Source organism: Shewanella sp. SR43-8, assembly GCF_014163775.1.
GTDB classification, from domain to species: domain Bacteria; phylum Pseudomonadota; class Gammaproteobacteria; order Enterobacterales; family Shewanellaceae; genus Shewanella; species Shewanella vesiculosa.
The window spans coordinates 1-115,343 of the sequence record NZ_JACJDX010000013.1 but is presented as its reverse complement, the minus strand read 5'-3'; the positions used below and the strand labels follow the sequence as shown (position 1 = coordinate 115,343).

The window sequence follows — 115,343 nt, the reverse complement described above, 5'->3', positions numbered from 1 at the left end:
TTTGGTTTGTGTCGCGGTGTGAGGCGCAGGAATTGCCACCGTTTGCATGCTGGCAGCACGGGCAGCAATTAAGCCATTAAATGAATCTTCAATCGCAATACATTGGCTTGGTGCTATGTCCAAGCCTTTAGCACAATTCAAATATACCTCGGGATGAGGCTTACCATAGTCTAAATTTTCAGCAGATTCTATAGCATCAAAATAATGACTTATGGCGAGTTTATGCAGCACTGCTTTGATAATTAATGACGATGAAGAGGTGGCTAAACCTATTTTAAGCCCTAAACGTTTGCACGCCTCTAGCGACTCAATCACACCTAACATGGGTTGACCATGTGCGTTTATTTGGCTTACTACTTCATTAACTATGGTATTCGCCGTCGCTGTATTGTCGTAATTTGGCCATGGAAAACGTTGGTGCCAATAGCTAACAACATGATCAATACGCAAGCCTGTGGTTTGCTCCACGTCTTCAAGGCTGAGGTTAAGCCCAAAACTATTCAGCACAGTTTGCTCAGCTAACTGCCAAGCGGGTTCGGAATCAATTAAAATTCCATCCATATCAAAAATAACGGCTTTTATTTGGGTAGACACAATTCAGACTCCATAAACAGCATAACCTTAAGCGCTAATTATTGCTTTGATGCTGTTATGGCGCAATCAAAATAGACTTTTTAAAAAATATTTCATTCAAAAAACAAGATATCTTTTTGTATATAGTTTAATCAGCGGGTACCGCATAAGCTAATGTATTTAAATATTTTTTTAGCTGTTTCAAACTATTGTCTAATTTTAATTTATTGAACTTGGGTTTAAATTGATTTTTAGGTTGATAAATCGCATTGATTTCATACCTCTGGTAGTGTGAGCTGATTCATACTTTTATAAAGCTGTAGTATACTGGTGGTCGGATTTCAAGCCCGAACCAGTGGAATTATCAGCGTAATCATAATGACGCTGAGTTTCGCCGTTAGGCGTCAAACAAAGAGGAATGTTGCCGTGCTAGAAGCATATCGTAAACACGTCGCAGAACGTGCTGCAGAGGGTGTAGTCCCTAAGCCATTAGATGCACAACAAGTGGCTGAACTGGTTAAGTTAATTGAAACACCTCCAGCAGGTGAAGAGGCATTCGTCCTCGACTTGCTCGAAAATCGTATTCCACCAGGAGTAGATGAAGCCGCTTATGTTAAAGCCGCTTTCCTTGATGCAGTCGCTAAAGGCACTGTGTCATCTCCTATTTTAAGCGCAGAACACGCTGTTAAACTGCTTGGCACCATGCAAGGCGGTTACAACATTGAGCCGTTAATTGACCAACTAGATAATGCAGCATTAGCACCTCTATCGGTTACCGCACTTTCAAATACATTGTTGATGTTTGATTCATACCACGATGTTGTTGAAAAAATGCAAGCGGGTAATGATTTTGCTAAGCAGGTTGTTGAGGCTTGGGCTAATGCAGATTGGTTCTTAAACCGTCCAAAAATGGCTGACAAAGTTACCTTAACAGTGTTTAAAGTGTCTGGTGAAACCAACACTGATGATTTGTCTCCTGCGCCAGATGCATGGTCTCGTCCAGATATTCCACTACACGCATTAGCAATGCTAAAAAATGCCCGTGACGGTATTGTGCCTGATCAATCAGGTGTAGTGGGTCCAATCAAAGAAATCGAAGCGTTAAAAGGTAAAGGTCATCCTTTAGTTTACGTTGGTGATGTGGTTGGTACGGGTTCTTCACGTAAATCTGCCACTAACTCAGTGTTATGGTTTATGGGTGATGATATTCCTTATGTGCCTAACAAGCGTGCTGGTGGCTTCTGTTTAGGTAACAAAATTGCGCCAATTTTCTTCAACACAATGGAAGATGCGGGTGCATTACCGATCGAACTAAACGTTGATCAAATGGATACTGGTGATGTGATCGATATCTACCCTTATGAAGGTGTAGTTAAGCGTCACGGCACTGATGAAGTTATCTCTACATTTGAGCTTAAAACCGAAGTATTGTTAGATGAAGTTCGTGCTGGTGGTCGTATTCCGTTGATCATTGGTCGTGGCCTTACTGACCGTGCGCGTGAAACCTTAGGACTTGAAGCATCAAAAGTGTTTGTTCGTCCACAAGACATCGCCGCTTCTAACAATGGCTATACTTTAGCTCAGAAAATGGTTGGTAAAGCATGTGGCGTATCAGGCGTTCGTCCTGGCCAATACTGCGAACCTAAGATGACCTCAGTCGGTTCACAAGACACTACCGGCCCTATGACACGTGATGAGTTAAAAGACTTAGCATGTTTAGGCTTTAGTGCTGATTTAACCATGCAGTCATTCTGTCACACTGCAGCCTATCCAAAGCCAGTTGATGTTACTACTCACCATACACTACCAGATTTCATTATGAACCGTGGTGGTGTTGCTTTACGTCCAGGTGACGGGGTTATTCACTCTTGGTTAAACCGTATGTTGTTACCCGATACCGTAGGTACTGGTGGTGATTCACATACTCGTTTCCCGATTGGTATTTCGTTCCCAGCAGGTTCTGGTCTAGTAGCATTTGCTGCAGCAACAGGTGTTATGCCTCTTGATATGCCTGAATCAGTGCTAGTGCGCTTTAAAGGCGAAATGCAACCTGGTATTACCTTACGTGATTTAGTTCATGCTATCCCACTAAAAGCAATTGAAATGGGTCTGCTAACGGTTGAGAAGAAAGGCAAAATTAATGCTTTCTCTGGCCGCGTATTAGAAATTGAAGGTCTTGAAAAACTTAAAGTTGAACAAGCATTCGAATTATCTGATGCATCTGCTGAGCGTTCAGCTGCAGGTTGTAGCATTAAGCTAGACAAAGAGCCAATCATTGAATATCTGACCTCTAACATCGTGATGTTAAAGTGGATGATTGCAGAAGGTTATGGCGATCGTCGTACGATTGAGCGTCGTATTACTGCGATGCAAGAATGGATTGCTAACCCACAGTTGATGGAAGCAGATAAAGATGCAGAATATGCTGAAATTATCGAAATCAACCTAAACGACATCAAAGAGCCAATCCTTTGTGCACCAAACGATCCTGATGATGCAGTATTATTATCAAGCGTTGCACAAACTAAGATTGACGAAGTGTTTGTGGGTTCTTGTATGACTAACATCGGTCACTTCCGTGCTACCGGTAAGATGTTAGAAAAGTTTGCTACCACGCTACCAACTCGTTTATGGATTGCACCACCGACTAAGATGGACCGCGATCAATTAACGGAAGAAGGTTACTACTCAATCTTCGGTCGTGTTGGTGCTCGCATCGAGATCCCTGGTTGTTCTCTATGTATGGGTAACCAAGCACGTGTTGCAGAAGGTGCGACTGTAGTATCAACGTCTACACGTAACTTCCCTAACCGTTTAGGTACTGGCGCAAACGTTTACTTAGCATCAGCTGAATTAGCCGCAGTAGCAGCGCTACTGGGTCGTTTACCTTCAGTTGAAGAGTATCAAGAATACGCCAAAGAATTAGATGCAACAGCAGCTGATACTTACCGTTACTTGAACTTCGACCAAATCGATTCTTACACTAAGAAAGCCGACAGCGTGATTTTCCAAGCCGCAGTTTAAGCTTATACTAGTTAACAATTGATCAAAAATGCCAGCAGAAATGCTGGCATTTTTTATTTATGAAATTACTCATCAGAGTTATTCTTTAAAGAATTCATATAATCGCTATAGCTATACATATTTAACAAACTAGTTAACACGCTGTGCGCACCAATCCAAATATGAAATTTAAAATCGGCTTCAGCTCTAGAATAAAGCTTCTCTAACGTTACGAGCTTCTGTTCAGGTTCTGTATACCCTACTTTACTTTTGGGATCATACGGAAAAGCTCTAATGAAAGTCTCATAGGGACTGAAAGTTTTTGCCAGCTGTTTTCGTTGATTCTTATCCAGGCTTGAATACATTCCAGATAGGCTAAATGTTGTATTTCTAACATCATGTACTAGTGAGTTTCTAATTTCTGATAGTTTTAGGATAAACTTTTTGTGGTCCTTATTGATAAGCTCAAGTGAGGTTAGAAATGCTAGTTTTCCAGTAGACTTCCCACTCATTTCAAGTTGTGACAAAGTATTCTCTAGTCTAGAGTCTTGAAAATGGTAACTCAGTAAATGGCTAGAAACTCCCTCGAAAAGTGCATGTAGTTTTATGATAAAAGACCAATCATCTTCCTCTTTTAATTTTAAAAAGAAGTCATCAGGTAAACCAAAATTTAGAGACAGCTCGTCGAACGTAAAAGTATCCAATATTACTCCTTGTTACTTGAATTGTTTATTTGTATCAATTCAGTTTGCTATCCTAAGGTTTTGCTTTTCATCAAAACCAGCTTATTAATAACTGTGACATTCATTACGAGGTGACACCAGTTTAAAATGGTCTAACGTTTTATTTTAGTGGTTTTATAACCCAATATCAGTCCAACAACTTCAATCTAACTAATTGCCTGCCGCAGGCTATAGTGCAGATAATCCAGCGAGACGCCGCAAGCACTTCCATGTGGGCTTAACCAAAACATCCATGTTTTGGATACTCGCTGACTCATCTGCACCTGTAATTTTTATCTCTTCGATTTACCTCTATTTGTGACGATGGCTAAAAAGCAAAAGCAAAAGCAAAAGCAAAAGGCTGGATCCCCGATAAAAGATCTCGGGGATGACGGTTTGAAGGTTTAATTATTAACTCGGACGAGATGATTTTTATCCCCTATGAGGTTAAATCGAAGAGATGGAATATCGGGTGTAAGCGCGGCTGTGACCGTCCATGACATGGACGTCATGGCCGAGTTTACAGGGATGTACTTGTAACGTGTCACAGAAGTCCTTGCACTAAGGCCTGCGGCAGGCAATTGATAACAGTCATGGTATGAACTACAGCAAGTTTTCCAATACCAAAGATAAATGGATATTAGTCGCTGACTTATCTGCACCTGTAGTTTTTATTTCTTCGGTTTGGAATTGTGGGAAACGACATTTAAGGGCCAAAACTAAAGCTGGATCTCCGATGACATATCTCGGTGGTGACGATTTGAGTGTGGTGATTCAATTCACCTAAATAAAGCGGATTTTATTACCTATGAGGTTAAATCGAAGAGATGGAATATCGGGTGTAAGCGCGGCTGTGACCGTCCATGACATGGACGTCATGGCCGAGTGTACAGGGATTTTTTTGTATATAAAAAGTGCGACGTGTCACAGAAGTGCTTGCACTAAGGCCTGCGGCAGGCAATTGATAACAGTCATGGTATGAATTAAAACAAGCTTTCCAATACCAAAAAGGTAAGGGTTCGTTTGTTTTCGGGTAAACATTATCAAGGATGTACATTGCAAGGTGTTGCAGAAGTGTTTGCGCTAAACGTCACTCGCACACATCGATAACTTGGGATGTGTTATCACCCAATTTGAAACCTTGTGATGTTGCTCCGGTATGGGCGAAGCGCCACGACGTTAGTGGCCGCAGGTCATATCTTAAAAAGTGCAGGGTGGAACCTTGCGATGTTAATTCAAACGAAGTTTGAAAAAGCTGGTGTGGCCGTAGGCCATTGTAAAACAAAGTCTATGAATACTTAATATTCATAGAAATCAGTGGTTCTCGTGAGCCATTCTCTGCCCGCAATCTGGCAAGATATTGCTGCCATAGCTCAGTTTGATTACTGCATAAGTTATGCAGTACCTGCCAAGAATATAAGCCGGTATCGTGGCCATCATCAAAGATGATTTTAACCGCATAATGACCAACCGGTTCGAGCGCTTTGATATTAACGGCTTTCTTATGGGTAACCAATATTGGATTACCATGACGCTGCACTTCTGCAGACGGCGAGAATACCCGTAACATTTCACAGCTGATATTGTAGGTTTGGCCGTTATCGAACGTCACTTCGAGTAACTTAGATTGGCGCTTAAGTTTAATGCCAGTGACAGTCGGCGTTGATTGAGTCATGGGAATACCTATAAAAAAGGATTAACACTAAATCGCAGATTATCATCATACGCGACTTTGCTGTTAATCCTATTGTTGAAACGTGCATTCGTGATGTTTATTCATATAGAAAAGGTCACGAGCCTCCCATCTGTCATAATCAAATGGGAGGACGCTTGATTCAAATAATGATTATAAAATGAAGCGACTTAAGTCTTCATCTTGTACCAAGGTATCAAGGTGGTCATTGACATAGTCAGCGTCAATCACAAAGGTGGAACCTGATTTTTCAGAAGCATCATAGGAGATATCTTCCATCAGCTTTTCCATCACAGTATGTAAACGGCGAGCACCAATATTTTCAGTACGCTCGTTCACTTGCCATGCGGCTTCAGCAATACGTTCAATACCTGACTCAGTAAACTCTATGGTGACACCTTCAGTGTTCATGAGGGCAATACTTTGCTCAGTAAGTGACGCAAATGGCTCGGTTAAAATACGTTTAAAATCGGCGGCAGTTAGGGCATCTAACTCAACTCGAATCGGTAAACGGCCCTGAAGCTCTGGAATGAGATCAGAGGGTTTAGACATCTGGAATGCACCAGAGGCGATAAACAAAATATGGTCGGTTTTGACCATGCCGTGCTTAGTCGACACAGTACAACCTTCAACTAATGGCAGTAAGTCACGTTGCACACCTTCGCGAGACACGTCGGGGCCTGAGCTTTCGCCGCGTTTACAAATTTTGTCGATTTCGTCTAAAAACACAATGCCATTTTGCTCAACGAGTTCTATCGCTTGCTCTTTCAAGTCTTCTTGATTGACCAGCTTAGCGGCTTCATCTTCAACGAGCTGCTTGTAAGCATCTTTAATTTTAAGCTTTTTGCGCTTAGAGGTGCTTTGACCAAGATTTTGAAATAACCCTTGTAACTGGTTGGTCATTTCTTCCATGCCTGGAGGCGCCATAATCTCAACACCTACTTGAGGTGCCGCTATGTCGATTTCAATTTCTTTGTCGTCTAATAAGCCTTCACGCAGCTTTTTACGGAAAACCTGACGGGTGCTCGAGTCATCTTTTTTGTCGGTATCCCAGTCATCTTTCGGCTTAGGCAATAACGCATCTAAAATGCGTTCTTCGGCAAGCTCTTCGGCACGATAACGGCATTTTTTCATTTGCTGTTCGCGAGTCATTTTAACGGCAGAATCGGTCAAATCACGGATGATTTGTTCCACTTCTTTACCGACATAACCGACTTCAGTAAATTTTGTTGCTTCAACTTTGATGAACGGCGCGTTAGCCAATTTGGCTAAACGACGGGCAATTTCTGTTTTACCCACACCGGTTGGGCCGATCATTAAAATATTCTTTGGCGTGACTTCATGGCGCAATGCAGGCTCAAGCTGCATGCGGCGCCAGCGATTTCGCAGTGCAACGGCTACCGAGCGTTTGGCATTTTGTTGGCCAATAATGTGTGCATCTAGTTCGTGAACAATTTCACGTGGAGTCATTTCAGACATAACTGTTCCTTTATTAACGCTCGAATTAGTAGTCTAACTTTTCGATAGTTTTGAATTGGTTGGTGAATACACAAATGTCACCTGCAATTGTCAGTGATTTCTCTGCAATATCTTCTGCACTTAACTCGGTATTTTGCAGTAGTGCTAAGGCCGATGCATGGGCATAGTTGCCACCAGAACCGATAGCAATAAGATCGTACTCAGGTTGTACCACATCACCGTTACCGGTAATAATGAGTGATTCTTGAGCATCGGCTACCACTAGCATAGCTTCGAGTTTACGTAGCATTTTGTCGGTGCGCCAATCTTTGGCTAATTCGACAGCAGACTTTAATAAATGGCCTTGATGCATTTCGAGCTTAGCTTCAAAGCGCTCAAAAAGAGTAAATGCATCGGCAGTACCGCCAGCAAAACCTGCTAGTACTTTATTGTGGTATAGGCGGCGCACTTTACGGGCATTGCCTTTCATCACGGTATTGCCTAGAGACACTTGGCCATCACCAGCGATGACGACTTGATTATTGCGGCGAACGGATACGATAGTAGTCACGGTAAATCCTCTTCCTAATACATCAACGGCTCATTAGGGTGAATGCAATTGTTGATTGTTAAAATGGATATGGGGCCAAAATGCTAAATATCAAGCGATGGTTAACAAAAAGCCCTGTTCGAATGAACAGGGCTAATATGAGATAAATGTTATCAGCAGACTTGTGGTGTTATTCCCATAACCAAATAATGCAGCCATTTAAACCTGCGCTTTGCATCTTATGCCGGTTATGTTCCGCCTCGCGTTTGTTTGGATAAGGCCCTAACACTACCCGATACCATATTCCGTTGGTGCCTTCACTACGACGAACCTGCGCTTCAGCACCTTGGAAGGCGATTCTGGCTTTCATTTCATTTGCTTGTGATTCTTGTCTAAACGATCCGCATTGCATTTGATAGATACCGCTTGAAACCACTCCAGACTGAGGCAAGTCAATTTCAACTTGCTTGTTTTCAAGCTCCTCCAGATAAGTCCATTCTTCTTGTGGCTTAGGTGGTAATGCATTTGGATCTTTCTTAACCACTTTTTTTGGCGCTTCTACGGTCGCGGTAGATACCGTTTTCTTTTTCGGTTGCTGAACCGGCTCACTTGTTACTGGTGAGTCAGAGCTACCATTAATCGACCATAAAAAGTAACCAAAGCCGCTCAATAATGTGAGTATCACAAACACAGCAAAATAAGGAAAAGAGCGTTTAGGTGCTTTTTTTCGTTGTGGCGCGCGGGCTTTTGCGCCCGCCCGAGGTTTGCGATTTGCGTAGTCACGACTCATGATTACATCCGCTCTAGGGTTTCAATGCCAAGTAGTGACAAGCCCGTTTTTAAGGTCTTTGCGGTTAATTGCGACAACAATAAACGGCTTTGTTTTTCGGCTTCTGTTTCGGCCGCCAGTACTGGACAAGCTTCATAAAAACTCGAAAATTCGCTAGCAAGCTCATAAAGATATCCACATAGTACATGTGGTAAGCCTTTGTCTGTCATGCGAGTTAATACTTCACCAAACTGGGCTAATTTAGTGCCTAAGTCTTTTTCTTTTTCATGTTCGAGCACAATCTTAGCTTGGCTAAGGTCAATATCTGCGGCACGCTTGAAAATACCGGCAACACGTGTGTAGGCATATAATAGATAAGGTGCGGTATTGCCTTCAAAACTGAGCATTTGCTCAAAGCTGAAAATATAATCGCTGGTTCTGTTTTTAGATAAGTCTGCATACTTAACCGAGCTGATCCCAACCACGCGAGCAATTTCAGTAAGGGTCGCTTCATCCATATCAGGGTTTTTGCTACGAACAAGTTCAAGTGCTCGCACATCGGCTTCATCAAGTAAATCAACTAATTTAACTACACCACCAGAACGAGTTTTAAAAGGGCGTCCATCAGCACCGTTCATGGTGCCAAAGCCTGTGTGCTCTAGTGACATTTCTGGGCGAACAAATTTAGCTAATTTGGCGAGACTAAACACTTGCTGAAAATGCAGTGCTTGGCGTAAGTCAACAAAGTACAACGCGCGATCTGCTTTTAGTACGTTTGAGCGATAACGCATGGCAGCAAGGTCTGAAGTGGCATATAAATAGCCACCATCAGCTTTTTGGATGATAACAGGAAGAGGTTCGCCCTCTTTGGTACGAAATGCTTCTTGGAACACCACTTTAGCGCCATTACTTTCGTCCAACAAACCTTGGGCATCAAGATCGCTAACTACTTGAGCAAGGTCGGCATTATAGGCGCTTTCGCCGTGCACATCGGCGCGGGTTAAGCTAACCCCTAAACGTTTATAAACATCATGGCAGTGGCTTAATGAAATATCGTTAAACTCGCGCCATAATTTATTACAGTATTCGTCACCAGATTGTAAAGCGACCACGAGTTGACGAGCACGAGTGGCAAATTCAGTCGACTCATCAAAACGGACTTTAGCTGCGCGATAAAAACTTTCTAAGTCAGACAATTCCATTTTGGCTTGTTCGCCATTGGCTGCGCGTAACTCTTCCATTAGTGCCAGTAGCATACCAAACTGAGTTCCCCAGTCGCCTACGTGGTTTTGACGGATCACTTTATGGCCTAAAAACTCAAGCGCGCGCACTACGCTGTCACCAATAATGGTTGAGCGTAAGTGACCAACGTGCATTTCTTTGGCTAAGTTTGGCGAAGAATAATCAACCACGATCGTTTGCTTAGGCGGTAATATCACGCCTAGGTGGTCACTGTTTAGCGCTTGTTGTAGCTGATTAGCTAATGCATTGTCATCAATAAAGAAATTAATAAACCCTGGACCAGCAATTTCTACTTTGGCCACATAAGATGATGCAGGCAAAGTATCAATGATCAGCTGCGCTAACTCACGAGGGTTCTTTTTAGCTACTTTGGTTAGCATCATTGCCAGGTTAGTCGCTAAGTCACCATGACTTTTATCTTTAGTGCGATCGACCTGAATGCGGGCTTGAAAATCAGCCGGCACAATCCCTTGCTGTTTGAAGGATTCGATGGTTTGTTCTAGTAAAGATTCAATATGTGATTTCATGGGCTTTTGCTTGCACTAATTCGTTAAATGAATGACATGACGGAACCGCATATTTTAGCCGTTTATAGGGGGTGATTGCTATCTGCTTTAACGGAAATATTGGTTTTTTTATGTTGATTATGAACCTAAGTGAAGTTTATCACCGGTATAAGGTCGGTTTACTTCCCGTACAGCAGGCGATTACATCAAATCCTGTGGGTCACGATCGATACTCCAGCGACAACGTTTACTTTCTGGTATTTGTTCAATAAGCGCTAAAACCCGTTCAAATTCGGTTTGTAAACGCTGCCGACTTTTGGCTTGCAGTATTAATTGGCGGCGGTATTTGCCTGCTTTACGATCAAGCGGTGCCGGAATCGGACCAATAATTTCAAAGTCTTTATCTTGGGGGAGTAGTTCGCTAGTGCGTGTTAAAAAAGCATCAGCATCTTCAGCTAAATGTGCTTCAGCGCGAATTAATACCATGTGCCATGCCGGTGGTAATAATGCTTGTTGACGTTCTTTTAGCTGACTACGAGCAAACTCACCATAACCGCGCTTCAACAGGTCGCGCAAAATTGGGTTATCACTTTGATGGGTTTGCAGGAGTACTTTACCGGGTTTATCAGCGCGGCCAGCACGGCCCGATACTTGGGTGTATAGCTGGCCAAATCGTTCTGGTGCGCGAAAGTCTGCACTAAACAGGGCGCCATCAACATCAAGTAAACCCACTAAGGTGACATCAGGAAAGTGATGACCTTTTGCCAGCATTTGTGTGCCAACGAGGATTTTATATTTACCCATGTGTATGCCTTGCAACTGCTGCTCAAGTGAACCTTTACGCCGCGTGGTGTCGCGGTCTATTCGCACTACAGGATATTTGGGAAACAGTTTTACGATTTCTTGTTCCAGTTGCTCGGTACCTAAACCATGGCCCATTAGCATAGTGCTGCCGCATTGGTGGCATTGGCGCGGAATAGCGTATTGATTACCGCAATGATGACAACATATTTCGTTTAAGCCCTGATGGACGGTAAAAAAGGCATCACAGCGATCACATTCATGTAAATGACCACATTCATGACACAGTAACGCGGGCGCAAAACCACGGCGGTTTAAAAATAGCAGCACCTGATTACCCGCATCAAGGTGCATGCGCATTTCGTTAATTAATGATGCTGACATCCCCGCTTTTAGGGGTTGCGAAGTAATATCAATAATACCTTGTTTCACTTTTTGCGCTGCGCCAGCGCGCTCACTTAATTCAAGGTGATGATAGCGTCCGGATAAGGCATTTTGTAAGGTTTCTAATGATGGCGTTGCTGAACCTAAAACCACCTGAATATCTTCAAGGTGTCCCCGCATTACGGCTAAATCTCGGGCGTGGTAGCGCACACCTTCTTGTTGTTTAAAGCTACTGTCATGCTCTTCATCAAGAATAATTAACCCAGGAAAAGCCATGGGAGTAAAGAGTGCTGAGCGAGTGCCAATAATAATTGCCGCTTCACCGACACGAGCCTGACGCCAAGCTTCTAGGCGTTGATTATCGGTTAGGCCCGAATGGATCACGGCGACATTGACTTCGAAACGGCGTTTGAAGCGATTAATGGTTTGCGGGGTTAAGCCTATTTCAGGCACAAGAATGAGCGCTTGTTTACCTTGTTGTAAAATAGTCTCAAGCAAGGCTAAGTAAACTTCAGTTTTACCTGAGCCAGTAATCCCTTCTAATAAAGTGCAATGAAAACCTTGCTGCTGAGTGAGTACCGATACTGCGACAGCTTGCTGTTTATTAAGCTTGTGGGGTGATTCATTCATGATCAGTTGTTGACGCCAACTTAAATCGTGGCAGAGCACTTTTTCTTGCCGTTCAATCCAGTGTTTTTGTTCTAATGCTTTTAATGCCGCTTTGCTTAATTGTTGAGTGATGAACTCATCATGGCTGATGGGATTTGCCAGCAATAACTCGTGCAGTTTTTTCTGTGCCGGAGCGCGCGTTAATACGCTAGGATCAGCATTGCGTCCTTGCGGGCTTAAATGATATTCAACCACGGCTTGTGGCGTTGCTTCTAAGCCTTTTCTCAATGCCACTGGCAGCGCTTGGCTGAGCATTTGTCCTTGAGTGGTAAAGTAATATCGGGCGGCCCACAGGGTTAATTTATATAGCGAATCAGGTAGCAATGGGGCATCATCTAACACAGCTGTAACAGATTTTATTTGATGGGGTGCCAAGTCACAGCTGTCTGTAATTGCAGTTATTAAGCCAATGAGTTGTTGAGAGCCAAACGGTACTTTGACCCTAAGTCCTATTTGTAATCCCGCTTGCTGCTGGTCTTTTACGCGGTAACTAAAGTTTCTGCGTAATGGGACGGGTAAGGCAACTTCAACAAACACGGGCATAAGGTTTCATCATTTTCAATTCTGTAGTGGATTGCGGATCAGTTTACCTCTAAGTGTCATCAAAGAGATAGGGCAACATATATGCGTAAAGGACTTATTGAGGCTATTATCCTAGGGTTTGGATTATTGAGCTATATTGCTACAGCAATGGCTCAAGTTAATCATGTCAGTATTAATAGTCGTCAATTTGAAGTAAATCATTTACCGCAATTAAAAGTTAATGTGGTGGCACAAAATGATGATGTGTCGCGATTAGGATTTTATATCCGCCAGTTAGAGAATAACAAGGTTGAGCAGCAAAAGTTAACGGTGCAAGCCATTAATCGCTTTTTACTCCAACTTAATGGTAGCGAGATCATCAGTGACTCAAATGCGCAGTTAATTATTACTGAAGCCACTTCGACAGGAGCAGTCACCTTGGCTGTTGTGGCTATTTTTGATGCGCCATATTCGCTCAATGGTGCAAAGATAGCGGTCAACAGTGAACATCGGCCAATACCTGACGCTAATCTGCCAGTAATGAGTACTTCCAAACATCAGCAAGTTGATCATCGCGTGGCTCAAGTGCCATCGGTGCCATCATCAACTATCGGATCTACTCAACAGGCTAACTGTTGGCTTGAACGTAATAATAGTGACACCTTATGGCGAATCGCTAATCGTTATAAACAACAGTGGAATACGAGCGTTTACGGTGCGATGTTAGCTATATTTGAGGCGAATTTATTGGCATTCTCTAAGCAAAAAATCCACTTGTTACTTAAAGATGTACCATTGAATTGCCCATCAACAATGATTTTGGCGCAATATGATAATAAAGCGGTCGACAAAAAAGTATTTGAAGCGATTGAGGCAAAACATGCCACGCAATAAGTTTGATGCTGATCATCCGTGATAAAAACGCTTATGTAGTCGAGTATTTGCTTTTTCTGTCAGTAATTAGTTGCAGCAAATTATGTTAGTTTATATAGTTGCACATGTTAATATTTGTGATGTTGGGCATTTTAAAAATTAAAAAAGTAAACAATAATAATAAATTACAGCGTGATAAACGTAGCATTCACACTTTAACAATCAGTGTATAAATGCACAAAGTATCATGGTTTTTACAGCGTAACTGTATGCTGTATGGAAGCGGTTTATAATCGAAAGGATTGTATTGATGAAACGGGTTAAGATGCTAACTATATTAGCATTACTTGCATTTAACAGTATTTCAACTGTGATCGCTGAAGTCAGTCATATCAGTATTGATACCATTCCATTTGAAAGTGGCCAAACACCTAAATTAACCGTGAATGTTATAACCGATCACCATGATTTATCGCGGCTGACGTTTTACTTACGCCAAATTTATAAAGACAATATCGTGCTAGAAAAGCTCGATGTTGAGCGACGTGATAATGATGTTTTTTTATTAACAGGCACTGAAAAAGTTCGCGATCAAGATGCGGCATTAATTGTATCGGAATTTCGTAATGCTAAATGGCTGCAATATTCCCCTGTAGCTTTATTTTCTCAAACTGTTGCCCAGAGTAAACATCAGCCGGTAGCCATTAAAACGATGAAGTCGTCTGCGACATTATCGACATTAAAACCTACGCCAATAAGTCACCAGACCAGCGTTACACCTCAAGTCGCGACAACGCAAAAAAATCTGAGTGATTGCCAGATTAATCAGTTAGCGAGTGATACCTTATGGAAAATAGCGGTGCGCTATCGTAAGCAATGGAATTCAAATATCTACGGCGCAATGCTTGCCCTTTATGAAACCAATCCATCTGCATTCTACCAAGATAAAATTAGCCAATTAAAAGTCGGGAGCGCATTACGTTGCCCATCAGTAGAGATGCTATCGCGCTATCAAAATGTTGCTGCAGATAAAGTAACATTTGATAATGTAGTGGCCAGCCAAGGCGATAAGTCTCAACAAGTATCACCTTCAGATTTGCCTGTTACTGCATCTATGGAGATGCCGCAAGCAACACAGATCGATGATTCGCTTAATGCCGACAGTAAAGAATTAGAGAGTAAGCAACTGCTGGCTGCCATTCATGAAACTCAAACGCTGCCTCAGCCAATTCTGGTTAATGTTGAAACCAAGATGACACTAGCCGAAACCGATCGGCAAAGTCCTGCACTGAACAAGTCCTGCTTACTTGATAAATTGCCTCAAGATACCTTATGGCGGGTTGCTGATCGTTATTACCGACAATGGCAAATCAGCCTATTTGGTGCGATGCTGGCGATTTATGATGCCAACCCCAATGCGTTTGCTAATCAGAAAATATACTTACTGATGTCTGATAGCCGTTTAAAGTGCCCATCTGAGGAGATTGTGCAGCAATATCAAAATTCATCTAATGCCCAAGCTACTTATGATGAGCTAGTGTTGTCGCACAAGTCTTCCTAGTACTGTGTAGAAATTCTACTTGTTTGTGTACCTGAGACCCTGTATTATTCCGCGCCTAAAACATATTGTTATTAACTGCATGTGGTGCTCAACTTCGGGTTGGGAGAGCGACATGGCCTTCAATTTAAGGTACTCCAAATGAAAACAGGTATACACCCAAATTACGCTGAAATTACTGCAACTTGTACTTGTGGTAACATCATCAAAGTGAACTCAACTGCAGGTAAAAACCTACACTTGGACGTATGTGGTGCATGTCACCCATTCTACACTGGTACTCAGAAAGTTGTTGATACTGGTGGTCGTATTGACAAGTTCAACAAGCGTTTTGGTATGCTTGGTAAAAAGTAATTGCATTGCAATTGACTTGAATAAGGCGCCTTCGGCGCCTTTTTTATTTTCTACAACTAGTATAATTCCATTTCTTAACCTGAGTTATCCTAAAATAGTGTTGTGCTGAGGCGGAAACTAATTTTTTAGTAGTAAACAATGTAAAAAAGCATAAACAGCGCTTTATTGTTATTTAGACAAAATAAACTGCAAATATCGTCGTCTTTATCCGTTTATTATCGTAAATCTTGTTATTTTCCTACACTTTTAACTTATTGATTTATATATATTCATATTCAATTAGTTAGATTAATAAAACCTAGCCTCTATTCTTACTCACAACACCTCCTATCATTGAGTTTTTGATTTATATCGTTTGAGTATTAGCGTATTGTTATTAAAATTTTAGAGGGTTAGCAAGGTGCTAATTGATGGGCTCCTTACATCATCCTCTCCTTCATATATAGCGTATTTCAGGATGTATACAATGTCAGATATTCGTCAACAAGCTCTGGATTATCATGAATTTCCAGTACCAGGGAAAACGGCTATTTGCCTAACTAAACCTGCTCAATCAAGTCACGATCTTGCTTTAGCATACAGTCCCGGTGTTGCAGAGCCTGTTAGAGAGATCGCTTCTAATCCTGAAAATGCTTATCGATATACCAATAAAGGTAATACCGTTGCGGTTATTACCAACGGCACTGCTATTTTAGGGCTAGGGAATTTAGGTCCATTGGCGTCAAAACCTGTGATGGAAGGCAAATCATTACTATTTAAACGTTTTGCGAATATTGATTCGGTTGATATTGAAGTGAAACATCGCACCACTGAAGACTTTATCAATACTGTTGAGTCGATTGCCGATACGTTTGGTGGCATTAATTTAGAAGACATCAAGGCGCCTGAATGTTTTGAAATTGAACAAGAGCTGATTAAGCGCTGTAATATTCCGGTGTTTCATGATGATCAACATGGCACCGCTATTGTTACGGCTGCAGGTATGTTGAATGCCCTCGAAATTCAGGGCAAAAAAATTGACGATGCTATCTTTGTTTGTTTAGGTGCCGGTGCTGCTGCCATTGCGTGTATGACAATGATCGTTAAATGTGGTGCATTGCGTGAAAATGTTTATATGCTCGACAGGCAAGGCGTTATCCATACCCGCCGTGAAGATTTAAATGAATATAAAGCCTTATTTGCCAATAATACCGATAAACGCACCCTGCAGGATGTAATAAAAGATGCCGATGTATTTTTAGGGCTATCGGGGGCGGATTTATTAACCGCGGATGATATTGCGTTGATGGCACCTAATCCGGTGATTTTTGCCTGTTCAAATCCTGATCCTGAAATTCAACCTGAATTAGCTCATAACATTCGTAAAGACCTCATTATGGGCACGGGTCGAAGTGACTATCCAAATCAAGTCAATAACGTATTGTGCTTCCCGTTTATCTTTAGAGGTGCACTTGATGTGCGCGCAGCGGTCATTAACGATGAGATGAAGTTAGCGGCTGTTTATGCTATCGCAAACCTCGCGAAAGAGCCGGTTCCAGTAGAGGTATTGGCTGCTTATCCCAATGTGTCATCGTTGAGCTTTGGTGCTCAATATGTGCTGCCAAAACCAATGGACCCAAGATTATTGCCGCTGGTTGCTCGAGCAGTATCGCAAGCTGCGATTGATTCTGGTGTGGCTAAAATCACCACATTACCGACAGAATATAAGGTATAAGCTGCTCGGGACTGGGTATCTGCTGCTGCTCTGAGTCTGAATGAATTCATCGCATGATTAACGTAAGGGGCTTGGCCCCTTTTTTTTAGCTATCATACCCGTATAAGTAAAAACGATTAGTGAACTTGTTGGCACAATGGTTATACTGGATGAAAATTAACTTGTTAATAAAATAAGTAAATCCAGCAGGATAGCGGATAAATGAAGCTTACCAAGATCCTTACCAAAAAACTGACTAGCTTTTGGCTGCTTTCATTGGCTGCGGTGGCCTTTGTGTTTTTACTGTGCGCGGTAATGGGTTTTACTCAGTTAACCTATACTTTTCAGCAGCAGAAGGTGGCTGAATTAGAGACCATGTTAGTTGCTGACTATCAACAACATGGCAATAAACAATTTTCTACTTGGTTACCCCCTTTACTGACTGCTTATAAGGCGGTTGATTTTTCCTTGTCGCATAACAGTCAATTAATTTATCAATTTCATCATGAGCAACCCTCTGCATCTAAAAGCAGTTTAACTCTTTATAAAAGCTCGCTAAGTAAAGGGCAGTTACTCATGACGATGACTTTACCGCCACCATTTTCGTTACGTAATTTTGGCTGGCATGAGCTCGTTATTCTGCTTATTGGTTTTACTAGCATCGGTTTTTTTGTCCGCTTTGGTTACGGTTGGTATTCCAGAGAGCTAGATGGGATAGAGCAACTCGCCCAGCGCAGTAAGCTCATTCTCGATGGTCATTTAAAACAAGCTGCCGATGTACCTACTAACGGTAAGCCTCGAATGATTAATCGTGCCATCAGTAAATTACTTGCAGAACTCGATGATGCTCATAAAGAACGCGGCCGTTTAGATCAATTTATCCGTAAAGATACTTTTTTAGACAAACAAACCCAAATTGGTAATCCTATATTTTTTCAAAACCGTCTTGATGGATTAAGTCACCACCAGAAAATGGTTGCCCATGGTGTATTGATGCTCATTGAGTTTGATGATGTTGATTTAGTGGAAGACCAATTCGGTGAAGGTGGCGTTAAGGCCATGCTTTCATTGACTACAGAAGCCATTACAGCGGTATTAATGCAATATGAAGACAGTATTTTTGCGCGGCGTAGCTACTCACAATTAGCCATTGTTGTACCACAGTTATCTTTGCTTGAAGCCGATCAGTTAGCACAGCGAATACTCAAAACCTGCATCGCATTGCCTTTTTATGGCATTGGTAATCCTGATAATTTCTTTCATTTAGGGTGTGCTTTTTTTAAAGCTGGCGATCTACAGTTACAGCTTGTTGAAGAAGCTGAGATGGCCCTCCGAGCGGCACAACTTCAACGAGTTAATAACTGGTTCATGTACGATAAAGGTGCACTCGATGAGCAAATCGCCAAAGGCTCTGTTCGATGGCGCAGTTTTATTGAAAATGCATTGGTATCAAAACGATTTTTCACCTTACAACAAGCCATTGTAGATAGTGATAATCAAATTATGCACTATGAGATTTTTAGTCGTGCCCGAGATTTACAGGGTAATGATGTGCGCGCCACTCTGTTTATTCCAATGGCTAATAAATGTGGATTGATGCCGCAGATTGAGCGACAAGTATTGGAACAAGTACTTTTTAGGCTAATGTCTGACAATACATCAAGCTACAGTATCAACTTGAGTCTTGATAGTTTGACCAGTAGAGCATTTGTTCGCTGGTTACAATCGACTTTATTAGAGCATCGACCCTTAGCCGCGCGACTGATTTTTGAGGTGTCTGAAGACATTATTGTTAAAAATCAGGAAAATATCTCACTAGTTAAGACTCTGGATATGCTGAGGAAAATGGGCGCTAAATTGGCTGTAGATAATGTTGGACAATCTGTTGTCGGGACTCACTATATTCAGGAGTACCATTTTGATTTAGTGAAATTACATCGCTCTATTGTACGCCGAGTCCATCAACGTTCCGAGAATCAATTATTCATCCGTAGCCTGATTGGCGGCCTTTATCGAGCCGAAGTGAAAGTGATTGCTGAAGGCGTTGAATGTTTCGAAGAATGGCAAACGTTAAAAATTCTCGGTGTAAGTGCTGCACAAGGCGAGTTTTTAGAGCAAAGATCTGAAGTTTAGGTGTTAAAATGCTATGTTTGCTGTAATTGATTGGCCTTATACCTTGTTTATCAAAAGATTACTCTCTATCTTAAACGTATATACACTTTGTTAATATATGGCTTAGTTGTTATTTATTTGTTGTTTTTGCGTTATTATAGCTTGATTTTTTATCGATGTGACTGGTGACACTGGCAATCAAGGTTAAGCAGATTGCCTTAACGTTAGATGCTTAAATAGTAGAGTTATCGTGTCGTTTTTTGATGACATGTCTCTAATACCAATTCTATGAATGAGTGATGTTACACACTTAATATGTTAGCGAATATGGGCAACGCAATGAACAATGGTTTTTTGAGTAAACTCGCCTTTTGGCAAACATCAGAGTTGATGGGTAGTGTCGGCGTATTTATCGCTGATAATTCATTGTGGGCTTGTAAACTCCAACAAGGCCAATTAGCACCTGTTATTAGCCAGTTTTCAGTACCAAAAAATAATTGGTCTCAAGCCTTTGAAGCACTAAAAAGCCAGTTTGGTCGAGTTCGAGTGCAATTAGTGCTGTCACATCAGTATTATCAATTGTTACAAGCTGAAAAACCGAATGTTGAGCCAGATGAAGTGACTCAAGCGTTGATCTGGTCTGTGAAAGATATGGTGTCAGAACCTGTGGCCAATATCCATTTAGATTATTTTGAGTCTAGTTTTATTGTCAGTTCAAAAGTGAATGTCGTGGTCAGCAGTCGACAGTTTCTAGCTCAATTAGCCAGTGCTTGTGATGCCAATGGATTAGACGTTGCTGGTATCAGCATTGAAGAGTTGGCATTAAGCCATGTTTTAGTTAACGACAATATGGCCCACATGCTGGTGGCTCATTTGCCTGAGCAAGAATTGTTGTTATTAATTGTTAAAGCTGGCGAAGTATTGATGCAACGTCGCGTCAGAGGCTTTAATCATCTGAATAAAGCAACTTTAGAAGAGTTGAAACATGGCTTAGCCGATAATCTCAGTTTGGAGATCCAACGGTCTATGGATTATTTTGAAAGCCAATTACGTCAGGCACCTGTGGGATCCATTAGCATATTGGCAGATGGTGACAATTCATCATTAGCTAATCTCGTTGGTGCTAACTTTAATCAAAAAGTGCTTGCCGTTGCCCACGACGGCGTATCGAACTTACTCGCTCAGTTAGCGTTACAGGAATTAACGCGAGGTGAAGTGTGATAAAAACCGCGGTTAATTTATATAGCACTGATCTACTGCCTAAAAAACAAAAGCTAACCTTTGCAAGAATGATGTTGGCTTTGGGCTTATTCTCAGGATGCTGTGCACTACTTTATGCAATTGGTCTGTGGCATAGCCATGATTTGCAAACCTTAAGTGAGCAGGTAAGCAGAGAGAGAAATCGTTTAAATGATCAAAAGACTCAGCTAGAACTACAAATCGCTGCTCGTCAGCCTGATGCGAACTTAGTTGCAAAGGTCGAGCTTGAACAACAGCGCTTAGATCTTAAAAAACTGTTAAAAGATGAGCTAAGTCAGCGCAATACTCTGATTAGTCAAGGTTACTCCCCAATGTTAACCGACTTGGCAGCAGTGGCGGATGCCAATGTATGGTTGAGCCATATTACCATTGAACAACAAGATACTGATGTTCAGCGCATTGAGTTTGAAGGTTATGGGCGTAATCCACAGAGCATTCCACTGTGGATAGATAAACTAAAAACCACTTCAACGCTTAAGGGGTATGCGTTTTCAGCGATGACAATGGATCGCGGCGAAGCACAACCACTGGCGTTTAAATTAATCAGCCAGCCCATTGCTAAGGAGCTCGCACAATGAAGCAGCAATGGCTTGTATGGTCGTCAAAATTTAATGAGTTAAGTCAACGTGAGCGTACATTGATTATGTTCGCTTTATTTGTTGTGGTCGGCATGCTGTTGTTTATGCCATTAGAGTCGGTTTGGAAGCAGCAGCAAAGCTTGCAAACTCAGCTTAAAGGATTAGCACAAGAAAATTCAATTTCCTTACAACAAGTGGCTCTCTATGAAGAGCGTTTACAACTTGACCCTAATCAAGATTATCATCAACGGCTAAAGTTGATTACTGAACAAATGCAATTAGTTGATGCTGATCTTACTGAACAAATGGTTGATATGGTTCCTGCGGACTACATGCCAACAGTATTAGCTAACCTGCTGGGTAATGTTAAAGGTGTATCGCTGATTTCATTTGCTTCCATAGCGCCTAAAGCCTTATTACAAGTGGGCGATGGCAGTAAAGTTAACCTTTACAGCCACGGTATTAAGCTGACGTTACAAGGCGACTACTTCGCGATTTTAGCGTTTATTAAAGCCGTTGAAAGTATGCCTGATAAATTGTACTGGAAACGTTTAGATTATCGTGTTGAATCTCATCCAGATGCGTTAGTTGAATTAGAACTTTACACACTGAGTGTGAATAAGGACTTTATCAGTGTTGCAAAACAAGATTAATGCCATGGCGTATGCATCCTGCCTAATGATGCTATTAATGTCAGCGGCGAATGCACAAACATTACGTGATCCGACCCTACCGGGTCAGGGGTTTGTGGCTGCGATAACCAAAACCGATAATCAATCTTTAGTGTTAAACAGTATTGTCAGCGGCCAGAATACCTATGCGGTGATTAATAACATCATTCTGTCGGTGGGTGACACAGTTAGTGGCAGTGGCTTACGAGTATCAAAGATTAATAAAGACTACGTCACCTTGTCAGATGGACGAAAACTTCAACTATTTAAGTCGATAACAGAGCGATAGGATAAGAATAAAAATGAATGTGATTAAATACGTTACTCCTCTGATGTCGCTGTGCTTAGTTGCTTGTCAAACGACGGATAGACCTGATCCACAAACCGCAAAAGCAGCCTTGAATGAGTCAAGACAACAAGCTGAAGCGGGTCAAACTATTATGCCACCCCCAGCGGCAATGCCTGAAGATGTTCAGCGTGAGCTTAATGGCGATAATACACTGGGCCAAGCGGCAAGAGCCCTTCCCGCTGAGCGTCGTTTTGACGTATCAGCAAACGAAGTTGATGCCAGAGTATTTTTTCCCAGCTTAGTCAAAGACACCCCATTAAGTGTGGCGGTTCATCCGGATGTGCAAGGCAACATTTCATTATCATTAAAAGCAGTCACCTTGGCAGAGGTTATTCAAGTCGTTGAAGATATTTACGGTTATGAAGTTAAGCGTGAAGGGCGTATTTTACGTGTTTATCCCGCGGGAATGAGAACTGAAACTTTTCCCTTAAATTATATCTATATGCAGCGTGAAGGTTTGTCATTAACCTCCGTTAGCTCAGGGCGCATTTCAGACCAAAATAATAATTCAAGCAATGGCAGTAATGGCAGTAACAATAGTAATAGCAGCAGTAACAGTAGTAATAGTTCAAATAGTAATAGTGGCAATGGTAATGCTAATAGCAGTGATAATACCAATGGTACTTTTATTCGCTCAACCACTAAGACGGATTTCTGGGGTGAATTACAAGCCACATTAATGTCTATCATGGGTGAAACCGGTGGCGGGCGACAAGTTGTAGTCACTCCTCAAGCCGGTCTGGTTACCGTTCGAGCTTTTCCTGATGAGTTACGACAAATTCGAAGTTTCTTACAAATAGCAGAAAGCCATCTACAGCGCCAAGTCATTTTAGAAGCAAAAATTATTGAAGTAACTTTATCGGATGGTTATCAGCAAGGGATCCAGTGGGAGAATGTCTTAGGTCACGCTGGTAATACCAACATTAACTTTAGTACTTCAGCAGGACAGGGGCTAAGTAATGCGATTACGTCTGCCATTGGCGGAGTAACATCGATTAATTTCACTGGAAGTGATTTTAGTTCCATCATTAATTTGCTCGATACTCAAGGTGATGTAGATGTGCTGTCAAGTCCTCGAGTCACCGCATCGAATAACCAAAAAGCAGTGATTAAAGTCGGTAATGATGAATACTTTGTCACGGACGTTTCATCCACCACAGTGGCAGGTACTACTCCGGTAACCACGCCACAGGTTGAACTCACGCCATTTTTCTCTGGTATTGCTTTGGATGTGACCCCGCAGATTGATGAAGATGGCAATGTCATACTGCATGTTCATCCTTCGGTGATTGATGTGACCTCACAAACCAAAGAGATTAAAATCAGTGATTCAACCTTGGAGTTGCCATTAGCGCAAAGTGAGATCCGCGAATCGGATACCGTTATCCGCGCAGCATCTGGTGATGTGGTCGTGATTGGCGGGTTAATGAAGAGTGAGAATATTGAAACTGTGTCTAAAGTACCATTTTTAGGTGATATTCCTTTTCTGGGTGAAGCATTCACCAGCCGCAGTAAATCTAAAAAGAAAACTGAATTGATTATTATGTTAAAACCAACCGTGGTCGGTGGTGACACATGGAAGGACGAGTTAAAGCGCTCACAAGATTTGATTGAGCGTTGGTATCCTTCAAAGTAGTGATCGTTCACGTTTGGCTTAACATTAACAAGGGATAGCCGGTAATTATGTATTTGCAGCATTTTGGCTTAAGTCAGTTGCCCTTTACGCTGACCCCTAATACCGGTTTCTTTTTTGGGTTGGCGCCGCATGTGGAAGCGTTGCAAGTGCTGCAAACAGCATTAGAAACAGGTGAGGGTTTTATCAAGGTCACTGGAGAAGTGGGTACAGGTAAAACCTTAGTGTGTCGTAAATTGTTGAACGATTTACCCGCTCAATACCATTGTGCATATTTACCCAATCCTTATTTAAATCCTAAGGAGTTACGTTGGGCTGTGGCAGCTGAACTTGGTTTGTCTTTGCCAAATAAAGTCGATCAACAGCAACTGACAAGACTTATCCATGAGCGTTTGTTAGCGTTAAATCATCAAGGATTTCATGTGGTATTGGTGTTGGATGAGGCGCAATCGTTACCGGATGAAAGTATTGAAGCATTACGGTTATTTACTAATTTAGAAACCGAAAATCGTAAGTTATTGCAAGTGGTGCTGTTTGGTCAGCCTGAATTAGATCAACGTTTAGCGCAACCTAAGTTTAGGCAGTTACGACAACGTATTACCTTTAGCTATGGTTTACGTCCGTTAACATGGGACGAAATACACGCTTATATTCGATACCGGCTAGCGATTGCGGGTTACCAAGGGCCAGAGTTATTTACTGCCGCGGATATTAAGCGTATTGCAAAAGCTGCTCGTGGCATTCCGCGTTTGGTGAATATTTTGGCACATAAAAGTTTATTGCTATGCTACGGCCAAGGTGAAAAAAAGGTCCGAACTCGGCATTGTTTGGCTGCGATAACCGATACGGAAGATATTAATTTACAACTTAAAGTGAGTGTATCTCGGCTCAACATCTTGCTTGTTGTGCTCCTTGCTGCAGTGGTGTTGGTTATTGGGTTAAATAGTGACAGTTGTTGTGGTGAATGGGTGACACAAATAAGTGAGATTAAATGAGCGTTATTATCAATATGCTGAAAGATTTAGAACAGCGTCAGCAGCCTGAAACCGATAATCCTTCGACACAAGCTGTGGGTGAATTTGTGCGTCCTCAAATTCAATATCAAACTGTTGCTAAATCACGTTCACCGCTTATTAGTCTCATTGTTGTTGCAGTACTATTGATACCTACTTTGTGGTTTGGTGTGTCAATGTATCGCCAAGCCAATATGCAAATCGCAAATCAACCTAAAGCAATCAGTGACGCTGCTAGCATAGACACTGAATCGTTAACGCTAAGCCAAGCACTTAATCATAACGACCTTGTGACTGAACCCTCTGAGTTAGCCTTAAATGCCAGCTCGACAATGACGCCTAAATCTATTGAAGCGTCAAGGCTGCCCGTCAGCGCCGATACGACTCAAGACAATATGCCTGTTACAAATGAAACATCCTTAACCGATTTGACTCAAGTGGACATAGCATCAAAGGGTGACGCTGAGCAGATTGATACGTCTTCCCCCTCGGCACAACAAGCTAGCGAGCGAGAGCCTGAAACGGTCAATAGTCACACCGTAGTCGCCGCCACAGTTGCTAGCAAAACCGCAGCCGATAAGGTCAGTGTATCCAGCGCGAATGAGCCGATACCTGATCAAATTGCATCCAACCAGATGGCACAGAACAATCCTGCATCAAATAATGCTGACACCGCTAAAGCCATCACTGCAAAGCAATCATCTGGCTCGTCTGAAGCAGCCGCTGTTGAGAAAAAACCTGTGCAGATGTCGGTAAAAGAGGTCGTTATTAGTAAGGCACAAATGGCACAGTTGCAATACCGTAAAGGAATGGATGCCGAGCAGGCACGGCGACTTGATGATGCCGCCGGTTACTATTTAGAAGCGATCATTTTACAACCGAACTTACACAAAGCGCGTATCCAATTGGTTGAAATTTATTATGCGCAAAATAATATGACTACTGCGATGGGATTACTCGAAAGTGGCATCAGTATGTTTCCGCAACAATGGGAGTTTTATGTGATTTTGTCGCGGATTCAAACCGAAATTAAAGCTTATGATGCTGCATTAGCGACATTAGCGATGATCCCCGATAATTCAACGTGGGCTCGAGATAAGTGGATAGCGCAAACCGATTTGGCCCAAACTTCGAAGAACTTTACCCTAGCTGAAGCGGCTTATCGTAACCTATTGGTATCCGAATCGACTCAATCTCGCTGGTGGATGGGGTTAGCTTATGCGCTCGACTCACAAACAAAATACTCGCAAGCCGCTCAGGCTTATCGTTCAGCATTAAGCTATGAAGGGTTATCGACTTCAGCCATGACCTTTATTGAAAAGCGTTTAGATCAGCTAGGAGAAAACCGATGAAGCCTAAGTTAAAGATGCGGTTGGGAGATCTTCTTGTTCAAGAGCTGATTATTACTGATGTACAGCTACAACAAGCATTAGCGGAGCAGCGCAATTCAGGTAAAAAGCTTGGCCGTACACTGATTGATTTAAACAGTATTACTGAAGATCAGTTACTTAAGTTTTTATCTCAACAACTTAATTTACCGTATTTGGATATTAGTCGTCGCCCAATTACTGCCGACGTGGTCAATATTCTTCCTGAAGTACAAGCTAGGCGTTATCGTGCCTTAGTGGTAGAAAGTCATGCTGATCATGTGTTAGTGGCCATGAGCGATCCAGCCGACTTACAGGCTATCGATAATATTGAAGTGTTGGTTGCGCCTAAACAGTTAATGATTGCCGTAGCACCAGAACAACAATTACTCGATGCATTTGATAACCTCTACCGCCGCACCGGACAAATAGCCGAAATAGCCGGTAAGCTCGATGAAGAATATGCCGCTGATGACATGTTCGATTTGGCTAATTTAACCCAAAGTGATAGTGATAACGAAACCACAGTGGTCAAGTTATTACAGTCTATTTTCGAAGATGCGGTGCAAATGCGTGCGTCAGATATTCACATTGAACCCGGCGATAAAGTCTTGCGCATCCGCCAACGTATTGATGGTCAATTGCATGAAAATACCCTAAGCGAAGTTAATATTGCATCGGCCCTGGTATTACGGTTGAAACTGATGGCTGGGTTAGATATTTCAGAGAAACGTATGCCACAAGATGGTCGTTTTCATATGGAAATCAAAGGTCATAAAATCGACGTGCGGATGTCGACCATGCCAATTTATCACGGCGAATCTGTGGTGATGCGTTTATTAGATCAGACGACTGGACTGCGCACCTTAGATGAAACTGGCATGCCACCGCATATTGTGGCGCGAATTCGTAAACAGATTAAACGCCCTCACGGTATGTTGTTAGTGACCGGGCCAACGGGTAGCGGTAAAACCACCACTTTATACGGTATTTTAAGTGAGCTTAATACTGCTGACAGAAAGATTATCACCGTAGAAGATCCGGTGGAATATCAATTACCACGCATTAACCAAGTTCAAGTTAACCATAAGATTGGTTTAAATTTTTCCAATGTGCTGCGTACCACTCTTCGCCAAGATCCCGACATTATCATGGTGGGCGAAATGCGTGACCAAGAAACCGTTGAAATTGGTCTTCGAGGCGCATTAACCGGTCACTTTGTATTGTCGACCTTGCATACCAATGACGCGGTGACCAGTGCGTTACGATTACTCGATATGGGCGCGGCCAGCTATTTGGTGGCGAGTGCACTGCGCGTTATTATTGCTCAGCGCCTTGTTAGGCGTGTTTGTCATAATTGCGCCATTGATTATCAGCCTTCAGCCGCTGAGCGCAGTTGGCTTAGTAGTGTGACTAAAAAAGATATTAGCAGCGCGACATTTAAAGTAGGTCGTGGTTGTCAAACCTGTAATGGTTCGGGATATCGTGGCCGAATCGGTATTTTTGAAATACTTGAGCTTGATGAAAACATGATTGACGCCATGCGTACTGGTAATCCTCAAGATTTTGCTCGTGCAGCGCTGCGCAGTCCTAATTTTATCCCACTGGCACATTCTGCGATGGAGTATTTATTCCTTGGTACGACAACACTCGAAGAAGTATCAAAACTGGTTGAAGATGTTAGTGAGTCGACAGTGCCGTTGTCGGAAGATTTGGTTAGTCAACAAGATATTGGTGCATAACAATGCCAATATATCAATATCGAGGTCGTAACTCACAAGGGCTGGCTGTTAGTGCACAGCTTGAATCTGCTAATGAAAGTGCCGCTGCCGACGCTTTACTTTCTCGTGGAGTTATTCCACTGGAATTACGTGAAGTAAAAAATAAGCAATCATTTTCAATGAGCTTATTTCGCAGTAAAGTGTCATTAGAAGAGTTACAAATTTTTAGTCGACAAATGTACTCATTAACTCGTTCGGGTATTCCCATTTTAAGAGCTATTGCTGGTTTATCTGAAACCACTCATTCCGATCGAATGAAAACAGCCTTAGATGATATTTCAGTTCAGCTCACTTCAGGTCGACCACTGTCTTCGGCAATGAATCTTCATCCAGATATATTTGATTCATTGTTTGTGTCGATGATCCATGTTGGTGAAAATACCGGTAAGTTAGAAGATGCCTTTATCCAGCTATCTGGCTATATCGAGCGTGAGCAAGAAACACGTCGACGGATTAAAGCGGCAATGCGTTATCCCATGTTTGTGTTGATCGCCATTACCATCGCAATGATTATTCTCAATATTATGGTTATCCCTAAATTTGCCGATATGTTCTCTCGTTTCGGCGCAGAGTTGCCATGGGCGACAAAAATATTAATTGGTACGTCTAATCTGTTTGTTAATTTCTGGCCTCATATGATAGTGCTATTAATTGCTGTGGTAGTGGCGATTCGGTATTGGCATCATTCAGAAAAGGGTGAGAAGCAATGGGATTTATGGAAACTGCATATTCCTGTGGTGGGTTCCATTATTGAGCGCTCAACGTTATCGCGTTATTGTCGCTGTTTTTCGATGATGCTCAGTGCTGGTGTGCCTATGACTCAAGCATTAAGTTTGGTCGCTGATGCGGTCGATAATGCTTATATGCATGATAAAATTGTCTCGATGCGCCATGGTATTGAATCAGGCGAGTCAATGCTAAGGGTATCTAATAGCAGTCAATTATTCACTCCGTTAGTATTGCAAATGGTGGCTGTGGGCGAAGAGACGGGGCAAATCGATCAACTATTAAATGACGCTGCTGATTTTTATGAAGGTGAGGTCGATTACGATTTAAAAAATCTGACGGCTAAATTAGAGCCTATTCTTATTGCGTTTGTCGCTGGCATTGTCTTGATACTGGCACTGGGTATTTATCTGCCTATGTGGGATATGCTTAATGTGGTCAAAGGCGGTTAGCATATAATGCAAGTTATTCATTGGGTACTGGCATGTTGAGCCAACAAAAAGCAGATGATGACCTGATTAAAGTGTATGGGCGAGTCATTGCTATTGTGGTGGTGTTAGTACTGTTGAGTATTGTTGGCATACGTTCTTTTAATTCCACCTCCAATATAGGTGGCCGTGGTTTAGAGTTTGAACATAATCGTTTTTTAAATGTCTTAGCTATGGTGCGCAGTCAATGGTTAGCTTCTGGTAGGCCACACCGGATGCAATTATCTTGGCATAACAAGGTGCCTAATGTGACACCAAGTAAGGTCGCAGATGACAATCTTGATTCAGACTCTCAAGCTGACACTATTAGAAATGATAAGATTAACGACGATTTTGATGCCGATTTAGTCGGTACCGATAATTGGGTGTCTTTATCTAACCAAGGTTGGCCAATTATTGATACCAATGATGTACAAGGTTGTGCACAGTTGTGGGCGCAGTTATTGGCCAATAATGTTCAAGAGCTCAATATTGCGGTAGATTATCAGTCTGATGATCATGTGTGTCGCTACTATTCAAATAACAAAGCCAGTTTGAGTTATCAGCTCCAGACGGGTAGAGTCATTTTTTTGATGAGTGACAGATAAAATTTGTATCATCCATGTTAAAATTTAAATAAGCTGCTAATATCAGTGAAGTTATCGCTGAACCAGTATGTTTCCCTGTTGTAGGCACTATAGAGAAGAGTAAGATATTATGAAATTGAAACAACAAGGTTTTTCATTGATCGAGTTGGTCATTGTTATTGTTATTCTCGGTTTATTGGCTGCAACGGCAATTCCGCGTTTTTTGAATGTCACCGATGATGCTGAAGACGCCAGTGTCGATGGTGTTGCTGGCGGTTTAGCCACAGCGGTGAGTTTTGTGCGTGCACAATGGGAAGTTGATGGTCGCCGGAATAGTAATGTTATTTTAGACGGGACGAATGTGTCGTTAGATGCACGGTTTGGTTTTCCTACCGGGACCACCAACACAGATGCTACAGCCATGACAAATGAAGCATGTCAGGAAGTATTTAATGCAGTGTTGCAAAACGTACCTAGAAATGTGCTTTTTAACCAAGATGCTCGTCAACAACGTTACACTGTAAGAATGCAAAATGGTGTCGGTGGCTCATCTACGAGTATTGATGGCCAAGTCGTTGCAGGGCTTGATTTATGCGTTTATCATCAAGTTGCGACGTTAGCGCTTAATCAAACATCGGGAGTCGCAACACCCACTCCAGATTTAGATACCGTCGGTGCAAACGGAATTATATACAATGCCGGTACGGGTCAGGTCGTATCATTTACTAACAACTAATTTGATTTACTTATTTATTTTCTATAGAGGTTATTTAATATGCAAAAACAACAAGGTTTTACATTAATCGAATTAGTGGTTGTGATCATTATTCTCGGTATTTTAGCGGTAACAGCAGCGCCTAAGTTTATCAATCTTCAAGGTGATGCTCGTGTGTCTGCGTTACAAGGTTTAAAAGCGGCAATTCAAGGTGCAAACACCTTAGTTTATTCAAAAGCAGCATTAGCTGGTAAAGAACAAGCGACTGGGGCCACAGTGACTTTAACTGGCTCCTCAACGGCTACTCCAGCGACTAATATTGATGTAACAACTGATTATGGTTATTTGACCACAGCATTAGTTAATTTTCAAAATGCAATTGATTTAAGCGTTTCTGCTGGAACAGATCCAAGCCTTTCAACTATAACTACTGATTGGATTTATGACGCTGCTACAGGGAGCTTTTGGCAAGCAGGCGCACCATCAACTTGCTTTTTCAAATACTCAGCTGCTACAGCAGCAAAGATACCTGAATTTACAGCGATACCTGATGCATCTAAGTGCTAATAAAATTTAAGAAAAAAAACCTGCTTAGGCAGGTTTTTTTTTGAGTGTTTTAAATACATGAATAGGTTAGAAACTAATTAATCAGGTTAGTCATAAAGTGATGTAAGCCTAACAAATAAGCATACAACATAGCCTGTTGTTAATATACGGAATAAGCTAATATAAGTCTCTGACACTATTACGGTTTAACTCTTATCGCATGTCATTAATGTTCGTCTAATAAAATGAGGGCATCATCATAGTGAATCGACATCATCATGTTCCGCTAGGGTTTACCTTGGTTGAATTGGTTACCACCATGATTGTGATTGGTATTATTGCCGTGACAGTGTTGCCACGTCTGTTGTCTGACTCTTCTTATAGCGCCTACAGTTTACGTAATGAATTTATCAGTGAATTACGTCAAGTTCAGCTTAAAGCAATGCAAAATACCGATCAGTGTTATCAAATTGATGTGACAGCAAGCGAGTATACTTTGCGCCATTTTAGCGGAAGAACCGCTAGCCTATGCACAAACCAAGTTCGTATAGAGCAATCACAAATCTTCAGCGGTGGTGCCCATATTACGTTAGCCAGTAATGCGAGTCAGGCTTTTTCAATCACCTTTGACGAGCAGGGCCGTATGGTATCTCCAGCGTGTTCAGGTAATTGCTTTAATGCTGTTGCAGATGAAACCTTAGCTATTGCGGTTGAGTCTGAGGGGTATATTTATGCTCAGTAAGTCGCAATCGTGTCAACATGATCATCATCAACAACGCTTGCAACTATCTCGACGTCAGCGTGGCTTTACCCTGATTGAACTCGTTATCGGTATGATAGTGATTGGCATCGCGATTGTAATGATCACTAGCATGTTGTTCCCTCAAGCAGATAGAGCGGCGACGACATTACAAAGAGTGCGCTCTGCTGAGTTGGCACATTCGGTTATGAATGAGATTTGGGGCAAGCGTTATGATCAAAAGACCAATCCCAATGGTGGTGTTCCGGCGTGCAATGCTCCTACTGGGGAATTTTGTACCGCGGCCAGTTCCCTAGGCCCTGATGGTGAAGACCGCGACGATTTCAACGATGTTGATGATTATGATGAGTTAGATCAAACACAAAACATGCTCAATTCAAGCCAAACCTATGCCCAAGCTTATCCCAATTATCGCTTGAACGTGTCAGTAGCCTATCTTGACTCGTCAACGCAGGCGCAAAAATTAATTACTGTAGACGTTACAACCCCTGCTGGTGAAGTGATCACTTACCAAGCGGTAAGGAGTAACTACTAATGCAGGAGTATCGCCATCCAAAAATAGCGGGATTTACCTTAATTGAAATGGTTACGGTTATTTTAATTTTAGGGATTATTGTGGTTGGAATAAGCAGTTTTGTTGTTTTTGGTACTCGCATTTTTGTTGAATCAAGCGCAGTTGATCAGGTACTCAGTCAAAGCCGTTTTGGCATTGAACGGATGACCCGCGATATTCGCCGCGCAGTGCCCAATAGTATGCGAGTGCTAACAGCGACTGATGGCAGTTATCAATGCCTGGAATTATTACCTATTAGTGCCAGTACATCGTATATTGATGCGCCGTTTTTCCCGCAATCAGTGCAAAATACGTTAACCGCGATTAAAAGTGTTCGTTCAATTAATGCTGTTCAATCAGTGCTGATTTACCCTTTAACCGCTAGCGAGGTTTATAACCCTCAAGGATTAACAGCAAAGCGTTTTCTGGTGCAAAGTGTGGCTGAAAGCGGAGATCTCCTGACGATTACCTTAACCCAAAGTATTCGCTTTACCGAAGCGTCGCCATTAAAACGCTTGTATGTTGCCCAGAGCCCACTCAGTTACTGTTTTATTAACACCGCGGGTAATGTTGATTTACGCTTATACCAACAATATGGCTATAAGGCTGTGCAGCCCTCTCCAGCGGATATGGGGAATGGCGTCTTGATGGCACAAAATATTACTAATACTTTAACCATTAATCCGGCAATCATTTTAACGCCAGCAACATTAGTGACTAATGCTATAGTGCATTTACAGCCTAGGTTTAGGGTGAATGGCGAAACATTTCAATATCAACATCAAGTGCAGGTGATGAATGTACCCTAAACTGAAATTGCCGCAACATTCCCAACAAGGCAGTGCATTAATCATTGGTATTTTTGTGCTGACAGTGATGTTTTTGCTGGCGGCGAGTTTAATCCGCATTGTTAGCGATGCCGATGAGTCGGTTAATATGGAAGTCTGGGGGACTCGAGCTTTATTTAGTGCCAATAGTGGCGCTGATGCTGCTCTGTCTCAGTTGTTCCCCCTTAGTGGTGTTAATGGAAGTTGTAGCAATGTGAGTTCAACTTGGTCGCCGCCAACAGGAGGAAATGGATTTCATAACTGTACTGTGTTGGTTAACTGTAATGCTACAACTGTTGCCAGTATCACTCAGTATCGGATTAACAGTTTAGCGGTATGCGAGACAGGTAACTGTGCTGGTAACTCAGATAGCTCAACATGTTTGCGAGTGAGTCGCCAAGTAGAGGTAGAAGCCCGTGGTAATTAACCCTTTTATGTTAATGATATCGAGTTTAGTTAGCAGGTTAGCTTTTTTTCTATGGCTAACTACTGCCATTTTGATGCCTTTGTCTGTGGCGCAGGCTGATTGGAGCACAACCTTTAAAGAAGGGGTTAACAATATTGATAGCAGTGGCACCATTAGTTTGAATACGGCCACGATTATTAATGCACCTAATAACAGTAAGTTACCCACCTACAATTATATTCAGGGAGGGGATTCTAGATTTAATTCTTGTATTAGCAGTAATGGTACTGCAAAAGTGTGTAGCAAGGGCCAGTATGTGGCTGAATTACCCAGTGGCCGCATTGATTTTGCCCAGTGCCAATCAACCAGTAGTGTTGATGTAGGTCCTCCCGTTTATGGTCAAGAAACCATTAGCCTTGCTGAGGGTGAATACCGCAATGTGTCAGTTGCTAATGGTGGCGATAAAAAGGTTGTTTTTACCACTGAGAATGGTAAATATAAAATTAAAAACCTGACCGCTAGCTCAGGCACTATAGAGTTTTCTGCAGGGCAATATTGGATCGAATCAATGAACATTAATAATGGTGTTCAATTGATATTTCCGCCGTCAGGTCGGGTGAGTTTTTTTATTAAAAACGATTATGTTCAAAAAAATCTGACCTTGGCCAGTTCGGCAGATAAATTGCTTTTTTACAATTATGGTAAATTTGAGATTGAAGGCGGTGCTAGCTTAAATGCATATGTCGTATCCGAAAATACCGTCACAATTAATGGTTCTGCTAAAATTCAAGGTGCTGTGACAGGTAAAGATATTATCTTAAATGGCAGTTCATCGGTGACATTTTCTGCTAATGCGGATCAAATTGATCTGGTTCCAGATTGTAGTATTAAGATTCAGACTATCACGCCATTTCATATTCAATATGGCAAGTCCGCAGCGAGTTCCGGTAGTACATCCAAAAGTGTGGTGTTTGATTCAGCATTTCAAAGCGGCGTAATGCCGCTAGTTTTTGTGATGCCGACTGTGTCAGAAAATAACCCTGTTGCCAACGATGGTCCTCAAAGCGTGTTTTTATCTTCAATCAGTGCAAGCGGTTTTACTTGGGAGCGAAAATGGCCTTCAGGTAATAGAGTGTCAGCGGCAGAGATGCCTGAAGTACACTGGATTGCAGTTACGCCCGGTCAATTTGATTTAAATAACGGTAGCCAATTAATCGCTGGTTCAGTGTTGCAGAATAAGGCCTTGGTCGGCTCGAACAATCAATATATCAGCGTATCTTTACCCAGTACTCAAGATGTGGTGCTTAACCAACTACAAACCCAAAATAATAACTGCTGGTTAACCAGCACGTCGCAATTTACTTCAAGTGGTATCGAATTAGCGATGGATACTTCTGAAGTGCGCAATAATTCGGGGCAATGTGAGCCGAGTAAATTAAATGCCAATAATTTACAATATGAAAAAATTGCCTACTTATCAGTAACGTCTGGCAGTGGCCCGCTAGTGCTGGAAGGTAAAAATGTCAATTATCATTTTGGTCGTTCGACCACCTTTAATACAAATGTGAACAATACCCAAGACGTCAATTTTCAATGTACTAATTTACTCACACCATTAAATGGTTTTACTAGTGTACCAACATTGGTAGCCAGTAAAAACAGTCGTTTGGGTGGTGATGGCGGTTGGTTACGGCGTTGTAAATTAACCAGTAACTCAGTCAGCATAATTAATGATGAAGATACCTTTAGTGATAGTGACCGTAGTCACGTGTGGGAAAACTATAGTTTTATTGCCATAGAAAAACTCGCCCCTGTGCGCCAGTGTTTTACTGATAATTTTGAACGGGCAAGCTTAGGCAGTGACTGGGTTGTGGCTCAAAGTTCGGGTAACTTTACCCCTTCAATAGTTAACGGCCGCTTACGACAAACTGAAGCGAGAACTAACCAAGCAACATCGACAACTTATCAGCGTTTATTTCCTGCGGTTAATAATAAAGTCGAAATTGAGTTTGATCATTATGCCTATGGTGGTAACGGTGCCGACGGTATTGCGTTTGTATTATCCGATGCTGCTATTACCCCGCAGCCAGGCTCTGCTGGTGGTCCAATGGGATATGGTGCACGTTCTAATGTGAATGGTTTTGCTGGTGGCTGGCTAGGTTTCGGGATTGACGAGTACGGTAACTTTTCTGCTGAAGGTGGTCCTAGCGGTCCAGGCCGACGTCCACAATCGGTATCGATTCGAGGTTCAGGTTCTGGTACTTCTGGTTATCCTTATTTACGCGGAACTTGTAGTAATGGCACCACTAATACCGGTAGTTGCTTATCTCCGAAAGTGGATAACAATAATGTTTCACCTGCGCATCGGTACCGTATTACTGTTGACTCATTACTCCCTAATCAATCAATCGTTAAGGTTGAACGCAATAGTGGTAGCGGTTTTGTTGAAATTATTCCCGCATTTAATGCTGCCGGCATCTCTTCACAAGCTGCGATACCTGAGAACTTTTTGTTGTCGTTAACGGGATCAACTGGCGGATCCACTAATAATCATGAAATCGATAATGTTGAGATTTGTGCGCTCAACTCCAGCCCTATTGGAGTACAAATTGATCATTTTGAGTATTCCTATTCTGGTCAAGGGATCACTTGTGTACCCAAAACATTATCTATTAAAGCCTGTGCTAACACAGATTGCAGTGCGACTGTGCCTGATACTGTCACGGCGACGCTCAGCCCTGCAACAGTGACAGGCGGTGGCGGTTGGATTGGTGGCAGTGTAGTAACGTTTACTGGAGGGCAAAAATCAGATTTACAGCTAAGACATAATACTCCCGGCACTGTGACTTTAGGTGTCACCGGGTCTACGCCAAGCACTAAAGCATTCAGTAAAACCTTGTGCCGTGTTAATGGCAGTGCCGCAAGCGAGGCTAACTGTAATTTAGTTTTTGCCGATAGCGGTTTTATTTTTGAGGTACCGGATAAGTTGGCCAACAAACCAACAGGTAATATTTCTATTAGTGCAGTGAAAAAATCGGATAGTACTCTGCAATGTATCCCAACGTTTGCTAGCATCACCAAAAACGTCGGTTTTTGGAGTACCTATATTGAGCCGACGACTCCAATTAGTGGTCAATCAGTAACAGTGAATAATACCGTGGTAGGTAAGCAGAGTAGCACCGCAACCACGCTTGCGTTGGCATTTGATACACAAGGAAAAGCAAATATTAACGTCAACTATCCAGATGCAGGAAAAATGCAGTTAGATGCAAAGTATACTGGCACAGGTGATGAACAAGGCTTGGTAATGGTTGGTTCCGATCCGTTTGTTAGCTTTCCGGTAGGTTTATGCGTTACCCCCAAAGAGAGTGTTGCAGAGTGTTCTGCAAGTATTAGTAGTACGTGTAATCGATATAAAAAAGCTGGCGAGCCATTTGAGTTAATTATTCAAGGTAAAGCATGGCAAGCGGATGGTGATACAAACTACTGCGATAATATAAATACCCCTAATTATGTCCATAACAATATAGCATTAGGCAATCAAATTATTTCACCATCGGATGGTGTGCTGGGTGCTGTAGGTACGACGGCATATAATCATGTTGCGCAAACCACGAGCAGTAATACCGTGTCGCAGACAGTGACTGAAGTGGGCGTGTTTAAGTTTACCGCTGATCCACCGAGCGAATATTTAGGCTCAAGCTTTTATAATATTCCACAGGCGGCATCGCCTAATATAGGGCGTTTTGTACCCGACCGCTTTGTTGTGAGTAGCTCGAGTGTGCTGCCATCTTGCGGCAGCTTTAGCTATATGGATCAACCTTTTGCTCTCGCCTTAACCTTAGATGCAGTCAATACTGGCACTTATGTCACTCAGAACTATCAAGGCGCCTTTGCTAAAGCGAGTGCAAGCTTAGTGGGTGAAGATGCCAATAATGGCATTGATTTAAGCAGCCGATTAAGTGCTTTACCGGTTAATGCTGGCTCTTGGGTTTTGGGCCAAGCAAACGTAGGATTATCTTATCAAGCTAATTTCAATCGTACAGTGGCCCCTGGTGTGGATGGCCCATTTAGTCAATTAGCTATCGGTGTACAAGCCTTTGATAACGATGGTAGTGTGTCGTTTATTGCATCAGCTGATATGCGCGCAGACAGCAGTGGTATTTGCGCCGACAGCAACAACTGCAACGCCAAACGATTATCGACGCAAGACTTACGCCACGGCAGAGTTGTAATGGATAATACTTATGGTCCTGAAAATGAAGTATTAGACATGCCAACCTATGCCCAGTATTGGAATGGCAGTAGCTGGGTAACGAATACTGGCGATAGCTGTACTCAAGTTATCGTTCCGCTTGACGGCAGTGAAATATACGCGCCATTATTAGCGTCTGATCAGGTCGTGACTCGTACCAATAATGGCGCATTAGTTAACAACGGCCAGTCAACCTTGTTATGGCAAAATAAAGGTTCTACAGCATATCGAGGTCAGGTGACTGCCCCGTTAAAAGTAGAGCCATGGCTTCAGTGGTATTGGAATTGGGACCAAGCAAGTCCGGCCCAGCTTTATGACCCAAGAGCAAGTGCCTTCTTTGGTCGTTACCGAGGTCATGATAGGATCATTTATTGGCGTGAGGTGGGGCAATAATATGCATGAAAAAGCATCAGATTTGGGCTTTTTTGATTTAAAACTGCGCGGATGTTGATTTTTTAACAGCTTTTACAAAAAAAAACGCTAGATTAGCAATTGTTAACCTGTTCGGTATTGTAGAATGGGGGTGTCATTGATAAAGTTAGCTGATTTTTCTTCTTCTGACTCAACAGAATACAGGCCTGATACATGTTCAAAAAGTTGCGCGGCATTTTTTCTAACGACCTATCGATCGATTTAGGTACGGCAAACACTCTTATTTATGTTCGCGATGAAGGTATCGTGTTGAACGAACCCTCAGTGGTTGCCATTCGTGGCGAACGCAATAGCAATGGGCCAAAGTCAGTTGCTGCAGTTGGCAGAGAAGCAAAACAAATGCTAGGCCGAACGCCTGGTAATATTCAAGCTATTCGGCCGATGAAAGACGGCGTAATTGCTGATTTCTATGTGACTGAAAAAATGCTTCAGCACTTTATTAAGCAAGTGCATAACAACAGTTTCTTTCGTCCAAGTCCTCGTGTTCTGGTGTGTGTGCCAGTGGGCGCGACTCAAGTTGAACGCCGCGCCATTCGCGAGTCCGCTATGGGTGCAGGTGCTCGTGAAGTGTACTTAATCGAAGAGCCTATGGCAGCAGCAATTGGCGCTGGTTTACCGGTATCTGAAGCGACAGGTTCAATGGTTGTTGATATCGGTGGCGGTACTACAGAAGTGGCGATTATTTCGTTAAACGGTGTAGTGTATTCTTCATCGGTACGTATTGGTGGTGACAAGTTTGACGATGCGATTATTAATTATGTTCGCCGTAATTACGGTAGCTTAATTGGTGAAGCAACGGCTGAGCGTATCAAGCATACCATAGGCACAGCATACCCAGGCGACGAAGTGCTTGAGATTGAAGTGCGTGGTCGTAACCTTGCTGAAGGTGTACCAAGAAGCTTCACCTTAAACAGCAATGAAATTTTAGAAGCATTACAAGAGCCATTATCTGGTATTGTCAGTGCGGTAATGGTTGCCCTTGAGCAATCACCACCAGAACTGGCCTCAGACATCTCTGAGCGTGGCATGGTATTGACTGGTGGTGGTGCATTACTACGTGACTTAGACCGTTTATTAATGCAAGAGACAGGAATCCCGGTGATGGTTGCCGACGACCCATTAACCTGCGTTGCTCGTGGTGGCGGTAAAGCCCTTGAAATGATTGATATGCACGGTGGTGATTTGTTCTCTGAAGAGAACTAATTATCATCTGCTGAGCGGCTTTGTTAATGGCATTTTATGGGTTAACAGAGTTGCGAACACTTTATGAAACCAATTTTCGTTCGTGGCGTCTCTAGTCAATTCCGACTGACACTGGCAATTATTTTGTCGGTGGCATTGCTGATGACTAATTACCGTCTTGATCCTGTTCGCCAGTCTTTATCCTCATTATTAAGCCCACTGCAGTTTTTGGCCAATGTGCCAGGTATGATGCTCGACTGGTCTGCCGAAGCCTTTGCCACGCGTAATATGCTCGAACTGCAAAACAAAGAACTCTTACGCCAACAACTGGTGATGTCAGAACGTTTACAGCGTTTTGAACATGTCCGCCAAGAAAATGAGCGTTTACGCGCATTACTTGGTTCTCCTGTGCACATGGATTCTCGTAAAATGGTCGCTGAAGTTATGGAAGTTGCCAGCGATCCTTTTCGGCAATTTGTAGTGTTAAATCATGGTTTACAGAACGGCGTTTATGTCGGTCAGCCAGTGGTGGATGCCAAAGGCGTTGTGGGGCAGGTGACTGAAGTGAGTGAGTTTACTAGCCGCGTGTTGATGGTGTCAGATAGCACTCATGGTATTCCGGTGCGTGTTACTCGTAACGATGTGCGGGCAATTGCCAACGGTACTGGTGATATCGACCAAATTGAATTACGCAATGTGGCTAAAAGTACTGACATTATTGTGGGTGATTTATTGGTAACGTCAGGTTTGGGAAATCGTTTTCCTGAGGGATATCCCGTCGCTCGTGTTATCAGTGTATCGCGTGATGATGGTCAGAGTTATGCGGTTATTAATGCCCAGCCCTTAGCTGCGCTTGATCGTATTCGGTATGTTTTGCTTATTTGGCCTGATGAAACCAAACCTTTTACGTTGCCTGCTGAGGTCCAAGGGCTGATGAACGAGGCGGCTGATAATGCTGCAACGAATGGTGAAACGGAAACCATACCTAACCAGACTAGTGATAATGCATCGTCATCTCAAGTTGGTACTCCGCCTTCACAAACAACGACTTCACCAACAGTAAGCGAGGAAAACCAATGAGCGCGCACATTGCTAATGGTCGCTTAGTGGTATGGCTGACTTTATTTATTGGTATGATGTTTCAGATCATGCCGCTACCGGAAGTGGTCGAAGCATGGCGACCAGACTGGCTCCTTATGGTCATGATGTATTGGGCGATGGCGTTACCGCATCGTTACAGTATTCTCACTGCGTGGTTGTTAGGGGTCATGCTTGATGTGTTATTGGGGGCCCATTTAGGCATCCGTTCACTCGCGTTGTCGTTAGTGATTTATATTGTCGTGTTGTTGTCTCAACAGTTACGTAACTATCCTCGCTGGCAACAATCATTACTCCTAGCATGTTTTATCTGTATTTATCATTTGGTGATATTTTGGATTCAGTTTGTTGTTGTCGGTGCGACACCATTTGATGTTGAGATGTTTTTACCCGCAATTTCGAGTTTATTTATTTGGTGGTGGGTGTTCTGGGTTCTGCGTAACATGCGCCGCCATTACAAAGTACGTTAATCAATTTGATAACGTAAGAATTGTTTTAATGTACACTAATAAGAGTAACTAACCGATGACATGGGTACTGGCTTCAACATCACCAAGAAGAAAAGAATTACTGGCGCAAGCTGGCTTTAGTCAGGCAGATTTCTCATTTCAGCTAGTCGCACCCGATATCGATGAAACACCCCAGTTAACTGAAACGCCACAACAATATGTGTGCCGTTTAGCCGTTGAAAAAGCCCAAGCGGGTTTAGCCCTGAGTGGCCATATTATCGCCCCAAAAGTACTCGGTTCAGATACAATAGTGGTATTGAACGATCAAATCCTCGGTAAGCCAATAGACCAAGATGATGCCAAGCGTATGTTGACATTATTATCTGGTAAAACTCATGAAGTGATGACCGCGGTGGCGTTAACAGATGGTGAGCATACCTTTAGCCGCCTGTGTCGAACCCAAGTCAGCTTTTGTGACTTATCTGCTGCCGACATAGACGCTTATGTGGCATCGGGCGAACCAATGGATAAAGCTGGCGCATATGGCATACAAGCTTTGGGTGGTTGTTTTGTTCAATCAATTAGTGGCAGTTATTCAGCCGTCGTTGGTTTACCGCTTGTAGAAACGCGTGAATTATTAGCCTGCATGATGCAGCAAACTTAACTTTTGCTTTAATCGGTCATCTACGGTGGTGCAACTGCTGTCAACATTACGATTGGAGCATGACCCAGATACTGGTGGCCTATGAACATAAAAACTCAACGTAAAAAAGGCACAGAATTACTCATTAATGTAACGCCAACAGAAGCGCGTGTAGCATTAGTCGAGCATGGTGTTTTACAAGAAGTGCATATTGAACGTCGCATGAAGCGAGGTTTGGTCGGCAATATCTATAAAGGTAAAATCAGCCGTGTACTTCCAGGCATGCAAGCCGCATTTGTTGATATTGGCTTAGACAAAGCCGCTTTTTTACATGCTTCCGATATTGTTCCGCATACTGAATGTGTTGCCGATGTTGAAAAAGGTAACTTTGTGGTGCGCGATATTGCCGAGCTTGTTCGTCAGGGCCAAGACATTATGGTGCAAGTGGTCAAAGACCCGCTTGGCACTAAAGGCGCCCGCCTCACTACCGACATTACTTTACCTTCCCGCTATTTAGTTTTTATGCCTGGTTCTAGCCATGTTGGCGTATCGCAACGCATTGAACTGGAAGAAGAGCGCCAACGCCTCAAAAATATTACCCTTCCTTATGTTGATGATGATGGCGGTTTTATTATTCGCACAGCCGCTGAAAATATTGGTGAAGATGAGCTGGCTCAAGATGCAGCATTTTTGCGCCGAGTGTGGGCCAAAGTCAGCGAACGTCGCAAGCGGAAAGGGGTAATATTACTCTATCAAGACTTAGCGTTACCGGTACGGATTATTCGTGACTTTGTGGGAACAGAGCTTGATCATATTCAAGTTGACTCACGCCGTACATATGCTGAACTTCAACAGTTTGTGCAAGAGTTTATGCCTGAGATTGCTAACAAAATTGAGCATTATGCCGGCCCCGCGCCTATTTTTGAATTGTATGATGTTGAAAATGAAGTTCAACGCGCTTTAGGTCGCAAAGTTGAACTCAAATCGGGTGGATATTTAATTATTGATCAAACCGAAGCTATGACCACAGTCGACATTAATACTGGTGCATTTGTTGGTCATCGTAATTTAGAAGAAACCATATTTAATACTAACCTTGAAGCCACTCAAGCGATTGCAAGACAGCTGCGATTACGTAATTTGGGTGGGATTATCATTATCGATTTTATTGATATGTTAAGTAAGGAACATCAAGCACGGGTGTTAGAAAGTTTAAATGCGGCCTTGGCGTTAGATAGAGTCAAAACCAGCGTGAGTGGGTTTTCTGGCTTGGGTTTAGTTGAAATGACCCGTAAACGTACCCGCGAAAGTTTAGAGCATGTGGTATGCGGTGAGTGTCCATCTTGTAAAGGCACTGGCACCATGAAAACGATTGAAACTGTGTCATATGAGATTTTTCGCGAAATTATTCGATTAGATCGAGCTTATAAAGCCGATGAGTTTTTATTGTATTGCTCACCGGCTGTGTACATGAGTTTTAGCGGCGATGAATCACATTTGTTGGCAGAATTAGAAGTCTACATTGGTAAACGTATTCGTTTGCAAAATGAACCGTTATACATTCAAAGTAAATATGATGTGGTGATGATGTAGTGTCGACAACTCGTACGGGAACGATCAACAGAGTATTTTGGCAGATTTTGGCTATTACACTGGTGCTTTTTGCATTGGCGGTGAGCCTTATTCGTGGTTTATTGCCTCATATTCCTGAAGTCCGTACTGAGTTAATTGATTATCTTGATAGTGAGTACCAACTGCATGTGCAGATGGATAAACTCAGTGCTGAATGGCAAGCATTTGGGCCTGCATTGACCATTAACAATTTAGTCCTACCGCCACAGGATAATCTGCCAATTACAGTTGTCAGCAACAATGTGCATATCAAACTCGATTTTTGGCAGTCGCTACTAACCTTGAGCCCGCAGGTTGAAACCGTTGTATTTGATGGTCTTAAGGTGGCGCTCAACCTCGATCAGTTAACTGCTACTGACGATAATACTAAGCCTAGCGATAAAGCCACTCTTGACTGGTTATATGCCCTGTTATTGGAGCAATTAGGTCATTTTTCAATAACCGATGCTTCCCTGCAACTGGTGAGTAAACAGCATGATTATCGGCCGATTTTTATCGATAATTTATTATGGCAAAACAGCACTAATCGTCACCAAGCACAAGGCATCATCTATGTTGATCCACAGCAGTCAAAGCAAGAACAGTTAACGTTACGTATTGATCTTAGCGGTGATGGTTATCAAGCGGATACTATAGCTGGTCAACTTTACGTGGCCGCAGACTCATTAGACTTAGGCAAATGGGCCTCTAGACAACATAACGCGCAAACAGACGCCGATAATATTGAGTTTCAAGGGGTCATAAATCTTGATGCATGGATGACGTTCGCGCATCGTCAAATTGAAGATGGCATACTGGTTTTTAAACCTAGCTGGTTACAATGGCAAGATGCGGACAGCCAGCAAAAGTTTGCAATCAATTCAGGTTCATTGCAATGGATCCCACAACCTGATGGTTGGCGAATTGACAGTCACAATTTAGATTTATCCACCAATGATCAAACTTGGCCATTACTCACCTTGGCTATTGGCAGTGGTGATGGTGATTTTTTTGGATATGCGAATCAAATTATCCCGACCTTGCTTAAGCCTATGTTGCCATTAGTGCCAGGTTTAGGCATGCAGCAAGTACGCAGTTGGCAGCAGCTTAATCCTCAAGGAAAAATTGGCCCTATTCGGCTGTATAAACAGGCAGAAAAAGCCCTTATCGCTAAAGTTGAAGCACAGCAATTACAATGGCAGCCCTATGAGTCTATACCGGGTATCAGCCCTTTCGATGCCCAATTAACTTGGGCAAATAATCAACTTGAATTTAGCTTGCCTGAGCAAAAATACCAGCTCGATTTTAGCGATAATTTTAGTCAGCCAATAATACTTAATAGCAGTGCCGTCATGGGCCGATATGATGTTGGCCAGCAGCGCTTGACCGTGGCTAGTATTGAGTTGAGTAATAGTGATCTTACTCTGCAAGCGGGCCTTAATCTTGAGTTTGCTGAACAGACTCATATGGGATTAGCTGCTCACGTGACTATTAATGATGTGGCTCATCTTGGGCGATATTTTCCATTAATGGCGATGAGTCCAAACTTAATTAGCTACCTTAATGACGGCTTAGTCGCTGGGCAAGTGAATGATGCGCAGTTAGTCTGGCATGGGGATTTAGGTGGCTACCCCTATCAAGACAGCAGCGGAGTCTTTCAAGCCGCTTTTACTCTTAATAATGGCAATTTTAAGTTCCAACCTGATTGGCCTGCTGTGAGCGATCTTACATTATCAGCCTTGTTTGAAAATGCGATGATGGATTTGCATATTGATCAGGGCAAACTTGATGACGTTACGGTAGACGGCGCGCGAGTGTCTATTCCACATTTGGGGGAAGCGTCGTTGTTAAAGGTTGAAGCCGATATTAATACTGATGCTCAAGCTGCAACCAAAGTAATTAATGCTTCACCGTTACATGATTCTGTCGGGTCTACGTTAGACGTAGTGCAAATCCAACAACACATTAATACTCGATTGGATCTGGCGATTCCCTTATATGAAGGGGGTGAGCAACTCATTAAAGGTCAAGTCACATTTAATAATAACCCAGTGTTTATTGATACTCCCGGTTTAGATTTACAGGGGGTGACAGGGCAAGTGAGTTTTGTTAATCAAGTAATTGAAGGTAAAAATATTAAGGCTCGATTATTTCAACAGCCTCTCACGTTTAGCTTGAGTACCGGTAAGCGTAACAACAATATTGCATTAAATGTTGCGCTGAAAGGACGCTGGGATCTTGATGCCCTACCTGACAGTTTAGACAATCCACTGACTGAAACCTATCACGGAAACATGGACTGGAATGGCCAGTTAACCATGATTTTTGATCCTAGTGGCTACAGTTTACAAGTTTCTGCAAATTCCGATCTTGTAGGAACATCATTAGATTTACCTATCCCTTATGAAAAATCGGCAGCGGAACCGAAAACGCTCAGTGCAGAACTGATTGGCGATAACAAACAATCATCACTGAGCATTAAACTGGGTAATGATGTGGAGTTTTGGGGAGGATTTAATGCCGATAATGGCAGTCAACTGGCCTTTTATGATGTGATGATAGGTCGCCATTTTAGATTGGGTGACAGATTAAATAAGCAGTATGGGCACATACATGTAGATCTGCCTAAAGTTGACTTAGCGCAGTGGCTACCGCTGATTAATCGCTTTAGTGCGACAGCAGAACCTGAAGTCGTGACCTCTTTGATACGAGACCGTATTTTAACTGTCGCCGAGTTGCCTGATACTGAGTTGCAACAACCCATTTCGCCTGCGGTTGATGCTAACCTTGCGACTCCGGCATTTCCACCATTAGCGGGAATTCATGCCAATATTGGCCAATTAACGGTACTTGGGCAATCATTCGATAAATTGCATTTTGATGCTAAGCCAACCGAACATGTATGGCGCTTTGATGCTCAGTCACAACAGTTTGATGGCCGTATCGATTTTTATGCTAATTGGCGCGATCAAGGTATTAAAGTTGTCGCAAGCAAACTGCATTTATTGCCAACAGCCAGTGCAACAAAAAGTGATGATTTATCCCCGACTGTTATGCTACAAAATCTGCCTACGTTAGCGATAGATGTGGATGATTTTAGTGTAAATAATTTATCGCTCGGTCATTTAGTCTTGCAAGGATTGCCCGTAGAACAAGGCTACCAATTCCAGACTCTTTCACTGACTAAGCCAACGGTAACATTGCAGGCAAATGGCTTATGGTCAGTTGATAATGGCACTGAAAAAACCTCGTTTGAGGTCAATTTACAGGCCGATAAGTTTGATGACCTCTCGACGATATTGAACATCAACCCTGGGCTAGAAGATGCGCCATTAGATCTCAATGGTCAGTTATCATGGCAAGGTGCACCTTATCATTTCATGCTTGATACACTTAACGGCCAGCTAAAATTTGAGTTAGGTAAAGGCCATTTATCGGAAATAAGCGATAAAGGTGCACGGGTATTTTCATTATTTAGTTTAGATTCATTATTACGCAAACTATCATTAGATTTCTCGGATGTGTTCGGTGAAGGCTTATACTTTAATCGCTTCAACGGCAACCTTGCGATTGATGATGGAGTAGTTAAAACCACAGATTCAGAAATGGATGCCATCGCTGGCAATATGCGCATACGCGGTTATACCGATCTCACCAGTCAAAGCTTAAATTATGATATTCGGTTTGTGCCGCAGCTTGCGTCGAGTGTACCAACCGTGGTGTTATTGAGCACCAGTGCATGGACTTTAGGTTTAGGGGCATTTGCCCTGACAAAAGTGTTAGAGCCCGTGATTGAAGTCATTTCTGAAATTCGTTTTCGAGTGACCGGCACCATGGACAATCCACAACTTGAAGAGCTTGAGCGTAAGAGTAAAGAAATTGAAATTCCACAAGCTATTTTACCGCAAGCCAATGAGTCGAGTGTTGAAACTCAGATTAAAACTGGAGTTGATTCTAATATCGAGCCCAAGCTTAAAAGTGATACCAAGGGCGAAAATGAAACTCAAGCCCCAGAGCAGAATAGGCAAGATAATGTACCGCCCAATACCACAGGGGCAATTAGCTCAATATCAACGAATCAGGTTTCTCGAATGATAAAGGCGCAAATGTACACCGACGCTTTATTAAGGGGCCAACACGCAGGCGAGCCATTGGCTCATGTCGTTTCGCTACCAGGAGTGAGAGATGCAAATCAGCTTATTACAATGCCAAAGCAGTCGCGATGTCCAAGCCAATCTCGCGTTTGTCGACTCGCAGCTTAAAGACTTACCCCGAGAAGCCAATGAACCACAATTAGTGGTGTTACCTGAGTGTTGTTTATTGTTTGGTGGTCACGAAAGCCAGCAGCTTGAATATGCAGGTAGCCAGCATCAAAGCGAACTTAAAAACGCGTTAGCTTCGATGGCTAAAAAGTATCAAGTGTATTTTATTGCCGGCACTATTCCTATGCGTGCCGATGATGGTCGAGTCTTCAGCCGTTGTTATTTTTTTGATGATCATGGCGTCACCCTAGGTCATTACGATAAACTGCATTTATTCGACGTTGAGGTGAGTGATAACACCAAAACCTATCGTGAAAGTGATACCTTTCATCCAGGCGATCATATTAGTGTGATTGATACTCCGTTTGGCAAAGTCGGCTTAGCCATTTGTTATGATATTCGCTTTGGCGACATGTTTCGGGCTTTACGTTTAGCTGGAGCAGATTATATTGCTCTACCTTCTGCATTTACCAAAGTGACTGGGGAAGCGCATTGGCAAGTGTTATTGCAAGCCAGAGCGATTGAAACTCAATGTTATTTATTGGGCGTAGGCCAATGGGGACAGCATAATCAAGGCAGTCGAGAAACATGGGGGCACAGTATGATTGTTGATCCATGGGGCAGAGTTATTGCTGAACGAGCGACGGAATGTGGCTGGGTACAGGCTAAAGTCGATTTAGCGGAATTACAGCGCATTCGTCAACAAATGCCGCTGATGGGCCATAATCGATTTAGAGAGCCACAGCTGAAATAATACTGGCTGAGCCACGACTAACACTGAATTCGCAGTACGCGTTACCAATTAATAAAGAGAATTTTAATGCCATTTTTAACCCAAGTAGAGCAGAGTTTATTGCAAGATGGATTAACCTTAGACGGATTGCAAGGTTACTTAAATACCATTCATCAACACAATATCGATTTTTCAGACCTGTATTTCCAAGGTAGCCGTCATGAGTCTTGGGTTTTAGAAGATGGCATAGTCAAAGAAGGCAGTTTCCACATTGAGCGTGGTGTGGGGGTACGTGCTATTAGCGGTGAAAAAACCGGTTTTGCTTATGCCGACGAGATTACTCCAGCCGCTCTTGATGCCGCAGCGAAAGCCGCCCGCGGCATTGCCAGTGCCGGTGAGCAGCACAAGGTACAAGCCTTTAAGCGTCAAGCGGCACATAAACTCTATGACAGTGCCGATCCAATTGCGGCTATGGACGAAGTGAAGAAAATCGACTTGTTAAAGCAAGCCGATGCGTATATCCGTAGTTTAGACAGCCGTATTATTCAGGTTGTGGTGAGTTTATCTGGCGTGCATGAAGAAATATTGATTGCTGCCAGTGATGGTACATTGGCCGCAGATATTCGTCCATTAGTGCGTTTTAACTGTAGTGTTATTTTAGAAGATAACGGTAAGCGTGAACGCGGTAGTGCCGGTGGTGGTGGTCGTCACGATTACAGTGCCTTCTTAGCCACAGATGAAACTGGCTTACCACAGAGTTTTGAATTTGCTCGTGAAGCAGTGCGCCAAGCTCAAGTGAATGTTAATGCCATTGATGCTCCAGCAGGTGAAATGACCGTAGTGTTAGGTAACGGTTGGCCTGGTGTGTTATTGCACGAAGCGGTAGGTCATGGCTTAGAAGGTGACTTTAATCGCAAAGGCAGCAGCGCCTTTAGCGGTAAAATGGGCCAGCAAGTGGCATCGACATTAGTCACCATAGTCGATGATGGTACATTGGAAAATCGTCGTGGTTCATTAAGTATCGATGATGAAGGCGTGCCAACTCAAAAAACCACTTTGATTGAAAATGGTATTTTAACTGGCTACATGCAAGATAAGTTAAATGCGCGCTTAATGGGACAATTGCCTACGGGTAATGGTCGCCGCGAATCTTATGCTCATTTACCTATGCCACGGATGACGAATACTTATATGAATGCCGGTGAATCAGACCCAGCAGACATTATCAAGTCAGTGAAGAAAGGCATCTATGCGCCCAACTTTGGTGGCGGTCAAGTCGATATCACTTCAGGTAAGTTTGTGTTCTCAGCTTCTGAAGCTTATTTGATTGAAGATGGTGAGGTAACTCAGGCAATTAAAGGTGCAACTTTAATTGGTAATGGCCCTGAAGCCATGGGATTAATTTCCATGGTTGGTAATGACTTAGCTCTAGATAAAGGCGTAGGCGTGTGCGGTAAAGACGGACAAAGCGTGCCTGTTGGCGTGGGGCAACCAACATTGAAAATTGATCGTCTAACGGTTGGCGGTACAGCTTAAACGTTAGCCTATTTAGCCGTAAGTAGCCGGCTTACTGAGTGTTATGACTTGGTAAGCCGTTGTATATTTAAGGCTTATTTTGATAGTCTTGTTTATTTAAGGATATGTATAGTCAGGTTAATAATCTATGTGGCTGTGAAAATAACTGTTTTAAGTTATACTTCATCAAGGAATTAGAGTATTAACTCTAGAGGTGTTTATGGTTGCAAAGCGTCATAGTAGTCCACATAGCCAGAGGCGATTGAGCTTGGTGTTGTGTTCGAGTGTTTTTTTTGTTCATCTTAGTGTTTTCGCTGAGCCCATTACGTTTAGCAATGCTTGGCAGCAATTAACCCAAGTAAGCGATCATCTGCAAGCCAAAACCCAGCATGTTAACCGCGCCAAAGCTGAAGAAGACGCTGGTGATGCACTGAATTTCCCATCGTTGAATATTGCCGGTAGTTATACCCGCCTTGAAAAACCGATTGAACTTGACCTCAATGATCTTAATCCACTTGCCTCGCTTGATAGCAGTACCTTACCGCCGGCGCTTGGCGGTGCCCTAGCCAGTATTCCTAGTTCATTGTTTGTTACCCCTTTTACTGAGCAAGATGTATTTCGTGCCAGTTTGCAAGCCATGTGGCCGATTTACACTGGTGGTAAAATTACTGCTGCGCAAGGGATACATGCAGCACAAGTTTCTGAAACTGAACAAGAGTTGGCCCTAGCTCGGCGGGAGTTATTTCTGCAGTTAGTTGATCGTTACTATGCGGTGTCGGTGACAAAAACCTTAGTTGATACTCAAAATCAGTTGGTAGATTCGTTAGCGTTACATGTCAGCCATGCACAAAAATTGGAGCAACAAGGGCAAATCGCCAAAGTTGAACGCTTAAATGCCCAAGTCGCGTTAGAAAATGCCAAGGTCAATAGGGGTAAAAGCCAGCGTCAATATGAGATGGCAGAAATAGCTTTAGCGCGGATGTTGCATATTCCCTCAGTCGATCCTATTTCAGCGCTGTTTTTACTGGAACAGCAACCGTCATTGCCACAACTTAGCCAGCTGACGTTAACTCAGCATCCTGCATTAAAACTGCTTGAGGCTAAAGAAGCTCAAGCCAATGGCTTAGTGGACCTAGAAAAGGGCAGTTATTACCCCACAGTGTATTTATACGGTAACTATACCTTGTATGAAGATGACAGCTTATTTTCACAAGTGGAACCTGATTGGATGGTAGGTGTGGGTATGAGCATACCGCTGATAAGCCGTGATGGGCGCAGTGGTAAAGTACAAGCCGCCAAAAGTGCTTTATTGCAAGCTCGATACACTAAAGCACAAACAAAACAGGATTTAAGTTTACTGATCGATCAAAGTTATCGGCAAATGCTGCAAGCTAAAGAAGAAGCCGATGCGCTGAATACGTCGTTAGCGTTAGCGACTGAAAATTTACGTTTACGAGAGTTATCTTTCAATCAAGGCTTATCCACATCAATTGATAGGATCGATGCAGAGTTAAGCTTAACGGCGGTTAAAACTCAGCAATTAGGGGCTAAATATCGCTATATTCAAGCCTATGCCAAAGTGATGGCCATTAGTGGTCAAGTCGATGAATTTATTAACCGAACTCAACTTCAGGGGGCTGCTTATGCGGGCTAACAAGATCATCGCGGTCATTGCATTCGTGTTACTTATATTACTGTTGGGCTATGGCGTCATGCTGGCCTTTACGCCGCAACCTAGCGTGTTACAAGGGCAAATAGAAGCTCGTGAATACAACATATCTTCTAAAGTGCCAGGGCGGGTAGAGCAGGTCTTAGTGCGCAAAGGCGATCAGGTTGATGTGGGCGATATTTTGTTTGCCATCAGCAGTCCTGAATTGGATGCTAAGCTAGTGCAGGCTCAAGGTGGTCTAGAAGCCGCAACCGCAATGCAGCAACAAGCGAATAATGGCGCAAGACAACAACAAGTCACAGCCGCTAAAGAGCAATGGTTAAAAGCTCAAGCTGCCACCGAGCTTAGTCTAAAAACATATCAGCGCATTGAAAATCTATTTGATGAAGGTGTTGTCGCAAGGCAAAAGCGCGATGAAGCTTATACCCAATGGCAGGCCGCTAAATATACTGAACAGGCAGCCTATGCCATGTATCAAATGACCGACGAAGGCGCACGCGATGAAACCAAAGCGGCTGCGGCAGGCAAGACTCGTATGGCAGAAGGCGCAGTTAACGAGGTGAATGCGATTTTAGCTGATAGCCAAATGCGTTCACCTAAAAAAGCTGAGGTGAGTGAAGTACTGTTACAAGCAGGTGAGTTAGCACCGAGTGGCTTTCCGGTAGTGAGCATTATTGATATGAGTGATGCTTGGGCTGTATTACAAGTGCGAGAAGATCAATTATTGCAATTCAAACAAGATCAAAGCGTGATGTTAGATATCCCCGCATTGCAGCAGCAAGTTGAATTTACCGTGTCGCACATCAGTGTGATGGGCAATTTTGCCACTTGGCGCTCCACTGAAAGTGGCCATGATTTTGATATGCGTACATTCGAGGTGGAACTGACACCGAAGCAGAAAATAGCCGATTTACGTGTTGGGATGTCGGTATTATTTCGCGCCGACAAGCTCAACGAACATTAATAAGGCTTGCTGATGAGGCATCTATTTCGGCGTGAATGGACAGTGTTATGGCATTCGCCTTGGCAACTCGCCTTGGTGAGCTATATTCCGCTCATCGGCGTACTTGCGCTGTGGTGGTTGTTCAGTGCAGGCTTGCCAAGACAGCTTCCGGTTGCCGTTGTTGACTTAGATAAAAGCCAAATTAGTCGTATGCTTACCCGGCAATTATCGGCAAACGCCGTAGTTGCTCCTCGCGCATATGCTAATGAAGCATCAGCGATTGACGCTATGCGTAAAGTGGAAGTTTATGGTTTAGTTATTTTGCCTTATCAGCTTAACAAAGACCTATTAACATCCAAACAACCCACGATTGATATTCGCTATAACAGTCAATTTTTATTAGTTGGCAAGTTACTCTCTAGCCAACTACAACTCAGCCTTGCTGAGGGCTTAACGCATATTGGTGAAGTAAATTTATTGCTCAAAGGAGCCAATAAAGCTACCGTCGATGTGAGTTTAACGCCTATTAGTAATCAAACCACGGCACTATTTAATCGCAATAATAACTATGTCGGATTTCTGGTTCCTCCTATATTGATTGCATTGTGGCAGTTGCTGTCGATGCTGGTTTTTGTCAATAGTGTTAATGCGGAGCTGCTCCCGCAGGGTGAGCGTAACTATTTAGCCAAAGATTTTTGGGCTAAGGTGTGGGTTAAAATCCTGTTCTACAGTCCCATAATGCTTATTCATGGTGGCTTTATTCTGCTGTGGTTATACCATTATTTGGCGATGCCGATAGCGGGTTCGTTATGGCTTTTGGTATTGGCGCAGATGTTCATGCTCATGGCGTTGTGGTTGATCGTGTTATTTATTTTTATGCTGATGCGTGACAGTGCGCGGGTAGTCAGCTTTTGTACTGCCTTATTTGCTCCTGCGTTTGCGTTTATGGGGATCACCTTTCCAGTTAATGATATGCCTTTATTGGCTAAATGGTGGCGCTTGATTATGCCATCAAGTCACTATATCGACTCTCATGTCAGTGTGGTGAGCTACGGGGTGAACTTGCCACAAGTGTTGCTGCAAATCAGTTCATATTGGGGCTTTTTACTATTAATCCCTTTGCTTTATGTGTTGGGGCGTCATGCTCAGAAAATACCGCCTCAAGTTCCCGTGAGCAAGTCAATTAGCCTGGGGGTCAAGTGATGAACTTCTGGCAGTTAATGGTTGCAGAATGCAAAGCGATACTGGCTGATAAAGCCATAGTCGTGACCTTATTTGGTGGCGTGTTATTTTACTCAGTGCTTTATCCGTTACCGTATCTGCATCAGGTGCCGACAGAGCAGCAGATTGTGGTCGTTGATCATGATAATTCTTCTCTCAGCCGATTGGTGACACGTCATGCCGATGCCAGTGCCAAGATAAAAGTGCTCGCTAATGTAAACAGTATTGACCAAGCCCAAGCTTGGATTGATGCTGGTAAAGCGCACGGTTTATTGGTTATCCCAGCGGATTTTAGGCGTAATTTGTTATTGGGCAAAGGCGCGACATTAAGTTACGGCGGTGATGCGAGTTACTTTTTAATTTATTCTGCAATTGTTGAAGGCTTAGTTTCTGCAGGTATTGATGCCAGTAAACACGTGCAAATGATAGGTTTGCTCGCCCGTGGACAAAACCCCGAGTTAGCGCAGCAAGCTGTTAATTCTATCCATATTAATTCGGTGCCGGCTTTTAACCCCAGTTTGGGTTATACCCCCTATGTGGTACCGGGTTTATTTTTATTAATTTTGCATCAAACCTTATTAATTGGCACAGGTATTTTGGGCGCAGGCCAATGGGGTAAACAGGGCTACTGGCAGCAAGTCCGGCCGGTGACCTTAGTGCTTGCAAGGCTTAGTGTGTTTATGATGATTTATGCATTATTCAGCAGTTTCTACTTAGGCGCTTGTTTTTATTGGTATAAAGTCAGCGTGGTTGCCTCTGTGGTTGAAGTAGGCTTATTTATGTTGCCCTTTTTATTGGCTACGGGTTCATTAGGTATTTATCTCAGTAGTTTGTTCCGCCGGCGTGAATTACCCACCCAATTGTATTTACTGGTCTCTATGCCAATTTTATTTGTGGCAGGATTTGTGTGGCCAATTGCGTTGATTCCACAGCCATTGGTAGTGGCATCGCAAGTTATTCCTGCTGTGCCAGCGATTATGGGGATGCTCGAGTTAAATCAATTAGGGGCAGGTTGGGCGGCCGTGTTGCCTAAATGGCTGCAATTATGGGGCCTATTCGCCGTTTTTGTCACTATGGCAATAGTGGCCATTGCACGTAAACAGCAAGATGTTAAAACTCCATCATAGTATCGTGTGTAAATGACAAAAAGGCTGTAGCAGTTTCACGTTCTGTCAATCAATTCTGCTAACAAAAATAGACAGGTATCGTATTGATTGACCTGTCTATTACTGCACATTCAGCAAGATGTACTAACAAAAAACTGTTTGGCTGATTGCATTGAACCGTGACGGTTTTTTGGTCTGGGTCCAATTACATCATTCCGTCTTGTGTGCTGGTTAATGATGCTTGTAAACGTTCAACGTTATGCTGATAAATACTGCTGTTATCCACTTTTGCCGCATATTTAAAATCAGCTAATGCACCTAATTTGTCATTATTGATTAACTTCATTATGCCGCGATTATTGTAGGCATAAGCGCGCTCTACCATTGATGCAATTGCGACTTGAGTACGGGCACTTTTCACTGCAGCATCACAGGCTTTTTCGGCATTTTCCATGTCAGATAATTGCACGTAACCTGCACATAAGTTCACATTGCGAGAATAGTCATCCACTGTGTATTTACTTGCAGACAATGTTGCTGTGAGCCCTTGCTGAACATCACCAGATTGCAATGCGTTAACACCTGGTACATCTTCAATTAATACCATTTTGTAGGCATTGCTATTGATGTGATGGCCTTGTTCGTCAGCCATAACACTTGTCGATGCTGTCAGTATTAATGTGGCACTCATTAGGCCGTTAACTATGCTTTTTTTCATGATGTCGCTCCCTTAAACGTTTACGTAGCGCCGCGCTACAGATGAACTTTAGTCAAAAGGACTAAAGCCGACAAACGATAAAAAACGCATTAATAGATTAAAAAAATTCACTTATATCGACAAGTTAATCAAGCTTAGTACAGTGATGGTGAGCGACTTAGGTATTTTATCGTGTTTATCTTGATTGATTGTTGCGATGCTTTATTTAACATCACTCAATAGATACTGCTGATCGGTGGCCTGTACTTTTGTTTATGACTTGGTGCCACAGTTAAGTTGTTGGCAAAAAGAGTCATTTATGCTGAGGTTTGCTTTTTTTGAGTGAATCTTAGATTATCAAACTAGACATGTTGCTCCTCTCGCTTTCTTTTTGCGCTGACCATATTTTAAATATCAAGCATGATATTGACCGCCAAAAAATTGCTAGACTTTGGCATACAAAAGAAAGACAAGAAGGACGAGACAGACGATGTTCGCTGCCTCTTCACTATATTTAGCCACTGCATACAGCGGTATTTTATCAGCGGAAACATAATGAAACTTTTGTATAAAATTGTATTTTCGGTAACTGTTTTTTTTTGGTTGTGCTCTATTACTCGAGTTTTTATATTTTACCGAGTATCACAATAGTAAATAATTCGGGAGCCGAGATCACTCAGGCTGAAATTGATTTACCCAGTACTCATTTGGATTTTGGCTCAATTGAACAAGGCACGAGTAATACGCTTCATTATGCTCTAATGCAACAACGAGATGGGGTCTATACCTACAGAATCGACGCTAAAGATTTAGCGGTATATCACGGTAGTTGTGGTTACGTTACCAATAACGAACTTCATAAGCGTGTTGTGATTTATATCGCCAGTGATGCGCAAGTTGTGTGTAAATAGGTATACAAAAAGGTCACATTACTGCGAGTTTTAATCGCTAGGATTGCTTAATTCAACCTATGACAAGCCGTTATTTTAGCTACACCACGATTTTTAATCATTTTCATGGCGCATGTGAAAACTGCTTTTATCTCAATCTGAGCCAGATATCCTAAGCCCTTCAACTTTTGACACCTAACGGCTTTCATCGTGAAAGCTTTTAAGGATCCAGTCTATTAGCAATTGTACTTCTGGACGCTGCTGTTCATTGGAATGGCGGGTGAGATAATAGCGGTCATGGCTATAAAGTGGCTGGTGGAATAATGGAATCAGGATTTTGTTATCAAACCACGCTTGGCTGATAGGCAGGGGGATTAATGCTACACCAAGCCCTTGCTCTGCTGCTCGCGCGACACTGAACATACTGTCTAATTGAATAATTTGTTTTGGTTTGAATTGCTCAAAGCCGATATTGTCAGCCCATTGATGCCATGCGTAGGGTCTGACTTTATGTAATATCAACGGCACCTTGGTTAACGCTTTAAAGCCTTGTGATGATAGCTCAGAGTGGAGCTGTGCATTACATGCTGGCATATACGTTATTGGAAATAGGTCATATACATTGTCGCTAGGCTGCTGTTTACCCGAGAGCATAATCGATACATCAGTGTGTTTTATCACATCACTGCGCGATTTAATCGTTTCGAGTTTAAGGTTGATATTGGGGTATTTGGATGACCAGCCAATAAGTTTAGGCATAAACAGCTCGCTAGCGAAAAACTCAGGCATTGAAATACTGACTTCGAGCATTCTGTCTGATTGATTAAATTCACTGACAGTGTGGACCAGTTGCTGCATCACTGGCTCGATCGCTTGGTAAAACCGTGCACCAACTTCAGTTAAGGCAACCGAGCGGGTTTGACGGATAAACAAGCTTAGATTGAGGGTTTCTTCCAATTGCTTAATTTGGTGGCTAACGGCAGATGGTGTGAGGTACAGCTTTTTAGCCGTCTCTTTAAAACTTAAGCATTCAGCTGCGACGCAAAAGCAACGTAGGCCACGCATTGAGGTGTGTAAAGGAAGCATTTAATTCTCAGCAAGGACTAATTAAGTCATTTAATGGAGTAACAGTGTCGACTAAGTAGTAGTGCATTTTTATTATCATTATTGTGAAAGCAAAGATCAGACCATGCTTTAAAGTCTTATTTAAACAAAGTACTAACACATGTGGTATTTATATTTTGAGTTGCTTTAGTGCTTAAACGAATAAACATTGCACCATCTCAGTGCAATGTTTTTAGCATTTTGGTCATCAGGAGGTAAGCAGGGCTAGGGCTTATGGCTGCTACTCGATTAGAAGTACAATGTTTCTAGCTTAGTGCCATCAATAAAGATATCGCACTTATCAGCGGTGCTTGATTTTGCTGATTGGATAATACTCGCTACCACGCCAAAGCTACCGCCTTGATCGCCTAATACCGAACCGAAATAGCAATCACCTTTTACAGCCATGCCTTTGAACTTAGCGTTAAGATGCTGGGTTGGGGTCATTGGTGGGAATCGACCTTGCATGATCGTGTCACCATTAGCGATTAACTGTAGCTTGTTTTTTTCTTTGTCGTATATGCCACCAAAAATGATGGTTTGGTCATTCACTACCACAGTTTTGTTTTGTGCAACGATAGGGGGTTTAGCGGCACAAGCGCTAAGAAGCACGCCTGCGGTTAAAGTAGAAAGTATAAAAAGTTTGCGCATTATTATTCCTTAGTATGCGTCGAGAGGCGTATTTTGGCCCTCGAATGAGTAAACTAGCCCTGTTTACCTATTTGGATTCAACGTTATGCACAGTGGAGTTCCATAGTGCACAACGTGCTTATTGTAACAACTTATCAACGAATGCCAATAATAAAAACCGCCTGCTAAAAGAGCAGGCTGTTTAGTCACTCTAGAGCAGTCTTTTATAACAAGCTGACATAAAACTTCAGTTCAGTGACCACACCTTTAGGTGTCGTTGCTGTCAGTGTTACTTGGCTGGTGCCAGGTGTACCGATATTTTTGAGGGTAAAGGTGGTTGATGTTCCCCCTGCCGATGTTGCGTTCGGTACGCTGTAGCCAGAGAACTGCAACTCACCTTCTGTGCTGACAACGGTTAAGATGGTACCTGAAGGTAATATTTGCTTGGCACTATCTGTTAACACCACAGTAAACGTCGATATTTCATTTAATCCGATAGGTTGAATATCACTGTTGTAATCGTTAATCACAGCGTCATCTTGACTCACAACAAACGTCGCATTAGAGCCTGACATAGTTAACACCAATGCTTTACGAATATAGGTGGTCGTGGCAGTGCTATCACATAAGCTGCCTTCACACTGAGGGCCGTTAAATTTACCATCTGCCGCTTGATACGCAGTACTGGCTTGAATATTAAAATATGGCTCACCTAAGTCATGGGTGCGAGACTCATTGTCATCCCTAAAAGCATCAGGTAAATCAACAAAGCCACCGTTATGGTAAGTTTCAACATCCATACCATCACCACTACACGCAATTGACGTTGTGCCATTTAAACAACCATTAACCACGCCGCCATCAGCAGCATCAAACACATTGTTACCGTTGGTATCGAAAAAAGTTTCGTGCCCTAAGGCATAAGCCATAATCGTGACACGATGATCGCTTACTCGTGGCGATGCCGATGTCCAAATAACTGAACAGCGACCATCTGCAATAGTACACGATGGCTCAATTTGTCCACCTTCAGCGGTGAAGTTGATGGTCGTGTCATCTGGTGCCGGGTTACCAAAACTGTCAGAGGCATAAGCGGTAATGGTCACTTGCTCGCCATTGAAGTCACCCGCTTCAGGATTGCCGTTTGACCTTGAAATACTAAATCCTAGCTGCTGTGGTATTCCGGTATTGACGGTGAGTTGCTCTGATTGGCTGGTAATGTTTTTATTCGTGTCAGCATCAGTTGTTGATGCCATTACCCGGACAGGTGTTGGAATCGTACCGGCTTGAACGCGAACGCTGACCAAGCCCTGAGCGTTAGTAATACTGCTATCTATTACTGCGCCATTAGCAAATTGTAAACCGCCAACTGTAGTATCTAGACTAAAGTTTACTTGTTGTTGAGCAGCAGGTTGACCATTCGCACTAGAAACTAAAAAGGTGACTAAGGATGATTCAGTTGAGCCTGTGCCGCCTGAACCTTTGATACGGATTTGGCTTGGGTCAGCTGACACAAAACTCACGTTAGATAAGGTCTGACGGGCTAAAATAAAAGGTAAGCTTGCGTTTAAGCTACTGCCATTCACAGTAGTGGTCGCGATGATAGTGTCATTGCGTTCACTATTACCACTGCAACTAACATCAGAAAATGTTGAGCTTGCTGAGCCAGATAAGCTGGTGATAGGTGAGTCGAGTGAGGCATTATCATTGAAGGAACAGTCTGAGCTAAAGCTAATACTGGTCGGGCTTTGTAGGCGAGTCATATTGCCAGCTGTGTCTTCGCTGACGAGCGTTGCGGTAACTCCAAAAGTGCCACCGGCGCTAATGGTATAACTACCATCCGCTGCTGTTAGTGTTGTGGCTAATTCTCCTTCGACAAACTCACCATTAGCATCAATGGATCCCATTTTTACGATGCCAGCAGTGGCAATGTCGTCAGTCACTAACACTTCATAAGCGCTAGTACTGCTGAGGGTTACCCCTTGATATTCTGTTGTGGCTGTTAATAAACTGGCGCCTAACTCTGATGCTGACGGAGTATAATTAAGAGTGGCGATACCTGAAGCTTTAGTCAGAGCTGTCGCGGGCGTTAACGTCGCATTACCGGCATTGAATGTGACAATTTGGTTAGCAATACCTTGGTTATTGCTGTCGGTAAGTAACGCGCTAAGTTGCACTGTTTTATCAAGATTAAAGCGGGTAATTGGACCTGTAGCATCTGTAATTGAAGCTGTTAATTGAATCGCTTCAGCAGGAATACTTGTGGTGTATTCTTTAAATTGATAATTGCGACTCGCGCTAACTGAGTCAGCATCGCTTGGTGAATAAGTTGCGCTAAGAATGCCAGCCTCGATGCCGCCAGACGTGACAATCGTAGTCGCAAGGCCGGAAGATAATGTTAATGCGCTAGCGGGCGTGACTGTGGCAGTGCTAGTACTGAATGTAATCAGGGCTCCGCTGACGTTAGCATTACCGAGTTTGAGATGTGCAACGGCACAAAAACTGCCATCGATATCAAAAATCAGAGATTCAGTACTGGCATCACATTGGCCATTGACGACATTTTGATAGCTTACAGTAATACTGTAACTGCCATTTGACGTGTCAGCATCGGTGCCATCCGCAGCACCGTTGCAACCTGTAAATAGCAACACTGAAGTTAATAGTAACATTAGTGTGCGAGTCATCATTTTTAGCCGCATTAGCAATATCCTTATTCTATTAAACAGACTATTTTTGAAATGGCCCTAGTCTTTGATTTCAGCTCTTAAATACTTATATAGCTCTTTAGACGATTTTGATTCTGGGCCTTTAGCCAGTTCTTTATTCGTTTGGCGGATCAGTTGACGCAGTTTTTGACGATCAAGTTGTGGATGTAAATCCAGAAGTACTTGAACCTCGTCATCACCATTTGCTAATAAACGCTCGCGCATCTTTTCAAAAATCTGTATTTGAGCAGCTTCATTATTGTTTTTGTTCAACACTTTATCGAGTGCTGCTTCAATAGGTTCATGCTCGTATCCACGCATCAATTTACCAATGTATTGCAAATGGCGGCGATAGGCTTCGGTTTTTTGCTTAATCAGTTTTGATTTTAGAATCGCATCATATAAGAATTCATCTAAACCCATTTTGTCTAATTGAGTTTTGCTCAGGGCCACTAAACGCATGCCAAGTGCTTGAGCATCCTCACTTTCTTTTTTAACGCCTGTTCTGCTGACATAGTTGTCATCATTATCATAGGGCTGCTGAAACAGTTCAGAATCGCCAACAATTTTCATAGTCATAAACCTCAAGTCAATATGCGTTAATGATAGCATTTATTTGGCCTAGAATATGCAGAATTTATTGATGATAGTGAGCGATATAAATGCACGGTTATCAATCGCCAATTGAATTTGATATGCTAGCGGCAACTAGACTAATCAAAGAGTAATTTTGTGGCTTCTCATCCTTCTTCAGCGCCTAGCGCAACTGAACCAACACCTAGAATTGATTCTGAATTATCTGCGTTAAAAGATGCTGTCGCTGTCGCGTTAGAATACGCAAAAGTGTTAGGCACTTCGGCCGCTGAAGTGGCTATTAGTAAGCAGCAAGGTTTGTCGGTTTCTACCCGAGAAAAAGAAGTTGAAACCGTTGAGTTTAATAAAGACGGTGCGTTAGGCATTACCATTTACCGCGATGGTCGCAAAGGCAGCTCATCAACCTCGGACTTAAGCCCAGAGGCGATTCGCCAAGCGGTAAAAGCCGCCGATGGTATTGCAAAATATACTTCAGAGGATCCTTTTAGTGGCTTGGCTGATCCCGCTTTGATGGCGCAAGATATTCGCGATTTAGAGTTATACCATCCACACGATATCGATGCAGAAGAGCTGGCACAGCTGGCTATTCGTGCTGAGGAAGCCAGTTTATCAGTTGATAGTCGTATCCGAAATTCAGACGGCGCCAGCGCTAATGCGCATACAGCTGCCAGAGTGTATGGCAATAGCCATGGGTTTCTTAATGGCTATTGCAGCTCTCGTTACAGTTTGAGCTGTGTGGTGATAGGCGAAGAATCTGACGGCAATTTACAGCGTGACTATGACTATACCGTTGCGCGTAAGTACAGTGATTTATTGTCTCCAGAAGCCGTTGGTTTGCAAGCGGCAAACAAAACTTTAAGCCGTTTAGATGCACGTAAAATTGCCACCGCGAAAATGCCGGTGCTATTTGCGCCAGAAATTGCTACCGGCCTGATGGGCCATTTAATTGGTGCGATCAGTGGCAGCAGTATTTACCGCAAGTCGAGCTTCTTAATGGAGGCATTGAATACCCAAATATTCCCAGACTGGTTTAGCATCGAAGAGCAGCCACATTTGTTAGGTGCTTTAGCCAGCGCTAATTATGACAGCGAAGGTGTCGCTACCCAAGATCGGCGTATTATTGATCGCGGCCAATTAGAAACTTACTTATTAACCAGTTATTCTGCACGTAAGCTAGGTATGACCAACACTGGTCATGCTGGTGGTATTTATAACTGGACCTTAAGCCATTCAAACCAAACATTTGATGACTTGGTCAAAACCATGAATACCGGCTTAATTGTTACCGAAGTAATGGGCCAAGGCGTTAATGGCGTTACGGGTGATTATTCTCGCGGCGCGGCCGGCTTCTATGTTGAAAATGGCGAAGTGCTATACCCAGTAGAAGAGATCACCATAGCGGGTAATTTAAAAGACATGTTTATGGGAATACAAGGTGTAGGTAAAGATCGCGATTTACGTTCATCAATCCGTACCGGCGGAATTTTACTGAGCGAGATGAAAATCGCGGGGAATTAACCCCTTTTGCTGATCAACGCATTTATGGTTTAAATGCAAACAATGAAAGCCTCTTATCTAATTGATTAAGAGGCTTTTTTTAACTTCAACTTAGCTCTTGACGCTTTATATCTTTACTTTACCTTTCTTGATAGTCGTTTACAGGCAAGGGGTGTCATAACTCTTACAAATGTAACTAGATGGTTAATGGAGTAAATATGTTTAACAAAAATAAGTCGATTGATGACAATGTCTGCAATGGGAGCCTTGATATTAGGCTGTGGCTTAGGCAGTGAAGAGAGTAGTGATGATGTTGCTTGATGAGTAAATAAGCTCAAACAAAAAGCCGATATCAATGATATCGGCTTTTTATGTAGAGCATGCATTACAACTGAGGAGGATTAATCTTCGACTTTCACGCCCCACACGTCGTGCTCATCGGCATGAATAATCTGTACCCATACTTGATCACCCGGCTGGACGTCAAACTCGTCGGTTAAATAGACCTTTCCGTCAATTTCTGGCGCGTCCATGTATGAGCGGCCAACTGCGCCTTCGGTGTTTACTTCATCAATTAGAATGAGATATTCTTGCCCAATTCGAGCTTGCAATTTGTCGGCACTAATTTGTGCTTGCACAGCCATAAAGCGCTGTAATCTGTCTTCCATAACATCATCAGGGACATGGTCTGGTAAGTCGTTGGCCTTGGCACCTTTAACCGGCGAGTATTTAAAACAACCGACGCGATCAAGTTGTGCGGCTTCTAAAAAGTCGAGTAATTCTTCAAACTCTGCTTCAGTTTCACCCGGGAAGCCAACAATAAAGGTCGAACGAATTACTAATTCTGGGCAAATCTCGCGCCATTTAGCAATGCGTTCCAATACTTTGTCTGAACTACCAGGACGTTTCATTAGTTTCAGTATGCGTTTATTGGCATGCTGAAACGGAATGTCTAAATACGGTAAAATACTACCTTGTGCCATTAATGGAATGATGTCATCCACATGTGGGTAAGGGTAAACATAATGCAAACGTACCCACACACCTTGTTTGGCTAACTGCTCACAAAGCTGCTGCATATGGGTTTTAACTGGCATACCATCCCAAAAAGCAGTTTTATGCTTTACATCAACGCCATAAGCAGAGGTGTCTTGTGAAATAATCAATAATTCTTTCACGCCAGCATTCACGAGACGCTGTGCTTCACCTAATACGTCACCAATAGGGCGAGAGTCTAAATCACCGCGCATTGAAGGGATAATGCAGAAAGTACAGCGGTGATTACAGCCTTCGGATATTTTCAAATAGGCGTAATGTTTAGGGGTCAGTTTGATGCCGTGATCAGGCACTAAATCAATTAATGGATTATGTTTTGGTTTCTCAACATGCAGGTGAACTTGCTTTAACACTTCATCATAAGCATGAGGGCCAGTTACCCCTAAAACATTAGGATGAAGTTCGATAATTTCGTCTTTCTTTACCCCTAAACAACCCGTCACTAACACTTTACCGTTTGCTGCTAATGCTTCACCTATGGTCTCCAAAGACTCTTGTACTGCACTATCGATAAAGCCACATGTATTGACAATTACCAGATCGGCATCATCGTAACTGTTGGTGACATCATAACCTTCAGTGCGCAACTGTGTCAGGATCCGTTCAGAGTCGACAAGGTTTTTGGGGCAACCCAATGAAACAAATCCAATACGATTACCGGTGGTTTCTGTGTTCAGGCTATTGGCCTTAAGTGTTTTTACCGGAATGTCTAACGTGGTGGTTTGCTTGGGTTTAAAAGTTTCAACTGTCATATGATCTCACACATAAAGTTAACGATATTGGTGGGGATGTCAAAGTGGGCGGATTATACCTGAACGGGCTAAAAGGTATAGATCCATTTAGCGTGAAAAGTATACTCATAAACAGTATGTAAAGTATAGGTGATAGCGGATGTTAGCTGATGGCAAAATACAAAAACGACGGATAATGTTAACCATTACCCGTCGTTTTTAATCTTGCATAGATATAGGAGTAAACCTATTTGTAAATAAGTTAATTTGTGCGGTATTGGCTTAAAATCTTACCTAAATCAGTTGATGCTTTTGATAGTTCTTTAACACCGCTTGAAGACTGTTGCGATAAACCTCTAATAATATTTGATTTCTGTCTTATTTCAGTCAGTTCCTTAGCAATATCATTGGCTACGGCACTTTGTTCTTCTGACGATGTTGAAATTTGGAAGCTCATGTCCATAATCGATTTCGATGATTCAGAAATGGCATTAATATCGGTACCAATATTGGCAATTAGATCGCTACTGGTCTGTGCTTGCTTGACGGTATCGCGAGTAATACTGTCGATATTAAGTGTTTCACTTTGCAGTAATTCGATCATTTTATGAATTTCAACCGTTGCTGCTTGAGTGCGACCGGCAAGGGTTCTTACTTCGTCTGCAACCACCGCAAAACCACGACCCATTTCACCAGCGCGCGCCGCTTCAATGGCTGCGTTTAATGCCAGTAAGTTGGTTTGATCTGAAATGGCATTAATCGTGGTAATGACTTCATTAATATTAGTGGCATTGACTTTTAAGGTCGTGACCGAGTTTGAAGTTTGTTCAATGTAGCTAGATAACTGCTTAATCTCATTAATGGCACGTTTTGCTCGGTCATAACTCTGGCGTGTATATTCTGAATCTTGTTCCACTCTTTGGGTCGAATTACGGGCAATATTCGACACTTCTGCCGCAGATGCGGTCATTTCTTCCATTGCCGTAGCGACTGAGTCGAGCGAAGCATACTGTAAGTCAATTTGTTCAGCACTTTGTACTGCATCATTGGCAAATGAGCTGGAAGTGGTTTGCAATGTTCCGGCACTTTTTTTCACAGCAACGACAAGTTCAGTTAATGTATCCATGGCTTTGTCTAGTGCGCAGCCAATGGTACCGAACTCATCACGACCAGGATGGAAACCTAAACGAGAGGTTAAATCACCTTTGGCAATTTTTTCTGTGGTACTCCACAACACCCATAGGGCACCACCAATAAAGGTGGCATTCCAGTAAATCACCAATGCAAACGGTAACACCCACAAGAATGATAGCAATAACGAAACTAATGCCGCTTGCTTAGCCGTGGCTTCTTGGCCATAGACTGATTCACTCATCGCATAATATTGGTTATTTAATGTATAAACGGCAGTAACAGTATCTTGTTGGCGTGAGCTGTTTTGCAAATGACCCGATACTTGTAAGCCGAGGCTTGAGGCTTGATCTAGCTGATTTGTCGCCTCAAGTGCTTGTACTGTAGCGGCCGTTTTTTGCTCTAAAACATGCAGAGATTGCTGCTCAATGTTGTCTATTTTACTAAAGTAACTGCTAAACGATACGCTTGATAAAATGATGAGGAATAGTCCGAAAATCGTCCAAAACTTATCGTTAATGGACATTTTGATGAAGAGTTTATCGATATTTCTGAAATCAACTTCTTTCATGGTTTTAGTACCTAAACCTGTAAATACAATAAATTTGAATACTAGATGAGCCGTTAGTGTTTTGATACTAATAGTCAGCGTGGCAGTATTTTTTTGTGACCAATATGGCATTGGTTCATGTTCAATATCGACAATAACACGAATAACTTAAATGAATTATCTATGTCGACAGCTCATCCGGTGTCTGCCATGTCAATCAGCCAATATTAGCGTAATAGTTAGCTAAAAGCCTTACATTTTCAAGCTGATGTTACGCCAAAAAATCTAATATGAAACAAATAATTCTATTTTTAATTTTCTTTTCAACAGAATTGTTACAAAACTTATCTTGTTAAGTTGTCATTATACCTGACCGTGTTCTGAGTCTAGTTATTGTTTTATTTGATGTATTTCTTTTATTCTTTAATGCCGTTTTTCTACAAGGATAAAATTACTTGTTAATCAATCAGATATCAAATTTATTTACCTCATTAATGTGATCTATGTTCTTTTTTCTGTAAACAAACTTTGGGACAATCGCGCCGCATATTACAAAAAAATAGCATTTATATTACAAAATATGGGGTTACAAAATGAAAGGACTGACTAAACTAACGGCGGTTTCACTCGCAGTTGCTGCAGCATTGCCTATGATGGCAAATGCAGATGTATTGATAAGTGAATACGTTGAGGGTAGTGCAAATAATAAAGCGATTGAACTGTACAACAACAGTGATGTTGCGGTTGATTTAACAGGTTACAAATTAGTTCGTTATAAAGACGGCGATACAGCAGCACTAGATATGGTTGAGTTAACCGATTCGATAGCCGCAAAAAGTGTCAAAGTGATTTTGCACCCAAGTGCAGCGATTACCTTACCGGCAGCCACAGACTCTATGACTGGCAATTTGTACTTTAATGGTGGCGATGCTGTTGGTCTATTAAAAGACGGTGTGTTAGTTGATGTAATTGGTGAAATTCCAACGCCAAGTGGCTGGGGGTTAGATGCCACCTTCCAACGTAATTTAGATAACTTAACGGCTAGCACTACCTATGATGCTACCCAGTGGGTTGAATTAGAAAAAGACACTTTCAGTGGTTTAGGTTCGCTTGATGCTGCGGTTGCGCCAGAGCCATCTACATTTACCTGTAATGGTGCAACGCTAACTAATATTTATGACGTTCAAGGTGCTGGAGATGCAAGTCCTTTACTTGCCGAGGGGAGTTTTTCATCCGCTAACGAAGTAACCGTAAAAGGGATAGTTACTGCCAGAAGTGACAGTTTATACAAAGGTTTCTTTATTCAAGACATGCAAGGTGATAACTCACCTTATACTTCTGACGGTATTTTTGTTTTCATGAACCAAGCGGCACCAGACACGATTCAGCCCGGCGCTGAAGTGTGTGTGCAAGGTAAAGTCAGCGAGTATTACGGCTCAACTCAGATAGACATTAAAGACGATCAAAAATTTGAAGTGGGAGCAATGGGTGACGTACCTGCTGCCAGTGCATTTTATGTTGCCGATGGTGAAACGCTTGCACAAGCATTAGAACGTGTTGAAGGCATGAAAGTGAAGCTAGATGCTGGTAGCGAGATGAAAATTTCTCGTACCTTTAGTTTCGATTATGATTCATACCGCAATAATATGATGTTGTCTCATAAAGCGCCATTAATGAAGCCTACTCAAGTGTTTGAACCGAATTCAGCCGATGCAATAGCACTCGGTAAAGCGAATGCGGTAAATCAGTTATTTGTAGAGTCTGACTTCAAAGCAAAAGACGGTGAAGTGCCTTACTTCCCTGACTTTAATGCTGAGACCGGTTATATCCGTGTGGGCGATCAGCTCACAAACCTTGAAGGCGTGATTGGTTATAGCTACAACTCATACCGAATTTTAGCGACCAACACCATTACTGCGGGTGATTTGATCCGTGTAAATGATCGCACTGATGCGCCGACTGTGGCTGACATGGGTGATATTCGCGTCGCTAGCTTTAACGTATTGAATTTCTTTAACGATGCTGTCGGCGGTGATGCCAACCCATCAAACAGTAACCGTGGCGCGCTAACGGAAGAGGAAATGGTTCTGCAACGCACTAAGATTGTGTCTGCGCTAGTGGCCATGAATGCTGATGTTGTTGGCTTAATGGAAATTGCTAACAATGGCTTTGGTGAGCTAAGTGCCGTGCAAAATTTAGTTGATGCACTGAATGCTGAATTAACCGATGAGCAAGCATATCGCTTTATCGAAATTGCAGATGCGGACAAATACGACGGTAAGTTTATTGGTACTGATGCCATTACCGTTGGTATGTTATATCGCCCAGCGCGCATCACTTTAGACGGCGCAGCAAAAGTTATTGCAACGCCTGAGCAACATGCTGCAGAAGGCGCTCAAACTCGCGAGAAAGATGGTGTGGTTGAGAAAAGCCCTAGTTCTGATAAGTTCCAACGTCACAGCTTAGTGCAAACGTTTAGTATTAATGATGAAAAACTGACCGTCGTTGTTAACCACCTAAAATCGAAAGGTTCAGGTTGTATCGAAGACTGGGCTGAGTTTAATGAAAATGCTGAGCCAGCAGACATGCAAGGCAAGTGTAATGCTTTCCGTGTATCAGCGGCTAAAGTATTGGGTGAGTCATTAAAAGATGTCGAAGGCGATATACTGGTTATTGGTGATTTAAATGCTTATGGCAAAGAAGATCCAGTTGCAGTATTGACTGACTATGATGCGTCAACCACAGATCATGTTATCCGCACCGCGTCTTGGACCACTTTAAACGGTAAAGTGTACGAGCGTGAAGGCAGTGTAATTGATAAAGGTTATGGGTTAATTAACTTAAACACTCAAGCTCATGGTGCAACGACTTACTCATACAGCTACAACGGTGAGTTAGGTAACTTAGACCATGCACTAGGTAATGCGAGCTTAGCAGCTAAGTTAGTCGATATTGACGACTGGCACATCAACTCAGTTGAATCTAACCTGTTTGAATATGGTAGTAAATACACTGGTGATTTGGTTAAGTCTGAAAGTGCATTCTCAGCTTCTGACCATGACCCTGTGATCATTGCACTAAGCTACCCTGCGCCAGTAACACCAACGCCTACGCCAACACCAGAGCCTGTTCAAGACAGTGACGGTGGTAGTTTAGGTTACTTCGCATTGATGTTATTAGGTGCACTAGGCTTACGCCGTCGTAGTTAATGATGATGTGTTAATCGGTATCGTAGTTAATTGATGATACATAAAAAAGGATGACAATTGTCATCCTTTTTTTATGAGGCATGGTGTATAAACCCGTTACGGTTATTGCGTGCTATGTGCAGATTCGCACACATAAAAAAGGCGCCTAAGCGCCTTTTTGTTAAGCAAACTTAGATTGATTCAATTAAATCATACTGTTCACGTAACACTTTAATAATGTCAGCTTTTGGATTCGCAGGTAATGGAATCGTGGCTCCAGTTACTTTTTCAGCCACACCAATATAAGTGCGTGATACGCTCATCATAGCCTCTAACGGCAAGTCGTTGTCACGGGCAAGCGCCTCACGTTCTGGCATTCTATCTTTGTTTAACAAAATGTCGGCATCGTCAAAATGGTTTAACAAGAATTGACGGAAACCTTCTTTAGAATTTTCAACAATCTTACCTTCGCGATAAGCTGCGCCATCCCAAATACGTGATGAATCAGGGGTGCCAACTTCATCCATGTAAATGAGTTTAGCGTTGCCGTCTTTATCGTTTACATAGCCAAACTCAAACTTAGTATCGACAAACACTTGGTCAAGCTTGGCTAGCGCATCAGATATTACCTTAAAGCCTTGCTTGAGCAGAACTTCATATAGGTCGATATCTTGTGGTTTTTCAAAGCCAAATGCTTGGTAGTTGGCTTCAATATCACTGCGGCTAATATTGACGTCATCCTGTGCTGGCACACCAGGAATACCGGTTAAAATACCTTTGGTAGACGGGGTGATTAGCAGTTCAGGTAGTTTTTGATCTTTGCTTAAGCCTTCTGGCAGGGTGATGCCACAAAAGACTCGTTCACCTTTTGAATAAGCACGCCACATCGACCCCGTTATGTACTGACGGCAAATAGCTTCTACTTTAATCGGGCGAGCTTTTTGAACGATCCACACAAAAGGGTGTGGAATGTCTAAAATGTGGCTATCGGCTAAACCATTTTCAGCGAACAAGCCAAACCAATGATTAGAAATGGCATTAAGTGCTGCCCCTTTACCTGGGATCCCCTGCAAGTTACCTTCGCCATGAAAAATGCAGTCAAATGCAGAAATGCGATCACTGATCACCATAATCGCCAGCGGAGTATCTTCAGGTACATCGTAACCTTTGTCGCGAATTAAGCGGCGGCTATCAGCATCTGTTAACCAGTAAACACTGCGAACTTTGCCACTGTGAACAGGCTTGTCGGTACGAATAGGTAAATCATTGTTAACTGCAAGAACGGAATCAGCAAGACTCATGCGAGTGTTCCTTAGGTTGAAGGGCGTATAGGGTTTTTATGGCGACTATTTTACCTGCATTAAACGGGTTTGCCACGGGAAAGGGTGAGTTGAAATAGGCTTTTTTGTTATGCGAACAATCTTTGGGTCGTTTAGCAATATCTTGTTCAAGACTTTGTGAGGTTAATCAGGCAAAATTCATTTCCTAAATAGTGTTTGGAATAACAACAATTGAACAGCGAACAAGAAAATATTAATAACCGTTTGGGGCTGATATTCGTGTCTATTGCGGTATTTTTCTGGGGTATTTTGCCTATTGCGTTAAAGCTATCCGGTGGTTTTATTACCCCAGTTACCCTGACTTGGTTTCGGTTTTTCATGGCATTAGTGGTGACCTTGTTAATTCAATGGCGCTTAGGTGCATTACGCCAATTTGCAGGACTGCCGGCAGCGATATGGATGAAATTGGTATTAGCTGGGGTATTGTTGATGTGCAACTACGTATCGTTTGTGTATTCATTAGGCTATTTAGCCCCAGGCACTGCGCAGCTTAATTTTCAAACCGCACCGTTTTTTTTAGCCTTTGGCGGGGTGCTGTTTTTTAAAGAGCGCTTTAATGCATTTCAACTGAGTTGTTTTGCCACCCTAGGATTGGGGATGTTGATGTTTTTCCATCCACAGCTGGATTTAAACCAAGCCAGCGATCATCAAGTATTGATTGGCATTATAATTGTGCAATTTTCGGTGATGTCGTGGACCAGTTATGCATTATTGCAGAAATCGGTAAGTCAGCGGTTATCACCCAGTAATGTGCTGTTATTTATTTACGCATTAGGCATTGTGCTTATGGCGCCATTTAGTGATTTTAGTCAGTTTGAAGCAATGACATTAAACCAATGGTGGATCGTCCTGTTTTGTGGTGCCAACACCTTGATTGCATATGGCTGTTTTGGTCAAGCAATGCAATATTGGCCCACGGCACAAGTCAGTGCCATGTTGGCATTTACACCGGTATTGAGTTTTACTGCGACAGAAGTTGTGGTCAATCTTGGTTGGTGGAGCGGGGTATTTGCCGGTGCCGATATTGATGTGTTGTCATTTGCTGGCATCGTTATGATTGTGTGCTCGGTGTTTGCCGTGCAAATTGTACCCTTGTATCAAAAGCGTAAGCAGGCCAAAGCGTTCAGGACTGTACTGTAAATAGTCGCTAGGCATTAACTATGTTGCGCGAGGTAATAAAGCATTAAACCAAATGCGCTAAATAGTGTGCCGCCAATTATCATCATCCATAGCAAGGTTTTATCTTGCTTGGCTGATTTTGTAGCGTCAAGGAATGTCGAGCCAAATATCTGTGCAACGACGAGTAAAAAATCCATTTAGATTACCTATCGGGTTAATTCATTCGAGAATGATAATATTGCCTACATTCCTGTTGTAGCCAAATTAATTAGTGTTAACTGTTAGTTTTTTTGAACCAAGACTATGTTGTAGAAAACAAAAATGGAGCCCTTAGGCTCCATTTTTTGTGTCATTCAACTGAATGATTAACCGTTGTCACGTGGCTTACGTGGACGACGTTCTGCACTTGCTGGGCGGTCACCCGCTGGACGATCACCCGCTGGGCGGTCAGTACGTGGACGGTCACTACGAGCACGATCACTACGTGGACGACGTGGAGCGCCTGCGCCGCGAGTCGTGTCAGCGAACACTTCATCACCCGCTTCACGAATGTTTAAAGGACGACCACAAACACGCACTTTTCTTAGGTGTGAAAGGATGTCTTTAGGCATTCCGTCTGGTAAATCAACTGTTGTGACTTGATCAAACAATTGGATTTGACCAATGAAACGGCTGTCGATGTTTGCTTCGTTAGCAATTGCACCAACGATGTTACCTACACCAACACCATTTTCACGACCTACATCGATAACATAACGATTCATTTTCACGTCTGGGTTATCTTTTAAGCCTTCTGCATCACCAAAGCTGTTTGGCGCTGGACGGCTGCTACGCTCGCCACGGTCACTGCGTTCACGACGTGGACGATCGCCACGGTCGCTATTGCGGTCACCACGGTCGCTACTACCACGTTCGTCACGTGAATCACGTTGACGCTCGGTAATAGTCGGTAACTGTAGTGGACGTTCTTGCTGTACTTGTTGTAACAAAGCAGCAGCCAGTAAATCGGTATCAACTTCAAGTTGTTGACATAATTCTGCGACAGCGTTTTTCATGAAATCTAAGTCACCGTTGATGGTTTCTTGGATTTGCTCGCCTAAACGAGATAAACGACGCTCTGCAACTGATTCAGGGCTAGGTACTTTCATTGGCGAAATACGGCTGTTTGTAGCACGTTCGATAGTGCGTAACATGCGCATTTCACGATTGGTTACAAATAGAATTGCCATACCAGTACGACCAGCACGACCAGTACGACCGATACGGTGTACATAGGCCTCTGAATCATAAGGAATATCGTAGTTTACTACGTGACCAATACGTTCAACGTCTAGACCACGAGCCGCAACGTCAGTCGCGATTAAAATATCTAACTTGCCGCGCTTAAGCTGCTCTACAGCACGCTCACGAGCTTGCTGATTCATGTCACCATGTAATGGCGATGAAGCATAACCACGGGCTTCTAATTTTTCTGCTAATTCAACACAGCTGTTACGGGTACGAACGAAGATGATAATACCTTCAGTATTTTCAACTTCTAAAACACGTACTAACGCTTCTAGTTTATTGTGTTGTGATACTTGCACATAACGTTGGTCAATAGACTCAACCGTTGTCTGGCTAGACGCTATGCTGATATTCACTGGGTTAGATAAGTGCTTAGCTGCAACGCGCTTAATTTGCTCAGGCATAGTCGCTGAGAATAATGCAAGTTGGCTATCAGCAGGCTTGTGCTCTAATACCCATTCGATATCGTCGATGAAGCCCATTTTTAGCATTTCATCGGCTTCGTCTAATACTAATGCTTTTAAGCTATCTAGTTTTAATGTGCCACGACGCATGTGATCCATTACACGACCTGGAGTACCAACAATCACTTGTGGTCCACGCTTAAGGGCGTTTAATTGTTGTTGCATGCTTTGACCACCGTAAATCGGTAGTACGTGGAAGCCTTTCATGAATTTGGCATAACTACCAAATGCTTCGGCAACTTGAACCGCTAATTCGCGGGTTGGAGCTAACACCAAAATCTGTGGAGCATTGATTTTCATGTCGATTTTGTTTAGTAAAGGCAGGGCAAATGCGCCTGTTTTACCAGTACCAGTTTGTGCTTGACCGATAATATCTTTACCAGCCATAAGCGGGTCGATACTCGCAGCTTGAATTGGAGTTGGGTTTTCATAACCTAACTCGTCAAGCGAACGCAACAAAGACTCAGACAGGCCGAGTTCGCGGAAAGTTCTTTCAGATGACATTGAGTTGTAGCCTTGTGGATGCGCACGAAGTTCGGAAGCTCGTGCTAAAGTTTCACAGACAGAAAATCAACCCCGTGTCGATTTCCCGCGCCGATAAGGGGGCGTATTATAGCAGCAAGATTGCAAGTTGACCACGTAAAAACTGAAAATAAACATTAATTTGGCCATTAAAGTTGAAGATTGGCCTGATTCTTGATTTTTAAAATCTGTTAATTGGTTGAAAAGTGAACACTTGTTGTCGCAGGTTAAGCGATTTATGGGGCTTTGGTCAGCTTATCGATACTGATCATTTGATACACTGTTTCAGCAACCGCCACGATAAAGTCTATGTCTAAAGTATCGATTGTGTCTTCGGGTGTATGGTATTGAGCATGCGGTGGCACCCCAAAGTACACCCAAGGATAACCCGCTTGGTGAAATGGATAATGATCAGATGCCCTAAGCCAGTCGGTTTTATTCATCCTTCCACTTAACAAATTGCTGCGATGAGTCTTAATGCATAATTGAGTTTTTTGCATTAATTCTTGCTCAATCGATTCAAAATCAACTAGGTTTTTCTGGCCTTCCATGTAAATGGCTTTGCGACGATCGGGATGACCTATCATGTCTAAATTGATGCTCAGTTCAATTTCCATTTGTGGATATTGTTGTAATAAGGCAACTAAAGCATAGCTACCATATAGGCCGGGCTCTTCTGCGTCAGTAGCCACTAGCATTAAGTTCACATCATCTAACGGCGGATCACCTTGCCATTGGGCTGCAATCGCCATCATTCCTGCAATACCTGATGCATTATCATCGGCTCCTGGATAGCGTTTACTGGCTGTTTGACCTAAGTGATCGTAGTGGGCAGTAATGACTCGCCATCGGTTGGAATTGGTTTTTGCTGCAATAGTGGCAATGATATTGACTCCTGAGGCGGTCGAAAATTGATAATCATAACTAAATGGTACGGCAAATGTTGCTTGCCAGGGTTGTAATCCCATTTCAGCAAAGCGTTTGATTAAGAACTCTTGCGTGAGGCGAGCACCTTGCGTGGCGGTTTTGCGCCCTTGAAATTCTGCAGTGGTTAAGATTGAGATATCTTGGGTGATTTGTTGATGAGCATCGGGCCAGCTGCTTAGCATAGCTGATGAGCATTGGCGCGGCGTTTGACTACAGCCGCTGAGTAAGCCTATTGATAAGCCACACCATAAGCCAAAGCTAACCACCTTAAGACAAGTTTGAGCAGTAAACATGGGGTGTTATCTCCTCTTATTTGCTTAAGGTGGCGGCTTGGTTATTTCATTTTTGCACGTTGTTTGTGAAGCGCCAACATTGGCTTTAAAAATCTAGCGGTATGCGATTGAGGATGTTCAGCTACATCTTCTGGAGTGCCAGCAGCTAAAATCATGCCGCCGCCAGCGCCACCTTCAGGGCCTAAATCAATAATCCAATCTGCGGTTTTTATCACATCTAAATTATGTTCAATCACTACCACAGTGTTGCCATGAGATTTCAAGCGATGCAGTACATCTAACAATAGTTGAATGTCGGCAAAGTGCAGCCCTGTAGTGGGTTCATCCAAAATATATAAGGTTTTTCCGGTATCGCGTTTAGACAACTCTTTAGCCAGTTTTACTCGCTGAGCTTCACCACCAGACAAGGTCGTTGCACTTTGGCCTAAGCGAATATACGCCAAGCCGACATCGATTAAGGTTTGCAGTTTACGCGCAATAGAGGGAATGGCATCAAAATAGACGCGAGCATCTTCAACGGTCATCTGCAGTACTTCGTGAATGTTTTTGCCTTTGTATTTTACTTCTAAGGTTTCACGGTTATAACGCTTACCTTTACACGAATCGCAAGGCACATAAACATCAGGTAAGAAGTGCATTTCGACTTTAATTAAACCATCACCTTGGCAGGCTTCACAACGACCGCCTTTGACGTTAAACGAGAAGCGCCCCACTCGATAACCCCGGGTACGTGATTCTTGCGTGCCAGCAAACAGCTCACGGATTGGGGTGAAAATACCGGTATAAGTAGCAGGGTTTGAACGCGGTGTTCGACCAATGGGGCTTTGGTCAATATCAACGACTTTGTCACAATGCTCCATGCCTTCAATGCTTCTATAAGGCGCAGGTTCATCGACGGTAGCGCCATTGAGCATCCTATGGGCTATTTTAAAGAAGGTGTCGTTAATCAGTGTCGATTTACCTGAGCCAGATACCCCGGTAATACAGGTAAATAAGCCAACAGGTATGGTTAAATCAACATCTCTTAGGTTATTACCCGATGCGCCAAATAGTTCAATCACTTGTTTTGGGTTCATCGGCGTGCGCTCGTCACTAATGTGAATTTGCTTTTTACCGGAAATATACTGACCCGTGACCGATGCTTCACAGTTAAGAATGTCTTCTAAGGTACCGTCACAAATTACTTCGCCGCCATGCACACCAGCACCTGGACCGATATCAATAACATGGTCTGCAAGGCGAATAGCATCTTCGTCGTGTTCAACCACAATGACGGTATTGCCCAAATCACGTAGGTGAATAAGAGTTTGCAGTAAGCGTTCATTATCGCGTTGATGTAAACCAATTGACGGTTCGTCCAGCACGTACATTACGCCTACTAGCCCGGCACCGATTTGGCTGGCTAAGCGAATGCGTTGTGCTTCGCCACCTGATAAGGTTTCTGCTGATCGCGATAAGCTCAAATAGTTAAGGCCAACATTAACCAAAAAGCCTAAACGTTGGCTGATCTCTTTTAATATTTTTTCGGCAATCTGTGCACGTTGCCCTGCAAACTCAACTGTGTCGAAATACTGTTTGGCTTCGCCAATTGACCACGTGGTGAGCTGCGGTAGATTGAGTTCGCCAATAAACACGTTACGGGCTTCTTCACGTAAGCGCGAACCACTACAGCTGTTACACGGTTGCATATTAATAAATTTAGACAACTCATCGCGCACCGAATTACTTTCGGTTTCGCGGTAGCGGCGATCCATATTATTTAAAATGCCTTCAAACGGATGGTTACGCACCACCACATCACCGCGATCGTTGATGTATTTAAAGGCAATACTTTGTTTGCCTGAACCGTATAGAACAATCTTTTTGATTTTGTCACTCAGCTCGGCATAGGGTTTTTCAACGTCGAACTTATAATGTTCAGCGAGTGAGCTGAGCATTTGAAAATAATAAAAGTTGCGTCTGTCCCAACCTCTAATGGCGCCACCGGCTAAGGATAATTCATCGTTAGCGATCACTCGGTCGGGATCAAAAAACTGCTGTACACCTAAACCGTCACAGGTTTGGCAAGCCCCAGCGGGATTGTTAAACGAAAAGATCCGCGGCTCAAGTTCTGCCATCGAATAGCCACAGTGCGGACAGGCAAAGTTAGCCGAAAAAATCAGTTCTTCTTTACTGCTATCTTCCATACTGGCTATTTTGGCAATACCGCCAGACAGCTCTAATGCAGTTTCAAATGACTCCGCTAAACGCTGTTTCATGTCTTCACGTACTTTGAAGCGGTCAACGACCACTTCAATAGTGTGTTTAATGTGTAAATCTAATGTTGGTGGATCGGTTAAGTCACACACCTCGCCATCAATACGCGCACGGATATATCCCTGAGCTGATAAGCTTTCCAGCAGTTTAACGTGTTCGCCTTTACGATCATTAACCACAGGCGCGAGCAGCATTTGGCGACTGTCTGCTGGCATGGCCAACACTTTATCAACCATTTGGCTAACCGTTTGCGCCGACAAAGGCTGATTATGTGTTGGACAGCGTGGTTCGCCCACTCGGGCAAACAGCAAGCGTAAGTAGTCATAGATTTCGGTAATAGTACCGACCGTTGAACGCGGATTATGTGAAGTGGATTTTTGTTCAATTGAAATGGCGGGGCTTAAGCCTTCAATATGATCGACATCAGGTTTTTCCATTAAGCTCAAGAATTGACGAGCATAGGCTGACAGCGATTCAACATAGCGACGTTGGCCTTCTGCATACAAGGTATCGAAGGCTAATGATGATTTTCCTGAACCGGATAACCCAGTTATCACAATAAGTTTGTCACGGGGAATGGTTAGATTGATATTTTTAAGATTGTGGGTTCGGGCACCGCGTATTTCAATTTTATCCATCGTTTCACTCTATGACTTATGTAAATAAAACAGCGATCAGTATCGCATAGTTTGTTAGCTGACTTCATATCAATTTTGATTAAGTCGATTTTATGGTACGCATCGAACCGCGCTAAAGTTCAGGACTAAAATTTAACATGTACAAATAAAAGACCTTATATACAAAACTGTGATTTCCTTTTGAGCTAATTTATGACGCTGTGATAATATGCGCATCTTATAATATTGTTGAATGACTTATCGAAGGGCAACAGCATGGCCAGTAATGGACTGTCGGGTATGGAGAAAAAGGTCGCATTTTCGTTAGCCAGTGTGTTTGGCTTACGCATGATGGGCTTGTTTATGATTATGCCTGTCTTCGCGCTGTATGGTCAGCATTTAGAAGGTTTCTCGCCGCTTTGGGTTGGTATTGCCATTGGTGCCTACGGATTAACTCAAGCTTTTTTACAGATCCCTATGGGGATTTTGTCCGACAAATACGGACGAAAGCCAATTATTCTTGGTGGTTTAGTCTTGTTTGCCATTGGGAGTTTAATTGCTGCATCGTCTGACCATATTTACGGTGTGGTGTTTGGCCGCGCAGTACAAGGTATGGGCGCCATTGCTGCGGCAGTGCTAGCACTTGCTGCCGACTTAACCCGAGACGAACAACGTACCAAAGTCATGGCCATTATCGGCATGTGCATTGGTTTTTCATTCGCCTTGTCGTTATTAGTTGGACCGATTGTAGCGCAATACATGGGCTTAACTGGGCTATTTTTGTTAACAGCGGTGTTAGCGGTATTGGGGATGTTGATAGTGCAGTTTTTTGTGCCTAATCCTATTCGCCATGCGCCTAAAGGCGATACCGTCGCGACACCGACAAAACTTAAACGTATGTTGCAAGACCCGCAGCTGTTTCGCTTAGATGCTGGGATTTTTATTCTGCATTTAGTGCTCACCGCTGTGTTTGTAGCATTGCCGCTCGATTTAGTTGATGCCGGCTTAGTGAAAGAAAAACATTGGATGCTGTATTTCCCCGCTTTTGTTGGTGCCTTTTTCTTAATGGTGCCATTAATCATTATTGGGGTGAAACGCAACAATACTAAAACCATGTTCCAAATCGCGTTGGTCATCATGATGGTATCACTGGCGGCGATGGGGCTTTATGCCAACAACCTCTGGGTGTTAAGTGGCGCCGTGGTATTATTTTTTACCGGTTTTAATTACCTTGAAGCATCATTGCCGAGTTTAATTGCTAAGTTTTGTCCTGTCGGCGATAAAGGGTCGGCTATGGGCGTGTATTCAACCAGCCAGTTTTTAGGTGCATTTTGTGGCGGCATGTTAGGCGGCGGAGCCTATCAACTTGTTGGCGCTTCTGGGGTATTTTTTGTCGCATTAGGGCTAATGTGCGTGTGGTTATTGTTAACCATAGGCATGCAAAAACCTGTGTTATTGAAAAGCTATACGCTTGAAGCAACAGTAAAAGATAAATCCGACGCACAAAATATGGCCAGTAGTTTGTCGCAGCTAATCGGTGTTGTCGAGGCCATAGTCGTGCTTGAAGATAAAGTGGCTTATTTAAAGGTCGATGATAAATTCAATTTAAGCGAAGCGCGAGCTGTGTTAGGCTCTGTGAATTAGATCGTGTTGATCGTACAGCTTAGTATTCAGATAAAGTAAACAGATAAAAATCTCAGGAGATTTCGATGGCCAGTCGTGGTGTGAATAAAGTAATTTTGGTAGGTAACTTAGGTAAAGATCCTGAGGTTCGTTACATGCCAAACGGCAACGCCGTAGCCAACTTTACTATAGCGACAAGTGAGTCGTGGAAAGACCAGCAAGGTCAAATGCAAGAACGTACTGAGTGGCATAACATTGTGATGTATCGCCGTCTTGCAGAAATTGCTGGCGAGTACTTAAAAAAAGGCTCTAAAGTTTATTTAGAAGGCAAATTGCAAACCAGTAAATGGCAAGATCAGGCTACCGGTCAAGACCGTTACAAGACTGAAATTAACGCCATGGAAATGCAAATGTTAGACAGCCGCAACTCTGGTGATAACAGCGGTGGTGGTCAATATCAGGGACAAGGTCAAAGCTCGGGACAAAACATGGGACAACAACAGTCTCGTCCTGCACCGGCTCCTCAAGCTCGTCCGCCACAGGCACAATACAATCAAGCAGCACCTGCCACAGGTAATGCAGCTTACCAAGCTCAGCCAAATGCCGGTCAGCAAGGCGGTTATCAGCAACAGGCTGCGCCAGCACAACAAGCTGCACCAGCTTACGCACCAAAGCCAGCGGCACCACAGGGTAATTTCCAACCACAAAATGCCCCTGCACAGCGTCCAGCTCCACAGCCACAGCAAAATTTCACCCCAGATTTAGATGAAGGTTGGGATGACGATATCCCGTTCTAGGACACATGATTTATCGTGTTAACTAAACCTTTAAGGCCTGCTTTTGCAGGCCTTTTTTATGTCAGATAACTAAGATCGCTGTGCCTGTCACAGTGCCGTTTGGGATAGGATCAACTAGTCGATTAAAGCAGAGTATTCGTCAAGTGACTTATGACCTCTAGCCGTCAGAAAGTTCAACAACGCTTCAGGGCTTCGGTTTAGTAAGCGTTCAATTGGAAACGCGACTGTTTCAATGACCTCAACAGCTTTTTCAAACTCGCCTAAGCTAAACGCGACATGAGAATCAGAGCCCATAACCAGCAGTCCACCGGCTTCTTTTACGGCATTAGCAATTTCAATACAATTTGGTGCACTGCCTTTTCTAGAGGCTAAAAAAGAGGAGTTATTTATCTCTAGTGCCACGTTATATTTTGCTGCGGCCGCGGCAACACGCTGAATATCGATGGGATACGCGGGATTGCCAGGATGAGTAATGATGTCGACATTACCGCTTGCAATCGCATTGATTAGCGCCGTGGTGTGAGCCTCTTTGGTTGATGGCGGAAAAACGGGTTCATGAAAACCTGCCAATACAATATCGAGTTCTTTTAAATAATCGCCAAAAAAGTCAATTTCGCCATGCTCATTTTTGATATTAGCTTCAATGCCGCGCAGTACACCAATGCCATCAACAATTCGAGGTAACACTTTCATATTCACAAAGTGCCAAAAATGGGGAGCGTCAGCCATATCTGGACCATGATCGGTAATGGCGAATAACTTAAGCCCTTTGGTTTTCGCAACAGACAGGTAATCGTATAAGGTACTATAGGCGTGAGACGACGCTATAGTATGAGCGTGAGTATCAACAAGGAATTTCATGGCGAGTCTCATTGTCCAAATTAAAGAATGTAGACATTCAGTCTACTCCGTTACGTGACTGTTCTCTATGATCACTCCAGCTAAAATAGTAAACCCTCTCATTAAATGAAACGTTATATTAATACTTCGACGACAAGTATAACGATGATTTAACAGTTTATTTATTGTTTAGCGTTGATTACTTTTTTAGCATAGTTCTGTTGATTATTGTATTGGTTACTCTAAGGCGATGTGCTAAACATAGCACTATCTGTGTATCAGATATTAATAAGATATAGGCTATTTTTAGTCAGTTAATTTTAAGTGAAGAGGACATAATGAGAGCCGAACTAAGAGCAAAAATCATCGAAGTGTGTGATAAGAAAATGGCCTTAAAAGGCGATAACGTCGGTTTGTCATTTTACGCTTTCTTTGCTAATAAAAATGATAATCCGGCACTATTGATGGAAGCGGCAACATGGTGGATTGAAACCCATCAATTAGACCATTTTGTCAAAGCCCATAAAATTAAACATATGGTGAATAATGGCTTGTAATCATCTGCAGCACTTATACGCTATGGGTCATCATTAATTCAATAAGCCATCTCGATAGTAAGCCTACTGATGCCTTGATTGATGAGCGGTTGCATATTGTGAACTCAATGATCGAATAAATTATTTTTGAACGATCAATCAAATTGTATTTATCGTTTGCATGGTTTTAATGTTATATTTTCAATCTTGAGCACAATTAGCTGAGCTAAATATAATGCTCACTACCAATATAGGTAGCAGATTTTTTCAATTTAAAAGCTGGAGTTATGAGTGGAATTGATGGGGCGATTAGTTGTGATTATAGGCACTTTACTCTTGTTAAGTGGGTGTGCTAGTACCTCAACACCGGGCGATCCGTTCGAAGCGGTTAATCGAAAAAGCTGGGATTTTAATTACCAGGTTATGGATAAATATGCGTTAAAACCAGCAGCCCAAGGCTATGAAAACGTTCCTCAGCCTATCCGACAAGGTGTGACTAACCTTTTATCAAATCTCAGTGAACCGCTTTACGCATTAAATAACCTCTTGCAATGGAAAGTGACTGACAGTGGCAGTAGTGTGTTACGTTTTGTCGTCAACACAACAATCGGCTTAGTCGGTATTTTTGATCCTGCTACAGACATGGGACTGGCTAAAAAAGAAGAAACATTCGCACAAACCTTTGGTGTTTGGGGGATAGGTAATGGACCATTCATTATGTGGCCTGTTTATGGGGCCAGCACGGCACGTAATACCGTCGGTGATTTTGTTGATATTTTTGTCTATCCCTTGTCTATTCTGACATTTGAGCAAAGAGCGGGGAAATTTGTGCTTGAAGGGTTAGACAGTAGGATTGAATTTCAGCAATATGAACCTATCTTAGATAAGTCATTAGATCCTTATGGCTATGTTAAAGATGTCTATCTACAGCGAGATGCGCACTTAGTCAGTGACGGAAAAGTAGATGAGGCTGATACAGAAGAATTTGATCTAGAGTTCGATGACGAACTATTAGATGATGAGCTATTAGATGAAGCTCCAGTAGATAAAAAAATAGGCGATCAAACTGATATAAAAAATACGGACTAGCCCATGTCAAACATCAAAACGTTTTCATCTTGTACAAGTGAATTAAAAAATATTCGCCAATTTGTGGAACATGCTTGCCAAGACTTTCCCTTTCGCGAAGATAAAGTTAATGAAATCGTATTAGCCGTTGATGAGGCTTGCGCCAATGTGATTCGCCATGGTTACCACATGTCGAAAAAAGGCTGTTTAGAGATAGAGATCAGCAGTGACCATGAACACGCGCGATTTGTGATTAAAGATGTGTGTTCGCAGATTACTGATAAACAATTAATACCGCCAGAAAATAATTTATGTGAACCGGGTGGCCTAGGCCTTTGCTTGATCCATTATGTGGCAGAAACCGTAAGATTGCTCCCACATAAAGGTAAAGGTAATTGGTTAGAATTGACGGTTAAATTTGAGTGATATGAAATGAATATTGAAATTGAGCAACAAAATAATTATCAAGTCGTTAAGCTTTATGGTGAAGTCGATCTGAGCAATTCACGCAGTATTAAACTCGACATCATCAAATTAATTAAGAGTAAAAATAACGTTATTGTCGATTTTACCCATCTGCAATATATCGATAGCTCAGGAATGGCGTCATTAGTTGAGGCGTTTAATGAGGCCAAAGAAAACCATACTGAGTTTCATATTGTTGGTGCTAATGGTTCGCCGCTTCAAGTATTGCAATTAACCCGCTTAAACACAGTGTTTAACTTAGCGGATTCAGTAGGTGCTGTAACTCACAATGGTTAAGCCTATTATTACCGTAGAGCATTTGTTTGCCCAGTATGGTGACACCCAAGTACTTAAGGATGTCAATTTAGAGGTCAACCCCGGAGAGATTCTGGTGGTGATGGGCGGTTCTGGCTCAGGTAAAAGTACTTTACTCAATCATATGCTTGGGCTTAAAACACCGGTTTCTGGCACTATCATGATTGATGGTGTGAATATTTTTACGGCTAAAAGTAAACAATTACGTCATTTACGTCAAAAAATGGGTGTCGCTTTTCAAGGTGGCGCACTGCTGAGCTCGTTGACTGTGGCCGATAATGTCAGGTTACCCTTAGAGCAGAATACTTCTTTAGACACCCAAACTATCGATATTATGGTGCGGATGAAGCTTGAACTCATGAATATGGCCGGCACTGGTCATATGATGCCCTCTGAATTATCGGGTGGCATGTTAAAGCGTGCCGGCTTAGCTAGAGCGGTTATCATGGACCCTAAGTTACTATTTTTTGATGAACCGTCGGCAGGACTAGATCCGACTACCGCAGTAGAGTTGGATGAGCTTATTTTAACCTTAAGAGATGCTATGAACATGACCATAGTGGTGGTGACTCATGAGCTTGAAAGTGTGTTTAAAATTGCCGATCGTGTGGTGGTTTTGTTTAACGGCGAAGTCGTGGCAAATGGCACGGTTGACGAGATTAAAAATTCGCCAGATGAACGTATTCAAAATATGATTAACCGCCAACCTAATACTTACCGAGACGATGGCGAGGTTTACTTCAATCGACTGTTAGATAAGGACAATATTTAATGACCGCCTTATTTAATGCGATCAGTAATCTGGGCGCCGCAACACGAAAAAATATCGACAGTTTAGGCCTAGCGACAATGTTTTTACTGCGCATTGTCAGCAGCCTATTTACTGGGCTGGTGTCATTTAAACAAGTGCTCAAGCAAATATACTTTATCGGTAATCGGTCTTTAATCGTCATTATTGTCGCAGCATTATTTACTGGCATGGTGGTGGCGCTGCAATTTTACGACACCTTAGTGCGCTTTGGATCGGTGGATTTGTTGGGTTCGGCAGTGGCCTTGAGTTTGATTAAAGAACTGGGCCCGGTAATGACTGCATTGATGCTGATTGCGCGAGTAGGCTCTGCTACCTGCTCTGAAATTGGTATTATGCGCAATGAGCAGCAGTTTGATGCGCTTGATTGCATGGCGATTAACAGCTATCGCTATGTAATGTTGCCACGTTTACTTGCTGCGTTAATTTGTGTGCCTATTCTAACGGCAGTGTTCGACCTGGTTGGGATAAGCGGTGGTTATATCGTTGGCGTTCACATCCAAGGCGAAAACCCCGGTGCATATATTCAAGGTGTGCTGGATACGATTAGCTTTAAAGATGTGCTGGTTGGTCAAATAAAGTCGTTGGTATTTGGTTTATTTATTATGTGGATACCTTTGTATTACGGCTTTTACTTACACCTGAATCAAAAAAATATGGGCGCTGAAGGCGTCAGTAATGGCACCACTCAGGCAGTGGTAATGAGTGCAATTATTATGCTATTTAGTGACTACATCGTTAGCTCATTAGCGCTATAACTCGAGGTAACAATGAAAAACAATTACGTCAATTTTCTCGTCGGCCTGTTTGTGCTGTGCGGGATTGGAGCCTTGGTATTTATGTCTGTTACCATTGGCGGGGCATCGATTTCTAATAGCGGTCAATATACCTTAGTCGCTAAATTTGAAAACTCTTCAGGTTTAAAAGAGGGGGCTTTTGTTGAAATGTCCGGTGTAAGGGTTGGGTTAATTAAATCGATTAAGTACGACCCTAAAGCGTATGAATCTGTGGTTACAGTGTCATTAGATAACAGCATTATCGTGCCAGATGATTCCGTCGCGTCTATTCGTACATCTGGGATTATCGGTGATAGGTTTCTTAAAATATCCAGCGGTGGATCAGACATCAATATGGAAGATGGTGATGAGTTTATTGATACAGAATCATCAATTAGCATCGAAGAATTAGTTAGTAAATATATGTTTAGTCAGGATAAATAATGAAATCGATAATAGCTTTAATCATAATGTTAGTGATGTCGTCTGTAGCTTTAGCAGCACAAGGACCGACAGATCGGGTTAAATTGGGTGTGTCAGATATCATTAGTATTGCTTCTGATAGCGCTTTGTCGGTTGAACAAAAAAAACAATCGCTCAGTGATGTGATTGAAAAGCATGTGGATATTCAAGCGTCTGCGCAACGCGTATTAGGTAAGTATTGGAGAGAAGCCAGCGACAGCGAAAAGCGTCAATTTATGGTGTTGTTAAAAGGCGTGCTAGTCGATACTTATATTGTATTGTTAGAAAAATATGACAATGAAACCGTTGCTTACACTGGCGAGACCATCAAGAAAAAAGTCTATGCAACGGTAGATACCGACATTCATACCAAAGACAATATCATTCCAGTTTCTTACCAGCTTTATCAGCGCAATGATGAATGGAAAATTTACGATTTTGTAGCGGAAGGTTTATCAATGATCCGTACCTTTAGTAAAGACTATCAAAGTACCTTAAAGAAAAGTGGTGTTTCTGGTTTAAATGAAGCCCTTGCTGCTAAATTAGCCCAAAAGTAAGGTCTTCCCTTTGAGTATAGACAGAGCATTAGCTAATAATATCATTGATGAAACCTTGTGGTTTAAAACCACCTTGGCGCTCACGTTAACTGAGTTTAATTATTATCTCATTAAGAAAAATGGCCAAATTAGCTGTAATTTTTCATCCTTGTGTGATCAACATTACACTAACCTGTATAAACAGTTTCAAGCATTGTCGTTACAGCACAGTACCATTGAGATATTGCCATTAAATGATGATGGCAAGACGTCTTGGGCACTGCCTTTTGGTAAAGATTCGAGCTTATTTGACTGTATCATTTTGCTCGATTTGCCTGCCAATGTAGAGTCGCATCATGTTAGTGCATTGTATTTCAAGCTTTTATATCAGCTAAAAAGTTTTCAATTCTCTGAAGCATCTTCACAGCTCAATGCCGCTCAAGTATGGATCCGCGATGAGATAGAAGAGATTACCCGCTTACAACAGCTAATGTTGCCAGACAAAGGTATTGAACTCAGCTCCGTTAAAATGGCCTACACCTACAAAGCAATGAAAGGCGCTGGTGGCGATTATTTAGATATTGTCGATCTCGGTAAAAGTCGTCCTGACATTCAAGGTGATATAGGAATGATTATTGCCGACGTATCGGGGCATGGCCCAGCCGCTGCCGTAGAGACAGCAATGATAGATGCGATTTTACGCACCTTTGAGCCGAAGAACTTATCCAGTAGCTCTTCAGAAGTACTCAATTATATCAATCAACACTTTTTCACTAAAAAGCCCCGCGGCAGTTTTTTAACCGCCACAGTGCTTCGTTATAATTGTAAAGACAAAGAACTTATTTATGCCAATGCTGGCCATCCGCATGCGTACTTGAAAAAAGCCAATCGACTGGTTGCTCTAGATCAGGGCGGGATACCGATAGGTGTATTGCGTGAGCAAAATTGGGATACCTACAGGGTTAGCGTGGATGTTGGTGATATCTTGTTTGTTTATACTGATGTTGTCATCGAAACTCAAAATGCCCAAAAAGAGCTATTTGGCTTTGATCGCTTAGAAAAAGCCATTAGTGCCGCCCCCGATGAACCCGAAGCTATGCTGGAGTATCTTGAACAGCAAATGAAACTATTTTGCGGTTTTTCAGAGTTTCAGGATGACTTAACCATGTGTGCTATCCAGTTTATTTAAGTTAATAGAGTATTTAATCATTGAGAAGATGAAGATTGGGATGACGATATCCCGTTTTAGGACATCTCCAGCCATAGGTTTAATCGTTTTTTATCAATAACTAAAAAGCCCTGAGTTAACACTCAGGGCTTTTTCTATCTTACGGGTTTATTGGGTGATTAAGCGCTTAATGCTTCAGTTGGGCCAAAGAATTCATAATGAATTTGGTTTTCTGGTATACCTAAGCTGGTGGCGATAGCTAATGCTGCTTTCATAAAGCCAGTAGGGCCAAGTAGGTAAAATTCTACATCGCGGTCTGCAGGCAGTTGCTCTGCAATCAATGATGCATCAATGAAGCCTGTCGCATGAGGTTGGCAATATTGTTCTGGTTGGCTGTAAACATATAGCGGCTTGATGTGATCATGGATTGAGGCAAGTTGATCAACATGGTGTTTAAACGCATGGACATCACTATTAAGAGCCGCATGAATAAAGCGAATATCGCGGCCTGAACCAGCTTCAGTATTGAGCATACTAATCGCAGGCGTAATGCCCACACCGCCGGTGAGTAAAATTAATGGTTTGGTATTTTTACGTAAAGTAAAATCGCCACTGGGGGCACGTAATTTGACTTTATCACCTAACTGAATGTGGTTATGTAAGTGATTTGATACCACACCATTAGGTTCACGCTTGACGCTAATTCTTAAGTAATCATTGCCTGCCGCGTCAGATAAACTGTAGTTACGACGCATTGATACGCCATCGATATCATCAAATACCAAGGTTAGAAATTGACCGGCTTCAAAGCTTGGCAAACCTTTATCATCAAATGGTTGAAAGTAGAATGAGGTAATCACTGAACTTTCATCTACACGTTTTATTAAAATAAACTCACGATCGCCGCGCCAGCCACCAGTTTTCTGTTCGTTCTGTGTATAAATTGACTCTTCAGCCGCAATTAATATGTTGGCTAACTGACCGTAAGCTTTGGCCCAAGCATCAATCACTTCGTCTGTTGCAGCATCGCCGAGTACGGCTTTAATGGCCTGTAATAAACAGCTGCCAACCGCATCATATTGGTGCGGCAATATACCTAGTGCGGTATGCTTTTGGACAATTTTACTGACCGCAGCGCTTAAATTACCTAGTTCATCAATATTGGCACCATAAGCAATCACAGCGTTAGCCAGTGCTTTAGGTTGAGTGCCTTTAGCTTGGTTAGTTTGATTGAAATAAGGCAATACTTCAGGATGCTGGGCAAACAGTAATGGATAGAAATGGCTGGTAATGTCATTGGCGTAAAGTTGTAACGCGGGGACAGTGGCCTTAATAATTTGAACAGTTGCAGTGTCTAACATTCATGATTCCTTTTTGGGGAGTAAATAGCGATAAGCTTCAATCAATTACCTTGTATACCTAGACATTACACAGAACGTGCCAACATTTATCACACTGATTTTAAACATATAAATTTAATAAAGGTTAAATTGACCTAGATCGGTAAGTGTGTCAAATTAACCTAAATTAGGTTTATTTGACTTATTATGAATATTGTTCCCTTTATCGACATTGTAGAAGACTTAAATCGTGACTTGATAAAATCGGAGCGTTACTTGCGGCTGATTTTAGCGATTCAACGCGCTATTCCGTGCGATGTTGTAGCCTTACTGAAGCTTAAACAAGATCATTTGGTGCCTGTAGCTGTGGTGGGCTTAAAGCAAGAAGCGTTAGCGCGACAATTTTCGATTAACCACCATCCACGCTTGCAGCAAATTTTAGCTAACCCACACGTTACCCGCTTCGATGCCGACTCAACACTGCCCGATCCCTATGACGGTTTAGTCGATGATGGCAGTGAACAATTGCACGTGCATGACTGCATGGGTAGCACCATTTATATCGATGGTAAAGCCTGGGGCGTTTTAACCTTAGACGCTATGCAAGCAGGTAGTTTTGATTCGCTTAATCCAACCGAAACCCGTGCTTATATTGCTGCTGTGGCCGCTGCGATTAGTACCAGTGAACATATTGAAGCGTTAGAAATTCAAGTTGAACGTAATCATCAAGTGGCACAGTGCATGTTAGCGACTGCAGGGCCGTCGAGCATTATTGGTAACAGTGGCGCAATTACGGATTTATTGTCAGAGATAAATACTGTTGCCGCCAGCGATCTATCGGTATTAATTACCGGGGAAACTGGTGTGGGTAAAGAGTTGGTTGCCAAAAGCATTCATCAACAATCACGTCGTAGCGAGCAACCGTTAGTACAAATTAACTGTGCAGCACTGCCAGAAAGCATCGTTGAAAGTGAACTCTTTGGTCATGTAAAAGGTGCCTATTCTGGTGCGGTAAGCGATCGTCGGGGCCGCTTTGAGCTTGCCGATGGCGGCACATTATTTTTAGATGAAGTGGGTGAATTACCGTTAGCGGTACAAGCTAAGTTATTGCGTGCATTGCAAAATGGTGAAATTCAGCGTGTTGGTAGCGACAATATTATTGTGGTGGATGTCAGAATTATTGCTGCAACTAATCGTAATTTACAGCTAGAAGTTAAAGAAGGTAGGTTTAGAGCTGACTTGTATCATCGTTTAAGTGTTTATCCATTGCCTGTGCCAGCATTACGAGATCGCGGTAAAGACGTTATTTTATTGGCAGGCTATTTTTTAGAAAAAAGCCAACATCAACTTGGGGTCGCGAAACTGAGGTTGCAACAAAGCGCGATTAATCAATTAGCCCAATATCATTGGCCTGGCAATGTGCGTGAGTTAGAGCACTTGCTGAGTCGCGCTGCCTTAAGGGCCATTAGTGAACAAGGTCGTCATGCTAGTATTATTAGTATTAGCCCTGTGCATCTGGGGTCAGAGTTTATGGCGAGTCATTCTGAAGCACCACAGCAAACCGCGATGGAGAATCAATCCATCAATGATTCAACGGCTAGGTTATCCCAAGTGATAACCCAAGGACTGCGTGATGCCACCGATGAGTATCAGCGGCAAGTCATACAAACAGTATTCGTGACTGAGCGAGGTAACTTAGCTGCAGTTGCAAGGTCCTTAAAGCTAGATAGAAGTAATTTAATTCGTACTATGCGTCGTTTAGCGCTTGATCCTAATACGGGTGAGTAAAGCGAAACAACACTGGTTAAGTCAGTAAACGGTTCGAGCTTATCTTATTGAGTCAGAATATTTTTTTGTTGTTTGAGAAATTTATTAGCACAAATTCAGGTCAATGTAAGTTGAGTGAGATAAATTAGGATTACCTAAAGGATGAATGTGATGCAAAAAAGCAGTTTAAGTAATATTGCGTTAGTGGTGGCATTGGTTGCAGTAGCACTTGCCGTATTAATGGTATTTGGATCGACAATAGGATTATGGGATCCCATAGTCGGCTTCATGGCCAGCCGTAATTACAATAACTTGCTGGGATATGTTGTCGTCGTGATTGGGTTAGTTGCATTAATTACCAGCTTTACCATTAAGCAAAACAGTCGTGCTAAGGGTAGAGGGCTTATCAATTCGACCATAGCATTAGTGCTTGGATTAGGCATATTGGCGCCGAGTATTGTGGCATTGGTTATTGAGCCAGTTAAATACCCACCTATTCACGATATAACCACTAATACCCAATCGCCACCGCAATTTGAATTTTTAACTGACAGCCGTGAAGGCGCTAAAAACAGCTTAGTTTATGGTGGACCCGAAATCGCTGCGCAGCAACTGCAAGCTTTTCCTAATATTAACCCTATAGTGTCAGACTTAACCGCTGATGCGGCTTATCAAAAGGCACTTATGGTTGCGGAGTCAATGGGTTGGACTATTGTCGCTCAAGACCCAAAGGCACGTCGTTTTGAAAGTACCTCAAGAACCCCATTTTTTAACTTCGCAGACGATATTGTTGTGGTCGTGTCTGTATTAGAGCAGGGTAGCCGTATTGATTTACGCAGTGTATCGCGGGTTGGAATCGGCGATCGCGGTGTCAATGCACAACGCATTCAAGAATTTAGCCTGCGGTTTGCTGAATAAATTAAGTCGCAGGTTTTAACAAGTAAAAGGAGCATAGAATGCTCCTTTTACTTGTTAGCTATTAAATAAAGAGGTGCCCAAATGCGTTACAGTGATGGATATCTTGTTCCACAATCTAGTGCGTCATTATGTTGCTTATTGTTTCTATTGCTCAGGAGTCACGCAGATAAAGTTAACTGCATCTTCCATGTTACCTGTACCGCTATAGGTTGCCACTTGTGGGAAAGGGCATAATGGTCTTGTCCGTGTTTTAGACCAGTTAGCGGGTAACTCAGTATTTTCAGAACGAACAGAAGCATTTATGCTCTCAGGTGCTTGCCCTTGTTCTACCCATGCAACGAGAGAGTCAAGCATGTCAAAGCGGTCTGTAGCTAACCCCTTACCGCAATGGTTCATACCAGGGACTAAATATAAGCGAGCAAACTCGTCGGCTTGATTTTCATTGACGTTTTGCAAGCCTTTGTACCAGTTAACTGTATCGTTAGGTGAAAATACTGCGTCAGAAGTACCATGAACGACCATTATCTTAGCGCCTCGATCTCTCAATACAGTTAGATCAGTTGGATTTGGTGGTGTCATGAATGTCATTCCTGACTGGGTGTAAGTATCATCAATCGCATAAATACGCTCAACATCGGTATCCATATCAAAAGGCATCACAAATTCATATGCACCGAGTTCCGTTGAACCATTATAAGGGGTTGGTGCGGTTGAGAATATAAATGCCACAGCGCCTGGATCTCTCATCATCGCCATGAAAAATTCCCAGTTATAATAATCATTGGTGCCCATGCCCGCATCATAGGGGAAGTCTGAATAAATGGCCGCATCTGTATTACTATTACGTGGCCCAGACATAATGTTTGTCATTACTGACTTCTGCGCAGCAGTTAAACATGTGCCATCTCGGTCAGCAGGACAGGTTGGCACATCTCGATCTAAATCAAATGCATCTTGGCAACCATAAGTATCTTGTACCATTCCGTCGCTTGCACCATCTAATGCGTCACATTGCTGTGCGACTTTACTTGAAACGAGTGCAAACTCTTCTTGGGTGAAGCCATTTTGTAAAGATGCGAGCACATTTTCGACGTCAATATCTACTAGGCTTGAATATTGCTGAATACCATAAAGCTGTGAAACAGCTGCTTTGGGTAAGTTGAACCCTGGGTTACCCACTAAGAAACCATCATATAAATCGGCATAGCGTGTTGCGGCAACCATGGTATGGCGTCCACCATTTGAGCAACCTCCAAAGTAAGAACGATCAGGCTGTTTACCATACGCGGTTTCAATTAAAGATTTAGCCATTGGCGTGAGTTCGGCAACCGCATTGTAGCCATAATCTAAGCGTGCCTGAGGATCTAGCCCAAACATGGGTGTTGCTGATGCGTGTCCGGTGTCGGAACTGATGACTGCAAAGCCTTTGTTTAGCGCACCAGAATCCTTGCTTGCAGATGTAAGGAAACGACCAACGGCTTTTTGCACTTTACCATCTAAGCCGCCATTGGCTTGGTAATAAAAACGGCCATTCCAGTCAGACGGTAAACGCATTTCAAAACCAATAGCGTACTCGGCATCACCATCCATCCCTATGCCAGTTCTTTCGTTCATTTTCCCTGTGATTAAACAATGTGAAGGAGACGGGTAAATTTCGCCTGCGTCATATTCCACATCACCCGCGGGGATAAGTTCTGCACTGATAATTGTAGTGTCGGCATAATTGAACTCAGTTGCGAGTGTTGCACAACTGGTGATACTTGCAGGTATGGCGGCCTCAAGTTGTGGAATGCCTTCCGTAGATGAGTCACTATTGCAGCCGTAAAGAGCAATACACAAAGGTGCTAAAGCTAAGGGAATCCATAGATTTTCCGTTTTCATATTAATCCTCATTGTTCATACCTAAATGGTAATATGTTAAACGTATAACATATGATTTGCAGGGTAAATACTGATAAGAATTTAATGACTAATTGGTCTCAGTTTCTACATTGTTGGGAAATAGATCGCAGTTGGTTTGACAAAACAGAAATTTAAGCAGCTTTTAACTAAGATAAATACTTTGCTAGCAATGTGATAATGTCATTTGGATTGGCTGAGGTGTTTTGTACATAGGCTGCAAATCTTGTTGAGCTTTGTTTTACTATGGGTATAAAAACAGGCTCATGAATAAACATGAACCTGCGTATAATCAAGACTGTACAGTATAATAATGCTTATTTTTCAGTGTCTCTATAATCTTTTTCTACAGCGTTGAGCCTTAGGGTAAATGCTTGTAAGTGTGTGCGCATTTCTGCCTCAGCTTGTTGACCGTCTTGTGCGATAACCGCTGCAATAATTGCGTCATGCAGGCCTACTGGATGGACTTTGTCATGGCTAGGTTCAAATTTTGAAGTTGCATTACTGATAACTTGCAACAGAGATTTGACGATAGCCGCGAGAAAACGATTTCCTGACATATCAGCTAAAATATAATGCACTTTCTGGCGTGAATAAACGGTATCAGAATAGTCTAATATGTGTTCTTCACAGCGAGAGGCCTCACGTAATTTTTCTGCCAGTTCAGGGGTGCAATTTTGCGCTGCTAATTTAGCCACCATAGGCTCAATTTGTAATCGTGCCTCGCAGACTTCGGCGAATGACATTTTTTCCATGATGAACAATTCCTGACACACATTAGTCAGTCGTTCAAATGTCATCAGTTTAACGAAAGCGCCACCCATCGCACCTTGTTTAATTTCTACAAGGCCACTCGCTTCAAGTCCTTTAATTGCTTCTCGCACTACAGTGCGACTTATTTGAAACAATTCAATGAGTTCTCGTTCGGATGGTAGTTTATCACCAGCTAAATACTTACCTTCAAAAATAGCATTCTTTAGTTGGTTTCCTATTTCATCGGAAGCTTTCATGTGTTTGACTGAGGTAAAGTTAACCAAGTTCAGTGTCCTAAATTTGTTCTGGTTTATATTCTATCATGCTCATACATATGCTTAATAGTTATGCTGATGAAATATCCTTGTTTTCCCGCTCCTATTTATGCGTCACAACTGCTTGTAAGTATATGACTCAACTTCGATTATTTGCTTTCTGTTGATATTCATCTGTTGAATTTCTCTCATCGGTAATGCCTATTATATTTTTGTTGTTAGAAAGTCACAAAATCACTTTTTTTTGAGAGCTACTCCATAGATGTAATAACTATCCCTTTATGGGTAATATCATATGTCATACATTTAACGTATCAAATTTGGGGTTAACATTAACTATTATCATATTAAGACTTTTCCCCACTTTCTGAGCGAACCCTACTTTTGATGCAAGTAGAACACAGTAGCTCTGTACGGTTATGAGCGGGTCCAATATCGCAGTTAATGCTGTTGGACCCATTGTGACAGTGAGGGCAAAAGGAGTATGACAATGAGTAATAATGATTCAAAGAAGCCGGAAGCAATCGATCAATACACCGCGAATGTCCTGCAAAATGGTATTTCACGACGTAGCTTTTTAACTCGTGCTGCAGTGGGTACTGGCGCAGTTGCATTTACCGGTCTAAGTGGCGGAATGGCTTCTGCTGCAACAGATGACGCCTGCCAAAACGCAGCTAAAAGTTCAGATGGCGGCGCAACGTTAGAGTTTATGCCTAAGCCGAAACCGATTTCTGACAGACTGATCGTATCGACACAAACGTTCGACGTGGTTGTGGTTGGTGCGGGTGCTTCAGGTGTTCCTGCGGCACTATCAGCGGCTGAGAATGGCGCTAAAGTTGCGGTATTACAAAAACAAGCGATTGTCGTTTCTCAAGGTAACACAGGTTCTGGTATTGATTTGGCCAACAGCGATAAGGCTGGTGTCGAAGCCATGGTTAGCCGTTTAATGAGCGACAGTGCTCACCGTTGTCACCCTGAACTTGTTAGAGAATGGGCGTATAACTCTGGTGAGGCAGTTTCTTGGGTTATCGATCGTGCTAAAAAAGGTGGCGCGCAAATCGTAGACCAAGGCACTAAAGTGCAACATGGTATTCGTGGTGTCACTGAACATAAGCTCAATTTTGTGACCTCATTTTGTGGCCCTAAGCCATATACCACAGGTGACGGCATGCGTGATTTAGCTAAAGTAGCTGAAAAAGCGGGTGTTAAATTCTTCTTCAACATGCCAGCACAACAACTAATCCAAGATGAATCTGGCAAAGTTATTGGTGTTATTGCCAAAGACCGTGATGGCAAATACCACAAATACCTTGCTAAAAAAGGTGTGATTTTGTCGTCTGGTGATTATCAGAATAACGAAGCAATGTGTAACTTCTTCATTCCTGATTTGAAGCATTTTGAACGCAAGCAAATGGATCGTACTGGCGATGGTTTCTCTATGGCTTACTGGGCCGGTGGCGTAATCGAACCTATCGGTCATACCAAAATGTTGCACGATTTTGACGCCGGTCCAGCTTCAATGTGTGATATGCCATTCCTTGCTGTTAACCGCAAAGGTAATCGTTTCGTCAATGAAACGGTTGAAATGTCATTGATGAATAACTACCTACGTGATGCAGAAAATGCGGGTAACTACTCTCAAGTCTTTGATTCTAATTACATGGACCAAGCTGCTAACTGGCCTGGAAAACTGTACTCACCTGAAGAAATGAAAATCTATATGCCTGAAGATCCAGCGCCTAAGGTCGGCGTGTTTGCATCTCAGACAAATACCTACTCAGCCAATACCTTGGAAGAGCTTGCAGTAAAACTGGAATGTGACCCTAAAACCTTCGTTGCCAATGTTAAGCGCTATAACGAGCTTTGCAAAACCGGTAAAGATGACGATTTTGGTAAGCCTTCATCAAAAATGCTTCCTGTTGTTAAAGCCCCTTTCTATGGCATTCACCGCCGCATGCGTATCTCAACCCTTTGTTCAGGAATGCTAGTCGATAAAAATCATCAAGCGCTTGATGCTGATGGCAACAAAATTGGCGGCTTATTCGTTATCGGTAACTTAGGTGGTGGCTTCTATGGTGGCGTTGATTACCCACTGACTGTATTCGGATTGTCACTAGGACGTTGTTATACGTTTGGCTACTTAGCAGGTAGGTATGTGGCCAAGCTATAAAACGAACACCCAGTTAAATGGATGCCTGACACTTGGCAACCTTCCCAATGAATAATGGAATAACACAATGAAGAAATTAACACTGCGCAACATCATGCTTTGTCTTGCATTGAGCTTTTTCGCAAGCGGTGCAATGGCAAACAATAACACCTTATTGGATCAAACTCATGCGGCTAAAGGACTCAAATGTGCTAGCTGCCACGGTAAAGCTGAAATTCGTGAACCTGTGACTATGTCTAAATGCGTGACATGTCATAACACCCAAAAGCTAGCAGCCAAAACCAAGAATGTGAAACCAACAAATCCACATGAAAATCGTCATTTTGGCACTGAAACTGACTGCCTTAAATGTCACAGCGTACACCAAAAGTCAGAGAACTACTGTGGCAGTTGCCACCTTCGTTTTGACTTTGTTGTGCCATAAGTCGGCCATTTGGCACCTTAATATCTCGACCATAAGAAAAGTTAACAATAATTAGGATGAGAAAAATGATGATGAAAACAAAACTACTACCTTTGGTTGTGGCATGCCTAGCAGCAAGCCCAGCCTTTGCGGCCGAGCCAATGGCCAATTTATTTAATGACGGCAGTGTGAATGGTCAATTTCAATTATTTGACTTCCAACGTAACTTTGATGGCGATAGTACTGATCGACGTGATACATCATTCGGTGGCCTTTTCTACCTGCGATCCGGAGAAGCTAACGGTATAAGCTTTGGCAGTTCATTTGCTTCAGCTAACCCAATTTGGGATGCAAACGATGATGGTCTGTATGGCCTTGTTGGTGGTGGAGCGCCTGGCGCTAAGGTTGAACGTACATCTGTTAACCGTTTGCAAGAATACTTTGTTAGCGGCAACTGGTACGACACTAAAATAGTGGTTGGTGCGCAAGAGTTACGTACTCCCATGATGAACCCGTTCCCATTAAGAGCAATCCCGTTCACCTATCGCGGTGCCAGTATTAAGAATACCTCAATTGAGAACTTGGGCGTGTCAGCGCTGTATATCACTGATTACATGGGCTGGACCAACGAAGAGTTTGCCAGTGTGGCTGATGGTATCCGGGGTGAATTTGCACGTAAGGGCGTTTTCATCGATGTTGAAGACAACCCTATTTACGCCTTAGGTTTGGATTACAATCTGCCGTTGAATGCGGTCAAAGCCAAAACCAGTCTGTGGTACTACTCCATGGAAGACGTTTACAATCAGTATCATGTTAAATTGGACATGAGCGGTAAAATGGGCGCTGCCAATTGGTACTTCATTCCGTCTTATTTAAAACAAGACTCTACAGGTAAGCTAGATCAGAGCGCTGCACAGTTTGATACTTACCAGGCTGGGTTCCATTTAGGGATGAAATGGAGTGGGTTTGATGCCACGATTAAGTACGCAAAAACTGGTGATGGCGATGTTGTTGCCCCATTTGGTGATGAAAAAGTGATCATTCAGCAGGTGGTTCAGTCTTCGCGTGCTAATGAAGAAGGTTACGGTGCTCAGCTAGCATACAACTTTGCACCTGACTCTGCTCTCAGTGGTGTGAGCACATATCTTAACTGGGCTAGTTATCAAATAGATGGTGATTCAAGTAAAGACATTGATGAAACCGACTTGTCTGTTACTTATGATCTTTCACAGTTTGTAAATGGTTTAAGTGTGCGAGCCAGACATGCCATTGTTAATTACTCTACAGGCGATGACCTAACTGACACTCGTTTTTACGTCTACTATAAATTTGCTTTGTAATTGGGTTACAGCATATAGACTAGCTCTAAAATAGAGTGACGTTTTGTTAAGCCAGTTGGAATATCCAACTGGCTTTTTTATGTCAGTTAGCTTGCAGAATGCGTGGTTTAGGTTGTCAGCATAGAATGATCGATGCTGATTTCCTCGGTGTAGAAATCAAGTGTGTCGTTATAATTTTGCTGGAATTATGAATGGTTTAATTATCTATTTCGGATGTTTATCATTTAACTGCAGTAAATCCCAAAGATTGCCATAAAGATCTTCAAATACCGCCACAGTGCCATAGTCTTGCTCTTGAGGCGGGCGCACAAACTTAATCCCATCAAGTTGCATGCGGTTATAGTCGCGCCAAAAGTCATCGGTATTCAAAAAAAGAAATACCCGTCCGCCAGCTTGGTTACCAATAAAATCATGTTGCTCTGGTTTTGATGCCCGCGCTAACAGCAAAGATACCCCGTTTGAACCCGGAGGTGCGACTACAACCCAGCGTTTGTCTTGTTCTGCTTGATAGGTGTCTTCAATCAATTCAAACTTCAATTTATTGACATAAAAATCGATGGCTTCATCGTAATCATTCACCACTAGCGCGATGTGAACTATAGACTGTTTCATTATTATCCTTTGATAGCTTTGTAAGTTAGCGTTGTATATTAGCTAGTGAGTTAATGCAAAATTTACTGTGCCATCGATTATGCATTAATTAATCTGAACTCGGGATAACAAATGCCTCGCAAACAGCCCTTTGCCTTGCTAACTGCGTTATTTTTTACATGAGAAGACTTGCAACAGGCCCGCTATTGACGCGTTAATTGGTTAGGTTTGGAGATATTGACGCATAAAAAAAGCCACAGTAATGAACTGTGGCTTACTGATACTAGCTAGTCAGTTAATTCTAAATCGATTAGTTCTTTTTAGAATATTTTGCCGCTTCTTCACCTGCTAAGCGACCGAAGGTGATGATGCCTGAAATTGCATTGCCACCTAAGCGGTTAGCACCATGAACACCACCAGTGACTTCACCAGCGCCATACAAGCCAGGTATAACCTGTTTCTGAGCATTCATGACTTCAGTTTTGGTGTCGATCATCACGCCACCCATAGTGTGGTGAACCCCAGGTGTCACTTCGATTGCATAGTAGTTACCTTCGTTTAGTGCACGAGGTAGATTTGGACGCTCAAAATCAGTGTCTTTACCGCTGCTCACTAAGCTATTATAACGTGCAACTGTCTCGGTTAACGCTTTACCGTCAATACCTTCCATCTTGCCTAATTTCACTAAGCTGTCTGCCGATGGTGCAACACCTAAACCAATATACTTATCGATTTTAGACAGTGATTTACGTACAGAGTCATCAAAAATCAAATAAGCTGATTTACCCGTTTGCGCTAAGATTGCCGCAGATGCTTTATCACGAGTGGTAATTTCGTTGACGAAACGCTTACCTTCACGGTTAACCAAAATCGCACCATTACCACGTACCGCTTCAGTGACCATTACGCCACCTTTTACTGATAGTGTTGGATGAGCTTGGATGTATTCCATGTCTTTCAAAGCGCCACCAGCATTTTCAGCCACATCCAGACCATCACCTACAGCACCAGGTTGGTTAGTAGAGATAAAGCCTTTTAATGAAGGATCAAGCTTAGCGACACGTTCGTTATTTTTAGCAAAACCACCCGTTGCTAAGATGACCGCATCGGCTTTCACCCAGTAGTAACCTTTATACATTCCCTTAACCAGAATACCTTTCACTTTGCCGCTGTCATCTTTAAGCACTTCAATGCCACGAGTGTTCATGCGTAAGTCGATATTGCGTTTTACGGCATTATCATAAAGCACTTGAACAACATGAGCACCCACACCTGCGCCACCAGTTGGACGGTGTGCACGCTTAACCGATGCACCACCCATCATGCCAACATCGGTTAAATCGGCGCCCATTTTGGTCATCCAATCAACTGAGCCTTTAGAGTGTGAGCTTAAGACTTCAACTAATGCTGGATCGTTTATATCACGGCCGCCTTTCATGGTGTCTTTAAACATTAGCTCTGGGCTATCTTTAATTTCTTTGGCTTTTTGTTGATCAGTCCAAGCAGCGTTCATGCCACCTGCAGCCAATTTAGCGTTACCGCCGATAACAGGCTCTTTTTCAATCAGAATGACTTTCGCACCATTATCTGTTGCCGATATTGCCGCAGAGAAACCTGCGCCACCAGAACCGACAACCACTACATCAACCGTATCGTGAGGTGCACTAGCAAGAGCAGCCTGACGTTCTGCTTTATCTTTGGCCAGTTCAGCAATAGTGGGTTCGTCACGTTTCCATTTTTTAGCATATGGCATATTGAAATCGAAGCTGTGGCAAGAATCACAGTACACCATCGATTTTTCGTGCGCGCTGTGACATGAGGTACAAGCCACTTCACCAGGAAAATGTGAAGCATGGGCATTGTAATGTTCATGTTTTGTGGTTTCAGCCACTTCAGCTAAAGTGCCATGGCAAGAAACACATTGGGCATTTTCATAGGTTAAGCTGTCGTTTGATAGCTCGCCATCTGGAGTATGACAGCTATCACACTCTTGGTTTTGCTCATGGAATTCAGCTAAGTTGTCAGCCGCAACAGCGTTGCCCATTAGGCCTGCTGTGCCCATTAGCGTGGCAAGGCAGACTGCAAGTTTCATTTTTTTCATTTTTGCTCCTCCTTCTAAACCTAATGATGCTTAGTTGATTAGGTATAAAAGCCAGTTATTGTTTTAGTGTGGCTGAAGTGAGATCACTTCACTTTAAAAGTTCGGTCTAAAATTAGGTGTTAAGTTGTTCAGCGGTTACTTCTGCTTACCTTAATCTTTATCCATGCCACTAAAACCAGCAATAAGATAAACACCAGCAGTGACAGAAATGACAACTCAATCACAAGCATGAAAAGGTGCTATGCAAAGATGCATAGCTATAAGGGCGTATATGCACTTTTGCATAGCTTATGTGGCGCTAGATCACATCGAATTAACATTTAGGTAAAAGGTACATAATGATTTACTAATTCGCGGAATGCGGCACAGTTTCAAATGAGCGAAATAGTTAACATCGCAGTATGAAGATCCTATTACTATTAGTTATTACCCTCACTTTTCCTGCATTCGCGCAAGACAGCATTGTGCTAGGTGTGCATTCAAAAACAGCGCCATTAGAGTGGCGTAATAACGGAGTGGATCAAGGATTTAACATTGAGTTGATGGATAGAATTGGTCAGCTTACTAACAAGCGCATTCTTGTGCGGCGTAAGAGTTTTCAGCAATTAGTTCAAGATGTGTATAACCCTAACAGTGATATTGACGTGATTGTTGTGGTGAGCCCGGTGAACATGGATCGCAAGTTAGCTCAATCTGATCCTATCTATGCTACCCACGCTAAAGCTTATACTTTGCAGGGTAAGGGGTTAATTAACAGTTGGGCAGATTTGATTGGTAAGCGGGTGGCCATTAAAAAAGGCGCTTTTGTTGATGTTTTTTTATCTGACCATTTGCAAAATTTCGACCGCGTGGATGTTGATTTGTATGAAACCGGTTTTCAATTACTGATTAAAAATCAAGTCGACGTGGTGATTGCTGAAAGCTTTGTTGCGCGGCGTTTACTTCCGCTGTATCCATCGGTGCGCAGTTCGAGTGATGCACTCATTTATGGCGCGTTTAATTTTGTCGCTAATGAGTCGAAAACTGAACTCATGTATCAAATTAATGAAGCGCTTAGGCAGTTAAAATTATCAGGCGAATACGACAGACTGGTTAATAAATGGTTTGGTACCGGGCGTGAAAAAGTGGATTTAACCTCTTCTGAAAAGCGCATGTTTGCTCTAGCCATTTTAGTGGCGATTATTTCTGCTATCGGGATGATTTTCACCGGATTGATAAGCGCTAGTTTACGCCGTCATACTAAAGCCCTTGATGCCGAACTCATTCAGCGCAGGCGCATTGAAGCTGAGATATCTGAATTATCTAAACAGTTCCAATCTGTTCTCGATGGCATCCCCAATGGCGTAACCATAGTAAACCAAGACTTGCAGCATTTATGGAGTAACGATAACAATATTCATTTGTTAGATTCAGCAGCATTTTACTATATCGACAATCATGCATTTGTTCTTAAAACGGCGGTGCTCGAGGTACTCTCTAGCCAAACCCCCTTGATTGCAGAGATGCGCTATCAACAGCAGTTTTGGCAATTACAAATCCATCCTATTGCAGAAAAACAAGTGGTGATTCTACTTGAGGAAACCACTGAGCAGCATAGATTGAGGCAAGCAAATGAAGAAGTTAGCCGCTTAGCGTCACTAGGGGAGTTGTCTGCGGGAATTGCTCATGAAATCAATAATCCAACCGGCCTGATTGTGCATGCGGTATCATTATTTACCGCGGCCTTAAAAGACTTAACCCCAGCAGCAAGGCACTATCAGCAACAAAATCCTTTTTGGCTTATTGCAGGATTAACCCCAGATGTTGCCATTGAAGAGCTTCAGTACAGTTGCGGCTCTATTGAAGAGGGCGCCAAACGTATCAGCCGAATTGTTAATGACTTAAAACGTTATGCCATGCCGCATATTGCCGATCAATATGCTCGAGTATGCCTAAATGACGTGGTTCAAGTTGCCCAGCGTCTTACCGCTAATCAAACCAAGGTCCATCAGATCAACATGAGGTTATGTCAACCTAGCCCTATAATTAAGGGAGATGCGCAACAGTTACATCAGGTATTAATCAACCTTATTCAAAATGCTTGTCATGCCTGCACTGAACAACATGGCGAGATTTTTATAGAAACCCGCATTGCTGGCAATACGGCAATATTGAGCATTATCGATAACGGTTGCGGCATGAATAGCGCCACGCTCAAACGTATTACCGAGCCCTTTTTTACCACCCGTCGCAACGAGGGCGGCAGTGGTTTGGGTTTATCGGTATGCAGCAAAATAATTAAAGAGCATCAAGGCGAAATGCAGATGCAGTCGAGTTTAGGCAAAGGCACGCAAATTAGTCTGATTTTTGCATTGGAACAACACACATGAAACTGGCCAGAAATATTCTGTTAATCGACGATGAAGCCGCCTGGTTACGCACACTCGCGATAACCCTTAACCGTCTCGTTCCTGAGGCTGACATAGATACTTGTCTAGATAGCCGTCAAGTACACAGCCGCTTACAAGTGGGTGATTATGCGCTAGTACTGGTCGATCTTACTATGCCATTTCACTCTGGCGAAGAGCTATTAGCGATGATCCGCAGTGATTTTCCCAATACTCGGGTGATTATTGTGACTGGGGTGAATGAGGTTGATACCGCAGTGCGCTGTATTAAAAATGGCGCTTATGACTACTTTATCAAAACAGACAATGTCGATAATCTCGCGCGTACGGTACGCCGAGCGCTAGAAGTGGTTGGGCTTGAAAGAAACTACCTGTATATCAAAGAAAAATTCTTAAGTCGTACTTTAGATAACCCGCAAGCGTTCAATAATATTTTAACTTGCGAGCCACAGTTATTAGATCAATTTCGTTATCTTGAAGCCGTATCTTGTAGCCCTGAACCCTTGCTAATTTATGGTGAAAGCGGCACTGGAAAAAACGAGTTCGCCAAATCTTGCCATGCGCTTTATAACCCGAATGAACCTTTTATTAGCATTAATCTTGCCGGTATTAGTAGCGAGTCCTTTGAGCAAAAAATGAGTGGCCAGCTGTATCATCACCATAATGGCGAGCTTGAAGCGGTTGCAGGCCTATTGCATCAAGTAGGAAGTGGGGTGCTGTATTTGAATGAAATAGGCGCGTTGCCTCTGGATGCACAAGTTAAGCTATTAGCGCTGTTAGAAACTAAACAATATTACCCTTTAGGCAGCGACACCGCTTATCCGGTTAAATGTAAGTTTGTGGTATCGACTCAAGATGACTTACTCAAACTACACCAAGCTGGTGAGTTTAGAAGCGATTTACTCTACCGCTTACGGGCTCATAAAATTAAATTACCACCGTTAGCAGAACGGCAGTTAGACATTGCTATGTTAATCAATCATTTCATCGCCCTTGCTGCAGCTGAAATGAATCTACCTGCGCCTATTCAGCCTCCCGATTTAGCGCCCAAACTCGCCAGTTATGATTTTCCTGGTAACCTTCATGAACTCAAAGGCATGGTTTTTGATGCTGTGAGCAGAAGTGATGGCATAGCGCTTAATACCTCTGCTTTTATGGAAGCGATTAATGAACACAAGTCATTAACAGCAGCGCCGCAAGACCGCATTATTTTCCCCAAACAACTGCCCACGATAGCGCAGATGAACCAAGCATTAATGGACGAAGCCATGAGCCGCACTGCTAATAACCAAACCGCAGCAGCGCAAATACTGGGTATTAGTCAAAGTGCGCTGAGCAGGCGGTTGAAGGGACATTAAAGCTGAACATTATGTAGTTTAGTTAATATATAGCGGCGACTGAGTGCAGGTCTTGTTAATGTGTTTCTAGCCGAAACTTTTGTGTTAACGCTGCACTCGACGTTTCGAATCACTGAATTCTAGCGTCTCGCTATTGATTATTGATTTCAATCATATTCTTTGTTTTAAATTTTAGCATGTTATTCGATTTGCATCCTTGGGCGTCTTCTCTACCTAAAGGGCAAGGAGAAAGTTCATTAAATAATGCTGTATTAATACTAAACATTCCTTTTTCTTTGGCTAGCATGCCTTTTTTCTTTAGGCTCCCCAGCATCAAGTCTAGCTTTATGACGCTAATATGCAGTATGTCAGCAATCTCTTCTCGTGTTAGTTTAATATCAATAGTAAGCCACATTGATGAAAACTCTGTCTTAAAAGCGACCAAAATATCGAATAGAAACTTAATGAGTTTATCTTCAGGTGACGATGTTAATAAGAAAATAGCCAATGCGGTTTGTCTTTCGGTAAAATAGTTGGCATCAAACATAAAACGTGTAAAGAGCTCAATGTCATTCTTTATTAAGTTTTTAATCAAAGATTTATCGACAACTATTATCTCACTATCTCGAGCTACTTTAATACTTTTACAACAAGTACAATTGTTTTCTAATAGTAAATGATAATCAGTTAGTCTATTCGGGATGATGACATTAACAAATTTAGGTTTGGTATAGTTGTTTGTTCTTTTTATATAAAATAATAGTCCGGTGTTTAAATAAATAAAATTATTAAGCAAAATACTTTTAGGTATTAGCTCACCTTTACTTAAGGTTTTTTTCTCGCCATTTTCTTTAATAAAACTCATTATGTCGGGTTTAACTGCATCTGGAAAGAATATAGTAGATTTCCCTTTCATTTCAGAACTTAAAGACATAACTAGAGCCATACCAACATACCTTAACGTTTAATTTTCATTACATGATTTACTAATCGAATATCTGACAGTATAAACCGAAATATAAATTAACTAGTTTCAATTCTATGCATATTTATATTATGCGATATTTCTCACATCTTTTTTTAAGTTGTGATGAATGTTGGTAATTTAAATTAGTTTTATTTTCTGTTAAGTCAATCACATGTTACTTACGATTGTTTATACCTATATGTAGGTATTTAGGCGGATGGTTTGATTAAATTAGCTCAAGAAGTTCGCAGATGATAACGGAATGTTAAGTAGGGGCCAGCCAGTTAGTGTTGTTTGGTTTAAACCTTGATAACAACAAATAAGCTTTCGATTATATTTTCTAGAAAAAACATAGTAACTGACGTTAAAAAGTAATTATTTCACAGGTAGTGACATGAAAGTAAAAAATTCAGATTTAAGGAGGTATTTAATAATGAGATCTCTCTATCAACTTGCCATGCTCATTGGTTGTGGACTCTTAGTAATGCAAAGTGCTCTTGCATTACCGTGGGACGATTTAACCGCAGAACAATTAGACACTACACTGCAACAAAAATTTACTGACGGAAATTATTCTCCTAAAGGGGCAGATTCTTGCCTTATGTGTCATAAGAAAAATGAACAGGTGATGGACTTATTTAAGGGTACGCACGGCAAAGTCATTTCAGACGCATCTCCGATGGCAGGCTTGCAATGTGAAGCATGCCATGGTCCACAAGGCAATCATAATCGAGGTGGTAAGGAGCCGATGATTGCTTTTGGTGCAAAAAGTAAGTTGCCGGTAAGTTCTCAAAACAGTGTTTGTGAAGGGTGTCATAACGATGCACAGCAGATGAGCTGGCACAACAGTACCCATAATCTTGAAGAAGTTGCCTGTGTAGATTGTCACAAAATCCATGCAGCCAAAGACCCTGTTATGGATAAGCTCACTGTTAATGACACTTGTGTTAGCTGTCATACCAGCCAAAAAGGCGACATGAATAAGCGCTCTTCACACCCTTTAAAGTGGAACAGCATGACATGTGTTGATTGCCACTCAGCTCATGGCTCAATGAGTGAAAATGCGTTAGTTAACCCCACAGTTAATGATACTTGTTATAGCTGTCATGCTGAAAAACGTGGGCCTTTCTTATGGGAACATGCACCAGTAACAGAAAATTGTGTCACTTGTCATAACCCTCATGGCAGTGTCAATGAATCACTCGTTAAGCAACGCGCTCCGCAATTGTGTCAGCAATGTCATGCCAATGATGGACACGCTAGTCGAGTGGTCGCTGAGTCAGGTATTGATGCCTTTGGTGGCGGTAAAAGTTGTTTGAATTGCCACAGTCAAATACATGGTTCAAATCATCCCTCAGGCAGCTTGCTGCAACGCTAATGGAGAGCAAGATTATGTCATTTAAAATCAATCTTATTACTGTATCGATATTAGTGGCGGTATCTGGACACAGTTTCGCAGCGAATTTTGGGGTGAGTAATGCTAATACTAGTCATGTAAAAACCAGTAATTATGAGTGTAACCGTTGTGGCGAGAATACAGATTATAGCGGTAAGATCGATGTGGCTTTTGGCTATAACGACATTGATGATATGCATGCCGGTAACGCATTAGGCACTTCAGAAGATGGCGCTATTGGTTCGTTAAGCAGTGATATTTTGTTCCTGAACAAATCTGGCTATCAAGCCCAAATAACTGCTCACCAATTGGGTTTCGATAATAGCTTTGCTAGTTTACAAATTGGGGATTCAGGCTTATATGAGGTGGTATTAGATTACGCTGCAATCAAAACGATTAAAGCTGATGATGTAAATAGTCAGTTGTGGCATAACGATGGAATGCTGACTCCAAGTACTGATGTTAATACGTTTAACTTAGCGCTAGAACGAGAGAAATTAGGCATTGGCGTGGTATTTAGCCAAGATGCTTACAATAGCTTTGTCAGTTACAGCCAAGAAGAGAAAACTGGTCACAGCTCAAGCAGTATCGTGACGCCTAGCCCTATCAATATTGGCTTGCCGGTGAACGCGACGACTTCTCAATGGGATGCTGGGATAGGTCTTAATGGCGATAATTGGATGAGCGAATTGAGTTATTCAGGAAGCATTTACAATAATAAAATAAGCGACTTAAGTCTGCCTTATTTAAACGATGTTTATGCCGCCTCTCCAGACAGCCAAGCGCATCAAATATCACTTTCTGGCAATTACCGCTTTGATCAGACCGTGATGAGTGGACGAGTTGCAATGGGTCGCATGATCCAAGATGAAAACTTAATTCAAATGAGTGGTAATCCACTGCAAAGCTGGGACGGTCAGGTTAATACCACTGATGGCCGTTTTGCAGTGACATCAATGATGAATAATCGACTTCGCTTAGGTGGCAACATCGATTATAACAAGCGAGATAATCAGAGTTCGACTGCAGAGTTTGCTCAATATAACTTTAATAGTTTAACGGGTGCATTTAGACAAAATACCCCTTTAGATTACGAACGTAAAAATTATGGCATAAATGCGAGCTATCGAATTGCCAGTGGTTATCGTTTACAGGCAGGTTATGACAGTAAAGAAATCACTCGCAATTATAGTGAACGTGAAACAACTCAAGATGACACCTTATGGGCGAAATTAAATATCCGTAAGTTTGAAATTTTTAATATTAATGTAAAGTCTGAGTATGCTAGTAGAGATGGTTCTAAATATGAGTCAGATATATTAACAGCCTCAGAAGATAATGCAGTGTTAAGAAAGTATTATTTGGCAGATCGAATCCGTAATGCCTATGAATTAAAGTTAACGCATACACCTAATGATTGGATTAATGTCGATATTACCTCTCGATATGCCAAGGATGAATATAAAGATACTGATATCGGTTTATTAGATTCAGAAGATTATGGTTATGATGTCAATGTCAGTTTTCATATTAATCAGTATATTGATACTTATGGATTTATTGGGCAGCAATGGATTAACTCATCGCAAGCCGGTAGTCAAGTTGGCAATTCATATTGGTACTCAGATATAGAAGATGAGTTTATTAATATTGGTGCAGGGCTTAATTATAGTGGCTTAATGCAAGATAAATTAATTATAGGTATGGATTATCTATTTGCTAATTCAACCAGTAATACCAATGTGATTGTTGATGATAGTCAACCATACGGTGACTATTACAGTTATAACCACAGTGCCAGTGTCTATGCTGATTATGCATTAAACTCACAAATGGCACTCAAACTCAGCTATCGATACGAACGTTATTACGATACTGATGCTGCATCTACTGGGATTGTAAGTATACCCGGACTAATAACACTTCAAGATATAAACCATGACTATAACGCACACCAAGTGATGTTGTCATTTAGCTACAAATTGCATTAAACGTATCGTAAATACTACGCGAGGATATAGAAATGGAACGTAGAAATTTCTTAAAAATGAGTGCAGCAATTGGCGCTGCAGCAACTATCACTGGGTGTGAAGATAGTGCGAAAGAAATCAATGTAGTACCGCCAGAAGTACCTGAAAGTTCGCTTGAACAGCTTAACTGGTCTGCATGCTTAGTCAATTGTGGTTCAAATTGCCCTATTAAAGTATTCAGTAAAGATGGTGTTATCACCCGAATTGAAACTGACCATGAAACAACTGATGAATATGGTGTAAACCATCAAGCTCGAGCATGTCCTCGCGGACGCTCACTTCGTCAAAGAACCTATGCAACTGATCGACTACGTTCTCCAATGAAACGAGTCGGCAAAAGAGGTGAGGCAAAATTTGTCCCTATCAGTTGGGAACAAGCTTATTCAGAAATAGGCACGAAATTACAAGCTATTAAAGATAACTACGGCCCTGAATCAATTTACATGCATTACGGTACAGGTGCTTATTATGGTTTCTCATCGAATACCGCTACTTGGGGTCGCCTATTGAATTTAAATGGCGGTTTTCTAGACCACCATTGGGATTATTCATGGGCCGGTGTGTATCCAGCGTGTATGGCCACTTATGGCGATCAATGGGATAGCATTGGTGGTAGTTCGTTAAGCGAAATCGTTAACTCAGATTTATTTATTGGGTTTGGTTTTAATCCAAATGAGATACGCATGAGTGGTAGCGGTGAAGGCTATGACTTTGTTAAATCTTTAGAGAGCAATAAAAAGAATATTAAAGTGTGGATGGTTGAACCCAGATACACAGATTCAATGCGGGGTAATGAAGATGAGTGGCTTGCTATTCGTCCTGGTACTGACGCCGCATTAATTGAGGCGGTTATTTATCAAATGATAAATAGTGGTTGGGTTGATCAACATGCCAAACCATTTTTAGACAAATATGCAGTGGGTTATGACGAAGCATCGTTAGTGAATACTAAAGCGTCTGTAATGTTAAATGCTGATCCGTTTATTGCTTCACACGCTGAATTTATCGACCCAGCACAAAACTACCATGATTATATTATGGGCCAAGGCATATTTGAGCAAGAAGGTGCGAAAACACCAGCTTGGGCCGCCGTAGTCTGTGGCGTTCCAGCGAATAAAATAGAACAACTAGCCACTGCTATTATGGCCGCTGAAGCGCCATATATTTCTGCTGGTGCGGGTATTAGTCGTCATGCAAATGGCGATCAAGCGACTCGCGCCGTGTATACCCTAGCCATTATGACCGGAAAAATAGGCCGTGCGGGTGTAAATAGCGGTGCCATGCCGTCAAGTTATAGTTTTGGTGTTTCGGGTATGCCTACTGGCAGTAACCCTGTAGAGGTTACTATCCCTGTTTTCACATGGTCAGATGCCGTTGTTCGTGGTGAAGAGTTCAGTGGAACTACTGATGGTGTTCGTTTCACTTCTAGCGGCAGTCAAGAACGAGTCGATAATAATCCTGCAACATTGGGCACCAACATTAAGGCAATTATTAACTGTGCCGGTAATGCTTTAGTCAATCAACATTCAGACAGTAATGGCACCGCGCAAATCCTCCAAGATGACAGTATGTGTGAACTGATTATTGTCAGTGATTGTTGGATGACACCTTCTGCTAAGTTTGCCGATTACTTATTGCCAGACAGTACATGGTTAGAATCAGTCGATTATGCCAACGATTCATATGCATCGGGTCAAATGGCGTATGCAACCTTCATGAGCACCTCATTGAAGCCACTAGGCGAATCACAATCTATGTATGAAATCTGTGCTGGGATTGCGAATGCTATGGGTTATGGAGCTGAATACACCGAAGGGCTTAACGGCCAACAATGGTGTGAAAAGCTTTATCAACAAACCAAGGCAATGAATGCCGATGTTGATATGCCCGATACCTATGAGGAGGCCCAGAAAATTGGGGTTTTCCGTAAATACATGTCTTCATCAGTGGTTGCATTTGAGTCTTATATTCAAGATCCAATAGCGAACCCTAGACCGACAATTTCTGGAAAATTTGAGATTTTCTCATTATCACTTGCACGTAAAGCGGCCACTTGGTCTTTGCCTACTGGAGACCAAATTACTCCATTACCACAATATGTGGTGACTTGGGACGGCTATCAAGATCAAGACACTATTGATGCTGGCTACCCATTACAGTTATGTGGTTACCACACTAAAGGTCGAACTCACTCAAGTTACCATAATGTCCCATGGTTACGGGAAGCCGTAGAAGATGCAGTTTGGATGAACCCGAAAGATGCCTCTTCTCGTGGATTAGCTGATGGCGATATGGTTCATGTTTATAACGGTAGAGGAACAATTGAACTGCCTGTAAAACTCACTCCTAGAGTTACTCCTGGTGTGTGCTCTTTAGGGCAAGGTGCTTGGTATAAACCAGATGCGAGTGGCAAAGTGGGTCCATCTGGCCATGTTGTGGATATTGGAGGCTGTATTAATACACTGACAAAATATCATCCTTCTCCAGTATCAAAGGGAAATCCACAGCACACCAATCGTGTTCAGGTAGTCAAGGCTTGATAGGGGTAAATTAAAATGACACAAGAAACTCAATTAGGATTTTATTTCGATAGCAGCAAATGCACTGGCTGTAAAACCTGCCATATAGCCTGTAAAGATCGAATGGTTGGCAAAACACGCAGTAAGGATGATGTCACTAATCAAGGCGTATCGGCAATGCCTGGTATGTTATGGCGTCGGGTTTATGAATACGGTGGTGGTTCATGGGATCAAAATGGCGACGAAAGTTATAATCAAAATGTATTTGCTTATTATGCCTCTGTTGGTTGTAACCATTGTAATGAACCTGTGTGTGTCAAAGCTTGTCCGACTGGCGCTATGCATAAAAGAAAAGAAGACGGACTGGTACTGGTTCAAGAGTCGTTATGTATTGGCTGTGAAAGCTGTTCAAGAGCTTGCCCATATGATGCGCCGCAGATTGATATTGAACGCAAAGTCATGACCAAGTGTGACGGTTGTTTCGATAGATTAGCAGAAGGTAAGAAACCGATTTGTGTAGAGTCATGCCCTTTACGAGCGTTGGACTTTGATACGATGGAAAACCTACGAGCTAAATACGGTAACGGTGATGGTCACTTTGCGCCACTACCTTCTGAATCGATTACCTCGCCTAACTTAATTGTTAAAGCGTCAAAGAAGGCCCAACCTGTTGGTGCAAGTACGGGGCGGATCTTAAACGTTCGAGAAGTATAAATTATTGAATAGAGGGTGTAATCAGCGTATTACACCCTTCCATCCTACTTAAATTTATAAGCAAATATGAACGATATGAACATTGAAAAGCTTCAAGATTTACAAGCCATTGCCAATGTATTGCATTCTGTGCTGACTATTTATCCTGAGTTGGATTTGATCAATACCTTTAAAGATCAAGATATTGTTGAAAATTGGCCTCAGCTGTTAGTAACCGATACCAACATTAAAGGATTAACGCACCTAAAAGCTTATCTTGCTCAATGGACCGGTGATGAAGCTGAGTTGATTAGGCTTAAGCTAGACTACGGCATGCTTTTTTACGGCCCAGGAACACCTTTTGCTGCACCGTGGGGGTCTGCTTATACCAGCTCTTCACAGTTACTTAATGACTTTAGTACCGTTACGTTAAAACAGTTTTATGCAGTTAATGACATCAATATAGACATGAGAACCAACGAACCTCTAGATCATATTGGGTTAATATTTGCGGTATTATCTTTCTTATTAAACAAGGCGACTGAAGATCCAACAAATCCACTTTATCAAAAAACAATTAATGAGCTGTTAGAAAAGCATTTACTTCCTTGGGCTTACCGATGTTTAGAACTCGCATATTCCCATGCCGAAACAGATTATTACAAAGCGTTCTCTATTTTGGCTAAAGAATACCTTTTGTATCTGGAACAAACATTCGAACTTAACCCCAAACGAATAGCAATTTATCGATAGGTTAATATCTATGGCATTTCTTCAAGCATTAGTACAGCAGTGGCATAAGGCCGATCTTGGTTATAGCTTATTATTAAGTTTTCAACGCTCAGATGAAATAATGCAGTTGTTTAATGGTGCTACAGATATAAAGACTGTGGCTAACTTGATTGCTGCGTTAGTGTACAGTGAGGGTGAACCTCAATGGTTAACAAAAGAAAAACAAGATACTGAAAGTCCACTAGAAAATGAGTTGGTTGTTAAATGTTTAATTATCAGTTGCCAACTTTTATTTATAAAAGTATCTCAAAAAAGTAGTTTAAACCAAGCGGAAAGACTCATTCTTACCTTGTCTAATGTATGGGTTAGTCAAAAACGAGATGGTAAAAGTAGTGGTGATTTGATTGATCTAATTAAAAAAATTTATAGTCAGGTGTATTCAATTGAGCTAGAAAGTAGAAATACGATTAAAAATATGAAATAGAAAGTAACCAGATAGCAGCGTTAATTTTATTGGCAGAGATGACAATGAAGATAAATCTTTATATTGTCTGTTTGGTTTTATTTATCCGCTTTCAATATTATCCCCAAGTTCCATCCCCCACACCTTAACCTCGCCTTAACCCCTCCATCAGTATGCTGGTGCCATTATTGTGTAATACACAGGTTTGGGGATGCAGTTGATGATGGTAAAACCGGCGCTACGAAAAGCGATGCTGGCACTGATGGTGACGAGCCTGTTGGGCTGCAGCAGTGTCGATAATGTCAATTACGCTGACCGAGCCAGTCAGGCTGAGGCGAATACTAGCCAGCGTTTAATTGAGCAGTTGCTGCTGGCCTCAAAGACACAAGATGTGCCGACACAATCGATAGCGCGTTTAACTGACTTGGTTAATGTGCCTGAGTTGCAAAGCTTTATATCTGCTGCTTTGCAGAATAACCCTAGTTTGCAACAAAGCGTAGTGGCATTGAAAATGGCCTATGCCCAACACGGTATTACTTCTGCTAGCCGTTTGCCGTCAGTAGATGCCAGCTTTAGCGGCACTTCAACCGAAGACAGCGATGACAGTTATACCACTGATATTACCGTGAGTTGGGAGCTGGATTTATGGCAAAAAATTGCTGACAGCAGCAACGCTGCATTAAAAGACATTGCCAGCACGCAAGCCAGTCTTCAAAGCGCGCAAGACTTAGTCGCCGCCAACGTGATGCGCAGTTGGTTAGACATTAGCCTTAAACAACAACTTGTGGCGATTGAAACCCAGCGTTTAACGGTATTAGACAACAATAAAGCACTTATTTTAGCGCGTTATCGTGTTGGCTTAGGCAGTTTAGAAGATCTCGATAATGCCAATACTAGTGTCGCCAGTACACAAGCTACCTTAGCCGATTATCAACAACAGCTTGCCCAAAGCAAGCGTGATTTGACCTTGCTTACAGGGCAATGGACCGGCAACGATTTAGCGGTAACCATTACTGCGGAATTTCCTGCAGTGTTGAATCCTATTAGTTCACTGGGGCAACAAAATCTAAGTCAACGTCCTGATATTAAAACTGCATTTTACAATATTGAAGCCGAAGCATTACGTACCGATGCCGCCTATAAGGCTATGTTGCCGTCGATCAGTTTATCAGCCAGTTTGACCGACATGGCGCAGTCGCCAACAGATGCATTACTCACCGGACCTTTATGGAGTGTGCTGGGGCAATTATCTGCGCCCTTGTTCCAAGGTGGCAAATTATCATCACAAGCTGAGTTAGCCCAATTAACCACAGAGCAGCGCTATTGGGTCTATCAAGAAACCCTATTAAATGCGGTTAACGAAGTGGAAAACACTGTGGGCCAAGAATACTCCCTCGCCAAACAACAACAGCATTTAATTGAAGCGC

General features: G+C 42.5%; 91 protein-coding genes (1 of these 91 running past the window's edge). 64 read left to right on the top strand and 27 right to left on the bottom strand.

Annotated elements, in window-relative coordinates:
- Positions 1-597, bottom strand: partial view of a hexitol phosphatase HxpB gene (gene hxpB / locus H5114_RS16930; RefSeq protein ID WP_273057944.1) — the 5' portion only. Its footprint begins 96 nt before the window's first position; the window shows 597 of its 693 coding nt (coding positions 1-597); its start codon is at positions 595-597; its stop codon lies beyond the left edge, outside the window.
- Between the two features lie 402 nt (positions 598-999).
- Here hxpB and acnB point away from each other — a divergent pair, with 402 nt between their 5' ends.
- A complete protein-coding gene (gene acnB / locus H5114_RS16925) occupies positions 1,000-3,597 on the top strand; it encodes a bifunctional aconitate hydratase 2/2-methylisocitrate dehydratase (RefSeq protein WP_124015341.1) in 2,598 nt (865 codons plus the stop codon).
- A gap of 65 nt (positions 3,598-3,662) precedes the next feature.
- Here the strand turns inward: acnB and H5114_RS16920 are convergent, their stop codons facing one another.
- The 7 genes from H5114_RS16920 to priA all read right to left on the bottom strand — a co-directional run bounded on the left by H5114_RS16920 (position 3,663) and on the right by priA (position 12,913).
- Positions 3,663-4,280, bottom strand: coding sequence for a hypothetical protein (locus tag H5114_RS16920; protein WP_182723555.1), 618 nt, complete (start codon positions 4,278-4,280; stop codon positions 3,663-3,665).
- Between the two features lie 1,306 nt (positions 4,281-5,586).
- On the bottom strand, positions 5,587-5,973 hold the full coding sequence (locus H5114_RS16915) for a gamma-butyrobetaine hydroxylase-like domain-containing protein (RefSeq protein ID WP_124015340.1): 387 nt from the start codon (positions 5,971-5,973) through the stop codon (positions 5,587-5,589).
- 171 nt (positions 5,974-6,144) lie between these two features.
- Positions 6,145-7,470, bottom strand: a complete 1,326-nt coding sequence (gene hslU / locus H5114_RS16910) for an HslU--HslV peptidase ATPase subunit (RefSeq protein WP_124015339.1) — start codon at positions 7,468-7,470, stop codon at positions 6,145-6,147.
- A 25-nt stretch (positions 7,471-7,495) separates the two neighbouring features.
- The gene (hslV, locus tag H5114_RS16905) at positions 7,496-8,020 is read right to left on the bottom strand and encodes an ATP-dependent protease subunit HslV (protein WP_124015338.1); all 525 of its coding nucleotides are present in this window, start codon (positions 8,018-8,020) and stop codon (positions 7,496-7,498) included.
- Between the two features lie 169 nt (positions 8,021-8,189).
- Positions 8,190-8,789: an SPOR domain-containing protein gene (locus H5114_RS16900; RefSeq protein ID WP_182723554.1), complete on the bottom strand. Its 600-nt coding sequence runs from the start codon at positions 8,787-8,789 to the stop codon at positions 8,190-8,192.
- Between the two features lie 2 nt (positions 8,790-8,791).
- Entirely contained in the window at positions 8,792-10,537 is a 1,746-nt protein-coding gene (gene argS / locus H5114_RS16895) for an arginine--tRNA ligase (RefSeq protein ID WP_124015336.1), read from the bottom strand.
- Between the two features lie 180 nt (positions 10,538-10,717).
- Positions 10,718-12,913, bottom strand: a complete 2,196-nt coding sequence (gene priA / locus H5114_RS16890) for a primosomal protein N' (RefSeq protein ID WP_182723553.1) — start codon at positions 12,911-12,913, stop codon at positions 10,718-10,720.
- 81 nt (positions 12,914-12,994) lie between these two features.
- Here priA and H5114_RS16885 point away from each other — a divergent pair, with 81 nt between their 5' ends.
- The 34 genes from H5114_RS16885 to H5114_RS16720 all read left to right on the top strand — a co-directional run bounded on the left by H5114_RS16885 (position 12,995) and on the right by H5114_RS16720 (position 54,861).
- Positions 12,995-13,786 (top strand): FimV/HubP family polar landmark protein, encoded by a 792-nt coding sequence (locus H5114_RS16885; RefSeq protein WP_182723552.1) that lies wholly within the window; start codon positions 12,995-12,997, stop codon positions 13,784-13,786.
- A gap of 289 nt (positions 13,787-14,075) precedes the next feature.
- Complete coding sequence (locus H5114_RS16880; protein WP_182723551.1) at positions 14,076-15,326, top strand: FimV/HubP family polar landmark protein; 1,251 nt, start codon at positions 14,076-14,078, stop codon at positions 15,324-15,326.
- A gap of 138 nt (positions 15,327-15,464) precedes the next feature.
- On the top strand, positions 15,465-15,677 hold the full coding sequence (rpmE, locus tag H5114_RS16875; RefSeq protein WP_011639173.1) for a 50S ribosomal protein L31: 213 nt from the start codon (positions 15,465-15,467) through the stop codon (positions 15,675-15,677).
- A gap of 466 nt (positions 15,678-16,143) precedes the next feature.
- A complete protein-coding gene (locus tag H5114_RS16870; RefSeq protein WP_182723550.1) occupies positions 16,144-17,391 on the top strand; it encodes a malic enzyme-like NAD(P)-binding protein in 1,248 nt (415 codons plus the stop codon).
- Positions 17,392-17,592: 201 nt separating this feature from the next.
- Positions 17,593-19,503, top strand: a complete 1,911-nt coding sequence (csrD, locus tag H5114_RS16865; RefSeq protein WP_182723549.1) for an RNase E specificity factor CsrD — start codon at positions 17,593-17,595, stop codon at positions 19,501-19,503.
- A 318-nt stretch (positions 19,504-19,821) separates the two neighbouring features.
- On the top strand, positions 19,822-20,703 hold the full coding sequence (locus H5114_RS16860) for a biogenesis protein MshI (protein ID WP_259395326.1): 882 nt from the start codon (positions 19,822-19,824) through the stop codon (positions 20,701-20,703).
- The gene (locus tag H5114_RS16855) at positions 20,700-21,320 is read left to right on the top strand and encodes a fimbrial assembly protein (protein ID WP_182723547.1); all 621 of its coding nucleotides are present in this window, start codon (positions 20,700-20,702) and stop codon (positions 21,318-21,320) included. The genes H5114_RS16860 and H5114_RS16855 overlap by 4 nt, the downstream gene beginning before the upstream one ends.
- Positions 21,317-21,973: an MSHA biogenesis protein MshJ gene (locus H5114_RS16850; RefSeq protein WP_182698942.1), complete on the top strand. Its 657-nt coding sequence runs from the start codon at positions 21,317-21,319 to the stop codon at positions 21,971-21,973. The genes H5114_RS16855 and H5114_RS16850 overlap by 4 nt, the downstream gene beginning before the upstream one ends.
- Positions 21,954-22,280 (top strand): MSHA biogenesis protein MshK, encoded by a 327-nt coding sequence (locus H5114_RS16845; RefSeq protein WP_404717048.1) that lies wholly within the window; start codon positions 21,954-21,956, stop codon positions 22,278-22,280. Before H5114_RS16850 ends, H5114_RS16845 begins: the two co-directional genes overlap by 20 nt.
- Positions 22,281-22,293: 13 nt before the next feature.
- Positions 22,294-23,976 carry a pilus (MSHA type) biogenesis protein MshL gene (mshL, locus tag H5114_RS16840; protein ID WP_124015326.1) on the top strand — a complete coding sequence of 561 codons (1,683 nt, stop codon included), beginning with the start codon at positions 22,294-22,296 and terminating at the stop codon, positions 23,974-23,976.
- 47 nt (positions 23,977-24,023) lie between these two features.
- Entirely contained in the window at positions 24,024-24,968 is a 945-nt protein-coding gene (locus H5114_RS16835; RefSeq protein ID WP_182723546.1) for an ExeA family protein, read from the top strand.
- On the top strand, positions 24,965-26,338 hold the full coding sequence (locus H5114_RS16830; RefSeq protein WP_182723545.1) for a lipopolysaccharide assembly protein LapB: 1,374 nt from the start codon (positions 24,965-24,967) through the stop codon (positions 26,336-26,338). The genes H5114_RS16835 and H5114_RS16830 overlap by 4 nt, the downstream gene beginning before the upstream one ends.
- On the top strand, positions 26,335-28,095 hold the full coding sequence (locus tag H5114_RS16825) for a GspE/PulE family protein (protein ID WP_182723544.1): 1,761 nt from the start codon (positions 26,335-26,337) through the stop codon (positions 28,093-28,095). Before H5114_RS16830 ends, H5114_RS16825 begins: the two co-directional genes overlap by 4 nt.
- Before the next feature lie 2 nt (positions 28,096-28,097).
- On the top strand, positions 28,098-29,312 hold the full coding sequence (locus H5114_RS16820) for a type II secretion system F family protein (protein ID WP_182723543.1): 1,215 nt from the start codon (positions 28,098-28,100) through the stop codon (positions 29,310-29,312).
- Between the two features lie 32 nt (positions 29,313-29,344).
- Complete coding sequence (locus tag H5114_RS16815) at positions 29,345-29,935, top strand: hypothetical protein (RefSeq protein ID WP_124015321.1); 591 nt, start codon at positions 29,345-29,347, stop codon at positions 29,933-29,935.
- 109 nt (positions 29,936-30,044) lie between these two features.
- Positions 30,045-30,650, top strand: coding sequence for a prepilin-type N-terminal cleavage/methylation domain-containing protein (locus H5114_RS16810; RefSeq protein ID WP_182723542.1), 606 nt, complete (start codon positions 30,045-30,047; stop codon positions 30,648-30,650).
- Between the two features lie 39 nt (positions 30,651-30,689).
- The gene (locus H5114_RS16805) at positions 30,690-31,196 is read left to right on the top strand and encodes a type II secretion system protein (protein ID WP_182698948.1); all 507 of its coding nucleotides are present in this window, start codon (positions 30,690-30,692) and stop codon (positions 31,194-31,196) included.
- A gap of 238 nt (positions 31,197-31,434) precedes the next feature.
- The gene (locus H5114_RS16800; protein ID WP_404948363.1) at positions 31,435-31,917 is read left to right on the top strand and encodes a type II secretion system protein; all 483 of its coding nucleotides are present in this window, start codon (positions 31,435-31,437) and stop codon (positions 31,915-31,917) included.
- Positions 31,907-32,470, top strand: a complete 564-nt coding sequence (locus H5114_RS16795) for a prepilin-type N-terminal cleavage/methylation domain-containing protein (protein WP_182723540.1) — start codon at positions 31,907-31,909, stop codon at positions 32,468-32,470. Before H5114_RS16800 ends, H5114_RS16795 begins: the two co-directional genes overlap by 11 nt.
- Entirely contained in the window at positions 32,470-33,297 is an 828-nt protein-coding gene (locus tag H5114_RS16790; RefSeq protein ID WP_182723539.1) for a PilW family protein, read from the top strand. Before H5114_RS16795 ends, H5114_RS16790 begins: the two co-directional genes overlap by 1 nt.
- Positions 33,287-33,742 carry an MSHA biogenesis protein MshP gene (locus H5114_RS16785; protein WP_182723538.1) on the top strand — a complete coding sequence of 152 codons (456 nt, stop codon included), beginning with the start codon at positions 33,287-33,289 and terminating at the stop codon, positions 33,740-33,742. Before H5114_RS16790 ends, H5114_RS16785 begins: the two co-directional genes overlap by 11 nt.
- Entirely contained in the window at positions 33,732-38,369 is a 4,638-nt protein-coding gene (locus tag H5114_RS16780; protein ID WP_182723537.1) for a DUF6701 domain-containing protein, read from the top strand. The genes H5114_RS16785 and H5114_RS16780 overlap by 11 nt, the downstream gene beginning before the upstream one ends.
- Before the next feature lie 192 nt (positions 38,370-38,561).
- Positions 38,562-39,611 (top strand): rod shape-determining protein, encoded by a 1,050-nt coding sequence (locus H5114_RS16775; RefSeq protein WP_011639153.1) that lies wholly within the window; start codon positions 38,562-38,564, stop codon positions 39,609-39,611.
- 63 nt (positions 39,612-39,674) lie between these two features.
- Complete coding sequence (gene mreC / locus H5114_RS16770) at positions 39,675-40,670, top strand: rod shape-determining protein MreC (RefSeq protein WP_124015313.1); 996 nt, start codon at positions 39,675-39,677, stop codon at positions 40,668-40,670.
- The gene (gene mreD / locus H5114_RS16765) at positions 40,667-41,158 is read left to right on the top strand and encodes a rod shape-determining protein MreD (protein ID WP_124015312.1); all 492 of its coding nucleotides are present in this window, start codon (positions 40,667-40,669) and stop codon (positions 41,156-41,158) included. The genes mreC and mreD overlap by 4 nt, the downstream gene beginning before the upstream one ends.
- A 55-nt stretch (positions 41,159-41,213) precedes the next feature.
- On the top strand, positions 41,214-41,801 hold the full coding sequence (locus H5114_RS16760) for a nucleoside triphosphate pyrophosphatase (RefSeq protein WP_124015311.1): 588 nt from the start codon (positions 41,214-41,216) through the stop codon (positions 41,799-41,801).
- A gap of 81 nt (positions 41,802-41,882) precedes the next feature.
- Positions 41,883-43,373, top strand: a complete 1,491-nt coding sequence (gene rng / locus H5114_RS16755; RefSeq protein ID WP_124015310.1) for a ribonuclease G — start codon at positions 41,883-41,885, stop codon at positions 43,371-43,373.
- Positions 43,373-47,653 (top strand): YhdP family protein, encoded by a 4,281-nt coding sequence (locus H5114_RS16750; RefSeq protein WP_182723536.1) that lies wholly within the window; start codon positions 43,373-43,375, stop codon positions 47,651-47,653. The genes rng and H5114_RS16750 overlap by 1 nt, the downstream gene beginning before the upstream one ends.
- Entirely contained in the window at positions 47,577-48,407 is an 831-nt protein-coding gene (locus H5114_RS16745; protein WP_182723535.1) for a carbon-nitrogen hydrolase family protein, read from the top strand. Before H5114_RS16750 ends, H5114_RS16745 begins: the two co-directional genes overlap by 77 nt.
- 66 nt (positions 48,408-48,473) lie before the next feature.
- On the top strand, positions 48,474-49,922 hold the full coding sequence (gene tldD, locus H5114_RS16740; RefSeq protein ID WP_124015307.1) for a metalloprotease TldD: 1,449 nt from the start codon (positions 48,474-48,476) through the stop codon (positions 49,920-49,922).
- Between the two features lie 199 nt (positions 49,923-50,121).
- Positions 50,122-51,555: a TolC family protein gene (locus H5114_RS16735; protein ID WP_235781715.1), complete on the top strand. Its 1,434-nt coding sequence runs from the start codon at positions 50,122-50,124 to the stop codon at positions 51,553-51,555.
- Positions 51,545-52,534, top strand: a complete 990-nt coding sequence (locus H5114_RS16730; protein ID WP_124015306.1) for an HlyD family secretion protein — start codon at positions 51,545-51,547, stop codon at positions 52,532-52,534. Before H5114_RS16735 ends, H5114_RS16730 begins: the two co-directional genes overlap by 11 nt.
- A gap of 12 nt (positions 52,535-52,546) precedes the next feature.
- A complete protein-coding gene (locus tag H5114_RS16725; RefSeq protein WP_182723534.1) occupies positions 52,547-53,716 on the top strand; it encodes an ABC transporter permease in 1,170 nt (389 codons plus the stop codon).
- A complete protein-coding gene (locus H5114_RS16720) occupies positions 53,716-54,861 on the top strand; it encodes an ABC transporter permease (protein ID WP_182723533.1) in 1,146 nt (381 codons plus the stop codon). The genes H5114_RS16725 and H5114_RS16720 overlap by 1 nt, the downstream gene beginning before the upstream one ends.
- Before the next feature lie 184 nt (positions 54,862-55,045).
- Here H5114_RS16720 and H5114_RS16715 read toward each other — a convergent pair whose 3' ends face one another.
- Entirely contained in the window at positions 55,046-55,558 is a 513-nt protein-coding gene (locus H5114_RS16715) for a hypothetical protein (protein ID WP_124015303.1), read from the bottom strand.
- A 578-nt stretch (positions 55,559-56,136) separates the two neighbouring features.
- On the opposite strand from H5114_RS16715, the gene H5114_RS16710 reads away from it, so the two are divergent.
- Positions 56,137-56,448, top strand: coding sequence for a hypothetical protein (locus H5114_RS16710; RefSeq protein ID WP_182723532.1), 312 nt, complete (start codon positions 56,137-56,139; stop codon positions 56,446-56,448).
- Positions 56,449-56,622: 174 nt separating this feature from the next.
- Here H5114_RS16710 and H5114_RS16705 read toward each other — a convergent pair whose 3' ends face one another.
- The 4 genes from H5114_RS16705 to yjgA form a co-directional block, all read right to left on the bottom strand.
- Positions 56,623-57,513, bottom strand: a complete 891-nt coding sequence (locus H5114_RS16705) for a LysR family transcriptional regulator (RefSeq protein WP_182723531.1) — start codon at positions 57,511-57,513, stop codon at positions 56,623-56,625.
- 267 nt (positions 57,514-57,780) lie between these two features.
- Positions 57,781-58,182 carry a hypothetical protein gene (locus H5114_RS16700; RefSeq protein WP_124015300.1) on the bottom strand — a complete coding sequence of 134 codons (402 nt, stop codon included), beginning with the start codon at positions 58,180-58,182 and terminating at the stop codon, positions 57,781-57,783.
- 203 nt (positions 58,183-58,385) lie between these two features.
- The gene (locus tag H5114_RS16695; protein ID WP_182723530.1) at positions 58,386-60,863 is read right to left on the bottom strand and encodes an Ig-like domain-containing protein; all 2,478 of its coding nucleotides are present in this window, start codon (positions 60,861-60,863) and stop codon (positions 58,386-58,388) included.
- A 45-nt stretch (positions 60,864-60,908) separates the two neighbouring features.
- Entirely contained in the window at positions 60,909-61,442 is a 534-nt protein-coding gene (gene yjgA, locus H5114_RS16690) for a ribosome biogenesis factor YjgA (RefSeq protein ID WP_124015298.1), read from the bottom strand.
- Positions 61,443-61,601: 159 nt separating this feature from the next.
- Between yjgA and pmbA the strand changes: the two genes are divergently transcribed.
- The gene (gene pmbA, locus H5114_RS16685) at positions 61,602-62,981 is read left to right on the top strand and encodes a metalloprotease PmbA (RefSeq protein WP_182723529.1); all 1,380 of its coding nucleotides are present in this window, start codon (positions 61,602-61,604) and stop codon (positions 62,979-62,981) included.
- 380 nt (positions 62,982-63,361) lie between these two features.
- Here pmbA and rimO read toward each other — a convergent pair whose 3' ends face one another.
- Both rimO and H5114_RS16675 read right to left on the bottom strand, forming a co-directional pair.
- Positions 63,362-64,768 carry a 30S ribosomal protein S12 methylthiotransferase RimO gene (gene rimO, locus H5114_RS16680; RefSeq protein ID WP_182696885.1) on the bottom strand — a complete coding sequence of 469 codons (1,407 nt, stop codon included), beginning with the start codon at positions 64,766-64,768 and terminating at the stop codon, positions 63,362-63,364.
- Between the two features lie 241 nt (positions 64,769-65,009).
- Positions 65,010-66,560, bottom strand: a complete 1,551-nt coding sequence (locus H5114_RS16675) for a methyl-accepting chemotaxis protein (RefSeq protein ID WP_259395325.1) — start codon at positions 66,558-66,560, stop codon at positions 65,010-65,012.
- A gap of 461 nt (positions 66,561-67,021) precedes the next feature.
- Here H5114_RS16675 and exeM point away from each other — a divergent pair, with 461 nt between their 5' ends.
- Positions 67,022-69,637: an extracellular exonuclease ExeM gene (gene exeM, locus H5114_RS16670; RefSeq protein WP_182723528.1), complete on the top strand. Its 2,616-nt coding sequence runs from the start codon at positions 67,022-67,024 to the stop codon at positions 69,635-69,637.
- A gap of 170 nt (positions 69,638-69,807) precedes the next feature.
- Here the strand turns inward: exeM and H5114_RS16665 are convergent, their stop codons facing one another.
- Positions 69,808-70,917 carry a phosphoribosylaminoimidazolesuccinocarboxamide synthase gene (locus H5114_RS16665; protein WP_182696882.1) on the bottom strand — a complete coding sequence of 370 codons (1,110 nt, stop codon included), beginning with the start codon at positions 70,915-70,917 and terminating at the stop codon, positions 69,808-69,810.
- A 210-nt stretch (positions 70,918-71,127) separates the two neighbouring features.
- Between H5114_RS16665 and H5114_RS16660 the strand changes: the two genes are divergently transcribed.
- Positions 71,128-72,096, top strand: coding sequence for a DMT family transporter (locus tag H5114_RS16660; RefSeq protein ID WP_182723527.1), 969 nt, complete (start codon positions 71,128-71,130; stop codon positions 72,094-72,096).
- 14 nt (positions 72,097-72,110) lie between these two features.
- Here H5114_RS16660 and H5114_RS16655 read toward each other — a convergent pair whose 3' ends face one another.
- The 4 genes from H5114_RS16655 to uvrA form a co-directional block, all read right to left on the bottom strand.
- Complete coding sequence (locus tag H5114_RS16655) at positions 72,111-72,272, bottom strand: hypothetical protein (RefSeq protein WP_182696880.1); 162 nt, start codon at positions 72,270-72,272, stop codon at positions 72,111-72,113.
- A gap of 168 nt (positions 72,273-72,440) precedes the next feature.
- On the bottom strand, positions 72,441-74,330 hold the full coding sequence (locus tag H5114_RS16650) for a DEAD/DEAH box helicase (protein WP_182723526.1): 1,890 nt from the start codon (positions 74,328-74,330) through the stop codon (positions 72,441-72,443).
- Between the two features lie 254 nt (positions 74,331-74,584).
- The gene (locus tag H5114_RS16645) at positions 74,585-75,568 is read right to left on the bottom strand and encodes a M20/M25/M40 family metallo-hydrolase (protein WP_182723525.1); all 984 of its coding nucleotides are present in this window, start codon (positions 75,566-75,568) and stop codon (positions 74,585-74,587) included.
- A 41-nt stretch (positions 75,569-75,609) separates the two neighbouring features.
- Entirely contained in the window at positions 75,610-78,462 is a 2,853-nt protein-coding gene (gene uvrA / locus H5114_RS16640) for an excinuclease ABC subunit UvrA (protein WP_182723524.1), read from the bottom strand.
- Between the two features lie 255 nt (positions 78,463-78,717).
- Between uvrA and H5114_RS16635 the strand changes: the two genes are divergently transcribed.
- Both H5114_RS16635 and ssb read left to right on the top strand, forming a co-directional pair.
- Positions 78,718-80,085: an MFS transporter gene (locus H5114_RS16635; RefSeq protein ID WP_182723523.1), complete on the top strand. Its 1,368-nt coding sequence runs from the start codon at positions 78,718-78,720 to the stop codon at positions 80,083-80,085.
- A 65-nt stretch (positions 80,086-80,150) separates the two neighbouring features.
- A complete protein-coding gene (gene ssb, locus H5114_RS16630; RefSeq protein ID WP_124015287.1) occupies positions 80,151-80,861 on the top strand; it encodes a single-stranded DNA-binding protein in 711 nt (236 codons plus the stop codon).
- Positions 80,862-80,975: 114 nt separating this feature from the next.
- Here ssb and H5114_RS16625 read toward each other — a convergent pair whose 3' ends face one another.
- The gene (locus tag H5114_RS16625) at positions 80,976-81,722 is read right to left on the bottom strand and encodes a phosphatase (protein ID WP_182696876.1); all 747 of its coding nucleotides are present in this window, start codon (positions 81,720-81,722) and stop codon (positions 80,976-80,978) included.
- Positions 81,723-82,039: 317 nt separating this feature from the next.
- Here H5114_RS16625 and H5114_RS16620 point away from each other — a divergent pair, with 317 nt between their 5' ends.
- From H5114_RS16620 to H5114_RS16580, 9 genes are all read left to right on the top strand, one after another.
- Positions 82,040-82,258: a DUF6500 family protein gene (locus H5114_RS16620; protein ID WP_124015285.1), complete on the top strand. Its 219-nt coding sequence runs from the start codon at positions 82,040-82,042 to the stop codon at positions 82,256-82,258.
- Between the two features lie 294 nt (positions 82,259-82,552).
- Positions 82,553-83,326, top strand: a complete 774-nt coding sequence (locus H5114_RS16615) for a VacJ family lipoprotein (protein ID WP_182696874.1) — start codon at positions 82,553-82,555, stop codon at positions 83,324-83,326.
- Positions 83,327-83,329: 3 nt separating this feature from the next.
- Positions 83,330-83,731, top strand: coding sequence for an ATP-binding protein (locus H5114_RS16610; RefSeq protein WP_124015283.1), 402 nt, complete (start codon positions 83,330-83,332; stop codon positions 83,729-83,731).
- A gap of 6 nt (positions 83,732-83,737) precedes the next feature.
- A complete protein-coding gene (locus H5114_RS16605; RefSeq protein ID WP_124015282.1) occupies positions 83,738-84,067 on the top strand; it encodes an STAS domain-containing protein in 330 nt (109 codons plus the stop codon).
- Positions 84,060-84,857 carry an ABC transporter ATP-binding protein gene (locus tag H5114_RS16600; RefSeq protein ID WP_182723522.1) on the top strand — a complete coding sequence of 266 codons (798 nt, stop codon included), beginning with the start codon at positions 84,060-84,062 and terminating at the stop codon, positions 84,855-84,857. The genes H5114_RS16605 and H5114_RS16600 overlap by 8 nt, the downstream gene beginning before the upstream one ends.
- Complete coding sequence (locus tag H5114_RS16595) at positions 84,857-85,651, top strand: ABC transporter permease (protein WP_182696872.1); 795 nt, start codon at positions 84,857-84,859, stop codon at positions 85,649-85,651. Before H5114_RS16600 ends, H5114_RS16595 begins: the two co-directional genes overlap by 1 nt.
- Positions 85,652-85,663: 12 nt before the next feature.
- Entirely contained in the window at positions 85,664-86,113 is a 450-nt protein-coding gene (gene mlaD / locus H5114_RS16590; protein WP_182723521.1) for an outer membrane lipid asymmetry maintenance protein MlaD, read from the top strand.
- Positions 86,113-86,688: a phospholipid-binding protein MlaC gene (locus tag H5114_RS16585; RefSeq protein WP_182723520.1), complete on the top strand. Its 576-nt coding sequence runs from the start codon at positions 86,113-86,115 to the stop codon at positions 86,686-86,688. The genes mlaD and H5114_RS16585 overlap by 1 nt, the downstream gene beginning before the upstream one ends.
- Positions 86,689-86,698: 10 nt before the next feature.
- Positions 86,699-87,856: a PP2C family protein-serine/threonine phosphatase gene (locus tag H5114_RS16580; RefSeq protein ID WP_182696870.1), complete on the top strand. Its 1,158-nt coding sequence runs from the start codon at positions 86,699-86,701 to the stop codon at positions 87,854-87,856.
- A 158-nt stretch (positions 87,857-88,014) separates the two neighbouring features.
- Here the strand turns inward: H5114_RS16580 and hmpA are convergent, their stop codons facing one another.
- Positions 88,015-89,196, bottom strand: coding sequence for an NO-inducible flavohemoprotein (gene hmpA, locus H5114_RS16575; protein ID WP_182723519.1), 1,182 nt, complete (start codon positions 89,194-89,196; stop codon positions 88,015-88,017).
- Positions 89,197-89,382: 186 nt separating this feature from the next.
- On the opposite strand from hmpA, the gene norR reads away from it, so the two are divergent.
- Both norR and H5114_RS16565 read left to right on the top strand, forming a co-directional pair.
- A complete protein-coding gene (norR, locus tag H5114_RS16570; protein WP_182723518.1) occupies positions 89,383-90,963 on the top strand; it encodes a nitric oxide reductase transcriptional regulator NorR in 1,581 nt (526 codons plus the stop codon).
- Between the two features lie 150 nt (positions 90,964-91,113).
- The gene (locus tag H5114_RS16565; protein ID WP_235781718.1) at positions 91,114-91,860 is read left to right on the top strand and encodes a DUF1499 domain-containing protein; all 747 of its coding nucleotides are present in this window, start codon (positions 91,114-91,116) and stop codon (positions 91,858-91,860) included.
- A gap of 144 nt (positions 91,861-92,004) precedes the next feature.
- On the opposite strand, the gene H5114_RS16560 is transcribed toward H5114_RS16565, so the two are convergent.
- Positions 92,005-93,741, bottom strand: a complete 1,737-nt coding sequence (locus tag H5114_RS16560) for a tannase/feruloyl esterase family alpha/beta hydrolase (protein ID WP_182723517.1) — start codon at positions 93,739-93,741, stop codon at positions 92,005-92,007.
- A gap of 335 nt (positions 93,742-94,076) precedes the next feature.
- Entirely contained in the window at positions 94,077-94,796 is a 720-nt protein-coding gene (locus H5114_RS16555) for a FadR/GntR family transcriptional regulator (protein WP_310736175.1), read from the bottom strand.
- A 481-nt stretch (positions 94,797-95,277) separates the two neighbouring features.
- Here H5114_RS16555 and H5114_RS16550 point away from each other — a divergent pair, with 481 nt between their 5' ends.
- The 3 genes from H5114_RS16550 to H5114_RS16540 all read left to right on the top strand — a co-directional run bounded on the left by H5114_RS16550 (position 95,278) and on the right by H5114_RS16540 (position 98,700).
- Positions 95,278-96,957, top strand: a complete 1,680-nt coding sequence (locus H5114_RS16550; RefSeq protein WP_182723516.1) for an FAD-binding protein — start codon at positions 95,278-95,280, stop codon at positions 96,955-96,957.
- A gap of 67 nt (positions 96,958-97,024) precedes the next feature.
- On the top strand, positions 97,025-97,381 hold the full coding sequence (locus H5114_RS16545; protein WP_124015270.1) for a cytochrome c3 family protein: 357 nt from the start codon (positions 97,025-97,027) through the stop codon (positions 97,379-97,381).
- A gap of 65 nt (positions 97,382-97,446) precedes the next feature.
- Positions 97,447-98,700, top strand: coding sequence for an OprD family outer membrane porin (locus H5114_RS16540; RefSeq protein ID WP_182723515.1), 1,254 nt, complete (start codon positions 97,447-97,449; stop codon positions 98,698-98,700).
- A 204-nt stretch (positions 98,701-98,904) separates the two neighbouring features.
- Here the strand turns inward: H5114_RS16540 and H5114_RS16535 are convergent, their stop codons facing one another.
- Positions 98,905-99,312 (bottom strand): VOC family protein, encoded by a 408-nt coding sequence (locus tag H5114_RS16535; RefSeq protein ID WP_124015268.1) that lies wholly within the window; start codon positions 99,310-99,312, stop codon positions 98,905-98,907.
- Positions 99,313-99,601: 289 nt separating this feature from the next.
- Positions 99,602-101,392 (bottom strand): flavocytochrome c, encoded by a 1,791-nt coding sequence (locus tag H5114_RS16530; protein ID WP_124015267.1) that lies wholly within the window; start codon positions 101,390-101,392, stop codon positions 99,602-99,604.
- A 401-nt stretch (positions 101,393-101,793) separates the two neighbouring features.
- Here H5114_RS16530 and H5114_RS16525 point away from each other — a divergent pair, with 401 nt between their 5' ends.
- Together H5114_RS16525 and H5114_RS16520 are read left to right on the top strand one after the other, a co-directional pair.
- Positions 101,794-103,761 (top strand): ATP-binding protein, encoded by a 1,968-nt coding sequence (locus H5114_RS16525; protein ID WP_182723514.1) that lies wholly within the window; start codon positions 101,794-101,796, stop codon positions 103,759-103,761.
- The gene (locus tag H5114_RS16520) at positions 103,758-105,137 is read left to right on the top strand and encodes a sigma-54 dependent transcriptional regulator (RefSeq protein ID WP_182723513.1); all 1,380 of its coding nucleotides are present in this window, start codon (positions 103,758-103,760) and stop codon (positions 105,135-105,137) included. Before H5114_RS16525 ends, H5114_RS16520 begins: the two co-directional genes overlap by 4 nt.
- A 130-nt stretch (positions 105,138-105,267) precedes the next feature.
- On the opposite strand, the gene H5114_RS16515 is transcribed toward H5114_RS16520, so the two are convergent.
- Complete coding sequence (locus tag H5114_RS16515) at positions 105,268-106,062, bottom strand: Crp/Fnr family transcriptional regulator (protein ID WP_182696863.1); 795 nt, start codon at positions 106,060-106,062, stop codon at positions 105,268-105,270.
- 454 nt (positions 106,063-106,516) lie between these two features.
- On the opposite strand from H5114_RS16515, the gene H5114_RS16510 reads away from it, so the two are divergent.
- The 7 genes from H5114_RS16510 to H5114_RS16480 form a co-directional block, all read left to right on the top strand.
- Positions 106,517-107,461 (top strand): DmsE family decaheme c-type cytochrome, encoded by a 945-nt coding sequence (locus tag H5114_RS16510; RefSeq protein WP_182696862.1) that lies wholly within the window; start codon positions 106,517-106,519, stop codon positions 107,459-107,461.
- Positions 107,462-107,475: 14 nt separating this feature from the next.
- Positions 107,476-109,470, top strand: a complete 1,995-nt coding sequence (locus H5114_RS16505; RefSeq protein WP_182723512.1) for an MtrB/PioB family decaheme-associated outer membrane protein — start codon at positions 107,476-107,478, stop codon at positions 109,468-109,470.
- A gap of 32 nt (positions 109,471-109,502) precedes the next feature.
- Positions 109,503-112,049 carry a DMSO/selenate family reductase complex A subunit gene (locus H5114_RS16500; RefSeq protein ID WP_182723511.1) on the top strand — a complete coding sequence of 849 codons (2,547 nt, stop codon included), beginning with the start codon at positions 109,503-109,505 and terminating at the stop codon, positions 112,047-112,049.
- A 15-nt stretch (positions 112,050-112,064) separates the two neighbouring features.
- Positions 112,065-112,742 (top strand): DMSO/selenate family reductase complex B subunit, encoded by a 678-nt coding sequence (locus H5114_RS16495; protein ID WP_162024027.1) that lies wholly within the window; start codon positions 112,065-112,067, stop codon positions 112,740-112,742.
- A gap of 75 nt (positions 112,743-112,817) precedes the next feature.
- Positions 112,818-113,474, top strand: coding sequence for a molecular chaperone (locus H5114_RS16490; protein WP_259395324.1), 657 nt, complete (start codon positions 112,818-112,820; stop codon positions 113,472-113,474).
- Positions 113,475-113,484: 10 nt separating this feature from the next.
- Positions 113,485-113,937, top strand: a complete 453-nt coding sequence (locus H5114_RS16485; RefSeq protein WP_182723509.1) for a hypothetical protein — start codon at positions 113,485-113,487, stop codon at positions 113,935-113,937.
- Between the two features lie 199 nt (positions 113,938-114,136).
- On the top strand, positions 114,137-115,343 hold a 1,207-nt coding region (locus H5114_RS16480), incomplete at its 3' end, for a TolC family protein (protein WP_182723508.1).

Coding starts and splice junctions, on each gene's coding strand:
- H5114_RS16915 (WP_124015340.1), bottom strand. CDS start 5,973: ATGACTCAATCAACGCCGACTGTCACTGGCATTAAACTTAAGCGCCAA.
- hslU (WP_124015339.1), bottom strand. CDS start 7,470: ATGTCTGAAATGACTCCACGTGAAATTGTTCACGAACTAGATGCACAC.
- H5114_RS16900 (WP_182723554.1), bottom strand. CDS start 8,789: ATGAGTCGTGACTACGCAAATCGCAAACCTCGGGCGGGCGCAAAAGCC.
- argS (WP_124015336.1), bottom strand. CDS start 10,537: ATGAAATCACATATTGAATCTTTACTAGAACAAACCATCGAATCCTTC.
- priA (WP_182723553.1), bottom strand. CDS start 12,913: ATGCCCGTGTTTGTTGAAGTTGCCTTACCCGTCCCATTACGCAGAAAC.
- H5114_RS16885 (WP_182723552.1), top strand. CDS start 12,995: ATGCGTAAAGGACTTATTGAGGCTATTATCCTAGGGTTTGGATTATTG.
- H5114_RS16880 (WP_182723551.1), top strand. CDS start 14,076: ATGAAACGGGTTAAGATGCTAACTATATTAGCATTACTTGCATTTAAC.
- rpmE (WP_011639173.1), top strand. CDS start 15,465: ATGAAAACAGGTATACACCCAAATTACGCTGAAATTACTGCAACTTGT.
- H5114_RS16870 (WP_182723550.1), top strand. CDS start 16,144: ATGTCAGATATTCGTCAACAAGCTCTGGATTATCATGAATTTCCAGTA.
- csrD (WP_182723549.1), top strand. CDS start 17,593: ATGAAGCTTACCAAGATCCTTACCAAAAAACTGACTAGCTTTTGGCTG.
- H5114_RS16860 (WP_259395326.1), top strand. CDS start 19,822: ATGAACAATGGTTTTTTGAGTAAACTCGCCTTTTGGCAAACATCAGAG.
- H5114_RS16850 (WP_182698942.1), top strand. CDS start 21,317: ATGAAGCAGCAATGGCTTGTATGGTCGTCAAAATTTAATGAGTTAAGT.
- mshL (WP_124015326.1), top strand. CDS start 22,294: ATGAATGTGATTAAATACGTTACTCCTCTGATGTCGCTGTGCTTAGTT.
- H5114_RS16835 (WP_182723546.1), top strand. CDS start 24,024: ATGTATTTGCAGCATTTTGGCTTAAGTCAGTTGCCCTTTACGCTGACC.
- H5114_RS16830 (WP_182723545.1), top strand. CDS start 24,965: ATGAGCGTTATTATCAATATGCTGAAAGATTTAGAACAGCGTCAGCAG.
- H5114_RS16825 (WP_182723544.1), top strand. CDS start 26,335: ATGAAGCCTAAGTTAAAGATGCGGTTGGGAGATCTTCTTGTTCAAGAG.
- H5114_RS16820 (WP_182723543.1), top strand. CDS start 28,098: ATGCCAATATATCAATATCGAGGTCGTAACTCACAAGGGCTGGCTGTT.
- H5114_RS16815 (WP_124015321.1), top strand. CDS start 29,345: ATGTTGAGCCAACAAAAAGCAGATGATGACCTGATTAAAGTGTATGGG.
- H5114_RS16810 (WP_182723542.1), top strand. CDS start 30,045: ATGAAATTGAAACAACAAGGTTTTTCATTGATCGAGTTGGTCATTGTT.
- H5114_RS16805 (WP_182698948.1), top strand. CDS start 30,690: ATGCAAAAACAACAAGGTTTTACATTAATCGAATTAGTGGTTGTGATC.
- H5114_RS16795 (WP_182723540.1), top strand. CDS start 31,907: ATGCTCAGTAAGTCGCAATCGTGTCAACATGATCATCATCAACAACGC.
- H5114_RS16790 (WP_182723539.1), top strand. CDS start 32,470: ATGCAGGAGTATCGCCATCCAAAAATAGCGGGATTTACCTTAATTGAA.
- H5114_RS16785 (WP_182723538.1), top strand. CDS start 33,287: ATGTACCCTAAACTGAAATTGCCGCAACATTCCCAACAAGGCAGTGCA.
- H5114_RS16775 (WP_011639153.1), top strand. CDS start 38,562: ATGTTCAAAAAGTTGCGCGGCATTTTTTCTAACGACCTATCGATCGAT.
- mreC (WP_124015313.1), top strand. CDS start 39,675: ATGAAACCAATTTTCGTTCGTGGCGTCTCTAGTCAATTCCGACTGACA.
- mreD (WP_124015312.1), top strand. CDS start 40,667: ATGAGCGCGCACATTGCTAATGGTCGCTTAGTGGTATGGCTGACTTTA.
- H5114_RS16760 (WP_124015311.1), top strand. CDS start 41,214: ATGACATGGGTACTGGCTTCAACATCACCAAGAAGAAAAGAATTACTG.
- rng (WP_124015310.1), top strand. CDS start 41,883: ATGAACATAAAAACTCAACGTAAAAAAGGCACAGAATTACTCATTAAT.
- H5114_RS16745 (WP_182723535.1), top strand. CDS start 47,577: ATGCAAATCAGCTTATTACAATGCCAAAGCAGTCGCGATGTCCAAGCC.
- tldD (WP_124015307.1), top strand. CDS start 48,474: ATGCCATTTTTAACCCAAGTAGAGCAGAGTTTATTGCAAGATGGATTA.
- H5114_RS16735 (WP_235781715.1), top strand. CDS start 50,122: ATGGTTGCAAAGCGTCATAGTAGTCCACATAGCCAGAGGCGATTGAGC.
- H5114_RS16730 (WP_124015306.1), top strand. CDS start 51,545: ATGCGGGCTAACAAGATCATCGCGGTCATTGCATTCGTGTTACTTATA.
- H5114_RS16725 (WP_182723534.1), top strand. CDS start 52,547: ATGAGGCATCTATTTCGGCGTGAATGGACAGTGTTATGGCATTCGCCT.
- H5114_RS16720 (WP_182723533.1), top strand. CDS start 53,716: ATGAACTTCTGGCAGTTAATGGTTGCAGAATGCAAAGCGATACTGGCT.
- H5114_RS16715 (WP_124015303.1), bottom strand. CDS start 55,558: ATGAAAAAAAGCATAGTTAACGGCCTAATGAGTGCCACATTAATACTG.
- H5114_RS16705 (WP_182723531.1), bottom strand. CDS start 57,513: ATGCTTCCTTTACACACCTCAATGCGTGGCCTACGTTGCTTTTGCGTC.
- H5114_RS16700 (WP_124015300.1), bottom strand. CDS start 58,182: ATGCGCAAACTTTTTATACTTTCTACTTTAACCGCAGGCGTGCTTCTT.
- H5114_RS16695 (WP_182723530.1), bottom strand. CDS start 60,863: ATGCGGCTAAAAATGATGACTCGCACACTAATGTTACTATTAACTTCA.
- yjgA (WP_124015298.1), bottom strand. CDS start 61,442: ATGAAAATTGTTGGCGATTCTGAACTGTTTCAGCAGCCCTATGATAAT.
- rimO (WP_182696885.1), bottom strand. CDS start 64,768: ATGACAGTTGAAACTTTTAAACCCAAGCAAACCACCACGTTAGACATT.
- H5114_RS16675 (WP_259395325.1), bottom strand. CDS start 66,560: ATGCCATATTGGTCACAAAAAAATACTGCCACGCTGACTATTAGTATC.
- exeM (WP_182723528.1), top strand. CDS start 67,022: ATGAAAGGACTGACTAAACTAACGGCGGTTTCACTCGCAGTTGCTGCA.
- H5114_RS16665 (WP_182696882.1), bottom strand. CDS start 70,917: ATGAGTCTTGCTGATTCCGTTCTTGCAGTTAACAATGATTTACCTATT.
- H5114_RS16655 (WP_182696880.1), bottom strand. CDS start 72,272: ATGGATTTTTTACTCGTCGTTGCACAGATATTTGGCTCGACATTCCTT.
- H5114_RS16650 (WP_182723526.1), bottom strand. CDS start 74,330: ATGTCATCTGAAAGAACTTTCCGCGAACTCGGCCTGTCTGAGTCTTTG.
- H5114_RS16645 (WP_182723525.1), bottom strand. CDS start 75,568: ATGTTTACTGCTCAAACTTGTCTTAAGGTGGTTAGCTTTGGCTTATGG.
- uvrA (WP_182723524.1), bottom strand. CDS start 78,462: ATGGATAAAATTGAAATACGCGGTGCCCGAACCCACAATCTTAAAAAT.
- H5114_RS16635 (WP_182723523.1), top strand. CDS start 78,718: ATGGCCAGTAATGGACTGTCGGGTATGGAGAAAAAGGTCGCATTTTCG.
- ssb (WP_124015287.1), top strand. CDS start 80,151: ATGGCCAGTCGTGGTGTGAATAAAGTAATTTTGGTAGGTAACTTAGGT.
- H5114_RS16625 (WP_182696876.1), bottom strand. CDS start 81,722: ATGAAATTCCTTGTTGATACTCACGCTCATACTATAGCGTCGTCTCAC.
- H5114_RS16620 (WP_124015285.1), top strand. CDS start 82,040: ATGAGAGCCGAACTAAGAGCAAAAATCATCGAAGTGTGTGATAAGAAA.
- H5114_RS16610 (WP_124015283.1), top strand. CDS start 83,330: ATGTCAAACATCAAAACGTTTTCATCTTGTACAAGTGAATTAAAAAAT.
- H5114_RS16605 (WP_124015282.1), top strand. CDS start 83,738: ATGAATATTGAAATTGAGCAACAAAATAATTATCAAGTCGTTAAGCTT.
- H5114_RS16600 (WP_182723522.1), top strand. CDS start 84,060: ATGGTTAAGCCTATTATTACCGTAGAGCATTTGTTTGCCCAGTATGGT.
- H5114_RS16595 (WP_182696872.1), top strand. CDS start 84,857: ATGACCGCCTTATTTAATGCGATCAGTAATCTGGGCGCCGCAACACGA.
- mlaD (WP_182723521.1), top strand. CDS start 85,664: ATGAAAAACAATTACGTCAATTTTCTCGTCGGCCTGTTTGTGCTGTGC.
- H5114_RS16585 (WP_182723520.1), top strand. CDS start 86,113: ATGAAATCGATAATAGCTTTAATCATAATGTTAGTGATGTCGTCTGTA.
- hmpA (WP_182723519.1), bottom strand. CDS start 89,196: ATGTTAGACACTGCAACTGTTCAAATTATTAAGGCCACTGTCCCCGCG.
- norR (WP_182723518.1), top strand. CDS start 89,383: ATGAATATTGTTCCCTTTATCGACATTGTAGAAGACTTAAATCGTGAC.
- H5114_RS16565 (WP_235781718.1), top strand. CDS start 91,114: ATGCAAAAAAGCAGTTTAAGTAATATTGCGTTAGTGGTGGCATTGGTT.
- H5114_RS16560 (WP_182723517.1), bottom strand. CDS start 93,741: ATGAAAACGGAAAATCTATGGATTCCCTTAGCTTTAGCACCTTTGTGT.
- H5114_RS16550 (WP_182723516.1), top strand. CDS start 95,278: ATGAGTAATAATGATTCAAAGAAGCCGGAAGCAATCGATCAATACACC.
- H5114_RS16545 (WP_124015270.1), top strand. CDS start 97,025: ATGAAGAAATTAACACTGCGCAACATCATGCTTTGTCTTGCATTGAGC.
- H5114_RS16540 (WP_182723515.1), top strand. CDS start 97,447: ATGATGATGAAAACAAAACTACTACCTTTGGTTGTGGCATGCCTAGCA.
- H5114_RS16535 (WP_124015268.1), bottom strand. CDS start 99,312: ATGAAACAGTCTATAGTTCACATCGCGCTAGTGGTGAATGATTACGAT.
- H5114_RS16530 (WP_124015267.1), bottom strand. CDS start 101,392: ATGAAAAAAATGAAACTTGCAGTCTGCCTTGCCACGCTAATGGGCACA.
- H5114_RS16525 (WP_182723514.1), top strand. CDS start 101,794: ATGAAGATCCTATTACTATTAGTTATTACCCTCACTTTTCCTGCATTC.
- H5114_RS16520 (WP_182723513.1), top strand. CDS start 103,758: ATGAAACTGGCCAGAAATATTCTGTTAATCGACGATGAAGCCGCCTGG.
- H5114_RS16515 (WP_182696863.1), bottom strand. CDS start 106,062: ATGGCTCTAGTTATGTCTTTAAGTTCTGAAATGAAAGGGAAATCTACT.
- H5114_RS16510 (WP_182696862.1), top strand. CDS start 106,517: ATGAGATCTCTCTATCAACTTGCCATGCTCATTGGTTGTGGACTCTTA.
- H5114_RS16505 (WP_182723512.1), top strand. CDS start 107,476: ATGTCATTTAAAATCAATCTTATTACTGTATCGATATTAGTGGCGGTA.
- H5114_RS16500 (WP_182723511.1), top strand. CDS start 109,503: ATGGAACGTAGAAATTTCTTAAAAATGAGTGCAGCAATTGGCGCTGCA.
- H5114_RS16495 (WP_162024027.1), top strand. CDS start 112,065: ATGACACAAGAAACTCAATTAGGATTTTATTTCGATAGCAGCAAATGC.
- H5114_RS16490 (WP_259395324.1), top strand. CDS start 112,818: ATGAACATTGAAAAGCTTCAAGATTTACAAGCCATTGCCAATGTATTG.
- H5114_RS16485 (WP_182723509.1), top strand. CDS start 113,485: ATGGCATTTCTTCAAGCATTAGTACAGCAGTGGCATAAGGCCGATCTT.